This is a genomic window from Streptomyces sp. NBC_01092, assembly GCF_045039535.1.
Taxonomy (GTDB): Bacteria; Actinomycetota; Actinomycetes; order Streptomycetales; family Streptomycetaceae; genus Streptomyces.
Map to the genome: position 1 here is coordinate 6657594 of NZ_CP108659.1, position 112426 is coordinate 6770019.

A 112426-nucleotide genomic window follows, 5' to 3' on the forward strand; every position below is an offset into this window, starting at 1 on the left:
TGCTGGCGAGCCGGTCCAGGTCTGAGCCGACTGCCGACAGTAGAACAGTGGTTTGGGGCGGACGCCGGCGGGCGTCCGCCCCTTCCGCCCAGAACGCCTTGAGTTCCCAGCGCGCCGAGAGCGCCTTACGACGGGACGGTCGTACGCCGATGAGCCCCCGTGCCGGGTCAGCCGGCCAGCAGACTCTCGCCTTCGTCGAGAGTCCGGTACAGCTCCTGAACGTGCTGGAGTGGGCGCACGCCCAGACCCTGCACTCCCATGGCGCACCGCCCGGTGGGCTCACCCTCGTGGTCCTGTCCCCGATCGATCCGATGACCCGCGGCCAGCTCCGCCGGATGGCCGAACTGGCCCGCGAGGACGGCCACGAGGTCCGCTGGGAGGAGGCGCGGGGCGGTCCCCTGGCGCCCTTCCAGACCATCGGCGGCCTCTCGGGCCTGCTCCGCCGGGCCGAGCGCGTCGTCCTCGGCGACCCCTTCTCCCGCTACGTACAGCTGCTGCTGACGATCACCAAGGCCCGCGACCTCGTCGTGGTCGACGACGGCACGGCGACCATGGAGTTCGTCGCCCAGCTGGCCCGCGGGGAGCGCCTGGTGCGCTGGCACCGCAAGGGCGGGCGCCCCGGGCCCAGGGACCTGATCTTCGCGCCCGTGTCGTCCTCGGCCCGCCGCCGCCTCACGCCGAGCCAGAACCGCCGGGTGGAGATCTTCTCCTCCATGCCGATGGACGAGACCCTGGCGGACGTGACGGTCACCGCCAACACCTTCGCCTGGACCCGTGACCGCTTCGGGCCGCCCCGTATCACCAAGGGCGCGGACATGGTCGGCACGTCCTTGGTCGAAACGGGCGTCGTCGACGGCGACCGCTACCTCGAAGCCGTCCGCTCCCTGGCCAAGGCGCACGGCGCCACCCGCTACTTCGCCCACCGCCGCGAGAGCGCGAAGAAGCTGCACCGGCTGGCGGTGGAGACGGGCCTGGAGATCGTCCGTCCCGACCTCCCGCTGGAGCTGATCGCCCGGCGCGGGCCCATAGGCCGTACGATCCTCAGCTTCCCGTCCACGGTCGTCCACACCCTGCCGCTGGCCCTGTCCGGCACGGAGGTCCGCGTCGCGGTCTGCGACATCGACCCCGCGTGGCTGACGGAGAACGCCTCGCCGCGGGCGCAGGGCTTCCTGTCGGGTGTCACCGGGACGGCGCGGGACGTGCACCGGCTGTCGGCGGTCAGCGCGGTCTGAGGCCGGTGGGTCAGCGCCCTCCCGCACCGGGCTTCTCGGCGAGGAGGAACGCCCGCGGGCGCTTCTCCTCGCCGCCGGGCTCCCGCACGATCCGGGCGTGGAGCCGCAGCCCCGCGTCACCCAGATGCTCGATGACGGTGTCCGGCGTGCGCCAGTAGTAGTCGAGCGCGATCTCCTGGCCGAAGCGCTCGGACATATGCAGCCGGTCCTCGCTGTCGCCGGACTGGAACGCCAGCAGCACCGGGGCACCGGGCCGCAGGACGCGCTGGAACTCGGCGAACGTCGCGGGCAGGTGGTCGTCCGGGATGTGGATGACCGAGTACAGGGCGAGGATCCCGCCCAGGGTCTCGTCCGGCAGGTCCAGCGCGGTCATCGAGCCCACGTGGAACCGGAGTCCGGGGTGCGCGCGGCGGGCCAGGGCCACCATCCGCGGCGAGAGATCGACTCCGAAGACCGGCGTGCCGAGGGCGTCGAGGTGGGCGGTGACGGAACCGGGGCCGCTGCCCAGGTCCGCGACGGGCGCCGGGGCGTGCTCGCGGGCCAGCTCGGCGAAGGCGGTGACGAGGGAGCGGTCCAGGGGAGCGCTGTCGGCCGACCAGTCGGAGAAGCGGTCCGTGTAGGCGGGGGCGATGGCGTCGTACGAGGCGCGGGTGGCCTCCAGGAAGTCGGCGTACTCGGCGATCGAGGGGTTCTGGGAGTTCTCGGCGGTCACGCGCCGCACCCTAGTGCGGGCGGCGGACGGCCGTCCGGGAGTTCACCGGGGGTGTGCCAGGAGTTCCCGGTTCCTCAGCTCAACCCCCGGCAGCCGGCCAGGGGATGACCGGCACCGATCGTGAACTCCCTGATCCGGCCCAGGCATTGGCTGACGACAAGGGGGATGAGCTCCGAACGGATCCTTTCCACCGGGGTTACCGGTCGACCGACCTGCTGCGGCTGGTCCAGGCCCAGGTCGGGCGGCGGCCGAGATCGAAGACCTGCTCGCGTGCCACTCCGAACGCATCGAGGCGACCCAGCGCGGTCCACGCCCCCGAGGGCCCGCCCCGGCGCGTTCACCGGGCGTGTGCGATCCCGACAGGTGAACACAACCGACGGTTCTGTTCGCGGCGTGGTATCCGTGGAGTGTGGAGGGTCGACATCGTCACTCTCCGTCGATTCCATGATCGACTCGACGGAAAGACGGGCGAGTTTACCCACCCAAACCGATACCTATGCGTCGGGCGGCCAGATTTTCTTCCCCAAACGGGTTGAACTTTTGTTGATCGAGGGTCAGTTGGCCACCTCGGCGTCCTACCCTTCAGAGGGTGAACCAACTGATGTCCCCAGAGTCCGAGGCCGATCAACCAGGGGCAGCGTTCCTCCCCGGCGCCCTGCCGGAGGCGCTCCGTGCCGAACTCGTGGAGTTCCGGCGCGACTTGCACATGCACCCCGAGCTCGGAAACCAGGAGTTCCGCACCACCGCCGCGATCAAGGCCCGGCTGGAAAAGGCCGGCCTGGGGCCCCGCGTGCTCGCCATCGGAACCGGGCTCATCTGCGACATCGGTGAGTGGGACGAGGGGCGCCCCATGCTCGCCCTGCGTGCCGACATCGACGCCCTGCCCATCCCGGACACGAAGAGTGACTGCCCGTATCGCTCGACGGTGCCCGACCGGGCGCATGCGTGCGGGCACGACGTGCACACGACCGTGGTGCTGGGCGCCGGGCTGGTGCTCGCCGAGCTGCTCAAGCGCGGGGAGCTGCCCCGGCCCGTCCGGCTGATCTTCCAGCCCGCCGAGGAGGTGCTCCCCGGCGGAGCCGCCGACGTCGTCGAGTGCGGGGTCCTCGACGGGGTGGGCCGGATGCTCGCCGTGCACTGCGACCCCAAGGTGGACGCCGGGAAGATCGGCCTGCGCCAAGGCGCGATCACCTCGGCCTGCGACCGGCTCGAAATCGCCCTCGACGGGCCCGGCGGGCACACCGCCCGCCCCCATCTGACGACCGACCTCGTCACCGCCGCCGCCCGGGTCGTCACCGACGTGCCCGCGCTGGTCGCCCGGCGCACCGACGCCCGCAGCGGCCTCGCGGTGACCTGGGGGCGGATCGACTCCGGCCACGCGCCCAACGTCATCCCGCAGCACGCCGAGCTCTCCGGGACCGTGCGCTGCCTGGACCTCGACACCTGGCGGCAGGCGCCGGACCTCGTCGTCGCCGCGATCGACGAGGTCGCCAACCTCCATCGCGCCAAGTCGGAGATCAACTACATCCGCGGTGTCCCGCCCGTGGTCAACGACCCCGCCGCGACCGAGCTGCTGCACGAGGCCATGACGGCCCGCCGGGGCGCCGACTCGGTCGAGAGCACCGAGCAGAGCCTGGGCGGCGAGGACTTCTCCTGGTACCTGGAGCACGTGCCCGGCGCCATGGCCCGGCTGGGTGTGCGCATGCCGGGGGACCGGGTCGGTCGTGATCTGCACCAGGGTGACTTCGACGTGGACGAGTCGGCCATCACGGCCGGGGTGGAGCTCTTCACGGCGGCGGCACTCCTCGACGCCGCGGGTTAGGCGGGGCCCCCGTCGCCGTTCGGGGCGCGGTCGCCGTTCGGGCCGCCGACGCCGTTCGGGGCGCGGTCGCCCGGCGGGCTCCTCGCGGCCGGTCGCGCCCGTGTGGCCCAGCCGTATCCCGATCGGCCCATTGCCGCCGGCGTTCCGGTTGCGGTCGGCACACGGCGGGGGGAGTCTGGCCCCATGGCGGGCGGTCCTGTGTGCCATCAGGGTGGAGGCACCTGTGGTGCTGGCGCCCTGTGCGTGCCTTTCGATCCGATGGTTCACAAGGCCGTAACCGGCCATCGGCACGAATGGATAACGGCAAGGCGAAACCCCGTTCCCAGGAGTGTCTACGCGCGTTACTGTGCGCCGAACTCAGCACCCACTGCGGGTCTTGGAGAATGGGGACTACACGATGCGTCGGACATCCAAACTGACCCGTGTCGCGGTGGGGGTCGCGTCGATCGCGCTCGCCGCCACGGCGTGCGGTGGTACCAGCAGCGACGGCGGCAGCGACAGCGACGGCAGCGGCGACACCAAGGGTCTCGCCATCGCGTACGACATCGGCGGCAAGGGCGACCAGTCCTTCAACGACGCCGCGTACGCGGGCCTGCAGAAGGCCCAGAAGGAGTTCGGTTACAAGACCGCCGACATCGAGCCCACCGAGGGCGAGACGGACGCCGACAAGGAACAGCGTCTGGCCTCCCTCGCCAAGCAGGGCTACAACCCGGTGATCGGCGTCGGCTTCGCCTACGGTCCCGCGATGGAGGCCACGGCCAAGAAGTACCCGGACACGACCTTCGGCATCGTCGACTCGGTCGTCGAGGGTGAGAACGTCGCCTCCCTCGTCTTCGCCGAGGAGCAGGCCTCGTACCTGGCCGGCGTCGCCGCGGCCAAGGCCACCAAGACCAACACGGTCGGCTTCGTCGGTGGTGTGGACGTTCCGCTGATCCACAAGTTCGAGGCCGGCTACAAGCAGGGCGTCCAGGACACCAACCCCAAGGTGAAGGTCCTGTCGCAGTACCTGACGCAGACCGCCGAGGAGGGTGGCTTCTCCAGCCCGGACAAGGGCAAGGCCGCCGCCGAGGGCCAGATCGAGAAGGGCTCCGACGTCGAGTACGCGGCCGCCGGTCTGTCCGGCCAGGGCGTCATCGAGGCCGCCGCGAAGGCCAAGGTCTGGGCGATCGGCGTCGACTCCGACCAGTACGAGCAGGCGGCTCTCGCCAACTACAAGAACTACATCCTGACCTCCGCCCTCAAGGACGTCGGCGGCTCGGTCTACGCGCTCGCCAAGTCCGTCGAGGACGGCAAGCCGCTGACCGGCACCCAGACCTTCGACCTGAAGGTCAACGGCGTCGGCCTGGCCGAGTCCAACCCGCAGTTCGCGAAGATCGCCGGTCTCTCGGACGCCGTGGCGAAGGCCAAGGCAGGCATCATCGACGGCTCCATCAAGGTCAAGACCGAGTAGCAGCAGTCGTACGCAGGACGAGCGGGCGGGCATCCGAGGGTGCCCGCCCGCTTCGTGTTTCCGTGAGTTGGGCACGGCCGCATAACAAGGTGGACAGAAGGGGTTTTCAGGCTGGTCTACGCGCGTTAATCTGCGGCGAAAGCCAGCGCCGTTGCTGTGAAGCTGTCCCGAGCTCTACCGTCCGGCGCTGTTACGACAGGAGTCTCAACACATGCGCCGGATTTCCCGGATCACGGTCGCAGGCGCAGCGACCGCCTCTCTGGCCCTCGCGCTCTCCGCCTGTGGCGGCACCTCGACCTCGGCCTCCTCGGAGTCGAAGGGCGGCAACAAGGGCCTCGCCATCGCGTACGACGTCGGCGGCAAGGGCGACCAGTCCTTCAATGACGCGGCCTACGCGGGCCTGGAGCAGGCGAAGAAGGAGTTCGGGTACGACACGGCCGATGTCGAGCCCACCGAAGGCGAGACGGACGCCGACAAGGAGCAGCGACTGGCGTCGCTGGCCAAGCAGGGCTACAACCCGGTCATCGGTGTCGGCTATGCGTACGCCGCCGCCGTGAAGGGCGCCGCGGAGAAGTTCCCGGACACCACCTTCGGCATCGTGGACGACTCCACGGTCGAGTCGAAGAACGTGGCCGACCTGGTCTTCTCCGAGGAGCAGGCCTCGTACCTCGCCGGTGTCGCCGCGGCCAAGAGCACCAAGACGAACACGGTCGGCTTCGTGGGCGGTGTGGACATCCCGCTGATCCACAAGTTCCAGGCCGGCTTCGAGCAGGGCGTCAAGGACACCAACCCGCAGGCCAAGGTCCTCACCCAGTACCTCACGCAGACCGCGGAGGAGGGTGGCTTCTCCAGCCCGGACAAGGGCAAGACGGCCGCCGAGGGCCAGATCGAGAAGAAGGCCGACGTCGTCTACGCCGCCGCCGGTCTGTCCGGCCAGGGCGTCATCGAGGCCGCCGCCGCCAACAAGGTGTGGGCGATCGGTGTCGACTCCGACCAGTACAACCAGGAAGCCCTCGCCAAGTACAAGGACTACATCCTGACCTCGGCGATGAAGGACGTCGCGAAGGCGGTCCACAGCCTCGCGAAGTCGGTCAAGGACGGTAAGCCCGGGACCGGTATCGTTCGTGGCGATCTGAAGACCGGCGAGGTGAGCCTGTCGAACTCCAACCCGAAGTTCGCGGACAATGCCGAGCTCCAGGAAGCCATCAAGACGGCCAAGGAGAAGATCGTCAGCGGCGAGATCAAGGTCGCGACCAGCTGACGAAGCAAGACCCTGAGCAGCGGTAACCAAGGGGTTACGTCCGCTCAACGGGGTACGGGGAGACTTCTCCCCGTACCCCGTTGTCGAGGTGCGTCGGCCCCTTATCAGGCCATAGGGGCGCTACGCGCGTAGACGACCCCCGTCCCCAGGAGAGTGCGCCATCAACGCGTCCAGCAGCCCTCCGGCCGACGCGGCGGTCAACGGTCAGGTGACCGCCGTCGAGCTCGCCGGGATCACCAAGCGATTCCCGGGCGTCGTGGCCAACCACGACATCCACCTCACCGTCCGCAAGGGCACTGTCCACGCCCTCGTCGGCGAGAACGGCGCCGGCAAGTCGACGCTGATGAAGATCCTCTACGGCATGCAGAAGCCGGACGAGGGCACCATCGCGATCGACGGCCGGCAGGTGACCTTCTCGTCGCCGGCCGACGCCATCGTCCGCGGCATCGGCATGGTCCACCAGCACTTCATGCTCGCGGACAACCTCACCGTCCTCGAGAACGTGGTCCTGGGCAGCGAGAAGCTCTACGGCATCGGCGCCAAGGCCCGCCGCAAGATCAAGGAGATCTCCGAGCGCTACGGCCTCGGCGTCGAGCCCGACCGCCTGGTCGAGGAGCTCGGTGTCGCCGCCCGCCAGCGCGTGGAGATCCTCAAGGTCCTCTACCGCGGCGCCACCACGCTGATCCTCGACGAGCCGACGGCCGTCCTGGTGCCGCAGGAGGTCGACGCGCTCTTCGACAACCTGCGCGAGCTGAAGGCCGAGGGCCTGTCGGTCATCTTCATCTCCCACAAGCTGGGCGAGGTGCTCTCCGTCGCCGACGAGATCACCGTGATCCGCCGCGGTACGACGGTGGGCACGGCCGTCCCCGCCGAGACGACTTCGAAGCAGCTCGCCGAGATGATGGTCGGCAGCGAGCTGCCCACGCCCGAGACCGCCGAGTCCACGGTCACCGACCGCCCGGTCATCACCGTCGACAAGCTGCGCCTGGAGGCGGCCGGCGGCAAGGCCCTGCTGGACGACATCACCTTCACCATCCACGCGGGCGAGGTCCTGGGCCTCGCCGGCGTCGAGGGCAACGGCCAGACGGAGCTGGTCGACGCGCTCATCGGCCTCAAGGGCGCCGACTCCGGCACGATCACCCTCATCGAGGAGGAGATCACCGGCTGGTCCACCCGCAAGCGCCGCGAGCAGGGCTTCGGCTACATCCCCGAGGACCGCCACCGGCACGGCCTGCTCCTGGAGGCCCCCCTCTGGGAGAACCGCATCCTCGGCCACGTCACCGAGAAGCCCCTCGCCAAGGGCGTCTGGCTGGACCCGAAGGCGGCCCAGGCGGACACCCGGCGGATCGTGACGGAGTACGACGTCCGCACCCCCGGCATCGACGTCACCGCCGCCTCCCTGTCCGGCGGCAACCAGCAGAAGCTGATCGTCGGCCGCGAGATGAGCCACAAGCCGCGCTTCCTGATCGCCGCGCACCCCACCCGTGGTGTGGACGTCGGCGCGCAGGCCGCGATCTGGGACCACATCCGCGAGGCCCGCCGCGAGGGCCTGGCCGTGCTGCTGATCTCCGCCGACCTGGACGAGCTGATCGGCCTGTCCGACACCCTCCGCGTGATCTACAACGGCAAGCTGGTCGCGGACGCCGACCCGGCCACCATCACGCCGGAGCAACTGGGCTCGGCGATGACGGGTGCCGCCACCGGGCACCTCGAGCACGACGACACGACCCCCGAGACTCCCGACCTGAGCAAGTCTCCCGAGTCCGGCGAAGACGAGGCCCGCTGATGAAGAAGTTCGACAAGGAGCGCGTGCTCCTCGCGGTGGCCGGACCGGTCATCGCGCTCGCCGTGGCCTTCGTGCTCAGCGCGATCGTCCTGCTCGCCTCGGGCAAGAGCCCGGTCGAGCCGTACGCCCTGATGTTCGAGCAGCTCGGCTTCTCGGACATCCAGGTCCTGATCATCAACCAGGCCTCGCTGTACTACATCGCGGCCCTGGCGGTGGCCATCGGCTTCCGGATGAACCTGTTCAACATCGGTGTCGACGGCCAGTACCAGCTCGGCGCCATGATGGCCGCGATCGTCGGCGCCCACGCGAACCTGCCGGCCGCCCTCCAGGTCCCGCTGCTGCTCCTCACCGCGGTCTGCACCGGCGCCTTCTGGGCCGGCATCGCCGGTGTCCTCAAGGTCACCCGCGGCGTCAGCGAGGTCGTCGCGACGATCATGCTCAACGCGATCGCCACCTCGGTCATCGGCTACCTGTGGCTGCCCAGCGTCTTCGGCGTCAAGGTCGGCAACAACAACACCACCGGCGAGATGCACGAGTCCGGCTGGATCCCCGGCATCAGCATGGGCGACGCCGGCGAGATCTACGGCCTGATCTTCCTCGCCGTCGTGCTCGGCATCGCCTACTGGGTCACCCTCAACCGCACCCGCTTCGGCTTCGACCTGCGCGCCTCCGGCGCCTCGGAGACGGCCGCCGCGGCCAGCGGTGTCGACCCCAAGCGCATGGTGCTCAGCGCCATGCTGCTCTCCGGCGGCATCGCGGGCCTGGCCGGTCTGCCGATCCTGCTCGGCGACACTCACACGTACAGCCTGAACTTCCCCACCGGCATCGGCTTCCTCGGCATCGGCATCGCCCTGCTCGGCCGCAACAGCCCCGTCGGCATCGCGTTCGCCGCCCTGCTGTGGGCCTGGCTCGACAAGGCCTCGCCCGAGCTGGACTTCCACGGCTACGACAAGGAGATCGCGGTCATCATGCAGGGCCTGATCGTCCTCTCGGTCGTCGTCTCCTACGAGGCCGTCCGTGAGTGGGGCCTGCGCCGTCAGCAGCGCCGGGTCGGCGCCGAACTGGCTGCCGGTCACGTCCTCGGCGCCAACAACACGAAGGAGGTGGCTGGCCGATGACCACCCCGCAGACTTCAGCGGTCGACGTCAACCAGCCCACGCTGCAGCCCGCGGCGCCGACCGGCCGCCGCCTGTCGTGGCCCGTCCTGCTGCTTGTCATCGCCGGAGCCCTGGCGCTGACCTCGATCGTGCGCATCATCACCGGCGCCGACGGCATCACCAACGTCAGCCAGATGTCCACCGCGCTCCAGCTCGCCGTGCCGATCGGCCTCGCCGGCCTCGGCGGTCTGTGGGCCGAGCGGGCGGGCGTCGTCAACATCGGCCTCGAGGGCATGATGATCCTCGGCACCTGGTTCGGTGCCTGGGCCGGCTTCCAGTGGGGCCCGTGGACCGGTGTCGTCGTCGGCATCCTCGGCGGCTGCATCGGCGGCATCCTGCACGCCATCGCGACCGTCACCTTCCGCGTCAACCACATCGTCTCCGGTGTGGCGATCAACATCCTCGCCCTCGGCATCACCCGCTACCTCGCGCCCCTCGCCTTCGTGGGCCACGCGGGCGGCTCCGCCAAGCAGTCCCCGGCGATCGACTCGCTCGGCAACTTCACGATTCCGGGCCTGTCCGACGGGCTGCGGGACCTGAACGACCAGGGCTGGTTCTTCATCTCCGACATCGCCGGTCTGCTCGGCGGTCTGGTCACCAACGTCTCCTGGCTGACCCTGATCGCCGTGGCGCTGATCCCCGGCACCTGGTGGATCCTGTGGCGCACCGCCTTCGGTCTGCGGCTGCGCTCCTGCGGTGAGAACCCGGTCGCGGCCGAGTCCCTCGGTGTGAACGTCTACAAGTACAAGTACATCGCCGTGATCATCTCCGGCGGCCTGGCCGGTCTCGGTGGCGCCTTCCTGTCCATCGTGGCCAACCCCTTCTACCTGGAGGGCCAGGTCAGCGGCCGTGGCTACATCGGTCTCGCCGCGATGATCTTCGGCAACTGGATGCCGGGCGGCCTCGCCCTGGGCGCCGGCCTGTTCGGCTACACCGACAGCCTCAACCTGCGCGGCGGCTCCACCAACGTCCACGCCCTGCTGCTGCTCGGCGCGCTCCTGCTGATCATCGGCGCGATCTGGCTGGTGGTCCGCAAGAAGTACGCCCCGTCGATGATCACCGCGGTGATCGGCGCCCTGGTGTACACCTGGTACGCCACCACCAACGAGGTGCCCAACCAGGTCGTCTCCGCCACGCCGTACGTCGTCACGCTCGTCGTGCTCACGCTGTCCGCGCAACGCCTGCGGATGCCGAAGGCGGACGGCCTGCCGTACCGGAAGGGCGAAGGCAAGTGACCCCGGCCGCCACGCACGACGTCGACTGGGACAAGCTGCGCGCCGCGGCGCTGGACGCCATGTCCCGGGCCTACGCCCCGTACTCCGGCTTCCCGGTCGGGGTCGCGGCCCTGGTCGACGACGGCCGCACGATCACCGGGTGCAACGTCGAGAACGCCTCGTACGGCCTTGCCCTCTGTGCCGAGTGCGGGCTGGTCTCGGAGCTGCACAACACCGGGGGCGGCCGGCTGACGCACTTCACGTGCGTGGACGGCCAGGGCGATGTGCTGGTCCCGTGCGGCCGCTGTCGCCAGCTGCTCTTCGAGTTCGGCGGCCCGGAGCTCCTGCTGGAGACCCCGGCGGGCATCCTGCCGCTGTCGGAGATGCTGCCCCAGGCCTTCGGGCCGGGACACCTGCGCAAGTAACTCCCGTACGGCCCCTCCGAGTCGCTCATGCGACCGGCTCGGAGGGGCCGTACGGCTTCTGGAACCCTCGGAAGGAAGCAAAGCCATGGCCATGGACGCCATCTCCGTCATCCGCACCAAGCGGGACCGCGGTGAGCTCAGCGACGAGCAGATCGACTGGGTCATCGACGCGTACACCCGCGGGGAGGTCGCCGACTACCAGATGGCCGCCCTCAACATGGCGATCCTCCTCAACGGCATGAACCGCCGTGAGATCGCCCGCTGGACGGCCGCGATGATCGCCTCCGGCGAGCGCATGGACTTCTCGTCCCTGTCCCGCCCGACGGCCGACAAGCACTCCACGGGCGGCGTCGGCGACAAGATCACCCTCCCGCTCGCGCCCCTGGTCGCGGCGTGCGGTGCCGCCGTGCCCCAGCTCTCGGGCCGGGGCCTCGGCCACACCGGCGGCACCCTGGACAAGCTGGAGTCGATCCCGGGCTGGCGGGCCCTGCTCTCCAACGAGCAGATGCTGAACGTCCTGGACACCACCGGCGCGGTGATCTGCGCGGCGGGCGACGGCCTGGCCCCCGCGGACAAGAAGCTGTACGCGCTCCGGGACGTCACCGGCACGGTCGAGGCGATCCCGCTGATCGCTTCCTCGATCATGTCGAAGAAGATCGCGGAGGGCACGGGTTCGCTGGTCCTGGACGTCAAGGTCGGCACGGGCGCCTTCATGAAGACGATCGAGGACGCCCGTGAGCTGGCGTCCACGATGGTCGGCCTCGGCACCGACCACGGAGTGAAGACGGTCGCGCTCCTCACGGACATGTCCACCCCGCTCGGCCTCACGGCGGGCAACGCGCTGGAGGTCCGCGAGTCGGTGGAGGTCCTGGCAGGCGGCGGCCCCGCGGACGTCGTGGAGCTCACCATCGCTCTCGCCCGCGAAATGCTGGACGCCGCCGGGGTGAAGGACACCGACCCCGCGAAGGCCCTGGCCGACGGCTCGGCGATGGACGTCTGGCGGCGCATGATCGCGGCCCAGGGCGGCGACCCGGACGCGGAACTGCCGGTGGCGCGCGAGCAGCACGTCATCAAGGCCCCCTCCTCCGGCATCCTGACCCGCCTCGACGCCTACGACATCGGTGTCGCCGCCTGGCGCCTGGGCGCCGGACGCGCACGCAAGGAGGACCCGGTGCAGGCGGGCGCGGGCGTCGAGATGCACGCCAAGCCGGGCGACACGGTCACCGAGGGCCAGCCCCTGCTGACCCTGCACACCGATACCCCGGAGCGCTTCGAGTACGCGCTCCAGTCGGTGGAGGGCTCCTACGACATCGCAGCGGCGGGGACGGACTTCACGGCGTCGCCGGTGGTGCTGGAGCGCATCGCCTGACCAGGGGTTTCCTCATTCGGGTGAACGGGATCGGTGGACCTTCACCGGTCCCGTTCGGCATGCTGGGATCGGTGACGCACCGATAGGAGACCGCCATGAGCGCACTCACCGTGAGCCAGGACCCCGACCAGAGCTGGGACGACCTCGTCCGGTTCTGGGAGGAGATGGAATGGCCCGAGGGCAGCAAGGTGGAGATCATTGAGGGGATCATCACCGTGTCACCCGCTCCCGCATCCCGCCACAACGTGATCGCGGCCCGCATTCAGCGTCGCCTCTACTCCGCGATCCCCGAGGATTGGGAGATCTTCCAGACACTGGCGATCGCCGTGCCGTCACGTCTGGGCATGCTCATCCCTGACCTGCTCGTGGCGCCCGTGCAGGAATGCGCGGAGGCGGAATCCCACATCCCGGCAGCCCTGGCCGAACTCGTCGTCGAGGTGACCTCCAAGTCCAACGCCCAGCACGACCGCGTCAGCAAGCCCGCGGCCTACGCTACCGCTGGGATCCCGCTCTACTTGCTGATCGACCGCTGGGCCCCCGGCGGCCCCACCGCCACGCTCTTCGGAGAGCCGAAAGGCGATGTGTACCGGGTGTTGAGCGCCGTGAAGTTCGGTGACCCCATCAAGCTGCCGGAGCCGTTCGACGTCACGATCGACACCGATGAGTTCCCGGTCGACTGACCGTCAGCCCAGCAAGGCAGCAACGACCACCAACACCGGCACCGATATCACCGTCGACAGCAGGATCGAGTCCCGGGCCAGTCGTTCGGCCACGCGGTAGCTCGACGCATACGTGAACAGGTTCTGCGCGGCAGGCAGTGCCGAGGTCACCACCACGTCCAGCAGCGGAGCGCCCCGCAACCCGAACACCCCCGCCGCCAGTGCCCAGGCCGCCGCCGGCTGGCCGACGGACTTCAGGGCGACCGAGAGGAACACCGGGTGACGGTCCGGGCCGCGGCCCGGCATCGTGCTGCCGCACAGGGAGATGCCGAACGCCAGCAGGACCGCCGGGACCGACATGCCGCCGATCAGGGTCAGGGGGTCCAGGACGGGGGCCGGGATGCGGAGCCCCGTCGCCGACACCGCCACGCCCGCCAGTGAGCCGACCGCGATCGGATTGCGCAGCGGCGTCAGCAGACGGCGCCACAGGGGGCCCTTCTCGCCCTTGCCCGACAGGTCGAGGATCGTCAGGGCGATCGGGGTGACCCCGACCAGCTGGAACAGCAGCACCGGCGCCACGAGGGACGCGTCGCCCAGGACGTACACCGCGATCGGGATGCCGAGGTTGCCGGAGTTGACGTAGCTGGAGCACAGCGCGCCGATCGTCGTACGGCCCACGCCCCAGTGCCGTACGACACCCACCGCGACGAAGACACCGGCCGCCGCTGCCGTGCTCAGTGCCGTGACCAGAAGGCGGCTGGAGAAGATCACCGAGAGGTCGGTCTGGGCGAGGGTGGTGAACAGCAGGGCCGGGGACGCCACGTGGAAGGCCAGCTTGGTGAGGACCTCGCGGCCCTGGTCGCCGAGGTAGCCGCGGCGGCCGATCGCATAGCCCACGGCGATGACGACCGCGATCACCGCGAATCCCGTCAACACCCCCTGCACGGAACCCCCTTGGCGGGGTGCAGGCCGCAGGGTATTCGGGGGTGAGACGATACGTGGGGCATACAGCAAACCCTCCTGGGAAGGAGGGGACCAGGTCAATGTGATCTCGGTCGGCGGACACCCCCCGGGGGCTCCGGCCGCGATGAGTTATCCGCCCCCGCCCGGTCTACCGATCGTGGACGCCATGACACCCGCTGTACTCGTGCTGGCCGGCCCCGTCACCCGAGACGAGGTGGCGGGGCTGTGCGACGACGTACGGGCCCGGCTGGAGACCGGTGGGGCGAGAGTCGTGGTGTGCGATGTGGGTGGGCTGGGACCGCCCGGGCTCGGTGTCGTGGATCTGCTGGCGCGGCTCCAGCTCGCCGCGCGGCGGGCCGGGGGCCGGATCAGGCTGCGTGACCCCGATCCCGCGCTACACGCCCTCCTCGACCTGGTCGGCCTGCGCTTCGAGGTGGAGCGGGAGTCCGAACAGCGGGAACCAGCGCTTGGTGTCGAGGAAGAAGTGGAACCCGGTGAGCCGGCCGTCTGAGATCTCCAGGACCTGCACCGCCCACGGTGTGTAGCCGCCCGCCTCGGGGTCCGGCTTGTACTGGGCGAAGCCAGGCAGACCGTTCACCTGGACCGGCACCAGCCGTGAGCCCTCGCAGGCCGAGCCCAGCGTCGTCATGAAGCCGGTGATGTCGTCGTGGCCCGTCAGCCACAGGTCGAACGGCGGCATCGTCATGATGGCGTCCTCGTGCAGCAGCGCCGTCAGTGCCGTCATGTCATAGCCCTCGAAGGCCGCGACATACCGGTCCAGGAGCTTTTGCTGCTCCTCGTCCAGCTGGTCCGAGACGGTGGCCGTGGCGCCCGGCTGCTGCTGCTCGGCGAGGGTGGCGCGGGCCCGCTGGAGGGCGCTGTTGACCGATGCGACCGTCGTGTCGAGCAGCTCCGCGACCTCGCTCGCCCGCCAGGCCAGCACCTCGCGCAGGATCAGCACCGCGCGCTGCTTGGGCGGCAGCTGCTGGAGGGCGGCCATGAAGGCGAGCCGCACCGACTCCTTGGCGACCGCCGCCTCCGCCGGGTCCTCGGTGCTGGGCAGCACGCGGCTGTCCGGCATCGGCTCCAGCCAGGTGTTGTCCGGACGGGGCGAGAGCGCCGCCTGGGCCAGCGGCGTCGACTCCGTCAGGTCCATCGGGCGGGCCCGCTTGTTGCCGGCCGTCAGCATGTCCAAGCACACGTTCGTCGCGATGCGGTACAGCCACGAGCGGAGACTGGAGCGCCCCTCGAACTTGTCGTAGCTCCGCCAGGCGCGCACCATCGTGTCCTGCACCGCGTCCTCGGCCTCGAAGGACGAGCCGAGCATGCGGTAGCAGTACCCGGTCAGTTCGACGCGGTGTTTCTCCAGCCTGACATCGAGGTCCGTTGTCTTTGTCGCCGTGCCGTCGCTCATCGTCCACCCACCCCTGTGGCCGTGCTGTGTCGCGCCTCTGCGCCCAGTACTTGGAAGCTACCGCAGCCCACTGACAACGGCCCCTGGAGCGGACGAACACCCAGGTGAGAGGCGTACAAAAGCCGATCCCCCCGACCGGCCGACCCCGGTCGGGGGGAAAGGGGACGTGCGACTCAGGCCGTCGCGAGCCGCTGCTGGGCCCTAGGGCCGGCCGGCCCTTGCCGCACGTGTTCCGAGGACGGTGATCGTCACCACGCCGAGCACCGCAAGCAGGCCGACCCCGACCGTGCCGGCCCAGCCGCCCGCGTGGAAGGCGATCGCGCCGACCGTGCTGCCCGCGCTGGAGCCCACGTAGTACGCGGACTGGTAGAGCGCGGCGGCCTGGGCGCGGCCCCGGGTGGCCGTCTTGCTGACCGCCGAGGACGCCACCGCGTGGCCCGCGAAGAAGCCGCCGGTGATCAGGACCAGGCCGAGGAGGACCATCGGGAGCGAGCCCGCCAGGGACAGCAGCAGGCCCGCCGCCGTGGTCGCGCCCGCCGCGTAGAGGGCGCCCCGGCGACCCAGTCGGCCCACCAGCCGGCCTGCCGTCGACGCCGACACGGTGCCGACCAGATACACCAGGAAGATCGAGCCGACGATGCCCTGGGGCAGCGAGAACGGCGCCTCGGTCAGGCGGTAGCCGATCACCGTATACACGCCGCCGAACACCGTCATGAACAGCGCGCCGATCGCGTACAGGCGGCACAGCAGCGGGTTCGCCAGGTGCTCGCGCACCGTGCGGGCCAGGACGCGCGGGCGCAGCGAGCCCGGCTTGAAGTGGCGTGGCGCGGGCAGCAGCAGCCGGAAGGCCACCGCGCAGGCCACCGCGATCACGCCGATCACACCGACCGCGACCCGCCAGCCCCACTCCTGCGCGACCCAGCCGGTGATCACCCGGCCGCTCATCCCGCCGACGCTGTTGCCCGCGACGAACAGCCCGATCGCCGTGATCAGCGCCTTCGGCCGGACCTCCTCGGCCAGATACGCCGTCGCCGACGCCGGCAGCCCGGCCAGCGCGGCGCCCTGGAGCGCCCGGAGCACGACCAGGGAGGTCAGGTTCGGCGCGAAGGGGACCAGCAGCCCGAGGGTCACCGCGACCGCCAGCGACGCCGTCATGACCGTACGGCGTCCGAACCGCTCCGACAGCGCGCTCATCGGCAGCACGAACAGCGCCAGACCGCCGGTCGCCGCCGCCACCGTCCAGCTCGCCTCGCTCGCCGCCACCCCGAACTCACCCGAAATCAGCGGCAGCAGCGCCTGCGTGGAGTACAGGAGCGCGAAGGTCGCGACACCGGCGAGGAAGAGGGCGAAGCTCATCCGGCGGTAGCCGGGGCCGCCCGGGGCCATTCGGGAGTCGACGACGGGGACTGCGGGTGTGGCGCCCACGGTGATGGACGCCTCGGTACTGGCGGGAGACATGCTTCGAAGCTACGTACGGCCCCGCTCATCCGTCCAATGCATGGAATCGCCATAATCGTTCCCATGGAGCATCAGCAGAGGTCACGGGCCCGTCTGTCACCATCCAGTGACACAGAAGACATGGTGATGTTGCTGGCGCCCCGCCTCGCGTACTTCGCCGGCGTCGCCCGCACCGAGCACGTCACCCGCGCCGCGCAGGAGATGCAGGTCCCGCAGTCCACGCTCTCGCGCGCCATGGTCCGCCTCGAACAGGACCTGGGCGTCGACCTGTTCGCCCGCCGTGGCCGTACGGTCTCCCTGACCCCGGCCGGCCGCACCTTCCTCGCCTCCGTCGAACGCGCCCTCGCCGAGATCGGGCGGGCCGCCGAAGAGGTCCGTGCCGACGCCGACCCGGCCACCGGCAAGGTCGCCTTCGGCTTCCTGCACACCATGGGCGCGGAGACGGTGCCCGGCCTGATCCACGCCTTCCGCGCCGACCACCCCCGGATCCGCTTCAGCCTCGTCCAGAACTACGGCGAGGCGATGATCGAGCGGCTGCGGTCCGGCGAGCTCGACCTGTGCCTGACGTCCCCGGTGCCGGACGCCCCGGACCTGGTGGCCCGCCGACTGGACGAGCAGAAGCTCCGCCTGGTCGTGCCCGCCGATCACCGCCTGGCCTCGCGCAAGCGCGTCCGTCTCGTGGAGGCCGCCGACGAGACGTTCGTGACGCTGGAACCCGGCTACGGCATGCGCAGGATCACCGACGACCTGTGCCAGGAGGCGGGCTTCAAGCCGCGCATCGCCTTCGAGGGGGAGGAGGCGGAGACCCTGAGGGGCCTGGTGGCGGCGGGCTTGGGGGTCGCGCTCCTTCCCCCGCCGGCCGTACCCCGCCCTGGAGTGGTGGAACTGACGGTCACGGCCCCGAGGGCGGCACGGGAGATCGGCGTGGCCTGGCTGGCGGACAGGCCGGACACGCCGCCGGTGGCCGCCTTCAAGAAGTTCCTGCTTTCAAGAAGGGGAAGCCTCTTGCCCTAGGGGCGCGGGGCCGCATCGATATCCGGCTCCGCCGCGTGGGCGCGACCAGCCACCGACAACCCGCACCCGCCGACGGACAACAGCCTGCAACGGCGCTACCGCCGCAACGACCGACCGAACCCCGCAGCCAACGGCATCCGCAACCCCAGTGGAGGCGGAGCCGCGAACGCGTCGGCGAGCGGCCGCGAGAACGCCCTGCCGAACAGCACCCCCATGACGAAGTCCTCGGCCAGCGCGAGGACTTCGGCTCGGTGCTGATGCAACGCGTGCCGGTCGGAGTGCACTTCGAACCGGCACACGTCCCGGTTCGCCTTCTTCGCCCGCTCCGCCAGCCGGAACGACAGCTCGGGGTCGGTCCGCTCGTCGTTCGTGCCGTGCACGACCAGCACGCGCCGGCCCGCGAGCTGCTTCACCGGTTCGGGTGCGGCCGCCATGTCGTCCTCCGGCAGCCAAGGCGCGATCGCCAGCACGGAGTTGACGGCGTCGTGGCCGCCGGCGCGCAGGGCCGCCCGGCCGCCCATGTCCATCCCGACGAGGCACACGGGGACGTCCCCATAGCGCCGTACGGTCTCGTCGGCAGCCCACAGCGCGTCGCTCGCGAGGTCCGCGGCGTTGCCGTTCCAGCCGCGGAAGCGGTAGCGGACGACGTGCGTGGCCAGGCCGTCCTCGCGTCCCGCCCGCGTCAGACGGCGGCCCAGTGTCCGCACGGGGGAGGTCGCCAACAACGTCGCCGGCTTGCGATGTGAGACCTCGTCACCTCCGGGAAGCAGGAGAACCACTCCGCTCACCGCCGTCGGCTCCGGCCCGATCGCCCTGCCCAGCCGGACCCTGCGCACCGGCGTCGCTTGGTGTGCCATGACAGAACAGTGTCAGAAGCATCGGTGTACGCCACCCGTCCTCGGGGTCACCGTTACGTATCGACGGATTCGTACAACCAGGAAAATGGGGTGTTCAGCGGGTGATCTACGCGCGTAGGCGTTATGGTGCGGAAATGACGAGCGAGACTGCCCAGAAGGCGAACACCCCGAGCTCGGACCAGATCCGCCGGGCGCCGAAGGTTCTGCTGCACGATCACCTCGACGGCGGGCTGCGCCCCGGCACGATCGTCGAGCTGGCCCACGAGACGGGCTACTCCCAGCTCCCCGAGACCGACCCCGGCAAACTCGGCGTCTGGTTCCGGGACGCCGCCGACTCCGGATCCCTGGAGCGGTATCTGGAGACCTTCTCCCACACCGTCGGCGTGATGCAGACCCGCGACGCCCTGGTCCGGGTCGCGCGCGAGTGTGCCGAGGACCTCGCCGAGGACGGCGTCGTCTACGCCGAGGTGCGTTACGCGCCCGAACAGCACCTCGAAGGCGGGCTCAGCCTCGAAGAGGTCGTCGAGGCCGTGAACGAGGGCTTTCGCGAGGGCGAGCAGATCGCGCGGCAGAACGGCCACCGCATCCGCGTGGGCGCCCTCCTCACCGCCATGCGGCACGCCGCCCGCTCGCTGGAGATCGCCGAACTCGCCAACCGCTACCGCGATCTGGGCGTCGTCGGCTTCGACATCGCGGGCGCCGAGGCCGGGCATCCGCCCACCCGGCACCTCGACGCCTTCGAGTACCTCAAGCGCGAGAACAACCACTTCACCATCCACGCCGGCGAGGCCTTCGGGCTGCCGTCCATCTGGCAGGCCCTGCAGTGGTGCGGCGCCGACCGGCTGGGGCACGGGGTGCGCATCATCGACGACATCCAGGTGCAGGCCGACGGGTCCGTGAAGCTGGGGCGGCTCGCCTCGTACGTACGGGACAAGCGCATCCCGTTGGAGCTGTGCCCCAGCTCCAACCTCCAGACGGGCGCCGCCGATTCGTATGCCGCCCATCCCATCGGGCTGCTGCGCCGGCTGCACTTCCGGGCGACCGTGAACACCGACAACCGGCTGATGTCACATACGAGTATGAGCCGGGAGTTCGAGCATCTTGTCGACGCTTTCGGATACACGCTCGATGACATGCAGTGGTTCTCCGTCAATGCGATGAAATCATCGTTCATTCCTTTCGATGAACGGCTCGCGATGATCAATGACGTCATCAAGCCTGGATATGCCGAACTGAAGTCCGAATGGCTGTTCCGGCAGACCGCCTCTACCAGCGACTCTGCGCAAGTACAGGGCTGACCTGGGATCCTGTGGTCACACGGAATGCGGGCGGCATTCACAATCCGTCCGCATTTCGATGTTTGCGGCCGGGTGCGGGGCGTGTTTACGGTCGAGGGCCGCTTACATCCCCGTAACCAATTTTCGAGGACGCATTTCATGAAGCAGTCTGCTGCCAAGACCCTCGGTGTCGCCGCTCTCGGTGCCGCCTTCGCCGCCGCGGGCGCCGGTGCCGCGAACGCCGCGCCGGTCACCCCGGACGCCGGCTCGGCGCTCGACACCGTCACCCGGACGCTCCCCGCCGAGAACCTCTCGCAGGCGGCGCCCACTGCCGGTGCGGGGCTGGCGCAGGGGGGTGCGGGGCTGGCTCAGGGGCAGGAGGCGGTCGGCGCCGGACTGTCCGCCGCGCAGCCGGCCGCCGAGCAGGCGCTGGCCGGTGGGCCGACCGGCGTGGTCGCCGGGCTGCTCGGCGGGCTGCCGCTGCAGGGGGCGCCGACCGAGGGGCTGCCGGTGGGGCTGCCCACCACGGCCCTTCCGACCCAGGGGCTGCCGGTGAACGGGCTTCCGCTCGGCTGAGTCGCCTCGTCCTGAACGCGCCGCTGGGGCGTACCCCTTGTATACGGGGTGCGCCCCAGCGGCGTTTGTCTGTGCGGTGGTTACCAGGCCGTGCTGGTCTTGGTCGCCTTGCCCTCCGAGGGGAGCAGGAGCCACAGGGCTATGTAGAGCAGGAACTGCGGGCCCGGGAGCAGGCAGGAGAGCAGGAAGATCACGCGCATCGTCGTCGCGGAGGTGCCGAAGCGTCGCGCCAGCGCGGCGCACACTCCGCCGATCATGCGGCCGTTGGTGGGTCGGGCGAGCGCGGTCATGGTGCGGCTCCTTCGTGAGCGTCGGTCGAAGGCCTGCCTTTGTGGGGCCTTTCGAGTGGGTGCCTCATCTGACATCCACGCTACGAAGACGAACCGGGCAAAGCGTCACTCTAGGGAGCTATCCCGACCCTGGGAATCGTCGGGGTACGACCCTGAGTGGGCTCATCCTGGGGTGTGGTGGCTCGGTGGGCGCGCTGGGACCTGCGGCGGAGGTGGATGCGGGCCGCCGGGACGATCGCCGCGTGGGCGAGTGCCACGCCGAGGGTGTTCAGCAGCAGTGAGTCGACGTCCACGACCTGGCCGGGGACGCCGGTCTGCAGCAGCTCTATGCCCAGGGAGATCAGGGCGCCGGCGGCGACCGTGCGGACCAGGGAGCCGAGGGGGGAGGCGGTGAGGCTGCCGTGTGCCGTCGGGATCAGTACGCCGAGGGGGGCGAGGAGGGCGAGGCCCTCCGCGATGCGGCGGGCGGCCTCCTGCCAGCCGAGGGCGAGGTCTGCTCTGATGCCGGCGAAGGGGTGCAGGTTGGGCGGTGTCACCCAGGGGACGTCCACTGGCCGCAGCGTGAGCCAGGCGACGAATGCGAGGTGGGCGACCAGGAGGATGCCTCCCGTCGCGCGGATGCGGATCGCGGCGGTGCCGCCGATGGGGCCTTGACGCTGCACGCCCCCGTAGACGCGCCCCCCGGCGGGATCGGTTCCGGGGGGCGGGGGAACCGTGTGAGGTGTCTGCCACACGGGTGCCGTTGGGTGGGGGTGCGCGTTGATGCCCGCGGCGCCTGTGCCGGTTCGGTGGGGGTGCGCGCAGCGCCAACGGTTGTGTGGTGGGTCGGGGCCGTGCCGGGGGGTGTTCGTCCTCGGCCGGGCGGTTGCTGTGCCTCAGAGAGGTGCTGTCTTTTTGACGCCCGCCGCTGCGGGCGGACCCCCCCGGCACGTCCCCTTGCCGCCGTTCGCGGCTGCCGCGCCGTGGGGGTGCGGCGTCTTCAGTCGTCCGTTACCTCGGTCGACGGGGGCTCGTTGCTGCCCGGTCTGGTGCGGACCTCGTCCGTGCACTCGTAGCGGCTCGGGGGCTCGGCGGATGGGCCGCCCAGGATGACCGAGCCGTCGCCCTCGGCTGCCGAGGAGTCCGAGAACGTGCAGACGATCTGGGCCAGGGCGTAGGACGTGAGGTCGTTGGGGGGTGTGCTCAGGCGCAGGGTTTCGTCGGGGTCGACGGGGCGTGGGCCGGTGACCCCCATGGCGCCTCGGACGTCCGTGGTGTAGCCGGCCTCCTTCTCGGTGGGCGACGGCGTCGCCTCCAGCTCGTCCAGCAGGCCCTGGGCCACCAGGACGCGGCGTGCGGAGTCCGCCGTGCCGTCCGGTACGCGTACCGTCCGGTCCACGGCGACCAGTTGTGAGCCGCACAGCAGGAACACCTGGACCGGGAGGCCCCGCTCGGCCTGTGTCGAGACGTTCGGTTCGGAGAGTGAGCAGCGCACCCGGGAGGGGGCGGGGCCGAAGTCGGTCGGTACCTCCGTGGAGCGTATGCCGCAGCCGGTGAGGAGAGCGGCGGACAGAGCGGAGCAGATGAGGAGGCGGCGCTTGTTCATCATGCGTCCCCCTCCTTCGTGTCCTTGCCCTCGGTTTCGTCGCCGTCCGGGTCGGGGGTCGGATCCGACGTGTCCCGGGGCAGGCGGAAGGTGAAGATCGCGCCGCCCTCGGGGGAGTTGGCGGCGGTGATCTCGCCGCCGTGGATGTGGGCGTTCTCCAGGGCGATGGACAGGCCCAGGCCGCTGCCCTCGGAGCGGGGGCGGGAGGCGCTGGCCTTGTAGAAGCGGTCGAAGACGTGGGGGAGGACGTCCTCGGGGATGCCCGGGCCGTGGTCCCTTACGTCGATCACGAGTGAGTCGTCCTCTTCGCGGACCGTCACGCGCACCGGTGAGCCGCCGTGCTTGAGGGCGTTGCCGATGAGGTTGGCCAGGATGACGTCCAGGCGGCGGGGGTCGAGGCGGACCATCATGCCGCGCTCGGCGTCCAGGTCGACCGCGTCCAGCCAGGCTCGGGCGTCGATGCAGGCCGTGATCTGGTCGGCGATGTCGACGTGGTCGAGGACCAGGCGGGCCGTGCCCGCGTCGAAGCGGGTGACCTCCATGAGGTTCTCGACGAGGTCGTTGAGGCGGCGCGTCTCGCTGACGACCAGGCGGACGGCGGGCTCGATCATGGGGTCCATCGAGCCGGACTCCGCCTCCAGCTCTTCTTCGAGTACTTCTGTCACGGCCGTGATCGCCGTGAGCGGTGTGCGCAGTTCGTGGGACATGTCGGCCACGAAGCGGCGGGACGCCTCGTCCCGTGCGGCCATGTCGTCCACCCGCTTCTCCAGCGCCGCGGCGGCGTTGTTGAACGTCCGGGACAGATCGGCCAGTTCGTCCGTGCCGGAGACCCGCAGGCGGGTGTCCAGCTTGCCCTCGCCGAGGCGGCGGGCGGCGACGCCGAGGCGCTGCACGGGCTTCAGTACGGTCGTGGCGGCGGCCTGCGCGAGCAGCGCGGAGCCGATCAGGGCGAGGCCCGTGGCGATGCCGAGCGACCAGGCGAGGGAGTTGAGGTCCTTGGCCTCCTGCTCCAGGGACTTCATCATGTAGCCGGTCGGGCCGCCGCCGTTGACCTTGGTGCCGGCTATCAGATACGGGGTGTCGTCCTCCACGATGCGCTGCCAGTACAGGTGGTACTCGGCCTTGTTGGTGGAGTTGACCTGCTGCTTCTCGTTCACCGCGGTGCGCAGGGACTTGGGCACGTCCGCGAGCGTGAAGCCGTCCAGGCCGCCGGAGCTGCCGTAGGCCGGACTGCCCTCCGCGTCCTGGGCGACCAGCAGGACGGAGAAGCGCTGGCTGCTGTTGGCCATCTGGCCCGCGGTGTGCTGGAGTTCGTCCTGCGTCGGCGCCTCGGGCAGCAGGCCCGCGCGATTCTGCATCTCCTGCTCGAAGTCACGCAGCACCGCGTCCTGCGTCCGGGTCAGGACCGCCTCGCGGTTGAGCCAGTAGGCGATGCCGGAGGCCGATACCGCGGCCGTGAGCGCCACGAGGCCGAAGACGACCACCAGGCGCAGGCGCAGGCTGGTGAAACGCAGCCTCGACCACACTCCCTTGCGAGCCGCGGCCCAGCCGCGGAGACCCCCTTGCGCGTCTGTCACTGAGGCGCGTCCAGGCGGTAGCCGACACCACGGACGGTACGGATGAGCGTGGGGGACGACGGGACGTCCTCGACCTTGGCGCGCAGGCGCTGGACGCAGGCGTCCACGAGCCGGGAGTCGCCCAGGTAGTCGTGCTCCCAGACCAGGCGCAGGAGCTGCTGGCGGGACAGGGCCTGGCCCGGCCGGCGGCTCAGTTCCAGCAACAGGCGCAGCTCGGTCGGGGTGAGCTGGAGGTCCTCGCCGTTCTTCGTCACGGTCATCGCGGCGCGGTCGATGACGAGGCTGCCGTAGACCGCCGCGTCGTTGGACTCCCGCTCCCCACGCCGCAGCACGGCCCGGATGCGGGCGTCGAGGACCCGCCCCTGCACGGGTTTGACGATGTAGTCGTCCGCGCCGGACTCCAGTCCGACCACGATGTCGATGTCGTCGTTGCGCGCGGTCAGCAGGATGATCGGCAGCTGGTCGGTGCGCCGGATACGACGGCACACCTCGAAGCCATCGATGCCGGGCAGCATCACGTCCAGCACGATCAGGTCCGGCCGCTGTTCACGCAGCAGTTTCAGACCGTCCTCGCCGGTGGCAGCGGTGGCCACACGGTGTCCCTGGCGGGTCAGTGAGAGCTCCAGGGCCGTACGGATGGCGTCGTCGTCCTCGATCAGCAACAGGGAAGGCACGGGGGTCATTCTGGCCCATGTGGGGGTGGTGTTTCGACACCTGTACGAGCAGTAGGGATACGTGCGCGTAGCGCTGTTGGCTGTGCTCGCGCTGTGCCGGTCCTGGCACCGGCCCCTGTGACAGGTCTGTGACAGTCGGCGGACACGGCCATGAAGGTGCCCGGGCAAGCTTCTCGGCGTAGGCAAGACAGCAGGACGCAACACAGCAAGCCGTACCAAGCAGAACACCGGAAGTCCACGACGGGGGGCGCGAGATGAATACGCTGCACGGCACCAGCACCAGCGCAGTGATCACGCGTCTGCACGACGTGAACGGGGGCCGGGGTTCCGAGAAGTCCGGTGCCGTGAGCGGGCGGGGGTGCGCTCGCGGCGCCGGGCGTCAGCACACCGCGTACATGACGGTGGTTGATGGTTTCACGGGGGAAACGCACGGGGGTGCCGCGTACAGGGAGGACTCGGGGGAGCAGCGCCGCTCGCTGTCGGAGGCGGAGTTCACCGCCTACGTCCAGGAGCGCCGCGCCTCCCTGTACGCAACCGCCTACCACCTGACCGGGGACCGCTTCGAGGCCGAGGACCTGCTGCAGAGCGCACTGTTCTCGACCTACCGGGCCTGGGACCGGATCAGTGACAAGGCCGCCGTCGGGGGCTACCTGCGCCGGACGATGACCAACCTGCACATCAGCGCGTGGCGCCGCCGCAAGCTGAACGAGTACCCGACCGAGGAGCTGCCGGAGACGCCGGGCGACACGGACGCGATGCGCGGCACGGAGCTGCGCGCGGTCCTGTGGCAGGCGCTGGCCCGGCTGCCCGAACTCCAGCGGACGATGCTGGTCCTTCGTTACTACGAGGGCCGCACCGACCCGGAGATCGCGGAGATCCTCGACATCAGTGTCGGCACGGTGAAGTCCAGCATCTGGCGGTCGCTCCGCCGGCTGCGCGAGGACGAGGTCCTCAGCTTCGGCCGTGACGAGGAGGACGCCTTCGGGGAGCTTGTCGCCTGAAGGTTCGGGGGGGACCGCGGGGGAGCGGTAACAAGTGGGGGACCCACCGGGGGTCGGGGGGCCAACGGGGGACCTGACGGGGGAAACACCGAGGGGGGAAGTACGGGGGAACGGGGGGTGCTCCGCCACGGGGGACGTGGGCGGAGCACAACGAGAGCGGGGCTGGAGGGCCGGGGGGTCCGTCCAGTCCCGCTTCTTCGTGTGTGCGGTCAGTGGACCTTCATCAGGGTCGCCTCGGCGGGTGTGTCGCCCACTGCGATGGCGACGGCCGGGTCCATCCCCTCGACCGCGTACGCGGTGATCCTGCCCTCGGGGACGGCACCTTCCGGGTCGCCGGGGGTGTCGTCGCACTCCGGGACCGTGGCGGTGCCCAGCTTCTTTCCGACGGTGAAGTCGGTGTTCGCGACGCCCAGATAGGAGCGCTCGGCGTACGTCACCACATAGGCGCAGGAGGCCTGCGCCGCACCGTCCGGCTCCGTGACGCCCTGCTGTGCGCAGCCGACGGCCGCGAGGAGGAGCAGGGCGGCCGGGAGCAGACGTCGGCCGGTCTGCAGGGCACTGGTCATCGGCTTCCTTCCCACGAGGCCACGGGACCGTTTCTCACGGTCCTACGACGCCGTGGGCGCCGACTTCGTTCAGCTCGCCGGAGTGGCCGCCGGGCAGCGGCCCGCCGCGGCCGCGGTCAGGCGGCCCAGGGCCTCGTCGCGGTCGCAGGCGTGGGCGCCCAGGGACGTCTGGTGGGCGATGATCGAGCGCTCCAGGCGCATCAGGCGCCAGCCGCGGCGCAGGAGGAAGGGCACCGACTTGCGGCCCTCCTTCAGGTCGCGGACGAAGCGGCGGCGGAAGGTCTTCACCGGGCCCCGGCTCAGGCACAGCGCGTCCGCCAGTACGCCGAGTTCACGGCAGCGGGTCACGATCTCCGCCGCGAAGATGCCCTCCGCGATGAAGAGCGGCGTGCGCCCGATCTCGACCGTCTCCACACCGGTGCGGGCGCTGAGGGAGATGTCGTAGAGCGGCACGTCCGTGCGGCCCGTGCGGCACAGCTCGGCGATCGCCGCGACGGCCGTGTCCGCGTCCCACGACTCGGGGTGGTCCCAGTCGATGTCGCAGCTCCCGGGGACCTGGGGCAGGGTCGGGTCGTCACCCTCTTTGTAGAAGTCGTCGAGCCGCAGTACCGGAAGACCGGAGCGGGCGGCGAGAAGGGACTTGCCGGAGCCGGAGGGGCCGCAGAGCAGCACGACTCGCTTCGATATGGGCGAAGGGGAACTCACGGGACACCAGTGTGAGGCATCGCCAGGGCGGGATACGACCCGGCGTACCGCGTTTGCAGTGCGCGTCACACCTCGACTACATCTCGCGTTCACCTCGGTACCCTGAGTTCCCGCGCGACGGCAGAGAGCCGCGCTCCCCCTGGACGGAGGGGGAACGCGGCTCTCCGGTTCGAGGGGCCGCCGTCAGTACGACGAGCCCGACGCGCCCAGCGAACCCGTCGGGTGCCAGACCGTCTTGGTCTCCAGGAACGCCGTCATGCGGTCGATGCCGGGCGTGGCCGACCAGTCGTCCACAGGCTGTGGACGCAGGACGCGCTTGAGGTTGTCCGCCGCGGCGATCTCCAGCTCCTTCGCCAGTACGTCGTCGGCGCCGGCCAGGTCGATCGCGTTGACGTCCTGGTGCGCGGCCAGCGGCGTCGCGATCTCCGCCGTACGGCCGGACAGGACGTTGACCACACCGCCGGGAAGGTCGGACGTGGCCAAAACCTCGCCTAGGGAGAGAGCCGGGAGCGGGGCCTTCTCCGACGCCACCACGATCGCCGTGTTGCCCGTCGCGATCACCGGGGCGACGACCGAGACCAGGCCCAGGAAGGAGGACTCCTGGGGGGCCACGATCGTGACCACGCCCGTCGGCTCCGGCGAGGAGAGGTTGAAGAACGGGCCCGCGACCGGGTTGCCGCCGCCCACGACCTGGGCGATCTTGTCCGTCCAGCCCGCGTACCAGACCCAGCGGTCGATCGCCGCGTCCACCTGTGCCGCCGCCTTCGACTTCGACAGGCCCTCGGCGTCGGCGACTTCGCGGACGTACTGCTCGCGCCGGCCCTCCAGCATCTCGGCGATGCGGTAGAGGATCTGACCGCGGTTGTACGCCGTCGCGCCGGACCAGCCGCCGAACGCCTTGCGGGCGGCGACCACGGCGTCACGGGCGTCCTTGCGGGACGACAGCGGGACGTTCGCCAGCCAGTTGCCCTTGGAGTCGCTCACCTCGTACACCCGGCCGCTCTCGGAACGCGGGAACTTCCCGCCGACGTACAGCTTGTAGGTCTTGAAGACGGAGAGTCGGGTCACATCAGACATCGAGGTACGCCTCCAGGCCGTGACGGCCGCCCTCGCGGCCGAAGCCCGACTCCTTGTAGCCGCCGAACGGCGACGTCGGGTCGAACTTGTTGAACGTGTTGGACCAGACGACACCGGCCCGGAGCTTGTTCGCCACGGCGAGGATCCGCGAGCCCTTCTCGGTCCAGATGCCCGCCGACAGGCCGTACGGCGTGTTGTTGGCCTTGGCGACGGCCTCGTCCGGCGTGCGGAACGTCAGGACCGACAGCACTGGGCCGAAGATCTCGTCGCGGGCGATGCGGTGCGCCTGGGTGACGTTCGTGAAGAGCGTCGGGGCGAACCAGTAGCCGCTCTCCGGGATGTCACAGGCCGGCGACCAGCGCTCGGCGCCCTCCGCCTCGCCCGCCTCGACGAGCGAGGTGATCCGGGACAGCTGCTCCTCGGAGTTGATCGCGCCGATGTCGGTGTTCTTGTCCAGCGGGTCGCCGAGGCGGAGCGTGGAGAGGCGGCGCTTGAGGGAATCCAGCAGCTCCTCCTCGATCGACTCCTGCACCAGCAGACGGCTGCCCGCGCAGCAGACCTGGCCCTGGTTGAAGAAGATCCCGTTGACGATCCCCTCCACCGCCTGGTCGATCGGGGCGTCGTCGAAGACGATGTTGGCGCCCTTGCCGCCGAGCTCCAGGGTGACCTTCTTGCGGCTGCCGGCGACGGTCCGGGCGATCGCCTTGCCGACGGCCGTGGAGCCGGTGAAGGCGACCTTGTTCACGTCCGGGTGCGCGACGAGCGCGGCGCCCGCGTCGCCGTATCCGGGAAGGATGTTGACGACGCCCTTGGGCAGGCCCGCCTGACGGCAGATGTCCGCGAAGAAGAGCGCGGAGAGGGGGGTCGTCTCGGCGGGCTTGAGCACCACCGTGTTGCCGGTGGCGAGCGCGGGGGCGATCTTCCACGCCAGCATCAGCAGCGGGAAGTTCCACGGGATGACCTGGCCGGCCACGCCCAGCGGCTGCGGGTTCGCGCCGAAGCCCGCGTGGCCGAGCTTGTCGGCCCAGCCCGCGTAGTAGAAGAAGTGCGCGGCGACCAGGGGGAGGTCCGCGTCGCGGGTCTCCTTGATCGGCTTGCCGTTGTCCAGGGTTTCCAGGACGGCGAGCTCACGGGCCCGCTCCTGGACGATCCGGGCGATGCGGAAGAGGTACTTCGCGCGCTCGGAGCCGGGCAGCGCCGACCACTTCTCGAAGGCCTTGCGGGCGGCCTTCACGGCACGGTCCACGTCCGCCTCGCCGGCCTGGGCGATCTCGGAGAGGACCTCCTCCGAGGACGGCGAGACGGTCTTGAAGACCTTGCCGTCGGCCGCCTCCACGAACTCGCCGTCGATGAACAGGCCGTACGAGGGCGCGATGTCGACGATCGCGCGGGACTCGGGAGCCGGTGCGTATTCGAATACCGATGCCATGGTGATCAGTCCACCGTCACGTAGTCGGGGCCGGAGTAGCGGCCGGTGGCCAGCTTCTGCCGCTGCATCAGCAGATCGTTCAGCAGCGAGGAGGCGCCGAAGCGGAACCAGTGGTTGTCCAGCCAGTCCTCGCCCGCGGTCTCGTTGACCAGGACGAGGAACTTGATGGCGTCCTTGGTCGTCCGGATCCCGCCGGCCGGCTTCACGCCCACCTGGATGCCGGTCTGGGCACGGAAGTCGCGCACCGCTTCCAGCATAAGCAGGGTGTTCGCGGGGGTGGCGTTGACGGCGACCTTGCCGGTGGACGTCTTGATGAAGTCCGCTCCACCGATCATGCCGAGCCAGCTCGCCCGCCGGATGTTGTCGTACGTCGACAGCTCGCCGGTCTCGAAGATGACCTTGAGGCGGGCCGCCCCGCAGGCCTCCTTCACGGCGACGATCTCGTCGTACACCTTCAGATACTTCCCGGCGAGGAACGCGCCACGGTCGATGACCATGTCGATCTCGTCGGCACCGGCGGCGACGGCGTCCCGCACGTCCGCCAGCTTCACGCCGAGGGCGGCTCGACCAGCAGGGAAGGCGGTGGCGACGGAGGCGACCTTCACGCTGGACCCGGCGACGGCCTCCTTGGCGGTGGCCACCATGTCCGGGTAGACACAGACGGCCGCCGTCGGCGGGGCCGTACGGTCGGTGGGGTCGGGGCGGACCGCCTTGGCGCCGAGCGCCCGGACCTTGCCCGGGGTGTCCGCGCCTTCCAGCGTCGTCAGATCGACCATCGAGATGGCGAGGTCGATGGCGTACGCCTTGGCGGTCGTCTTGATCGAACGGGTACCGAGGGACGCGGCCCGCCCCTCCAGGCCGACCGCGTCGACACCCGGCAGCCCGTGGAGGAAACGGCGCAGCGTGCTGTCGGACGCCGTGACGTCCGTGAGTGCGTGAGCTGCGGCAGATGCATTGGTGGGCATGGTCACCAGACGAGCATATCTACGCGCGTAGCGGCTGTACACCCCGAGGACCCGTTTCCATAGCGGACGGCTCGATGAGACGCCGCCGGCTCGCACCCCCTCAGGGGCGCGGGGCTGAATCGATATGCGGCTCCGCCGCGTGGGCGCGCCCAGCCCCCCACGACCCGCACCCGCGCACAAGGCACAGCCCCACGGCGAATGGGCCCCCGCCCAAGCGCCGCAGGCATACGGCAGAATCGGCCACATGACGACCCCCGAGCACCCGACCCCCACCCCGGACCCCGCGTCGAAGGACCGGGTCTACCGCTCACCCATGGGCATGGTCGGCGGAGTCCTCCTGCTCGGCATCGTGCTCTGGCTCGGCATCGACGCCCTGGTGCGCGGCGAGGGACGCACACAGTGGCTGGCCCTCGCGGCGCTCATCCTCCTCGTGCCGCTCGTGGCGGCGTTCACCCTGCGCCCCGCCGTCCAGGCCAACGAGGAACGGCTGCGCATCCGCAACCCGCTCCGCGTGATCGTGCTGCCCTGGGGCCAGATCGCCGGACTGCGCTCCGGCTACTCGAACGAGGCCGTCGCGAAGTCAGGCACCAAGTACCAGCTCTGGGCGGTCCCGGTCTCGCTGCGGGCCCGCAAGAAGGCGGCGCGGCGCACCGCCCGGGCGGCCTCGGAGCGCAGCTCCGCCTCGCGGGGCGACCGGAGCGGTCGCATGGGTGGCGGAGCGGCGTTCGGCGGGCTCGGGTTCGGCGCGCCCCGGGGGGACGTCGACGCCGACGGGCCGATGCGGGCCGAGACCGACAAGGTCATGGACGACCTGCGGGAACTGCTGGAACAGCGGGAAGAGTCGCCGTCCGCGCAGGGCGAGGTGACCGTGCGCTGGGCCTACGAGGTGGCGGGGCCGGTCGTCGCGGGCGCTGTGCTGCTGCTGATTCTGCTGGCGGTGGCCTGAGTTCTGCCGGTGGTGGCGTGAGGGGCGCGAGGCGCCCTGCACAGCTTCCTGGGGCATGATCGGCCACCACCTCGGCCACGACGACCGTCCCCCATTTCCGGATACGGAGCCGAGGACCGCAACCACCCGCGTGGTCCGAGTGTCTGTGGAGCGATGACTACGAACACCGTGCGGCCTGTGCCGCTGCCCGAGTCCGCCCTGCCCGACGGCTGTCTGCCCTGGGACGCCGAACAGGCCCGGCGCTGGATTGCCGCCCTTCCGCCGCGCTGGGTGCCGGTGCGGGCGGGGACGCCCGCCGTGGCGGCCCTCGTACTCGCGGCCGGGGTGCTCGTGAGCGGGCTGGCTCTGTTCGCCGGGCTGCGGGGGTGGGTGGCCGCCTGTCTCGCCCTTCAGATCCTGTGGGTGGCGGTGCGGCCCGAGGCCGTACGGCTGTCGGCGCCGGTCCTGCTCGGGGTCGTCCTGCTCGGCTGGGCCGGCCCGTCGTGGGCGTGGGGCGCGGCCCTCGCGGTCGCCCTCGCCGTGGTGTGGGTGGCCGCCATGGTGCGGCTCGTCGCGCGGGGGCGGCAGCGGGCGGTGGCCGGAGCTGCCGCCGGGGGTGTGACCGGGGCCCTGCCGGACGGCGGTGTGCCGATTCGGCGCGGGACGTTCCTCGCCTGGGCCGGGCTCGTCCCGCTGGTGGCCGGTGCCGTACCGGTCGTCACCGCCGAGGGCTGGAGCCCCGCCGATGACCGGGGGTTCGCCCCGGCCCTCGGCTGGTACGTGGCCGGGCTCGGCGTCACCCTGCTGCTGTCCGCGGCACTCGGGCGCCGGCGTGCCACCTCCCTGCGGCGGGGGCCCGTGCCCGTGCTGCGGGTGCTGGTGCGGGAGAACGCCGACCTGGACACCGAGGTGTACGCCGCCGACGACCTGGAGGCGGTGCGGCCCCTGTTCGTCGTCGCCACGTCGGAGATCGACGACGAGGACGGCGACGGTGAGGACGGCGACGGCGAAGGCGGGGATGACGACGAGGGGGACGACGCCGAGATTCAGGAGATCCTCGACCGGCTCGATGCCGGTGAACCCGGTCCCGTACGCGAAGCCGTCCTCTACGGTCTCCCCTGCGACGGCGCCGAGATCCTGCTGGTCAGCGCCCCCGCGGAGGCTGAGGACGACGCGCCGGTCGAGCCGGTCGTCGAGCGGTCCACCGGGCCCGTGCGGCCGCTCTCCGAGGGGGTCGTACGGCGTCGGCTCGCGGGGGAGAAGCGTGCGGTGGCGGACGAGGAGCGGCGGCGGGCGGCCGTCGAGGATCTCGCCGGGCGGCTGCGCGGGCAGGAGGCCGTGGAGGTGCGGCGGTGGCGGGCAGGGTGGCCCGACTGGCTGTCCGTGGCGCTGGGTGCCGTCTGGGTGTGGGTCCTCTTCGCGGACGAGAGCGGGCTGTGGCGGTACCTCCTCGGCGGGGCGCTGGGGATCGGCGTGGCCCTGCTGGTGCCGCGCCAGCTCGCGTGGCGGGTCACCGCCGACCGGGCGGGGCTGTGGTTCAACGGGCTGCGCGGGCCGCGCCAGATGGCCTGGGACGACCTGCGGATCGTTCGGAGCAAGGGGCACGAGCTGAAGATCGACAGCCGCCGGAGTGCCTTCGGGGAGTGGTCGGTGGACACGCTCCGGTGGCGGTGGCTGGAGCGCAAGGCGGGCCTCGTCCACCCCTACGACCGACTGGCCCGCGAGATCACCGCCATGTGGCGGGACCCCGCGCTGCGGCCGACCGGCCTGACCGACGAGCGGCGCCGCGGACGCCCGCTGTGGCCGCTCGCGGTGCTCACGGCTCTGGGGTGGGCCGCGCTGTTGCTCTGGGCCTGACCGCTGTGCGCAGCGGTGCCCGCAAGGGACCCAAGTAGCGGGGTTCCGCCCCTGTTTGGCAACGTTGTCCACTCCGTGCAGTGAGCGCTTTCTCGGGAGCTGTCCTAGGGGTTGCCTAGGGGCTACTTCGACATGAAGCGTGTGACAGGCAGGTATTTTGTCGGGTCTTTGCCACGCCCGCGTCATTAGATTGCTGCTGCCGCCCCCTAGCGCCTTACCTGCACGTTTATTCGTCCGTGGGGTGGCGGGGGTGGGGACATGGAGCAGTCCGGCGAGGCGGGAAGATCCGCAGTCGCGGTCGTGGGCATGAGATGCCAGATCGACATCAACGGCGAGGGGGGATTCGGCTGGCGGCTCGTGGCGTCCAATGGGCGCTCCGTCGCCGTGTCGCTGACCTCGCACGACACGCACAACAGGTGCCGTGAGGCGTTCTTACGGCTGTGTCGTCGCCATGACGACATGGCCGGCGGCGTGCAGCACAGCATCGAGGGCGGCGGCTGGGTGTGGGCGGTGTGGGACACCTCGGGTGCCCATCTGGCCGGATCGGCTCGTACGTACGAGCGGCATGCGACATGCCGGTCCTCCTACGAGCGCTTCTGTGCCATGCTGCCCGAACTGGCCTATGTGGGGCCGGAGTTGTGGGGCGAGACCTGAGTCGTCGGCAGTAAACGGAAGTTGCCCCAGGGAACCTCTCGTTCACGCCTCGTGATGGGCATGTCAACCGATGCCCCGGAGTGTCGGGAACGTGCCTTCGTTCAGAAGATGCCAGACAGCCACAGCCGGTCACCGCCACAGCCGCCGGGGTCGTCGACAGCGACGTGCCCCGGCGGCTGTATGCGGATCCGGGGCTGCCCGACCGCGTCTTCCGCGCGGTGCTGCGCCGGTCCAGCCCAACCCGCCGCGCGAACTGCGCGCCGGCTGGATCGCACCGGCCGAGGAGGCGCTGGGCATCGACAACAGCGCCTGGCTGGCCGTCTTCCTGTGGACGCAGGGCCTGCCGCCGGCCGCCCTGCTCACCGTGGTCGGGTACCGAGTCTGGGGCCGCTGGCAGACGTGGATCTGCGCGGGCCCCCTCCTCGCCGCGCTCGGCCTGGCCGACGCGCAGGCCATCACCGCGCTGCTGCCGAACCTGCTCTGAACCCCGGGACGACCACAGGGAGTTGACCTCAAGGCCATGTCCAGCCCCGAACTCACCGACACACTGCCCCAGCCCCGGACCGCCACCGGGAAGATCACCGGCCGCGCCCCCGGCCAGGGCGGCCCCGCCACCCTTCGCGCCGACGCGGTCTCCGCCTGGTTCGGCGACCACAAGGTCCTCGACCGGGTCTCGCTCACCATGCCCGCCCGCCAGGTCACCGCGCTCATCGGCCCGTCCGGCTGCGGCAAGTCGACCTTCCTGCGCATCCTCAACCGGATGCACGAGCTGATCGCCTCGGCCTCCCTCGGCGGACGCGTCCTCCTCGACGAGGAGGACATCTACGACCGAGGCCGCCGCATCACCCACGCCCGCCGCCAGATCGGCATGGTCTTCCAGAAGCCCAACCCGTTCCCGGCCATGTCGATCTACGACAACGTCCTCGCCGGTCTGCGCCTCAACGCCATCAAGGCCACCCGCGACGGCAAGGACGACCTGGTCGAGGAGTGCCTGACCAAGGCGGGCCTGTGGAAGGAGGTCAAGGACCGCCTCCGCCAGCCCGGCGGCGCACTCTCCGGCGGCCAGCAGCAACGCCTGTGCATCGCCCGGTCGTTGGCGGTACGACCCCGGGTGCTCCTGATGGACGAGCCGTGCTCGGCACTCGACCCGACCTCCACCCGGCGCATCGAGGAGACGATCGCCGAGCTGAAGACCGAGGTCACCATCGTGATCGTCACCCACAACATGCAGCAGGCGGCCCGCGTCTCCGACACCTGCGCCTTCTTCCTCGCCTCGCACGGAACCCCGGGCGTCATCGTCGAGCACGGCGACACCGACGCGATGTTCAACTCCCCGCAGGACGAGCGCACTTCGGACTATGTGAACGGCCGGTTCGGATGACCGGGGGAGGTCCGGCCCCACGGGTCGCCCTCGCCGTCGTACCGCTCGCACTGGCCCTGCTCACGGGATGCGGCGCCGCCGGGGCGGGCGGGCCGACGGCAGCGACCGGCGCACCCTCCACGGCGGCCACGGCATCCACACCGACCACCCCGCCCCCACCTACGCCCACCCAGCCGACCTCGTCCACCGCGCCACCCCGCGCATCCGTCCCGGCCCCACCGACATCGCGGCCCGGCACCCCGGTCCACCCGTCGCCCCGGCCCTCCGGCGACCGCGTGCGCGGACCCGACCTCTCCCGCCGCCCGGCACCCTCCGCCGACGGCGGCCGCACGGGCACCGCCCCCGTGCCCACCTCCCGCACCCCGAAGGCGGCGCCGCGGAGCAGCCAGCGCCCCACGCGCCCCACGATCCGCATCGGCACCTGGTCCGCCCCCATCGTGCGGGGCGGGCAGGACGAGGTCGACGCCTGCCGGGACGCCGTGCAGTGGGCCGGGCCCGAGATCGGCACCGAGAACGGCTACGAGATGCGCACCACCGTGATCGTCGGCCACGACATCTGCGGGTTCGACCGCTTCGCCACCCTGCCCGTCGGCACCACCGTCACGATCAGCGGCCCGCGCGGGACCTGGCGGTACGAGGTGTACGCCCACTACGTCACGCCGGGCCGGGGCGCCCCGGCCGCCGGGCTCTACTGGGGCGACGTCACCCTTCAGTCGTGCGTGGGACCGGCACACGGGTTCAGCTACCTCACGCGGATCTGACCCCCGTGCCCGGGCCGCAGGCGGCATCCCGCTTCGGTGTGAAGGGCGCGGGACACCTGGAGCAGCCGGGGAGCATGCGGCACCCCAACTCCCCATGAACCGGCCTGTCGCCCGAAAGGGTGCCTCCGGATGGGGGCACCCTTTCGGGAACGATCAGGCGGTGGTCGTACGGCTCAGATGCCCGCCGCCGTCGACAGGTCCTGCTTGATCGCCGCCAGCAGGTCGGCCGCCTTGGCGCGGGCGGCCGGGAGGTCGGCGTGCGTCCCCACCGGGACGACGACCTCCAGGTAGCACTTCAGCTTGGGCTCCGTGCCGCTGGGACGGACGATGACGCGGGCGCCTTCGAGGGTGTAGCGCAGACCGTCGGTGGGCGGGAGCGTATCCGTGCCCCGGGTGAGGTCCTCGGCACGGGTGATGGCCAGCCCGGCGAGCTCGGTCGGCGGCTGCTCGCGCAGCTGCCGCATGGCGTCGGCGATGACCGACAGGTCCTGGACGCGCACCGAGAGCTGGTCGGTGGCGTGCAGGCCGTGCTCCACGGCGAGGTCGTCGAGGAGGTCGAGAAGCGTGCGGCCCTCGGCCTTGAGCACGGACGCGAGCTCGGTGATCAGCAGGGCGGCCGTGATGCCGTCCTTGTCGCGCACACCCTCGGGGTCGACGCAGTAGCCGAGGGCCTCCTCGTAGCCGTAGCGCAGGCCGTCGACCCGGGCGATCCACTTGAAGCCGGTGAGGGTCTCCTCGTACGGCAGCCCCGCCTTCTCGGCGATCCGGCCGAGGAGGGAGGAGGACACGATCGACTCGGCGAAGGTGCCCTGCGCTCCGCGGCCGACGAGGTGGGCGGCGAGCAAGGAGCCGACCTCGTCGCCGCGCAGCATCCGCCAGTCCGCGCCGTCCGGGACGGCCACGGCGCAGCGGTCGGCGTCGGGGTCGTTGGCGATGATCAGGTCGGGGCTCGTCTCCCGGGCCTTGGCGAAGGCCAGGTCCATCGCGCCGGGCTCCTCCGGGTTGGGGAAGGCGACGGTGGGGAAGTCCGGGTCGGGTTCCGCCTGCTCGGCGACGAGCGCGGGGGTGGGGAAACCGGCGCGCTCGAAGGCGGCGAGGAGGACGTCCTTGCCGACGCCGTGCATCGCCGTGTAGACGGTGCGGGCCGTGCGGGGGGAGTCGGCCGCGAGGACCGCGTCCGTGCGGGCGAGGTAGGCGTCGAGGACGCTGTCGTCGAGGGTCTCCCAGCCGGACTCCGGGCGGGGGACGTCGTGCAGCGACCGTACGGCGTCGATCTCGGCGGCGATGTCCGCGTCGGCGGGCGGGACGATCTGGGAGCCGTCGCCGAGGTAGACCTTGTAGCCGTTGTCGCGGGGCGGGTTGTGGCTGGCGGTCACCTCCACGCCGGCTGCCGCGCCGAGATGCCTTATCGCGTACGCGAGTACCGGGGTGGGCAGCGGGCGGGGGAGTACCGCCGCGCGCAGGCCGGCGCCGGTCATGACGGCGGCCGTGTCGCGGGCGAAGTCCTCCGACTTGTGGCGGGCGTCGTAGCCGATGACGACGAGGCCGTCGGTGTGGCCCTGCTTCTTCAGGTACGCGGCGAGTCCGGCGGCGGCGCGGATGACGACCGTGCGGTTCATGCGCATGGGGCCGGCGCCGAGTTCGCCGCGCAGGCCTGCGGTGCCGAACTGGAGGGTGCCGCTGAAGCGGGCGGCGAGTTCTTCGACGTCGCCGGTGTCGATGAGCTTGGCGAGCTCGTCGCGGGTCTCCGGGTCCGGGTCCTCGGCGAGCCATGCCCGGGACCGGGCGAGGAGGTCGTCATGCACGTCGGGTCAGCCTCTCGTTCGTGTCGTTGGGTTCCGCCCCCGCCGCCCCTACCCGTCCCATCCTTCTGGGGCTCCGCCCCAGACCCCGCTCCTCAAACGCCGGAGAGGCTGATTTCAGCCCGTCTGGGGGTCCCCCCTGCTCGAAGAGCTTGGGGGAGTTTGAGGACGAGGCCCCTTCAGGGCCGAAAGCGGGGGTCCGGGGGCGGCAGCCCCCGGGGACGGGACGGGTAGGGGCGGCGGGGGCGAGAAACGCCCTACAGCCGCCCCAGCACCCGCGCCAGCAGCGCGCCCATCTGCGTAGCGGAGTCACGCCCGGCCTGCAGAACCTCTTCGTGGTTGAGCGGCTCACCGGTCATCCCGGCGGCGAGGTTCGTCACGAGGGAGATACCCAGCACCTCGGCCCCGGCCTCACGCGCGGCGATGGCCTCCAGAACCGTCGACATACCCACCAGGTCCGCCCCGATCACCCGCGCCATACGGATCTCGGCCGGCGTCTCGTAGTGCGGGCCGGGGAACTGGGCGTACACCCCCTCCTCCAGCGTGGAGTCGATCTCCTTGCACAGCGCACGCAGCCGCGGCGAGTACAGATCGGTGAGGTCGACGAAGTTCGCGCCGATGATCGGAGACGTCGCCGTGAGGTTGATGTGGTCGCTGATCAGCACCGGCTGACCGGGACGCATGCCCTCGCGCAGCCCGCCGCAGCCGTTGGTGAGGACCACCGTCTTGCAGCCGGCCGCCACCGCGGTGCGCACGCCGTGGGCCACCGCCGCCACGCCACGGCCCTCGTAGTAGTGGGTGCGGCCGAGGAAGACCAGGGCGCGCTTGTTGCCGATCCGGTAGGAGCGGACCTTGCCGCCGTGCCCTTCCACCGCCGGCGGGGGGAACCCGGGCAGCTCGGTGACCTGGAACTCGGCCTCGGGTGCGCCGAGGGCGTCCACGGCCGGAGCCCAGCCGGAGCCCATCACGAGGGCGACGTCGTGGGTCTCGGCGCCGGTGAGTTCGCGCAGGCGCGAGGCGGCGGCGTCGGCGGCGGCGTGCGGGTCGCCCTGGATGTCGTCCGGAAGAAGAGATGCGTTCACGCGACTGAGGGTAGCCGGTTTGGGCCTACGCGCGTAGATGACAGAGCTCACGGGATGGCGATCGTTGTCTTGTCGTTTCCAACGAAACCGTGTGACGGGTGTGACAGGAGGGGCGTATGCCTCAGCAGGGGCGTTTGCGCAGCTCCATCACATAGTCGTGCGGTGCCCCCGCCGACTCCGCCGCGTCCGCGACCTCGCCCAGGTACCGCGCCGACGGCAGCCCGCCCTCGTACGCGTTCAGCACATACACCCACGCCGGCTCCTCGCCCTCCAGCGTGTGCACCCGCACCCGCAGCCGGCGGTATATGCCGAGACCGACGCCCTCCCAGCGGTCCAGGGAGTCCTCGTCCATGGGAGCGATGTCGTACAACGCGACGAAGACCTGCTCGCCCGGCTCCTCGACGAGCGTCGCCAGCGCGCCGTCCCAGCCGAGCTGCTCGCCCCCGAACGTCAGTCGCCATCCGTTCAGCCAGCCGGTGGCGCGCAGCGGCGAGTGCGGGGCGCGGCGGGTCATCAGCCGCGCGTCGAGATTGCCGGCGTACGCGGCGTAGAGCGACATGGGGAGAGGGTACGGCAGGAGAATCGTGTGCCCCTCCCGTAACGGTGGTGTCTCGGGCGGGGCCCCAGGCGGTACCACGGTGAGGCGTGCGGGACAATGGGCTACGTGACTCGGATCGTGATCATCGGTGGCGGACCCGGCGGATATGAAGCGGCGCTGGTCGCCGCTCAACTCGGCGCGGAGGTGACCGTCGTCGACTGCGACGGTCTGGGCGGGGCGTCGGTGCTCACCGACTGCGTGCCGTCGAAGACCCTGATCGCCACGGCCGAGGTGATGACCACCTTCGACTCCTCCTACGAGGAGCTGGGGATCATCGTCGCCGACGACACCCCGCACATCGACACGCCCGCCCGGGTGGTGGGCGTCGATCTGGGCAAGGTCAACCGCCGTGTGAAGCGGCTCGCGCTCGCGCAGTCCCACGACATCACCGCCTCCGTCACGCGGGCCGGCGCCCGGGTCATGCGCGGCCGTGGCCGGCTGGAAGGCATGCAGGGCCTCGACGGCTCGCGCAAGGTCGTCGTCCGCGCCGCCGACGGCACCGAGGAGACCCTCACCGCGGACGCCGTCCTGATCGCCACCGGCGGTCACCCGCGCGAGCTGCCCGACGCCCAGCCCGACGGCGAGCGCATCCTCAACTGGACCCAGGTCTACGACCTCACCGAGCTCCCCGAGGAGCTCATCGTGGTCGGATCCGGTGTCACCGGTGCCGAGTTCGCCGGCGCCTACCAGGCGCTCGGGTCCCGGGTCACCCTCGTGTCGTCCCGCGACCGCGTGCTGCCGGGTGAGGACCCGGACGCCGCCGCCGTACTGGAGGACGTCTTCCGGCGCCGCGGCATGAACGTCATGGCGCGCTCGCGTGCCGCCGCCGCCAAGCGCGTCGGGGACCGGGTCGAGGTCACCCTCGCCGACGGGCGTGTCATCAGCGGCAGCCACTGCCTGATGGCCGTCGGCGCCATCCCCAACTCCGAGGGCATGGGCCTGGAGGAGGCCGGCGTCAAACTGCGCGAGTCCGGGCACATCTGGACCGACAAGGTCTCCCGGACCACGGCCCCCGGTGTGTACGCCGCCGGTGACGTGACCGGCGTGTTCGCCCTCGCCTCGGTCGCGGCGATGCAGGGACGGATCGCCATGTACCACTTCCTCGGCGACGCGGTGGCCCCGCTGAATCTGAAGACGGTCTCGTCCAACGTCTTCACCGACCCCGAGATCGCCACCGTCGGCTACACCCAGGCGGACGTCGACGGCGGCAAGATCGACGCCCGGGTCGTCAAGCTCCCCCTCCTGCGCAACCCGCGCGCGAAGATGCAGGGCATCCGGGACGGCTTCGTCAAGATCTTCTGCCGTCCGGGTACGGGCATCGTGGTCGGCGGTGTGGTCGTCTCCCCGCGCGCCTCGGAACTGATCCACCCGATCTCGATCGCGGTCGACAACAATCTGACGGTCGAACAGATCGCGAACGCCTTCACCGTGTACCCGTCCCTTTCGGGCTCGATCGCCGAGGTGGCACGGCAGCTCCACACCCGGAAGTCCGGCGGCGAACTCTGACGGCCGGAACCGACTCCTTGCTGGTCACAGGGAGTTGTCGAGCATGCGTACGGCATAGGCGTCAGGACTAGGCTCTATACCACTCCTTGCCCTTGCGTGCGAACAACTTCTGTTATTCGGCGCAAACTGCTGAAACCAGACGGTCGTTGGGGTTACTGTCAGTTTCGTGTTCGCTGCAGAACGTCGCCAATTGATCCTCGAAATGGTGCGAGCGAACGGGGCCGTGTCGCTCCGTGAGCTCGCCCGCGTCGTCCAGACCTCAGAAGTGACCGTACGGCGGGACGTGCGCGCACTGGAGGCAGAAGGACTCCTCGACCGCCGGCACGGCGGTGCGGTATTGCCGGGCGGGTTCACGCGGGAGTCCGGCTTTCCGCAGAAGTCACATCTCGCGACCGCCGAGAAGACGGCCATCGCCGACCTCGCCGCGAATTTCGTGGAAGAGGGCGAGGCGATCGTCGTCGGGGCGGGGACCACCACGCAGGAGCTGGCCCGCCGGCTCGCCCGGGTGCCCGGACTGACCGTCGTGACCAACTCCCTTCTTGTGGCGCAGGCGTTGGCCCACGCCAACCGGGTCGAGGTCGTGATGACCGGCGGGACGCTCCGCGGGTCGAACTACGCGCTGGTGGGCAGCGGTGCCGAGCAGTCCCTCCAGGGGCTGCGGGTGTCGCGGGCCTTCCTCTCCGGCAGTGGTCTGACCGCCGAGCGCGGGCTGTCCACGTCCAACATGCTCTCGGCCTCCGTCGACCGGGCGCTCGTCCAGGCGGCCGCGGAGGTCGTCGTCCTCGCCGACCACACCAAGCTCGGCACGGACACGATGTTCCAGACGGTGCCCACGGATGTCATCACCCGCCTGGTCACCGACGAGCCGCCGGCCCATGACGACCGTGCGCACACCGAGCTGCAGGCTCTTGCCGACCAGGGGGTGCAGATCGCCGTGGCCGGGGCGAGTGGGGCGTCGGGGGGTGACGAGGTCCCGGCGCGGCGGCGCGCTCTGCCGGGACCGCGGCGGGGTCAGGTGCCGGCCGCCGGCGCGGGCCTGAGGTCCGCCGCGGTGCTGGGTGAGCAGGGGGCCGAGCGGGAGCGGGCTCGCGTCGCGGATATGCGGCGGCGGTAGGGCCGCCTGTTCGCCGTAGGGCCTCGTGTCGACGCGCGGGTGCGGCTGCGTTGTGGCTGGTCGCGCAGTTCCCCGCGCCCCTAGGTGGGCTTCAGTCCTCGCAGGGTCAGGTGCAGCAATCTGTCCGCCAGCTCTGGGTCTGCGGGTGTCTCCTCCGCCGCGAGGGCGATCGCGTGGGTGAGTTGGAGCAGGTCACCGATCGCCACGTCCGGGCGGACGCTCCCTGCCTCCTGGGCCCGTGACAGCAGCGCGCCGCCCGCTTGTCTGATGGGGCCGCTGCACCGGGCCAGGTCCGAGGTGCCGTCGTAGGAGACGGACATCAGGGAGCGGGCCAGGCCGCGGTACTCACCCGCGTGCGTGACCATCTCGCGCAGCCATGTCACCAGTGCCGCGCACGGCTCCGGCGAGCGCAGGAGTTCCCGGGAGCGGGCCAGCAGGTCGCCGACCGCCTCCTCGAAGACCGCACTCAACAGGGCGTCGCGGTTGGGGAAGTGGCGGTACAGGGTGCCGATGCCGACGCCCGCCCGGCGGGCCACGTCCTCCAGGGACGCGTCCGTGCCGTGCTCTGCGAAGGCGGAGCGGGCCTCGGCGAGCAGACGCTCGTGATTGCGGCGGGCGTCGGCGCGCATGGCACGTGGCGGTGCCGCCGTGCCGGCGCTCTCGGTGGCCTCGCTGGAAGTCGTGCCCGCCATTGCTCTCACCTGCCTCTCGCCCGCCTCCAGAATGCCACCGAGCATAGAACGAGGCGCCCGGTGGACTGTCTGATCCAGTCCACCGGGCGCCTCGGCTGCCTTGTGCGTCAGTCCTTGATTTCGCAGATGGCGGCGCCGGAGGTGAGGGAGGCGCCGACTTCGGCGGACAGGCCCTTGATGGTGCCGGACTTGTGGGCGTTCAGGGGCTGTTCCATCTTCATCGCTTCGAGGACGACGACGAGGTCGCCTTCCTTGACTTCCTGGCCTTCCTCGACGGCGACCTTGACGATGGTGCCCTGCATCGGGGAAGCGAGGGTGTCGCCGGAGGCGACGGGCCCGGACTTCTTCGCCGCACGCCGCTTGGGCTTGGCGCCGGCGGCCAGGCCGGTACGGGCCAGGGTCATACCGAGGGAGGCCGGCAGGGAGACCTCCAGGCGCTTGCCGCCGACCTCGACGACGACCGTCTCACGGCCCGCCGCCTCCTCCGCCTCGGCGTCGGTGTCGGCCGGGGCCGTGAAGGCCTTGATCTCGTTGACGAACTCGGTCTCGATCCACCGGGTATGGACCGTGAACGCCTCGGCGGACCCGGTCAGCTCGGGGGCGAACGCCGCATCGACGACGACCGCGCGGTGGAAGGGGATGGCGGTGGCCATGCCCTCAACCTGGAACTCCTCCAGCGCGCGGGCGGCCCGCTGCAGGGCCTGCTCACGGGTGGCGCCGGTCACGATCAGCTTGGCCAGCAGCGAGTCCCACGCCGGACCGATCACCGACCCGGACTCGACACCGGCGTCCAGACGGACACCCGGGCCGGAGGGCGCGGTGAAGGTGGTGACGGTGCCGGGGGCGGGCAGGAAGTTACGGCCCGGGTCCTCACCGTTGATACGGAACTCGAAGGAGTGCCCGCGCAGCGGCGGGTCGTCGTAGCCGAGTGCCTCGCCGTCGGCGATCCGGAACATCTCACGGACCAGGTCGATCCCGGCGACCTCCTCGGTGACCGGGTGCTCCACCTGCAGACGGGTGTTGACCTCCAGGAAGGAGATCGTGCCGTCCGCGCCGACCAGGAACTCCACCGTGCCGGCACCGACGTAGCCGGCCTCCTTCAGGATCGCCTTCGACGACGAGTACAGCTCCGCGACCTGCGCCTTCGACAGGAACGGCGCGGGGGCCTCCTCGACCAGCTTCTGGTGCCGGCGCTGCAGCGAACAGTCACGCGTGGAGACCACGACGACGTTGCCGTGGGAGTCGGCCAGGCACTGGGTCTCCACGTGCCGGGGCTTGTCGAGGTAACGCTCGACGAAGCACTCCCCCCGGCCGAACGCGGCGACCGCCTCACGCACCGCCGACTCATACAGCTCCGGAACCTCTTCCAGGGTCCGGGCCACCTTCAGACCACGGCCACCGCCACCGAACGCGGCCTTGATCGCGATCGGCAGACCATGCTCCTCGGCAAACGCCACCACCTCATCCGCCCCGGACACCGGGTCGGGCGTACCGGCGACCAACGGGGCACCGGCGCGCTGGGCGATGTGCCGGGCAGCGACCTTGTCCCCCAGATCACGGATCGCCTGCGGCGGCGGACCGATCCAGACCAGACCCGCATCCAGGACCGCCTGCGCGAAGTCGGCGTTCTCCGACAGGAACCCGTAACCCGGGTGGATCGCGTCCGCGCCGGACTCACGCGCCGCCTTCAGCACCTTGTCCATGTCCAAGTAGCTGGTCGCCGGGGTGTCACCGCCCAGGGCGAACGCCTCATCCGCGGCGCGGACATGCAGAGCGTCGCGGTCCGGGTCCGCGTAGACGGCCACGCTCGCGATCCCCGCGTCCCGACAGGCCCGGGCCACGCGGACAGCGATTTCGCCACGGTTGGCGATGAGCACCTTGCGCACGATTGAGGCTCCCTCCTTGAAACAAGCCGAGTTTAGGGACTGCCGACACGACACTTCGACCCGTCCCCAGTGGTGAGCTTGCCCACACGGAGCGTGATTCCAGGCTCGCCCGACCTGCGAAATCCCTTGTCGCGCCACGGTACGCAGGTCTCTCCCGGAAAACCCTAGCTCCCCTCTGTGGTCAAGGTCTCTGTCATCACGTGCTGCGGGCCACTCGGTTTCTTTGTGGAATCCCTACGAATGGCCCAATGCATCTTTGCCATCTCCCAAACCCTTGTCCCGGGGTTTACCCGTTAGTAGCGTTCGCGATGTCTCGAACGTACTTGGGGTAACCATCGTCGTGCCCGGATTCGACGGGTGCGGCGCTCGAAGAGCTCGGAAGTGGGTGGGGGCCGGTGGTACGCAGGCCGGTGGCGTGGGTGGTGGCGGTCGTGCTCTTCGTGGAGGCGCTCGGCATCGCCGGGTTGAACTGGTTCCTCGGCGTCGTCGTCGACCGGCAGGACATGTCCCTGGCCGGTCTGGATCCTGACGTGATGTCGGTGTCCTCGAAGGTCGGCGGCCTTGTCTTCGGCGCCTACTTCGCGTTGTGCGGGCTGGTCGCCCTGCTCGTGGCCCTGCGCGACCGCGCCCCGGCCGGCCTCGGGCGCATCCTGCTGATCAGCGCGGCCGTGGTGCACGGGCTGCTGGGCGCGTTCACCTGGGGGCTGGTGGGCTGGACAGCGTTCGTGTTCATGATCGCCGTGCTCGGCCTGATCGTGCTGGTGCTGATGAGCTACGACGGCCAGGCCGCGCCGGACCGGCCCGCCGACGCCGCGCCCGACGGAGGCAAGGGCGGCGACGGCTCCCCCGTCGGCGGTTCCCCGACCGGCGGCTCGCCGGTCACCCCTCCGCCGGCGCCCACAACTCCGTGATGCCGATGCCCAGTTGGCCCAGCAGCCGTCGCACCAGCGGCAGGCTGATGCCGATGACATTGCCGTGGTCGCCGTCGATGCCGTCGATGAACGGGGCCGAGCGGCCGTCCAGGGTGAACGCCCCGGCGACGTAGAGGGGTTCGCCGGAGGCGACGTACGCGGCGATCTCCTCGTCGGTCGGATCGCCGAAGCGGACGACCGTGGAGGCGGTGGCGGAGGTGTAGCGGCCGCTGACGGTGTCGTAGACGCAGTGGCCGGTCTGGAGCGTGCCGGCCCGCCCGCGCATCGACTTCCAGCGGGCCGTGGCCTCCTCGGCGTCGGCCGGCTTGCCCAGGGCCTGGCCGTCCAGGTCGAGGACCGAGTCGCAGCCGATCACGATGGCGCCCTTGACGTCGGGCCGCGCCGCCACGACGGAGGCCTTTGCCTCCGCGAGGGCGAGCGCCAGCTCGGCGGGGGTGGGCGCGCTGACGGCGTCCTCGTCGACGCCGCTCACGATGACCTCGGGGGTCAGTCCGGCCTGGCGGAGCAGATTGAGGCGGGCGGCGGACTGCGAGGCGAGGACGAGTCGGCGGCGCGGCTGATCAGTCATGCGGTCAGCGTATCGACGTACCCGGCCGGTCTCATCTCAGCCCGAGCACGATCATCGTCAGCACCATGGCCAGCGCCATGAGAACACCCAGCCGCCGCAACATCTCCTGCATGTCCCGCAGTTCCTTGGGCGGCTCGTTCTCGGGGTCGGACCACAGCATGCCTTCCATCGTCGGTCGGGGGTCCGGGGCGGCGCCTGAGTACGCATACTCAACTTCTCTCCAAACGGTGCTACGGTTTCATTAGCTAAAGGGACTCTGGTTCCGTTTGGATTGTTCTCTTGGGAGGATGCGTCATGTTCACCGCTTCCTGGACCGCGTCACCACAGCGCCCCAGTGAGGGCTTCACACCCAACTGGTCCCGTGAGGGCTTCTGGCGCCAGTCGCTTCGGCAGGTCGTCCGGCTGTCGGCGGGCGGCGGCCGGGTGCGGGTGCGGCTCTCCAACGCCTACGGGGCCTCGCCGGTCCGTGTCGCGGGCGCGAGTGTGGGGCGTACGGACGAAGGGGCGGCCGTGGCGCCCGGGTCGCTGACGCGGCTCACCTTCGGGGGCGCCGGGCAGGTCGGGATACCCGCGCGCGGGCAGGTCGTCAGCGATGACGTCCCGTTCGCCGTCGCCGCCGGGGAGTCCGTGACCGTCACGCTGTACTTCGACGCCGCCACCGGGCCCGCGACCTTCCACGCCCAGGCCTTCACGACCGGCTACCGGGGCGAGGGCGACCTGACGGCGGACTCCGGCGGCGCGGGCTTCGACGCCACGAGCGAGTCCTGGTACTTCCTGTCGGCGGTGGAGACCGACGCCGGCCGCGCGGACGCCGTCGCGCTCTTCGGCGACTCGATCACGGACGGCTTCGGCTCGACGCCGGGCGCGAACCGACGGTGGTCGGACGCGCTCGCCGAGCGCACGGGACGGCCCGCCCTCAACGCGGGCATCGGCGGGAACCTGCTGCTCAACGATTCCGCCTGGTACGGCGACAAGGCCGTCCACCGCCTGCGCCGGGACGTCCTCGACCATCCCGGCGTGGACACGCTCGTCGTCCTGCTCGGCCTCAACGACATCGGCTTCAGCGAGACGGACGAGCAGCCGACGTACAAACCGGCGCCGGTGGTGGAGGCGGAGGAACTGATCGCCGGACACCGGGAGTTGATACGGCAGGGCCGGGCGGCGGGGCTACGGGTGATCGGCGCCACCTTGCTGCCGTTCGGGGGCTCGGACCACTGGGGTGAGCACGGGGCCAAGGTGAGCCACGAGCTGAACGAATGGATCCGGTGCTCGGGGGAGTACGACGCGGTGGTGGACCTGAACCGGGCACTGGCCGACCCGGCGGATCCGGACCGGCTGCGGCCGTCGTACGACTTCGGCGATCACCTGCACCCGAACGACGCGGGGTACGAGGTGATGGCCGAAGCCGTCTCGGCGATCCTCTGATTAACCGGGCCAGTAGGTACGGGCCCAGGTCGTCGCGCCCGGCTGCGGCAGCCGCCTCGACGCGATGCGGGCCGGGTCCGCCCAGGAGTCACGGGGGGTGGGGGCGCCGGGCGGGATGGATGCCTCCGCCGCGGCGCGGGCGCGGACCACCGCCAGTGCGGCGGCCAGCTCCTCCGGTGTCGGGTTGCCCCGTAGGACCTTGATGTTCATGGTGGCTCCCAGCAGGCCTAGAGGGGGATGTTGCCGTGCTTCTTCGGAGGCAGGGATTCCCGCTTGGTGCGCAGCTGACGCAGACCGCGCACGACATGGCGGCGGGTCTCGGACGGCATGATCACCGCGTCGACGTAGCCGCGCTCGGCCGCGACATAGGGGTTGAGGAGGGCGTCCTCGTACTCCTGGATCAGCCGGGCGCGCACCGCCTCCAGGTCCTCGCCGCCGGCCTCCGCCTCGGCGATGGTGCGCCGGTGCAGGATGTTGACCGCGCCCTGGGCGCCCATGACGGCGATCTGGGCGGTCGGCCAGGCGAGGTTGAGGTCGGCGCCGAGGTGCTTGGAGCCCATGACGTCGTAGGCACCGCCGAAGGCCTTGCGCGTGATGACGGTGATGAGCGGGACCGTCGCCTCGGCGTAGGCGTAGATCAGCTTGGCGCCTCGGCGGATGATGCCGGTGTGCTCCTGGTCGACGCCCGGCAGGAAGCCGGGGACGTCGACGAAGGTGAGGACCGGGACGTTGAAGGCGTCGCAGGTACGCACGAAGCGCGCCGCCTTCTCCGAGGCGTCGATGTCCAGGCACCCGGCGAACTGCATCGGCTGGTTGGCGACGATGCCGACCGGGCGGCCCTCGACGCGGCCGTAGCCGGTGATGATGTTCGGCGCGAACAGCGGCTGCGTCTCGAAGAACTCGGCGTCGTCCAGGACGTGTTCGATCACCGCGTGCATGTCGTACGGCTGGTTCGCGCTGTCCGGCACGATCGTGTCCAGCTCGCGGTCCTCGTCGGTGAGGGAGAGGTCCGCCTCCTCCGGGAACGCCGGGGGCTCGCTGAGGTTGTTGGACGGCAGGTACGACAGCAGCTGCTTGACGTACTCGATGGCGTCCTTCTCGTCTCCGGCCATGTGATGTGCCACACCGGAGGTCGAGTTGTGGGTGCGGGCGCCGCCCAGCTCCTCGAAGCCGACGTCCTCGCCGGTGACCGTCTTGATGACGTCCGGGCCGGTGATGAACATGTGCGAGGTCTGGTCGACCATGACCGTGAAGTCGGTGATGGCCGGGGAGTAGACCGCGCCGCCCGCGCACGGGCCGACGACCAGCGAGATCTGCGGGATGACACCGGACGCGTGCGTGTTGCGGCGGAAGATCTCGCCGTACGCGCCGAGCGAGGCCACACCCTCCTGGATGCGGGCGCCGCCGGAGTCGTTGATGCCGATGACCGGGCAGCCGGTCTTCAGCGCGAAGTCCATGACCTTGACGATCTTCTGGCCGTAGACCTCGCCGAGGGCTCCGCCGAAGACCGTGAAGTCCTGGGAGAAGACGGCGACGGGCCGACCGTCGACGGTGCCGTAGCCGGTCACCACTCCATCTCCGTACGGGCGGTTCTTGTCGAGGCCGAAGTTCGTCGACCGGTGCCGGGCGAACTCGTCCAACTCGACGAACGAACCCTCGTCCATGAGCAGCTCGATGCGCTCACGGGCCGTCAACTTGCCCTTGGCGTGCTGTTTTTCGACGGCACGTGCGGAGCCGGCGTGCGTCGCTTCGTCGATACGACGCTGGAGATCCGCGAGCTTGCCCGCAGTGGTGTGAATGTCGATCGCTTCCGGCTCGGACATCGGGATCGCGGCTCCCTGCCTGCTCAAAAGGGGGGACGGTTACTCATCCGTAGAGTAGTGGCGGGCCTGGGAAACAGCAGTGCGGCGTTTCCCACACCTAGGGTGGCTTGCATGACGCCGCGAGATGCATCAGACGACAGCCGCTGGTCCGACCTGGACCGCCCGCCGCTCAACGGCGCCGCGCTGCGGCGCGGGCTCGTGCGGGAGGGCGGCCTGTGGCGCCGGGTGGAGGTGGTGCAGCGCACCGGCTCCACCAACACCGACCTGGTGGACCTGGCGACCGCGGGCAAGGCCGAGGAGGGCACGGTCCTGGTCGCCGAGGAGCAGACGGCCGGGCGGGGACGCCTGGACCGCGACTGGACGGCACCGCCCCGCTCCGGACTGTTCTTCTCCGTGCTGCTGAACCCGGCCGAGGTGCCGGTGGCCCGATGGGGCTGGCTGCCCCTGCTCACCGGGGTCGCCGTGGCGACGGGGCTGTCGCGGGCGGCGGGCGTCGACATGGCACTCAAGTGGCCGAACGACGTGCTGGTGACCGTCGGCGACGAGGAACGCAAGACCGGCGGCATCCTCGCCGAGCGGGCCGGGGAGGCCGGTGTCGTCATCGGCGTCGGCATCAACGTCACCCTGCGTGCCGACGAGTTGCCGGTGCCCCAGGCGGCCTCGCTGGCGCTGGCCGGGGCGGTGAGCACGGACCGGGACCCGCTGCTGCGGGGGGTGCTGCGGTCCCTGGAGGAGTGGTACGGGCGGTGGCGGGCCGCGGTGGGGGATCCGCTGGTCAGCGGGTTGCAGGAGACGTATGTGGCGGGGTGCGCGACGCTGGGGAAGGTGGTGCGGGCCGAGCTGCCGGGCGACCGGTCGATCACCGGGGAGGCGGTCGCCCTCGACGGCGACGGACGGCTCGTGCTGGCGACGGAGGAAGGCGTGCAGGAGCCGGTGGGGGCCGGGGACATCGTGCACCTGCGACCGGCGTGACCGAGCCGGCCCGGCCCGCCCCGTGACCGGGGACGAGGCCCGTCCCCACCTCGGACACCTCACCAGCGGAAGTACGGCACGGTCGGCTTTCTCTTACGGAGTGAGCTGGCGCACACCTGCCGTAAAGTGAAGGCCGGTCGATGACCGACCGCGGCAGATCGGAAGGGCAGCAGGCGTGACCGTCGACGACACGGGCTCCGGCACGGGCGCGGACGGCCGGGTGGACCCCCCTGCCGCCGAGTCCGGCGAGGATCCGCTCGCCCTGCGTCTGGAACAGCTCATCCTCGGCGCGGAGCGGCGCTACACCCCGTTTCAGGCGGCCCGTAGCGCCGGGGTCTCCATGGAGCTCGCGTCCCGCTTCTGGCGGGCCATGGGCTTCGCCGACATCGGGCAGGCCAAGGCGCTGACCGAGGCCGACGTACTGGCGCTCAGGCGCCTCGCCGGTCTCGTCGAGGCGGGACTGCTCAGTGAGGCCATGGCGGTGCAGGTGGCGCGGTCCACCGGCCAGACCACGGCCCGGCTGGCCGAGTGGCAGATCGACTCGTTCCTGGAGGGCCTGACCGAGCCCCCGGAACCCGGCATGACGCGCACCGAGGTGACGTACCCGATCATCGAGCTGCTCCTGCCCGAGCTGGAGGAGTTCCTCGTCTACGTCTGGCGCCGCCAGCTCGCCGCCTCGGCCGGCCGGGTCATCCAGGCCGCCGACGACGAGGAGATGGTCGACCGGCGCCTCGCCGTGGGCTTCGCCGACCTGGTCGGGTTCACGCGGCTGACCCGGCGGATGGAGGAGGAGGAGCTCGGCGAACTCGTCGAGGCCTTCGAGACCACGGCGGCCGACCTGGTGGCCGCGCGCGGCGGACGGCTCATCAAGACGCTCGGCGACGAGGTGCTGTACGCGGCCGACGACGCCGGGGTCGCCGCAGAGATCGCCCTGCGCCTCATCGAGACGATGGCGGGCGACGAGACGATGCCCGAGCTGCGCGTCGGCATCGCCTTCGGCACGGTGACCACTCGTATGGGCGATGTGTTCGGTACGACCGTGAACCTCGCCTCCCGGTTGACGTCGATAGCCCCGCGCGACGCCGTCCTCGTCGACAGCGCGCTCGCCGAGGAGCTCATCCGAACGGGAGAGGCGCCGGCGTCCGAGGCGGAGGCGGCAGAGGCCGCGGCCGCCGCGGAGAAGGAGGGCGAGGAGCCGCCGGTGTACCGGTTCGCGCTCCAGCCGATGTGGCAGCGCCCGGTGCGAGGGCTCGGCGTGGTCGAGCCTTGGCTGTTGACGCGGAGGGCTGCCGCCGGGGGCGAGTGAGCGCCGCGGGGCAGTCGGGTGTCAGTTGTCGTTGGCCAGAGGGTCCACGCAGAGGCCGATGATCGGGACGCACACGTCCCCGTCGGGGTCGTCCGGCTGTGAGGCCGGGGGGCTCGTTGCGGGCGGGCTCGGTGTCGCAGTCCGCGGAGGGGGCGGCTGGGGTGCGTGGCCGGTCGGTGCGGTGGGGTCGGGTACGGGCGTGAGCGCCGAGGCGTCGGGCGTCGTACGGCCCTGATTGTCGGGCGGCGGCGTGGCCGAGGTGTTCGTGGTCGGTACGACGATCGTGCCCGTCGTCGGTGTCGCTCCCAGGCCGCCCATCGCGGACGTGGCCGACGGGCTCGGCTTCGGGGCGGGAGTGGGGAGAGCCGCGACGGCGTTGGTCGCGCTGTCCGTGTCCGTGCCGGGGGCCGGGGCGGGGTCGGCATCCGGTGTGCCGAGGCCGGTGACATGGGCGTCGGGTGTCAGGCGTACGAGGCTCAGGGCGCCGGCGGCCAGGGCGAGGCCGCCGGCCGCGAGGAGGGCCTTGCGGGGGCGGGGGCGGCGATGGCGGCCGCGAGCGCCGAAGAGGCGGCCGGCCGTCTCGGTTTCCGCCGGCGCCCGGCTCGCTTCCGAACTCCCCGCCGCCTCTCTCGCCTGCGGCTCTTGTGCCGTCCCACCCATCACGACCCCTCCCAACGCGCTCGCGCCCCCATTGCGCTGTGGCTCGCGCACGTTATGCGCTGTCGTTGGCGGTAGGGCGGGACTTGGGCGGGATGTCACTCGAACGGGGTGTCGGGACTCGACTCGGGAACCGCCCGTGGTGGGCCTTTCCCCGGCGGGGTCCGGCTGCGATGATCGGGGCGAGTGTTGTTAACCCGCGTTAACCGGAGGGCGTCATGACTGAGGAGCGGTACGGGGAGTACGTGCTGGTGCGGCGACACGGCGACGGGGTCGGGCATGTCGCGGAGCTCGTCCTGGACCGGCCCAAGGCCATGAACGCCGTCTCGACGGAGATGGCCCGCTCGATCGCGGGGGCGTGCGCCGCGCTGGGCGCGGACCGTGACGTACGGGTGGTCGTGCTGACCTCGACGCATGAGCGGGCGTTCTGCGTCGGGGCCGACCTGAAGGAGCGCAACTCCTTCAGTGACGCGGATCTGGTGCGCCAGCGGCCGGTGGCGCGGGGGGCCTACACGGGGGTGCTGGAGCTGCCGGTGCCGACCGTCGCGGCCGTGCACGGCTTTGCGCTGGGGGGTGGCTTCGAGCTGGCGTTGTCGTGCGACGTGATCGTGGCCGACGGTACGGCCGTGGTGGGGCTGCCGGAGGTGTCCGTCGGGGTGATCCCGGGCGGCGGCGGGACGCAGCTGCTGCCCCGGCGGGTGGGCGCGGCCCGGGCGGCGGAGCTGATCTTCACGGCACGGCGGGTCGAGGTCGCCGAGGCGCGGGAGCTGGGGCTGGTGGACGTGCTCGTGGAGGACGGGCGCGACCGGGAGGAGGCCCTGGCCCTGGGTGCCCGGATGGCGGCGAACTCGCCGGTCGGGCTGCGCGCCGCCAAGCGGGCCCTGCGTCTGGGGCACGGGCTGGATCTACGGGCCGGTCTGGAGGTCGAGGACGCGGCGTGGCGTGCGGTGGCGTTCTCGGGGGACCGGGCGGAGGGGGTGGCGGCCTTCAACGAGAAGCGGAGGGCGCAGTGGCCGGGGGAGTGAGGGGGCTGGGCTGAATCCCTTGTGACCTCCCCGTTCGCCACGCCAACGTCCCAAATCTGGGCAAAACTCCCTAGCCTGGAGTGATGGGTGAGGACAGACGGCTCGCGGCCGTGGTGGCGTTGGCGCAGGGGATGGCAGCGGCGCACACCCCGCGTGAGTCCTGGCGGGCGGCGGCGCTCGGGGCGTGTCGGGCGTTGGTCGGGAGCTTTGCCGCGCTGTCGGTGTGGGAGCGGGAGCTCGGGCGGCTGCGGGTGCTGGTGAACGTGGGGGACCGTGCCCGGGGCGAGGAGGAGTTCCCGGGCGACGAGACCTATCCCGTGCACCAGTTCCCGGAGATCACCGAGTTCCTGCACGAGCGGTGGGTCGCCGGCGGTGAGCCCAACGCCTGGGTCGAGACGGCCGAGGGGCCCGCCGCCGGGCATCCCGAGTACATCCATCAGCGGGTCGCCGCGCTACGGCGCCGGGGACGGGGGTGCTGTGTCGTCGCGCCGATCGTGCTGAACGGGCGGGCCTGGGGGGAGCTGTACGTCGCCCGGTCCGCCGGGGCGCCGGTCTTCGACCGTGGGGACGCCGACTTCGCGACCGTTCTCGCCTCTGTCGTGGCCGCCGGGCTGGCGCAGAGCGAGCGGCTGGAGGAGGCCCGGCGGCTGGCGTTCACCGACGCGCTGACCGGGCTCGCGAATCGGCGGGCCGTCGATGTGCGGCTGGAGGAGGCGATCGAGCGGCATCGCGGTCAGGGTGTCGTCGTCAGTCTCGTGGTGGCCGACCTCAACGGGCTCAAGCGCGTCAACGACACCTGTGGGCATGCCGTGGGGGACCGGTTGCTGGAGCGGTTCGGGTCGGTGTTGTCGCTGTGCGGCGCGATGTTGCCGGGGGCTCTGGCCGCTCGGCTCGGCGGGGACGAGTTCTGTCTGCTGGTGGTCGGGTCGCCTGCCGACGACGTGGTGAAGGCGGCGGATGAACTGTGCCGTCGTGCGGGGGAGTTGGAGCTGGGGGAGGGCGTGGCGTGCGGGGTCGCGTCGACGGAGGATCCCATCGGGCCGGTGCGTTCCGCTCGGCGGTTGTTCCGGCTGGCTGATGCGGCGCAGTACCAGGCCAAGGCGGTCCGGGCGGAACGGGCCGTGGTGGCGGGGCGGGAGGGGCCGGACGATCCGGTGGTGCGGCTCGCTGACGCGGAGCCGTCGGGGGAGGGGGCTGTGGAGCGGCGTCGGTTCCGGGGACGGCTGCCTTGACGGTGCGCGCACGCGCCCCCGCGTTGTAAGGGGTGTACCGCTCATCCACTAGTGACATCTTCGTCTTCAGTGCGTACGCTCCTGAATATGGATATGCACACTGTGGTGGTGGGGAAGTCCGGGGTCACCGCGTCCGACGTTCTTGCCGTGGCGCGGGGCGGGGCGCGCGTCGAGTTGTCGGGCGAGGCCGTCGCGGCTCTCGCGGCGGCCCGCGGGATCGTGGACGCGCTGGCGGCCAAGCCCGACCCGGTCTACGGCGTCTCCACCGGCTTCGGTGCCCTGGCGACCCGGCACATCAGCCAGGAGCTGCGGGCCCAGCTGCAGCGCAACATCGTCCGTTCGCACGCCGCCGGCATGGGGCCGCGTGTGGAGCGCGAGGTCGTACGGGGCCTGATGTTCCTGCGGCTCAAGACCGTCTGCTCGGGGCACACGGGTGTGCGTCCCGAGGTCGCGCAGACCATGGCCGATGTCCTCAACGCCGGTATCACGCCCGTCGTTCACGAGTACGGGTCCCTCGGGTGCTCCGGTGACCTCGCTCCTCTGTCGCACTGCGCGCTGACGCTGATGGGGGAAGGCGACGCCGAGGGCCCGGACGGCGTCGTGCGGCCCGCCGGTGAGCTGCTCGCCGCGCACGGCATCGCGCCGGTCGAGCTGCGCGAGAAGGAGGGCCTCGCCCTCCTCAACGGCACCGACGGCATGCTCGGCATGCTCGTCATGGCCCTCGCCGATCTGGACACGCTCTACAAGTCCGCCGACGTCACCGCCGCACTGAGCCTCGAAGCGCTGCTCGGGACCGACAAGGTCCTGGCGCCCGAGCTGCACGCCATCCGGCCGCACCCGGGTCAGGGCGCCTCCGCCGCCAACATGCTGGCCGTGCTGCAGGGTTCGGCGCTGACCGGGCATCACCAGGACGACGCGCCCCGCGTGCAGGACGCGTACTCGGTGCGCTGTGCGCCGCAGGTCGCCGGCGCCGGCCGCGACACCATGGCGCACGCGCGGCTCGTCGCCGAGCGGGAGCTCGCCTCGGCCGTGGACAATCCCGTCGTGCTGCCTGACGGGCGCGTCGAGTCCAACGGCAACTTCCACGGGGCACCCGTCGCCTACGTCCTCGACTTCCTCGCCATCGCCGTCGCCGATCTCGCGTCCATCGCCGAGCGCCGTACCGACCGGCTGCTCGACAAGAACCGCAGCCACGGGCTGCCGCCCTTCCTCGCCGACGACCCGGGTGTCGACTCGGGGCTGATGATCGCCCAGTACACCCAGGCCGCCCTGGTCAGCGAGCTGAAGCGGCTGGCCGTGCCCGCCTCCGCGGACTCGATCCCGTCGTCCGCCATGCAGGAGGACCACGTCTCCATGGGCTGGTCCGCGGCCCGCAAGCTGCGCACGGCCGTGGACAACCTCACGCGCGTCCTCGCGATCGAGCTCTACGCCGCCACCCGCGCCATAGAGCTGAGGGAAGGGCTCGCCCCGGCTCCGGCCTCACAGGCGGTCATCGACGCCGTACGGGCCGCCGGTGTGCAGGGTGCGGGACCGGACCGGTTCCTGGCGCCCGACCTCGCCGCGGCCGACGCGTTCGTGCGGGCCGGGGAGCTGGTCACGGCGGCCGAGAAGGTCACCGGCCCGCTGCAGTGACATGGAAGGGGGCCCTGTCGTGTCCGTTCGAGCACCGAGGACGGACAACGGCAGGGCCCCTGCGCGTTACTTCAGCTTCGTCGCCTGCGCGTCGATGATCGTGGCCGGGACGTCGTACGCCTTGTCCGTCATCATCAGACCGAGGTTCATCGTGTAGTACGTGGCGATGGTGCTGCCGTGGCGGACGACCTCGAAGTGCGTGGTGCCGACGTCGCCGTCCTCCAGGTCGCTCTTCATGACGAACGCGATCGACTCGTCACCGGCCCCGGACGCCTTCTCCTCGGTGACCGAGGTGGTCTTCTGCTCCTCGCCCTGCATGACCGCGGGGAAGCCCTTGGAGCAGTTCTTCACCGCGTCCGACACGGACTTGAAGGTGTCCTCGGCGCCGGAACCGTCGTACGAGGACAGTCCCACGACGGTCATGTCGAGGCTCATCGCGTTCGTGAGCGAGTCCTCGATCTCGTCCGCGCTCAAGTCGTCGAGCGACTTGGAGGGCTTGTCGGTGGGCTTCTTCCTGTCCTGCGTGGCGATGACGGCGGTGTCCGAGACGGCCGCCTCGCCGGGCGGCAGACCGCCCATGGTGTAGGCGAGCGGCCGGCACTGCTCGTCGCTGCTCTTGATCTCGTCCTTGGACGGCAGCCGCTTGCCGGTCGCGTCCACCTTGTAACCCTCGACATCGCCCTGGGCGATGATCGCCTTCTTCAACTCCGCGGCGCTGAGCGCCTTCGCGTCCGAACTGCCGGACTCCCCACCGCAAGCCGTGGCAAGGGCGAGCGTCAGCGCACTCACGACAACCGTGGCGGCTGCACGCACGCCCGATGATCTCTTCATGGGCGGACTATGAAGCCCAGGTCAAAGGGTCGTCAAACGAATTTAAAAGCCCAGGCGTTCGCGGCGGACCGAGTAGGCGATGAAGCCCGCGCCGAGGGTGAGGAACAGCGTCCCGCCGACGACGTACGGCGTGGTGTCGAAGCTTCCGGTGTCGGCGAGCCGGGTGTCCTGCGCGGTGGTGCCGTCCGCGGTGCTGTCGGCCGCGCCCTCGGAGGTGGCCCGCGCCTGCTGGGTGACCTGGGTCGTGGGGGTGGCCGAGGGCTCAGTTCTCGCCGGGTCGCCGCCCGTTGCGTTCGCGGAGGGCACGAACCACAGGGCGCCCAGCAGGGCCCCCGCGGCGGTGGCGGTCAGCAGCGATCGGCGTGCGGTGGACGACGATCGGTGAGCGGCGGACACGGAATATCGATCCCCTTGTGGCGCTGGCGAATTGGCCGTGTGGGGCGATGTTAGTGAAAATCGCGGGTCACGGGAAAGTCACGGGAGGAATGCGCCGTACGCTCCGGGCATGAGTACACCAGAAACATCACGTTTTGTACGGCTTCGCGTGGAACTCGTTCTCGAAGTGGACGACGCGGACGCCGTCACCAAGGCCGCTCTGCGGCGCATCTCCGACGACGCGACGGTGCCGGTCGACGAGCGGGCCCACGCCGAGAGCGCTGTGACGGAAGACACTGCGGAGGCCCTCGCGTATCTGGTTGATCCGTTCGACCTGGTCAGCGAGGTACCGGGGGTCGAGCTCGCCCAGGCCTCCTGGTCGAGCGAGCGTATCGAGTACGACCCGGATTCGCCGGACTGGGACCTCGACGAGGATGATGGCGAGGAGGACTTCGACGGCGAGGGGGCCGCGAGGGTCGGCTGAGGCTTCTTGGGGAATTCGTGACCCCGGGCGGCAACCGCCGCCCGGGGTTTCGTCGTCTCATGCTGCGCACTGACCGACATCCGCACCACGCGCCCCGGCGGAAGTGGCGTGCCCCACACATTCAAGGGATGTGGAACGGGACGAACCGGTCGTAGCGTTGAAGATTCTTACGGGGACTCTCGGGGTTTTGGGGATTCGGGAAAGATGGAGAAGCGTGTGATGACGAACAGTAGGCGGCGCAAGGGCCTGACGGTCGCGTCCGCACTGCTCGGCGGTGTCCTGGTGCTCTCGGCCTGCTCCGGCGGCGGCGACGCCTCCGCGAGCGACGGCGACACCTCGCAGGCCAAGGTCGACGAGGCGGCCGCGAAGAAGACCTCCGAGGCCCAGATCAAGATCACGCCAGAGGACGGCACCGACAACGCCTCCATCAACAGCTCCGCCGTCACCGTGAGCAAGGGCTCGCTCACCGAGGTGAAGATGACGACCGCCGAGGGCGCCGCGGTCGAGGGCGCGATATCCGCCGACAAGGCGAGCTGGAAGCCCAACGCCCAGCTGGAGCGCTCGACCACCTACAAGGTCGCGGTGACCGCGAAGGACGCCAAGGGCCTGGAGGCCCACGAGAACGCCTCCTTCACCACGGTCTCCCCGGACAACAGCTTCCTCGGCTACTTCACGCCGGAGGACGGCTCCACCGTCGGTGTCGGCATGCCGGTGTCGATCAACTTCGACAAGTCGATCACCAACAAGGCGGCCGTCCAGAAGGGCGTCACCGTCTCCACCACCAGCGGCCAGGAAGTCGTCTGCCACTGGTTCAACGACACCCGCATGGACTGCCGGCCCGACGAGTACTGGAAGGGTGGCTCGACCGTCACCCTGAAGATGGCCCTGGACGGCGTCGAGGGCGCCGACGGTGTCTACGGCGTCCAGGAGAAGACGGTCACCTTCAAGATCGGCCGCAACCAGGTCAGTTACGTCGACGCGAAGACCAAGCAGATGAAGGTCACGCAGGACGGCAAGACGATCAAGACCATCCCGATCTCGGCCGGTTCGCCGGAGAACAAGACCTACCAGGGCATCATGGTGATGTCCGAGAAGTTCAAGGAGACGCGCATGAACGGCGCGACCGTGGGCTTCACGGACGACGACGGCAAGGGCGAGTACGACATCAAGGACGTGCCGCACGCCATCCGCCTCAGCAGCTCCGGCACCTTCATCCACGGCAACTACTGGGGTGCCAAGTCCATCTTCGGCAGCGTGAACACCAGCCACGGCTGCGTGGGCCTGTCGGACACGAAGGGCGCCAACGACAAGGGCGTTGCGGGCTACTGGTTCTACAACAACTCCATCGTCGGTGACGTCGTGGTCGTCCAGAACACCGGCGACAAGACGATCGCGCCGGACAACGGCCTCAACGGCTGGAACATGGACTGGGCGCAGTGGAAGGCCGGTTCGGCCGTCTGACAGCTGCCTCACAACCAACCGATGCCGCCCTCAGGGGCGGCATCGGCGTTTCCGGGGGCGGTCCCAGGCTTCTCATCCTCCTCTTATTCCGGCCTTATCCCTTCATCACGCGTTGTCCCTAGCTTGCGGCCCATGTTCTTCACCTACCTGAGGCGCGAGCTGCGCCGCCGCAGAAAGGCGGCCCTCGTCGTCGCCTCCGGACTCGCGCTGGGTATCGCGCTGGTCATCGTCGTCACCTCCGTGTCCTCCGGCATGAGCAAGGCCCAGGACAAGGTCCTGCAGTCCCTGTACGGCCTGGGCACGGACATGACCGTCACCAAGGCCGCCGAGCCCGCGGCGAGCACTTCCGAGCGCCCGCGCTTCCAGTTCGACGCGCAGGAGGACGGCTCCGACGAGGAGCAGTCCACCGACCGCGTCATGGTCCAGGGCTTCCAGACCCTGTCGGCCTCGACCGTGACCAAGGTCGGCTCGCAGAGCGGCGTGTCCGACGTCGTCGGCGGGCTGAGCCTTCAGGTCGTCAAGGTCAGCGGGCAGTTCACGCGGGGCCAGTTCCAGCAGGACCAGAGCAGCGGCGGGGGGCAGGGCGGCGGGCCCGGGCAGGGCGGGGGCAGCAGCCAGCCGCAGGGCGAAGTGCGCGGCGGTGGCGCCGATTTCGACGTCAACAACTACTCCGTCTACGGCGCCGATGTCACCAAGCCGGCGCTCGGACCGCTGACCTCGTCGAAGATCACCAGCGGTCGTACGTTCAAGTCGACGGAGACCGACGCCAAGGTCGTCGTCGCCGACACCTCGTACGCCAAGGAGAAGAAGCTCAAGGTCGGCTCGACCGTCACCGTCAAGGGCACCAAGTTCAAGGTGATCGGCATCGCCACGCCGGACAGCGGGGACGCGGCCGCCAACCTCTACATCCCGCTGAAGCAGGCGCAGACGCTCGCCGACGCGAAGGACAAGGTCACCACGATCTACGTCAAGGCGGCGGACTCCCAGCGGATCGACTCCGTCAAGTCGGCCATCCAGAAGAACATTTCCGGTACGACGGTGACGACCTCCGCGGATCTCGCGGACACGGTGTCCGGCTCCCTGTCGACGGCGTCCTCCCTCGCGACGAGTGTCGGCAAGTGGCTCTCGATCGCGGTGCTCGTGGCCGCGTTCCTGGTCGCCGGCCTGCTCACCTCCTCTGCCGTCTCGCGCCGGGTGCGGGAGTTCGGCACGCTGAAGGCGCTGGGGTGGAAGTCGGGGCGGGTGACCGGTCAGGTGGTCGGTGAGGCGGTCGTGAACGGGCTGCTGGGCGGGGCGCTGGGTATCGCGCTGGGCCTGGCGGGCGCGTACGTCGTGACGGCGATCAGCCCGACGCTTCAGGCCCAGCTGGGCGGCGGCACCGGGGGCGGTGGCGGTATGGGCGGCGGCCCGGGTGGCGGTGGCCCCGGCCGGCAGACCGCGAGCACGACGCTCGACGTCGCCCTGACGGCACCGGTGAGCCTTACGACGGTCGCGCTGGCGGTCGGCCTGGCGGTGACGGGCGGGCTGATCGCAGGCGCGTTCGGCGGCTGGCGCGCGTCGAGGCTCCGCCCGGCGGACGCACTGCGCCGCGTCGAGTAGGTGACGTCGGCGGGGGCTGGGCGGGGGCAGGCCGCGCAACCCGGCGCCAACGGGGCGCCGCCCTCTTTGGGACGGGCGCCGCCCCGGGCGGCACGCGTGCCCGCGGCTTGAGCGAGCCTGCACGCCCGCGACTTGGCGGACCGGTGCTGCAACGCCCTCAGGGGCGCAGGGAACTGGGCGCCCGGTCCCACGCACCCGCAGCCAAAGACGCTGCCCGCGGCTTGGCAGACCGGGACTGCAACCCCCTCAGGGGCGCGGGGAACTGCGCGACCAGCCCCCGCTCACCCGCAGTCGACACACGATTCGCACCACCCCCGAACCTCTCCCAGGAGCCACCCACCATGTACGACCTCAGAAACGTCACCAAGCTCTACACCCGGGGCAAGGACACCGTGCACGCCCTTGAGGGCGTCGATCTCACCATCGCCGACGGGGACCGGCTCGTCATCCAGGGCCCCACCGGCGGTGGCAAGTCCACCCTCCTCCAGATGCTGGGCGGTCTGGACCGTCCGACCTCCGGTGAAGTCGTCCTCGACGGGACCGACTTGGCCAAGCTCTCCGAGACCCGGCTGACAAGGGTCCGCAGCGAGAACATCGGCTTCGTCTTCCAGTCCTTCAACCTCATCCCGACCCTCACCGCGCAGGAGAACGTCGAGACCGCCCTCGTCCCCCTCGGCATCAAGGCGAAGGACCGCCGCGAGCGGGCCGCCGAGGCGCTGACGTCCGTCGGCCTTGGCGAACGGCTCGGACACCTCCCGTCCGAGATGTCCGGCGGCCAGCAGCAGCGCGTCGCCATCGCCCGCGCACTCGTCAAGGAACCGAAGGTGCTGCTCGCCGACGAACCCACCGGAAACCTCGACGAGTCGATGCGCGACGAGATCATGGACGTACTCGAACGCATGTGGAAGGAACTGGGACTGACCTTCATCATGGTCACCCACGACTCGGCGATCGCGAAGAAGGCCCCGCGGCTGGCCACCATTCGCAAGGGCCGCATCAGTGTCAAGGAGAACGCGGGGGCGTAACCCGGCGACTGCGTAACGGAGTTCGCGCCGTCGCGTAACAGTCGACCGGCGTCCTTCTTACCTTCTTCTCATCTCTTGAGGTGTCTGATCGCCCCTCGGCATACTCCGTATTCCGGGGGGCGGCGCGCATGTGGAGGAGACCTCCCCCGGCCGGGCGAACGGGGAAATTCGCCCGGACCTTCTGCAAGGGGGAAACTTGCGCAGCAAATTCAATAGAGCATGCGCGGCCACTGTCGCCACGGCGGCCGCCGTAGCCCTCGCCGCGGGCATGACCAGCCCGGCGTCGGCCGAACCGGAGCAGCGCCCGTCCGGCGCCGCGCCCTCGCTCACGTCCCCCCACCGCATCACCCTGATCACGGGTGACCGGGTGTCCGTCGACTCCAAGGGCCGCGTGGTCGGCCTGGAGCGGGCGAAGGGGCGCGAGCACATACCCGTACAGATACGCCAGGCCTACGGGCACACCCTCGTGATCCCGGCCGACGCCGCCCGCCTGCTCGCCACCGGCAAGCTCGACCAGCGGCTGTTCGACATCACCGAGCTGGGCAAGTCCGCGACCCGCACCTCCCAGGCCAAGGGCCTGAAGGTCATCGTCGGCTACCAGGGCGCCGCGGCCGGCGCCAAGGCCGACGTCCGTGACGCGGGCAAGCTGCGTCGCACCCTGAAGTCCCTGAACGCGGACGCGGTACAGACCCCGCACCAGGACGCCCCCGAGCTGTGGGCCGCGCTCACCAACGGCGACAGGGCGGCCTCCGGCATCGCGCACATCTGGCTGGACGGCGTCCGCAAGGCCAGCCTCGACAAGTCCGTGCCGCAGATCGGCGCCCCCAAGGCATGGGAGGCCGGCTACGACGGCAAGGGCGTCAAGATCGCCGTCCTGGACACCGGCGTCGACGCGACCCACCCGGACCTCAAGGACCAGGTGATCGCGGCCAAGAACTTCACGCCGGCCGCCACAGCCGAGGACAAGGTCGGCCACGGTACGCACGTCGCGTCCATCGCGGCCGGCACCGGCGCTGCATCTCCCGCAGGGTCCCGCGGCAAGTACAAGGGTGTCGCGCCCGGCGCCGACATCCTCAGCGGCAAGGTCCTCGACGACACCGGCTCCGGCGACGACTCCGGCATCATCGCCGGCATGGAGTGGGCCGCCGAGCAGGGCGCCCAGGTCGTCAACCTCAGCCTCGGCGGCATGGACACGCCGGAGATCGACCCGATGGAGGCGATGGTCAACAAGCTGTCCGCCGACAAGGGCATCCTCTTCGCCATCGCGGCCGGCAACTCCGGCCCGGAGACGGTCGGTTCGCCCGGCAGCGCCGAGGCCGCGCTGACCGTCGGCGCCGTCGACGACAAGGACGCGCTCGCGCCCTGGTCCAGCACCGGCCCGCGGGTCGGCGACGGCGCGATCAAGCCGGACGTGACCGCGCCGGGCGTGGCCATCACGGCCGCGTCCGCCAAGGGCAGCCTCATCGAGCAGGAGGTCGGCGAGAATCCGCCGGGCTATCTGACCATCGAGGGCACGTCCATGGCGACCCCGCATGTCGCGGGCGCCGCGGCGATCCTGAAGCAGCAGCACCCGGACTGGACGTACGCCGAGCTGAAGGGCGCGCTGACCGGTTCCGCCAAGGGCGGCAAGTACACGCCGTTCCAGCAGGGTTCGGGCCGTATCCAGGTCGACAAGGCCATCAAGCAGTCCGTGATCGCCGACCCGGTGTCGGTGAGCTTCGGCACGCAGGCGTGGCCCCACACCGACGACAAGCCCGTCACCAAGCAGCTGACGTACCGCAACCTCGGTACGAAGGACGTCACGCTCCAGCTCTCCTCGACGGCCACCAACCCCGGGGGCCAGGCGGCTCCGGCCGGCTTCTTCAAGCTCGCCGCGACGAAGGTGACGGTCCCGGCGGGCGGCAAGGCCTCCGTCGGCTTCACCGTCGACACCAAGCTGGGCGGCACGGTCGACGGCGCGTACTCCGCGTACGTCACGGCCACCGGCGACGGCCAGAGCGTCCGCACGGGCGCCGCGGTGCAGCGTGAGGTCGAGTCGTACGACGTCACCGTCAAGCACATCGGCAGGGACGGCAAGCCGGCCCCCGAGTACAACACCGCCCTGCTCGGCTTCTCGGGCCTGGCGGCGAACCGGGGCTACCAGGTTCCGCTCGCCGAGACCGGCGTCACCAAGATGCGGCTGCCCAAGGGCTCGTACCTGCTGGACGCCTGGATCGCCAAGGACTGGGTGAACCTTGAGGGCGGCCTCGACTGGCTGGTCCAGCCGAAGCTGAACGTCACCAAGAACACCTCCGTGACGATCGACGCCCGCACGACGAAGTCGGCCGACATCACCGTGCCGGACGCGCAGGCCAAGCAGGTCCTCGCCAGCAGCAACTACTTCTACGACCCGGCGGGCATCGGCATCGGCGTCGGCCTCGACTCCTACGCCAACCTGCGCATGGCGCACCTCGGCCCGGAGGCCCCGACCGGTCTGACCCAGACCTGGAACGGCCAGTGGACCAAGGGCGCCGGCGCCGAGTACGACGTCGCCACCACCGCCAAGGTCAAGAAGATCCAGGGCGACAAGGTCCGCCACTTCAAGGCGGGCGAGCTCGCCAAGGTGACGAACCGCCTCGGTGCCTCGGCGTCCAACAAGACCGGCGCCCTGCTCCCGCTGGGCCTCTTCCCCGACGACGTCGTGTTCGGCACGGCGATCGAGCAGAAGCTGCCGGGTACGCGGACGATGTACCTGTCGACGTCGGAGAAGATCCAGTGGACGTTCGACTTCGAGCAGCGCGCCGGCCAGGACGCCGACGGCTTCCCGATCGTCGACGGGTACTACACGCTGGGCGATCCGCAGACCTTCAAGGCGGGCCAGAGCTACTCGAAGACCTTCAACACCGCGGTCTTCGGCCCGCACATCAACAAGGACTTCGGGCTGTTCCGTGAGGGCAACGACATCTACGGCTTCCTGCCGCTGTTCGCCGACGGCAGCAAGCACGCGGGCTCGTCCGCCTTCAGCGCGGTGAGCACGAGCCTGTACCGCAATGGCACCAAGCTCGCCACCAACGACGACCCGCTGTTCGGCGAGCAGATGTTCCGGGTCCCGGCCGCGGACGCGGAGTACAAGCTGACGACCTCGGTCAAGCGCAGCGTCAAGGTCGCCGCCGCCTCCACGCGGATCGACGCGAGCTGGACCTTCCGCTCCAAGAAGTCCGCCGCCGAGCGCGTCACACTCCCGGCCTCCACCGTCCGCTTCAACGCGAGCACCGGCCTGGACAGCCGGGTCGAGGCCGACAAGAAGGTGACGTTCCCGGTCAGCGTCGTCGGCGCGGCCGCCGGCGCCAACCTCAAGTCGCTGCACGTGTACGTGTCGTACGACTACGGCCAGACCTGGAAGAAGCTCGAGGTCAAGGACGGAAAGATCACCGTGAAGAACCCGGCGAAGGGGAAGGGCATCTCCTTCCACGCCAAGGTCGCCGACAAGAAGGGCAACAAGGCGACGATCTCGATCTACAACGCGTACTACGGCAAGTAGGCGCCGAGCGAAGGCCCTGGGCGTCAGCCCGTCGTCCAGGGCCGGAGCTTCTCCGGGTTCCGCACCGCCCACACCTGCCTGACTCGGTCGCGGGAGCCTCGGACGCGTGAATACGGCGGCGGGCCGACGAGGCCAGCTGGCGGCAGGCCGCCGGCGTACGGCCGACGATCTGCTCCGGAATCCACTCGCCCACGTAGCTCTCGCGCCGCACCCGCACCGAGCCGAGCAGGTCGAGGCAGAGGGGACAAAGTGGCCCTGGAACTCGACATCGCGATGATCCGGCGAGCCTGAGTCGGCGGAGGACGAGCGTCCGCTCGAATTTCGTGTTTCGGTGAGGCCATGACGGCTCACACGGTCGAATACATCAGATACCGCATCCCCGAGCAGAAGTCGGCGGAGTTCCTGGCCGCCTACACCCGCGCCGCGGCCCAGCTGGCCGCCTCGCCCCATTGCGTCGACTACGAACTCGCCCGCTGCGAGGAGGACTTCGAGCACTTCATCCTGCGCATCACCTGGACGTCGACGGACGATCACATCGAGGGATTCCGCAAGTCGGAGCTGTTCCCCGACTTCCTCGCCGAGATCCGCCCGTACATCACGCACATAGAGGAGATGCGCCACTACAAGCCGACGACGGTCCGCGGCGCCGGCGCCTCCGTGCCCACGCTGTACGCCTGGGCGGGCGGGGCGGAGGCGTTCGCCCGGCTGACGTCGGCCTTCTACGACAAGGTGCTCAAGGACGACCTGTTGTCCCCGCTGTTCGCGGGCCTGGACCCGCACCACGCGGAACACGTGGCGCTCTGGCTCGGCGAGGTCTTCGGCGGCCCGCCCGCCTACTCCGAGACCCAGGGCGGCCACGGCCACATGGTCGCCAAGCACATGGGCCGCGGGATCACCGAGCCCCAGCGCCGCCGCTGGGTCAACCTGATCCAGGACGCGGCGGACGAGGCGGGCCTGCCGACGGACGCCGAGTTCCGCTCGGCGTTCCTGGCGTACGTGGAGTGGGGGACCCGGCTGGCGGTCTACTTCTCGGGCCCGGACGCGGCACCGCCCGCGGAGCAGCCGGTGCCGCGGTGGAACTGGGGGGCGGCGCCGCCGTATCAGGGGTGACGCTCGGCGCGAGGCATGACCTCGTGAGAAGCGGTACGGAGTGAGCGCTCACTCCGGCAGGTCCTCCCGCCCCAGTCGCTCCGCCAGGAACTCCTCCCACGTCCGCTTCCCGACCTCCGCCCCCTCCAGCGTCAGGTTCGCCCCCGCCCGGTACGCCCGACCCGCCTTGCCGGGGATGCGGACCGGCAGGGACGGGCGGGTGCGCCTGCCGCTGAGGTGGAGGTAGGGGCGGGCCAGGGACGGGAGGTCGTAGAGCCTCGGGCCCGTCATGTCGGGGACCGGGCCGGACGGGGTGCCGAGCGTCAACTCGGCCAGGCGGGCGGCCACTTCGCCGGAGTCGACCGGCTGGAGGCGGAGGCCGCCGGGGGAGGGGAGGACCGGCAGCCGCGTCATCTGCCGCACCATCTTCAGTGTCAGGTCGTGGAACTGGGCCGCCCGCAGGGTCGTGAAGGGGATCCCGGAGTCGGCCACCGTCCGCTCCGCCGCCAGCTTCATCCGCAGCCAGGCCAGCGGGACCCGGTCCGCGCCGACGACGGAGATGTACACGAGGTGGCCGACGCCGGCGCGGGCCGCCGCGCGCACCAGGTTGCGGGTCGCCACCTCGTCGCCCTTCGGGCCGCCCGCCAGATGCAGGATCGTCGCGGCGCCCGCCACCGCCGCCTCGACGCCCTCGTCCTTCATCAGGTCGCCGGTGACGTACTCGACGCCGGGCTCGGGTGCGCGCTCCCGGCGGCTGAGGACGCGCACCTCGTGGCCCGCCGCCCGCAGCAGCGGGACCACATGGCCGCCGAGAGTGCCCGTACCGCCTGTGACCAGGATCGTTGATGTCATGACCGCTCCGCTTCCCTCGCGTTGTGGTGTGCCTGCGCCGGTATGACGCCGGGCGGAGCGGTGATGTGACAGGCGGGCGGCGGTGGTCGGTCAGCCGCCGCTGCCGTACGGCCTCGTCAGGATCTCCAGGTTGTGGCCGTTCGGGTCGTCGAAGTAGGTGCCTCGGCCGCCGTCGTTGCGGTTGATCTCGCCGGGGCGGCGGTGGTACGGGTCGGCCCAGTACGTCAGGCCGGCCTCCCGAATCCGGCCGAAGATGCTGTCGAAGTCGTCCTCCGACACCAGGAACGCGTAGTGCTGCGGCGTGATCGCGCCGGGTGAGTCGAGGTAGTGCAGGGTCACACCGTTGGGGATCTCGACCGGGATGAAGGGGCCGTACTGCGGGCTCACCTCCAGGCCCAGGATGTCGGCCAGGAACCGGGCCGACTCCTTCTTGTCGCGCGCGGCGACGATGGTGTGGTTGAGCTGGACGGTCATCGGGGCTGCCTCCTCGTGTGCACGGTTCGGACGGGCTCCATTGCCTTCACGCTAGGCAGGGCCGCCGTGCGGCACATCGGTCGCAGGGAGGGTGCGGGCCTACTCCTTGGGTCCTGCGACCCCGGGGTCCCGAGTTCCGTACGTGATTCAACCGGTTAAGGTAAGCCTTGCCTTATTAACTACTTGATCGTTGAATCGATCGCGGGAGTCGTCGTGCGCGCAGTCTCAGTGAGGGCCGTCCTGGCCACGGTCGTCGTCGCAGGGGTGCTCGCCGGCTGCTCGTCCTCGGGCGACAGCGGTGACGGCGCCAAGAAGCAGGAAGGCTCGCGCAACCAGGTCATCGGATCCGCCGACGGCGACGGGCCCTCCGCCGCGCCCAGCGCGCTCGCCGCCGGCATGGGCGCCGACACCGACGAGGACGGCGCATTCCCGCGCACGGTCAAGCACTTCCAGGGCAGTACGACCGTCAAGGCCGAGCCGCGCAAGGTCGCCGTCCTCAGCACCGGGCAGCTCGACGACCTGCTCTCCCTCGGCATCGTGCCCACGGCCACCAGCCGCGCCGACAACGCCGGCCTCGTCCCCGGCTACCTCGCCGACGCCTTCCCCAAGGACAAGGCACGGCTCGCCGCGATGACCGACGTGGGCACCCGGCAGGCGCCCAACCTCGAAACGCTGGCCACCGCCAAGCCCGACCTGATCCTCGCCAACGACTCCCTCGGCGACCTCTACCCCAAGCTGTCGAAGATCGCGCCCACCGTGATCACCGCCGGCAACGGCATCAACTGGAAGCGCGACCTGCTGCTCGTCGGCGAAGCCGTCGGCAAGGGGCAGGCGGCGCAGGACCTGCTGGACGGCATCACCGCCGACGCCGGGGCGTTGGGCAAGGCGATCGAGGGGGATCCGGCCGTCTCCATGGTGCGGTTCACGCCTGACCGGACCCGGATGTTCGGGGTCTCGTCGTTCACCGGGTCCATCGCCGTGGACATGGGGCTGCAGCGGCCCGAGTCGCAGCGGTTCAACGCCATTTCCGAGGACATCGGCCCGGAGAGCGTCGACACCGCCGACGGCGACTGGATCTTCTACTCCGTGCAGGGCGACGCGGCCGAGACGGACGCCGCGAGCATCGTCGCGGGGCCGCTGTGGAAGTCGATGAAGGCTGTCGAGGCCGGGCACGCGGTGAAGGTGGACGACGACCCGTGGTACCTCAACGCCGGTCCCACCGCCGCGCGTCTGGTCGTACGGCAGCTCGCCGGGCAGCTCGGCCAGTGAGGATCGTGTGAGGCTCGTGAGCCGCAGGCTCGTCTGGCCCGCGGCCGTCCTGACGGCGGCGGTCGTGGCTCTGCTCAGCCTTGCCGTCGGCACCCGTTCCGTACCGCCGTCCGTCGTGCTCGACGCCCTGCTGCACGGCGGGAGTTCGGCGGACGCCCTCGTCGTACGGTCGCTGCGGCTGCCGCGCACGGAGGTCGGACTGACGGCCGGTGCCGCGCTGGGAGTCGCGGGCGCCGCGCTCCAGGCGGTCACCCGCAACCCGCTCGCCGACCCGGGGATCCTCGGGCTCAGCCAGGGGGCCGCGGCCGGCGTCGTCCTCGCCATCGCCCTCGGCCTTGCGAACGGCTTCGGCGGCTACGTCTGGTACGCCTTCGCCGGAGCCGTCGTCGCCGCGTGCCTGGTGTACGGCATCGCCGGGCGGGGGCGGGGCGGGGCGTCGCCGGTGAAGCTGGCGCTGGCGGGGACCGCGCTGTCGGCCATGACGGCGGGCGCCACCACCGTCGTCCTGACCTCCAGCTCCGCCACGCTCGACCAGTTCCGGTTCTGGCAGGTGGGGGCGCTCAGCGGGCGGGACGCGGGGACGGTCGTACGGATGCTGCCGTTCCTGCTGGGCGGCGCGGCGCTGGTGCTGGCCTGTGCGCGCGGACTGGACGCCCTGGCGCTCGGGGACGAGACGGCTCGGGCGCTGGGGCATCGGGTGGCTCTGGTGCGGGGCGCCGCGGCGCTGGGGGCGACGCTGCTCACGGCCGCGGCGGTGGCCGCGGCCGGCCCGATCGCCTTCGTGGGGCTGGCGGTGCCGCATCTCGCGCGGCGGCTGGTGCGAGGCGGGTACGGGGCGGTGCTGCCCTTGTCGGCGCTGCTCGGGGCGGCGCTGCTGCTGGGCGCCGATGTGGCCGGACGGGTCGTACGGGCCCCGGCCGAGGTGCCGGCGGGGGTGATGACGGCGCTGGTGGGGGTGCTGGTGCTGGTGGTGCTGGTGCGCAGGAGAGGGGCGCTGTCGTGAAGCGCGGCCATGCCATGAACGGCGGCCTTCCGGCTCCCGTCCTCGATGAGCCGTCCCGGCGCCCGGTCGCTCTCCCCGCCGGTCTGACCCTCCTGCGTCCCCATCCCCGTATCTCCCTTCTCCTCCACCGCCGCTGCGCCGCCGTGGCCGTCGTCCTCCTCGGACTGCTCGTCGGCGTCATGCTCGTCTCCGCCTGCGTCGGTCAGACCTACGTCCCGCCCGGCGAGGTCTGGCGCGCCCTGCGGACCGGGGCCGGCCCGCACGACCTCGTCGTCAACGAGCTGCGCGTCCCCCGCATCGCCGTCGGCGCCCTCGTGGGCGCCGCGCTCGGGACGGCCGGGGCGCTCGTGCAGACCGTCACCCGCAATCCGCTGGCCAGCCCGGATGTCATCGGCGTCGGGCACGGCGCCGCCGCCGCGACCGTGCTGGCGCTCGCGACCGGTGCCGTGAGCTCGCCGAGCGCCATGCCCGTCGTGTCCGTACTCGGCGGACTCGCCGCCGCGGCCCTCGTCTACGCGCTGGCCTGGCGGCGCGGGATGCAGCCGAGCCGTTTCGTGCTGACCGGCGTCGGCATCGGGGTCGCGCTGTCTGCCGTCGTCCAGCTGTATCTCACGGACAGCGAGCTGGAGGCCGCCGAGCAGGTCAAACTGTGGCTGACCGGGAGTCTGAACGGGCGGGGCTGGGCGCAGGCCGGACCTCTGGCCGTCGTGCTGGCGGCCTCCCTGCCGGGCCTGGTGTGGGCGAGCCGGGCGCTGCGGCCGCTCGGGCTCGACCCGGAGACGGCGGCCGGGCTGGGAGTACGGGTCGACCGGACGCGCCTCGGTCTCACCGTCCTCGGCGTCGTCCTCGCCGCCACGGCGACCGGCGCGGCGGGACCGATCGGGTTCGTGGCGCTGACCGCCCCGCAACTCGCCCGCCGGCTGACGCGCACGCCCCAACTGCCGCTGTTCAATGCGGCGTTGACCGGTGCGGTCGTCCTGGTCTCCGCCGATCTCGTGGCCCGCACTCTGCTGCCCCCGCTGGAGATCCCGGTCGGCGCGCTCACCGCGCTGGTCGGCGGGCCGTATCTGCTGTGGCTGCTGGGGCGCCGCACGGGGACGCGCTGAGGGCCCCGGAGCAGTGCGGCTCCGGGGCCCTCGGACTGGGGCGGCGGCTTCGCGACCTGGGTCAGATGGTCGCGGTGTCGATCACGAACCGGTACCGCACATCGCTGCCGAGCACCCGCTCGTACGCGTCGTTGATCCCGTCGGCGTCGATCAGCTCGATCTCGGCGCCGATGCCGTGCTCCGCGCAGAAGTCCAGCATCTCCTGGGTCTCCCGGATGCCGCCGATACCGGAGCCGGCGAGGGTCTTGCGACCGGCGATCACGGAGAAGAGGTTGAGGGAGACGGGCTCCTCGGGGGCGCCGACGTTCACGAAGGCGCCGTCCGTCTTGAGCAGGGACAGGAACTGGTCCAGGTTCAGCGGCGCCGAGACCGTGGACAGGATCAGGTCGAAGCTGCCGTACAGGTCCTTGAAGGTCTGCGGGTCGCTGGTCGCGTAGTAGTGGTCGGCGCCCAGCTTCAGACCGTCGTCCTTCTTGCGCAGGGACTGCGACAGCACCGTCACCTCGGCGCCGAGCGCGTGCGCGAGCTTCACGCCCATGTGGCCGAGGCCACCCATGCCGAGGATCGCGACCTTCTTGCCGGGGCCGGCGTTCCAGTGGCGGAGCGGGGAGTACGTGGTGATGCCGGCGCACAGCAGCGGCGCGGCGACGTCCAGGGACAGGCCGTCGGGGATGCGCAGGACGAAGCTCTCGTCGACGACGATCTTCTCCGAGTAGCCGCCGTAGGTCGGCTCGCCGTTCTTGTCGACGGCGTTGTACGTGCCGGTCTGGCCCTTGAGGCAGTACTGCTCAAGACCGGCCTTGCAGTTCTCGCACTCACGGCAGGAGTCGACCATGCAGCCGACGCCCACGCGGTCGCCGACCTGGTACTTCGTCACGCCGGAGCCGACCTCGGAGACGATGCCCGCGATCTCGTGGCCGGGGACCATCGGGAAGATCGCCTCGCCCCAGCCCTCACGGGCCTGGTGGATGTCGGAGTGGCAGATACCGGCGAACTTGATGTCGATCAGGACGTCGAACTCGCCGACCTCACGGCGCTCGATCGTGGTGCGCTCCAGCGGAGCTTTGGCGGCGGGTGCTGCGTATGCGGCAACGGTGGTCATGCCGGGGTTCTCCTAGCGGGGGTTTCGCGCCCGGCTGCCTTCTGGTTCTGCTCTACGTCCGGGCACGTTTCTCAGCCTGCCGAAGGGATCGCAGGCCACCCAGACCTCAGTCGTACGTACGTTCGCTGGTCCTACTACTGACGGGGACAGGCTCGTGTGCGTACGACGGGGAATACTTGAGGCATGGATGAATGGCCCGGAGCCATGACAGGACCCTCCGCGGACACCGCCGCCGACCCCGGGGCCGGCCTGGACCGGCGTGCCGAGCTCAGCGAGTTTCTGCGCACCCGGCGGGCCCGGCTGAAGCCGGAGGACGTCGGACTGCCCGACTTCGGGCGGCACCGCAGGGTGCCGGGGCTGCGCCGGGAGGAGCTGGCGCAGCTGGCCGGGGTGTCCGTGGCGTACTACACGCGCCTGGAGCAGGGCAACGGACGCAATGTCTCGGCGGAGGTCCTCGACGCCATCGCGCGGGCGCTGCGCCTCAGCGACGCCGAGCAGGCGCACCTCAGCCACCTGGCGAAGCCGAAGCGGCACAAGAAGAAGCCGGCGACCCGCACCCAACAGGTGCGGCCGGTGCTGCGGCAGCTGCTCGACTCGATCGACGGCGTCCCGGCGTACATCTCCGGCCGACGCTCCGACATCCTCGCCTGGAACCGGATGGCGGCGGCCGTCTTCGGCGACTGGTCGGAGCTGCCGGCGCCGGAGCGGAACTGGGCGCGGCTGGTGTTCCTGCGGCCGGAGTACCGCGAGCTGTTCGTGGAGTGGGACCAGAAGGCGTCCGACATGGTCGCCTTCCTGCGCATGGACGCCGGCTGCCATGCGGACGACCCGCGCCTGTCCTCCCTCGTCGGTGAACTCTCCGTCAAGAGCGAGGAGTTCCGGCGGCTGTGGGCCAACCATGACGTCAAGGAGAAGAGCTACGGCGTCAAGCGCCTTCGGCATCCGCTGGTGGGCGAGCTGACCCTGAACTTCGAGTCCTTCCGCCTGACCGACGGCACGGAACAGACCCTGATCACGTACCACCCGGAACCGGGGTCACCGTCGGCGGAGGCACTGCGGCTGCTGGCGAGCTGGGGGGCGGACGCGACGAAGGCGGGGTCGGGCACGCCGGCCTGACCGCCGTACGGGGCGTGGGTCCGCCTGCGCAGGGCGGTGTCAGCGGGCCGGTGTCAGAGGGCCGGTGTCAGCGGGCGCGGCTCTCGACCGCCGTGGCGATCTCCTCCAGGTCCTTCGCGATGGCCTTGGACACGGCCCGGTTGCCGATGCTGCCGAGCAGCTTCGCGAGCACCCCCGCGACGGCGCCGGAGGTCACGCCGGTGAACGTCATCCGGACCGTCGATTCCGACGGGCCGTCCGCCCGCACCAGCCACTCCGAGATGTAGTGGGTGCCGTGCGATCTGGCCTCCACCACATAGCGCTCGGGCGGCTCGCAGAGCGTCACCCACATCTCCTCGGTGGCCTCCTTGCCGAACATCCGCCGTGTCTCCCGCCACCGCGTGCCCACACCGAAGGCCCCGTCCGTGAGGACTTCGACGCCGGTGACACCACTGAGCACGTGCACCATGCCCCTCAGATCGGTCAGGGACTCCCACACCGTCCCCTGACCCGCCGCTATACGCCGCTCCACGGCGACGGTCGTCCTGGCCATGTCCCCATGAAACCAGCCGCCACCGACAACCGCCCCCCCGGCCGAGCGCCACCGCCCGCCGACTCCCGAAGAAGAAAATCCGGCGGCGATGTCGAGAACCCGCGTCCGGCTCCGTCCCAGAGGTGAACGCGACCACAATGGGTCGCACCAGCACCGAGGAGAAGAACGATGGCCAAGTACCTGCTGCTCAAGCACTACCGAGGCGCTCCGGCTGCGGTCAACGACGTGCCCATGGACCGGTGGACGCCGGAGGAGATCTCGGCGCACGTGCAGTACATGAACGACTTCGCGGCCCGGCTGGAGAAGACCGGCGAGTTCGTCGACGGCCAGGCGCTCGCCCCCGAGGGGTCGTGGGTCAGGTACGACGGCGAGGGGCGTCCGCCGGTCACGGACGGCCCGTTCGCCGAGACCAAGGACCTCATCGCCGGCTGGATGGTCATCGACGTCGACAGCCACGAGCGCGCCGTCGAGCTGGCCGGGGAACTGTCGGCCGCCCCCGGTGCCGGCGGCAAGCCGATCCACGAGTGGCTGGAGGTGCGCCCGTTCCTGGGCTCGGCGCCCACCGTCACGGAATGCCTCATGCATGGATGAGGCACTGCTGAGAAGCCTCACGCCGAGCGTGCTCGGCATCCTCGTCCGCCGCGGAGCAGATTTCGCGGCGGCCGAGGACGCCGTACAGGACGCACTCGTCGAGGCGGTCCGCGTCTGGCCCGTCGACCGGCCGCGGGATGCGAAGGGCTGGCTTGTCACCGCGGCCTGGCGCAAGTTCCTCGACGCGACCCGGGCGGACACCGCACGCCGCCGGCGTGAGGACCGCGTGGACGAGGAACCGCCGCCGGGCCCCGCGTCCTCGGCGGACGACACGCTCCAGCTCTACTTCCTGTGCGCCCACCCGTCGCTGTCCGCGTCGTCCGCGGTCGCGCTCACCCTGCGCGCCGTCGGCGGGCTCACCACCCGCCAGATCGCCGCGGCCTACCTGGTGCCCGAGGCGACCATGGCGCAGCGCATCAGCCGCGCCAAGCGCACCGTCTCCGGCGTCCGCCTCGACCAGCCCGGCGACGTCGCCACCGTGCTGCGCGTCCTCTACCTGGTCTTCAACGAGGGCTATTCCGGCGACGTCGACCTCGCCGCCGAGGCGATCCGGCTCACCCGGCAACTCGCCGCCGCGATCGACCACCCCGAGGTGGCGGGGCTGCTCGCCCTCATGCTGCTCCACCATGCCCGCCGTGCCTCCAGGACCGCGCCCGACGGCAGCCTCGTCCCGCTCGCCGATCAGGACCGCGGCCGATGGGACCGTGAGCTGATCGCCGAGGGCGTCGTGATCCTCCAATCCGCCCTCGCCCGCGACCGGTTGGGCGCGTTCCAGGCCCAGGCCGCCATCGCGGCGCTCCACGCCGACGCGCCCGCCGCCGAGGAGACGGACTGGGTACAGATCGTCGAGTGGTACGACGAGCTCCTGCGCCTGACCGACAGCCCGGTCGTCCGGCTCAACCGCGCGGTCGCCGTGGGCGAGGCTGACGGACCGCGCGCCGGCCTGGCGGCACTTGCGGCACTGGACGACTCCCTGCCCCGCCACACCGCGGTGGCGGCCTACCTCCACGAGCGCGACGGCGACCTGACGAGGGCGGCCCGGCTGTACACCGAGGCCGCCCACCAGGCCCCCAACCTCGCCGAACGCGACTACCTGACCCGCCAGGCGGCCCGGCTCAACACGCGCCGGGACGGCTGACCGGTCGGCTGACCGGACCTCCGTTCTCCTCGGTCAGCCGAGGGCGGGGTAGTCGGTGTAGCCGCGGTGGTCGCCGCCGAAGGAGGTGGCGCGGTCAGGGGTGTTGAAGGGGCCGCCGGCGGCCAGGCGGGCGGGCAGGTCGGGGTTGGCGAGGAAGAGTCCGCCGTAGGCGATCAGGTCGGCGGTGCCGTCCTCGATCAGGGCGAGCGCGTCGGGCCCGGTCGGCTCCGCACCGGAGAACGGGTTGAGGATGAAGGTGCCCGGCCATGCCTTGCGCAGCCGCACCACCAGGTCGCGCACCTCGGGCGCCTCCATCTGGTGCAGATAGGCCAGACCGAGCGGGGCGAGGGCGTCGACGAGGGCGGAGTAGGTGGCCTCCCGGTCGGGCCGGTCGCTCTCGTCGATGTCGTTGTAGGGGTTGCCGGGCGAGATACGGAAGCCGACCTTGTCCGGACCGACGGCCTCGGCCACGGCCTGCGCGGTCTCGACGGCGAAGCGGATACGCCGCTCGGGGGTGCCGCCCCAGGCGTCGGCGCGCTGGTTGGAGTTCGGTGCGAGGAACTGGTGGATCAGATAGCCGTTGGCGCCGTGCAGCTCCACGCCATCGAAGCCCGCCGCGACGGCGTTGCGTGCCGCGTCCGCGAACTCGGCGATGGTCCGCGCGATTTCGGCCTCGGTCAGCTCGGCCGGGGTGATGAAGTCCTGCGGCCCTTCATGCGTGTAGACCTGCCCCTCGGCCCGCACCGCCGAGGGGCCGACGGGTGTGAGCCCGGTCAGGCTCGGGTGACCGACCCGTCCGGTGTGCATGATCTGCAGGAAGATCGCGCCGCCCTCGGCGTGCACCGCGTCGGTGACCTTGCGCCAGGCGGCGACCTGCTCCGCGGTGTGGATGCCGGGGGTGTCGGGGTAGCCCTGGCCGACCGTCGACGGCTGGGTTCCCTCGGTGACGATCAGGCCGCCACTGGCGCGCTGTGCGTAGTACGTCGCCATCAGATCCGTCGCGCTCTGCCCGGGGCCGTAGGCACGGCTGCGGGTCATGGGCGCCATGACGATGCGATGGGACAGGCGGGTGCCGCCGAGGTCGTAGGGAGCGAAGGCTGCGGTCATGGTCAGGTTCCTGTTCGTATGCGAGGGGCGCGGGCGCCGGTTGTCGTCACCCGGCACTATTACTTGCTCGAACAGGTAAATTCGGCGAGCCATTCCCGGCTCAATGTGATACGCATCACGATGCTGAGGTGTAGTTGCTGCTCAGTGCCTACCGGTGTGGCAGCGGGCGCGGCACTAGAATGTTCCTGTTCGAGCAAGCGCCACCCTCGTGAGGAACGTGAACGACGTGACGAAGGACCCGGGCGCCGCACCGCCGGCCGACTCCGCCGCGGAGGTGGCCCGTGCTCCGATGCCGCCCTCCGTCCGGGCGGGGGTCATGACCCACGCGATCTTCCGTGTGGCCCGCCTGCACCGGATGCTCGCCGGGCAGCTGCTGCGCCGCGTGGGGCTGCACCCCGGGCAGGAGCTCGTCATGATGCAGCTGTGGGACCTCGGCCCGCAGCGCCAGACCGACCTCGTGCGGCTGCTCGGATCGGACGCGGCCACCATGACCCGTACGGTCAAGCGGCTGGAGAACGCGGGCTTCGTGCGCCGACGGCCCAGCGAGACCGACAAGCGCGCCACCATCATCGAACCCACCACCGCCAGCCTCGCGCTGCGCAAGGAGGTCGAACAGGTGTGGGCGGAGCTGGAGGACAGCGTCGCCGCAGGCCTGGGGGCGGATGAACAGGACGCGATGATCAGCGTCCTGGACCGCATCGAGGACAGGCTCACTCAGGCGGTCGAGCGTCACGCCCCGCTGTCGTAGGCGCCGGCATCACCAGAGGTCGGGAACTCTCCGCAGGCGCCGCGTAGTTGACGAAGCCTGAAGCCAGGGGGGCAGGTCGCTGACCTGGTCCCTTCGAACGGACCGGCGCGGCCGGCCGGCACGAGCTGTGCCGGCCGGCCGCGCCATCGCTTCGCCTCAGGAAGCGTTACGGCTGTCCGCCTCGGCCTGGGCCATGGCTTCGGCCTCGCTCTCGGCCAGCGCGAGCGTGACACCGAACGCCTCGGTGATGTGCCCCGCCGCCGACATGACACGTGCCGTCCCCACCACGGGCGCGATGGCGACGAGAAGGTCCTGCAACTGCTCGACCGTGAAATCCGCCTTGATCGCGGGGCTCATGTGAGCCAGGTAGGAGATCGCCGGTGCGTCCATGGCCACGAGTGCGGCGAGGCGGGTGAGGATGAGCGTTCGGTCGTCCATGTGGCAACGCTCGAGGGAGTCGATCGTCATCGCGGCGATCGTGTCGAGTACGGGAGTCTCAGATGCAGTAGCCATGGTGGGGCCGCCTCCTGGTGCCGTAGGTTGAACCGCCATCCCCCAGCCCGGATCCCCGCCCTGCCCGGCGGTTGCCCTTCAAGCGTAGGCACCGTCACCCGCTGGCGCGCGTCGAGACGGGTGGGCCGACGCCCTATGCCTGCTTCCCGGACGCTGCCTTCGACTGCGGCTGGGTCGTCGGGATCCGGTGGGTGAAGAACAGCGCGAGGAGAGCGGTGAGCGAAAGGACGGCCAGTGCGGCGCGCAGGCCGTCGAGTCTGGCTTCGGCATTCGCGTCGAGCGTGGCCTGAGTCAGTTCCGTACTGACGCCGGCCTCTTCGAGCGCGGTCCGCAGCTGGGCATCCGACAGGAACGGCGCACCGCTTTGGAGTTCGACGGTCGCCCGGTCCTTGACGTCGGCCGGCACCGCCGGATTCTGCTCGACCTGGGTCAGGAACGAGGTCGTGAGGGCGGCGATCATCATCGAACCGGCGAGTGCGGTCCCGATGGAGGCGCCGAGATTGGTGACGGCGTTCTGGACGCCGCCGACCTCCGCGCTCTGCCGCTCCGGTACCGCGGACACGGTGACCGACCCGAGCTGGGACGCCAGCGCCCCCATGCCGAGCCCGATCAACGCGAGCGGGATCGTGACGATTTCCGCACCCGCGTCCACGTCGAGCGCGGCCATCAGCGCGACCGCGCCCGCGAGCAACGCGAGAACCCCGAGCCGGACCACGCGTCGCGGTGAGACGTCGGGGAGGAATCGGGGGATCAGTACCGCGGCCGCCAACAGCGTGACCGAGAGCGGCAGGATGCGGGCCCCCGTTTTGAGCGCGGACAGGCCCAGGGCCACCGACAGATAGAGCGGTACGACGAAGAACACGCCCATCTGCACGAGGTACTGGAAGAAGAACATCGTCAGTCCGCCGGTGAGCTGCTTGTTCTCCAGCATGGCCGGGTCGATGAGCGGCGTCCTGTGCCGCTGGACAAGTCGTCTCTCCCAGTGCAGGAAGAGCCAGACCAGCAGCAGCCCGGCCAGCATCAGCCAGACGACCAGGGAGACCCCGAGCCACGAAGGCGCGTCGGGCTTCGGCCGGAACCAACCCCACTCGTCCGAGCGGAGCACGCCGTAGACGAAGATCCCGAGCCCGAGTGCGGACAGCAGGGAGCCGACGAGATCGATGCGTGCACGGTCGGCGCTCACCACGTCGGCGATGCGGCGGGCGAGCGCCAGGATGCCGAGCACCACCAGGACCTCACCGGCGAAGACCCACCGCCACGAGAAGTACGTCGTCGCCACACCGCCGATGAGCGGCCCCAGCGCGATCGCCACAGCGCCGGCCGCCGCTACGAGTCCGTAGGCCGCGGGACGTCGTTCGGTGGCGAAGTTGCCGGCCACGAGCGCCACGATCGCGGGGAGGATGAGTGCCGCCCCGACCCCTTCGAGGAACGACCAGCCGAACAGCAGCACGGGCAGGCTGGGCGCGAGCGCCGTGGTGAGGGAGCCGCAGCCGTAGATGCAGCAACCGATCATGAACGCCCGTCTGCGGCCGATGAGTGCCCCCACCTTGCCGCCGGGGATCATGCACATCGCCATCACCAGGGTGTATGCCGTGATGGCCCCTTGGATCCCCGCGACCGTGGTGTCCACGTCGTCGGCCACGGTCGCGATGGAGACGTTCATGACGGAGCTGTCGAGCGCCATCAGGAACTGGCCGGCCGCGAGCGTCAACAGGACGAGTCGCGCCGTTGTCGAACTCGGCGCAGTGTCTGCCCTGGAACCGGCCATGCGCGAATCGTCCCAGCCTTCCGAAGGGCGGATCCGCGACCCGCCCTGAAGGTCAGCCGGTTGGCGGGGGCGAGGGCGGTGGTGGGGGCAGGGGCGGGGGCGGTGGGGTGTCTGGTGACGTCATCCGTGACCGAGTGGCCGAGTGACACCCTGGCGCGACCGGATGATGCACGCCTCCTTCGCTAGCCCCAAAAATCGAACACATGCTTGAATTAGGTCATGCGACCGTTCCCCGACGACCTCGCCCAGGCACAGCAGGAGTGGAGTGCCGCCTACCGACAGCTCGCCGAGCGGCCCGGCCGTACCGAGCTGCGCCGGCGTCTGTACCGGCTGTCGGCTCGGCTGTTCTTCCATCCCTACTGGCAGCAACGGCGCCCAAGCCCCGCGGCCTGGCAGGAGCTGCGTGACCTGGGGCGGCCCGACAGGGACACCAGCGAGCGGCTCCATCAATGACGCGCCGACATGAGGGCCCGCATGTCCCGGATGATCCCGACGCGGACCTGTCCGGATCCGGACAGGTCCGCGTGATCGTGCATCCGCCGATGCCGAAGGGCGGTCGGCGCGTACGCGCCGACGGCGTGATCCTCGGCCTGGCCCACAACACGGCCGACGTCGCGGAGTTCCTCCGCCGAGCCGGGCTGGAGATCGACCCGGCGGAGGTGGCGGGGGCGCCGTGGATCGACTGGCGCGGAGGGGACCCCGAGTGCTGGGGCCCGGAGGCGGGCGGCTGACGTCCGTACGCCCGCCACGGCCGCACAAGCGTGTGGCGCCACCCTCCCGTGGAACGGGACGGGCAGCGCCACAGCGAACCGGAACTGAAAACCTATCCGGGGAAGGGCTTGCTCGCGTTCTCGTCACCCTTGACGCACTGGTCGAGCCTCTTCTGGAGGGCGGCCGCGTCGTTGAGCGCCTTCCTGGCCGCCGCGGTCTCCCCGAGCTGCTTCAGCTGCGCCGCCTTGCGCTTGAGGTTGGCGATCTGCTGGCCCATCTGGTTCGGGTTGCAGGTGACGGCAGCCTTGGCGGAGAACGCGCCCTGGCCGGCCGAAGTGGCGGCGTGAGCGGGTACCGACGCGATGAAGAGGCCGCCGACGATGGCCGCGGAGACGGCCAGAGCGGAAATACGCTTGGTCATGAGTTGTTCCCCCATTTTTGGGCTTGCATTGGTCGAAGTGGATCTTACAAACCCCTGTGAACCCGCCAGTAACCGCCCCAGCCACTCCCCACCCGGACCCGGGACATGCCCCCGTGTCGCGATGAGTTCCGCGGCGTCCGACGGTCGTACTGTCGAACCCCTCACCGAGGAGGACTGCGGATGCGCAGCGTGACCTATTCAATGAACGTCTCGCTCGACGGCTACATCGTCGGGCCGGACGGCAGCTTCGACTGGTCGGCTCCCGACGAGGACGTCTTTCGCTTCTGGATCGACGCGATCCGTGAACTCGGCGTCTACCTCATGGGACGACGGCTCTACGAGACGATGCTGTACTGGGAGACCGCCGCCCAGGATCCGTCGCTCGACGACTCACAGCTCAAGTGGATCGCGCTCTGGAACCCGCTCCCGAAGGTCGTGTTCTCCACCTCGCTGTCGGCGGTGGAGGGCAATGCCCGCCTGGCCTCCGGCGGCCTGGTGGAGGAGATCGAGCGGTTGCGGGCAGAGCCCGGGGAAGGCGACATCGCGATCGGCGGCGCGACGCTCGCCGCCCAGGCGTCGGCGGCGGGTCTGATCGACGAGTACCGGGCCATCGTCTACCCGGTGCTGGTCGGCGGCGGCATTCCGTTCTTTCCCCGGCACGAGCGCCGGGTGGATCTCGAACTCGTCGAGACCCGCACCTTCAACTCAAAATTCGTCTACCTCCGCCACCGCGTGGTGCGCTAGCGCCGTCACATCCGGTCGGACGGGCTCGGAATCGCCTGGACCCCTCGCGCGTTGAGGAGGGTGGACATGGGATGCCGGCGGTGTGCGAGCAGAGCAGCCCGAGTGACCGAGCTGACAGATATGGGAGGAGACCGCAATGGCTGCGCAGACGCAGAGGGCCGTGCTGGCGGGCGGATGTTTCTGGGGGATGGAGGAGCTGATCCGCCGACTTCCGGGCGTGACGGGCACCCGCGTGGGATACACCGGGGGTGACGTGCCGAACGCGACGTACCGTAACCACGGCACGCACGCGGAGGCCATTGAGATCCTCTTCGACCCCGAGAAGACCGACTTCCGCGCGCTCCTGGAGTTCTTCTTCCAGATCCACGACCCGAGCACGAAGAACCGCCAGGGCAACGACATAGGCCTCAGCTACCGCTCGGCGATCTACTACGTGGACGACGAGCAGAAGCGGATCGCCGAGGACACGATCGCGGATGTGGACGCCTCTGGCCTGTGGCCGGGCCAGGTCGTCACCGAGGTGGAGCCGGTGGGCCCCTTCTGGGAGGCGGAGGCCGAGCACCAGGACTACCTGCAGCGTTACCCGAACGGCTACACCTGCCACTTCCCCCGCCCGGGATGGCGGCTGCCCGCCCGCGCCGAGGGCTGACGGCGAGGCGGCCCGGCGGACGGTGGAGTCCGACTGTTACAGGCTCCGCCGTCCGCGGCACGCCAGGAGGATCCGTCCCTCACCGTGCGTCGCGTAGCTGAAGCAGGTACGCCGCGGTCACCGCAACAGCACGGTCCCCGTCGCGCGACAGCTCCACCAGGGCACATGAAGCCGTGCTCCCGGGGATGTCCGCCAGCGCCTGGGTCAGCCGTACGCGTGCAGGCCCTTCAGTGGTGTCGTGGGCGAGGCGGTCGACGAGCCCGGTGGCGATCCGATCCACCGTCGCGGTGTCGCTCGCCAACATGCTCAGTGCGTCTGCCGCATCGGTGTCGTTCCTTCCCGCCACGATCATGCCGATGAGCACCGGGATCGCATCGGCCACTCCACGCGTCCCGAGCGCCAGAGCCGCATGGCCGCGGACCACGACATCGGGGCTCGCGAGGGCATCCCGCAGCCGGGCGTCGGCCTCATCGCCGGGCATCTCCGCGAGGGACTGAACGGCACGTTCCCGCACCGCGGCCACCGGTGAGCCGAGGCCCTCGGCCAGCAGCGCCGTGCCGCCGTCGCCCGATCGCGCCAGCGCCCATCGAAGGGCTCCGGCGACGTTCGGCTCCGACTCCCGCAGTACCGCCTCGACCAGGGCTTCCACCGGCACCGGAATGTCGCCGGCCGAGGAGAGGGCTGCGCGCTGGCGTGCGGCTGCGCTCTTCGACCCCAGTGCCTGGAGGAAGGCGACGACCTGGAGGACGTCCTCCCAGTCGGCGGGTTCCGCGGCATCGATCCGGCGGAGCCGCGTGAGCAGTTCGGTCTCGGCCGCGATGCGTTCATGTGTCTGACGGATGAGGTCGTCGACGAGCGCCGAGGGCGTGAAGCGGGGATCGTCGAGCGCGCGTCCGATCTCACGCAGCGACAGCCCCAGTGACCTCAGGCTCTCGATGTGGAAGATCCGCCGGATGTCGTCGCCGGAGTACTCCCGATAGCCGGAGCCCGTACGACCCGAGGGTCGCAACAGGCCAAGCGACTCGTAATGCCTGAGCATGCGGGCACTGACCCCGGACCGTCGCGCCACCTCACCGATCAACACTTCCTATCGTCCCTCCTGGCCGGACCCACCGAGAGCCACCACGCGCTTCGCCTCCTCGATCGCGAACTCGAATCCGGCATCCGGATCGCGCAGCAGCCGTTCCGTGGCGAGCGCGTGCGTGCGCACACGCCGGTCAGTGGCCGCCGCCGCAGCAGCAGCACGCAGAGCAGGCACGACGACCTCCCCCAGCGCGACCAGCGCCCGGCTGAGGCTCAGCTGCGTCTCCCGCTCACCACGCCCGAGCTGCGTCGCCAGCACCGCGGCCAACCCGGCCCCCTCACCCTCCGGCACAAGCACGACAGCGGCCCGCCAGGCGCTGCGCGCCACCTCGTCGTCGGCGTCGGACAGGAGCGCCCGCGTGATCGCCGGCCACGCCTGCCGGTCCCCGATCTTGGACAGCGTATGCAGCGCCTGGCTGCGCGCCTGCGCCCGCTCCGAGCGGACTTCGCGGAGCAGCTCGGGGAGCGTCAGGGACGTCGGGTGGCGGGTGAGCGCCCAGGTCAGCATGTCGCGGACGAAGAACTCCGGCTCGATCGCGCATCGCTCGACGAGCTTGTCGACGAAGCGGGGATCCGGCGCGGTGCCGACCGCCAGAGCCGCCCGCAGCCGCACGGACGAACGGTCGTCCTCCAGTGCCTGGAGCGCTCGTATCGCATCCGTGTCCCGTCCCGCCATGGTCATCGAGACCACCTCCTCGGCAACAGTGAAGGCCTTGCCACCGTGTCAAGGTCAAAGCCGCACGGACGACTTCGCCCCCCGATTGCCGTTTCAAAGGCCGGCGGGGTTTCGAGGCAGCCAGTCACGGTGGCTGTCACGCAGTTGGTTCCGGTCTTCGGGGCTCGTCGCGATGACGTCTGCGCCGCCGTCGTAGGGGTGGTGGATGCGGCTGAGTCCGCTGTCGGTGATGATCACTCCGCTGAGTACGTCATCCGCGACCTCGCGGAGGATGCCGTCGACCATGCCCGGTCGCCAGAGTCGGCGGTCGGCGTGGAGGTGCGTGTAGGTGTGAAATGCGGGGTCCGGGTCGTCCTCGTACGCCAACGTCGTCCACCGGATGCCCTCGGGGTGTACCTCATGCCGTCGCGGCGGGCGCTCTGGTCCGTCCGGTTCCCAGGACCAGGCCATGGTCATGACGTAGACATCGGTGCCTTCGAAGAGTTCGTCCAGGACCGTGTTGTACCGGTGGAGGACGATGGCGTACTCGTCCTCGCTCTCCGGATAGCGTTTCGAGTCCGGCAGGCTGTGGAAGCGCACCCAACGGTCGCTGTAGGCAGTGCGCAGTTCATGGGCGATCGGAGGCCCTCCGGGAACTGGCGCTGCCACAGTGCGGACAGACGGTCTCTGTCCAGGTCGCTGCTCATCCTTCAGCCGACGCCACACCGATGGGGCAGGACCCGCCCGTCCCTACGAGCATGTGCTGCCAGGTGACCCATGGGTCGGAGTCGGCTGCCGGGTGGAGCGGCCCGTCATCCGCGTAGGTGGGCAAGAAGCTCGTCTCCAAGGGGGTAGGGGCGTTCCTGGGGCAGCAGTCGGGCGGCGGAGTCCAGGTCCCTACCGCTGACGAGGGCGTGGATCTCGTGGGCGAGTGGGGTCACGTCGCGGATGGTGACTGTCCACTCGTCGGCGAAGCGGCGTGTGGCCTCGGCGGAGAGGCCGAGTTGCAGGGACCGGTACGGCATGGGTTGCAGGTGCAGGTCCCGCTCCGGGTCCCACTGCACGCGGGTGGGCGCGCGTTTCAGCTGCCGCTGCCAGGCGGCGCGGTCGGGGTGTACCCCGCGGACGTAGCTCGAGAGGCAGGCGTGGCGCAGCGCCCACTCGAAGCCATCTCGGGTGATCTCGACAGCGAGAACGGTCTCCTGCCCTTCCTTGGCGCCCCAGCCGCAGCGGTACATCATCCACAGGAACGACGGTTTGATCCACGTCATCCTGTCCCGCTTCCACGCGGCCGGGAAACGGCCGTCCCGGGCGGCGGGCAGGCCGATTTCCGGGCGGTATGCCTGGTAGACGGTGATCGTGGACTCCGAGTGGACCGCACGGATCCCGCGTTGCGGTTCTTCCATGGCGTACAGCGTGGAGTCGGCCGGTTCAGGCAGCCACTGATTTTCGACTCTCGTTCGCCGCGACGCAGAGGGTCGGCGGCGGCACCGTGCGGATTGCAGGTGCCGCAACTCTTCAGTACTACCGCCTACTTGTCCGCGGCCCGTGGCCCCTGGCGCCGGAGCGGTACCCGTCGGGCAGGACGCCCCCCAGTTCGTCCCGAACGGGGTACTTAGCTTGACCCCCGTGCCGCCAGCCCGCAGCACCCGCCCGGGTTCTTGGTGTCCGAAAGGTACTGCTGGTGCCAGGAGTCGGGGACCACGTTCCCGGCAGGGCGGTGCCCTCGGCCAGGGACCGGCTCTGGTTTCAAAGGCGGCTGAACTTTTCGATGTCCTCGGAGAAGTCCTTGACGGCCTGTGCGGTGAGCGTCGGCCGGACGTCGGCGATGGCGGTCAGGTAGTCCTCGGTGGTGGCGGGTCGGCCCCTTCGGTGGGTGACCTCGCGCTCGAATGCTGCCTGCGCACCCTTCCGTGCCGCGAACTCGATGTCGGCCGGGGTGAACAACTCGCTGGCGTTGACCAGTTGGGCGAAGTCCACTGAGTCGGCGGAGGCTCTGACATAGCGTGCCCAGATCGCCGCGCGGGCGGTCGGGTCCGGTGGGCCGATGGGAATGACGTAGTCGAACCGGCCAGGTCGAAGGAAGGCCGGGTCGAGCGAGCGCACGGAGTTGGTGGCACAGGCCAGCAGCCGCGCGTCGTGCTCGCGGAAGACAGGGATCAGTTTGAGCAACTCGTTGGTCACCCCGTGCCCCGGATCGACCGCCTTCCCGGACCGCACGCCGGCGATCTCCTCGACCTCATCGATGAAGAGCAGCACCGAGTCCAGTTCCGCCAGGTCCGCGAAGGCTGCCCGTAGCGCCGCGGCCAGCCCCTCGCTCGTGTCGGCAGCGAGCCGTGACGGGAAGAGCTCGACGAACGGCCAGCCGAGCCGAGAGGCCACCGCTTTGGCGAAGCTGGTCTTCCCGGTGCCGGGAGGGCCGAACAGGATGACGGCCTTGGGAGGGACGACACCGTAACGGTCGGCCAGCGCAGGCTCCGTCAGCGGGAGCACGACACGGCGTTCGACGACCTGTTTCTCCCGCTCCATGCCGGCCATGGCGTCCCACAGCCCTTCGGGCAGCATGCGTCCGCCCAGTGACGCGAGGACGTCGGCGTTGGCGGCCCCTGGCGGTTCGAGCTTTTCGTAGTAGGTCAGGCCGTCGCGGGACCGGTAGCCGGAGTTCTCCAGAGCCTTCGTACCGGCGGCGCCGGCGGGCAGCAGTGCGCTGATGTGGCGCACGCCCAGTGCCCGCAGGCGCCGTTCGAGCTCGGCGAGGAGAGCGCTGCCGATCCCGCGCTCGCGCCAGCGGGAGGCGAGTGCCACCAGGAGGATCCACCCCCGCTTGCCGGACGACTGCGCTACGGCCATGCCCACCAGTTCGTCGCCGACCACCGCGACCACCGCCGTCTGACCGGCCTTGGCCGCGGCCATCACCTCGGAGACAGGAAACACCCGGTCCTCGTCGGCCCGGCGGCTCTGGTCCCAGATCTGGATGGCCTGGTCAAGATCGTCATCGTGATAGTCGCGCAGATGCCATGGGGGCATCGTCACCACCTCACCTGCCCCGAGGGACTCCCATTGTCCCCTGTGGGAGCGCTGGGCGACGAGCGGAACAGGCCCCTCGCACCGGCCACGACCAGGACCAGGAGCACGATCACGACTACGACCATCCGAGACGGGTTGATCGCCACCACATGGCCCCGGTCTGCGGGGAGGAGCCTGCTTGTGCGCGTGTCGGGCCGCACTTCGAGGATCTGTCTCGCTCCCTCGAAGCCGAGCGTGCCCGGGCCAGGAGCGATCTGCGCACGCATCAGTCGTGACTCGGCAAATATTGGGATTTTGGCTGCTCTGTGGGCCGCCCATGCCTCCGGTGCTGGGCCGGCCTGAAGCGGGTTGTTTCGGCCCAGTCAGCTGGCTTTGTACACGCTGAAGATGTGCAACGCCGCTTCGATCTGTGCTCTCGTGCGGTCATCGGGTTCCCCGGTGAGCTGGACGAAGACGACTGATGATCCAGGGTCGGCCGCGACTAGAAGCGTCAGCGGTACTCGCCCCGACAGCGGGTAGTCGTACCAGCCGCCAGGCCTCTCCACGTCTGTCGCCGGGAGAGCGTTCTCGACTGCCTGCCAGTCCGAGTCGTCGAAGCCGTAGCCCGAGAACTCCGCGACCGATTCGCAGAACGGCCGCAGATTTTCCTCCCAGATCCAGTCCCCGCCGAGGCGCGAGCGCTCATCCATCGGCATTGGCCACGCCGATCGGGCAGGACACCCCGGTCCCACCCAGCCCGCAGTAGCCCGCCGGGTTCTTGTCGAGGTACTGCTGGTGGTACCCCTCCGCCGCATAGAACGTCCGGCCCTCCGCCGGGAGGATCTCCGTCGTGATCGTGCCGTGGCCCGAGCCCGTCAGGACCTTCTGGTAGGCCTCGCGGGAGGACTTGGCGGTTCTGGCCTGGTCGGGGGTGTGGGTGTGGATCGCCGAGCGGTACTGGGTGCCTACGTCGTTGCCCTGGCGGAAGCCCTGCGTGGGGTCGTGCGACTCCCAGAAGGTCTTCAGGAGGCGGTCGTAGGAGACGACGCTCGGGTCGAAGACCACGCGGACGACCTCCGTGTGGCCGGTGAGGCCCGAGCAGACCTCCTCGTAGGTGGGGTTCTCGGTGTAGCCGCCCTGGTAGCCGACCAAGGTCGTCCACACGCCCGCCGGAAGCTGCCAGAACTTGCGCTCGGCGCCCCAGAAGCAGCCCAGGGCGAAGTCCGCGATCTCCAGGCCCTCGGGGTAGGGGCCGAGCAGCGGGTTGCCGAGGACCGTGTGGCGGTCGGGGACCGCGAAGGCCGGTTCCGAACGACCCTGCAGCGCCTGCTCGGGGGTGGGCAGAACGGGCGTACGGCCGAAGAGCATGACGCTTCCTTCCTTGTGCCTCGCGGGGCTTGTGCCTCGCGGGTCTCACGGGCCGGGGCGACGGCTCCGGTGCGTCGGCAGGGGTGCCTCCCCCGCCTGCAACGTACGGCCGGGGCCGGGGATTCCGCCCCGTGCCCACGGGACCCGTACGTCTGCTCAGTGCGGCAGCGTCGCCGGGCTTCCGCCGTTCGCTTCGTAGCCCGCCACCGCCAGGGCGCGGTAGACCGCGAACTCCGCCGCGGGGTCGGCGGACAGCGTCCACGGGAGGGCGCCGACATGGCCGTCGACGTGTATCAGCTGGTCCATGGCCTCCGCCCAGCGCTCGCCGCGGACCAGGAAGAAGACCAGCAGGTGGCGTACGTGCGCCAGCATCGGGTCGTCGGGGCGGGCCGCGTGCACCGCGAACAGCGCGCCGTGGATCGCCTTCGTCACGACCTCGCTCTGGTAGAAGCCGCTGACCAGGTTCACCTCGGGCAGGTGCTCGAAGACCGCGAACAGCGGCATCGCGGCCAGCAGGGACCCCTGGGGCGCGCGGGCCGCCGCCGCTTCCGCGAACTCGTTGGCCAGCTGGCGCGAGCCGTGCCACTTCTCGCACCAATAGTGCAGGGCCGCCAGGTGGGCGCCCATGTGGGCCGGGGCGCGGTCCAGGATCTTCAGCCAGACCTGCTCGAACTCCGGCCGGGGGTAGGCGAGTCCGCGCGCGACCGACAGCTCGATGATGTACGGGATCGGGTCACCGGGAGCCAGCAGGGCCGCCTCGCCGCAGGCCGACCTCGCCTCCTCCATGATGATCCGGAACTCGTCCGTGCCTGGCGTCGCCGTGCGCCACGCCTGCTGCACCAGGAACTCCGCGTGCACGGCCGCTCCGCCCGCGTCCTTGGGCTGCTCGCTCCGCCACACGCGCAGCCACTGCCCGCCCGGCGACTCGCTGACGCCGCCCGGACGCTGTTGCAACTCCAGCGCGGCGGCGCCAGCGAAGGCCTGCACGCGCTGCCAGCGGCGCTCGCCCTCCGCCTCGGTGCCGGCCAGGAGCTGCGAGGCCGCCCGGTAGTCCTGGGTGCGCTGCACCAGGTCCAGGACGTCCAGCAGGTCCTTGTCGGGGCCGGGCATGCGGATGTCCAGCTCCTCCTGCAGTGCGAAGCCGTAGTTCGCCGGGTCCGCGGCGTCCGGGTGACCCGGCGGGACCTGCTCGATCATGCCTCGCCTGCGCCGCATGAGCGGCACCAGCACGAAGCCGATCATGAGTAGCGCGACCAGGACCCAGAGAATCTCCATGCCTCCAGCGTTCCAGACGCCGCCGACAAATGGCCAACGAGGTCGGGAGCCTGTGGAAAGGGGGCTGTGGAGAAAGGGTTCTGTGGCGGTGGCGGTGGCGGTGGCGGTGGCGGCGGTGCGTGTAGCGCCTCACGGTTGTCTTGTGGGTGGGCCGCCGCGGCCCCTTCCCGCCGTACGCGACTACCGGCCCGTACAGGTACGCAATCCAGCCCCGTCGCTCCGGTATCCGTCGTGAAATGCCGCCGTCCGGCATCCGGACCGTTCGCGCACTACGCTCGGTGCTCATGAGCGACAGGCACATCAGTCAGCATTTCGAGACCCTCGCGATCCACGCCGGCAACACCGCCGATCCCCTCACCGGCGCGGTCGTCCCGCCGATCTACCAGGTCTCGACCTACAAGCAGGACGGCGTCGGCGGCCTGCGTGGGGGCTACGAGTACAGCCGTAGCGCCAATCCGACCAGGACTGCCCTGGAGGAGAACCTCGCCGCCCTGGAGGGCGGCCGTCGAGGGCTTGCGTTCGCGTCCGGACTGGCGGCCGAGGACTGCCTGTTGCGTACGCTGCTCAGCCCGGGCGACCACGTGGTCATCCCCAATGACGCGTACGGCGGCACGTTCCGGCTGTTCGCGAAGGTCGTCGCCCGGTGGGGGGTGGAGTGGTCGGTCGCCGACACCAGTGACCCGGCCTCCGTACGGGCCGCCATCACCCCGAAGACCAAGGTCGTCTGGGTGGAGACCCCCTCCAACCCGCTGCTCGGCATCACCGACATCGCCGTCGTCGCGCAGATCGCCCGGGACGCGGGCGCGAAGCTTGTCGTCGACAACACCTTCGCCACGCCGTATCTCCAGCAGCCGCTGTCCCTCGGCGCGGATGTGGTGGTGCACTCCCTGACCAAGTACATGGGCGGGCACTCGGATGTCGTCGGCGGTGCGCTGATCGCCAGTGACCCGGATCTGGGCGACGAACTGGCCTTCCACCAGAACGCCATGGGCGCCGTCGCCGGGCCCTTCGACTCCTGGCTGGTGCTGCGCGGCACCAAGACGCTGTCGGTGCGTATGGACCGGCACAGCGAGAACGCCGCGAAGATCGCCGACATGCTGACCCGGCACGCGCGCGTGACGCGCGTCCTGTACCCGGGTCTGCCCGAGCACCCCGGTCACGAGGTCGCCGCCAAGCAGATGAAGACGTTCGGCGGCATGGTCTCCTTCCAGGTCACGGGTGGGGAGGAGGCCGCCGTCGAGGTCTGCAACCGCGCCAAGGTGTTCACGCTCGGCGAGTCCCTGGGCGGCGTCGAGTCCCTCATCGAGCACCCGGGACGCATGACCCACGCCTCGGTGACCGGCTCGGCCCTGGAGGTGCCCGCCGACCTCGTCCGCCTCTCCGTGGGCATCGAGAACGTCGATGACCTTCTGGAGGACCTTCAGCAGGCGCTCGGCTAGGGCCGGGGCACAGCGAAAGGTTTCACCAGCCCGTCAGGGGTGGAGTCGTCACCGACGGCGGCTCCACCCACGGGCGGGCCACCAGCGCCCACACCACGAACGCCACCGTCGCCGCGAACAGCAGCAGGTACGTCAGCCGTACGACGACCCTCCGGCGGCGCAGCAGGCGGCCACCTCGACGTACGACCTCCGTGTACAGCTCCTGCGGCACGGGCGGCGGCGTGCTCTCCATGATCCGTCGGGCGGCCGCTTCCCGCTGGGTACGGTTCACGGCGACACCACCTTCGCGCCCAGCACGCTCGGCGCCGGACCCCGCGGCGGATGCAGCAGTGTGGCCGTCGCCCGGTCGCAGATCGCGTGCACGCGTTCCCTGGGCAGACCCAGCAGAGCCGCCACCTGTTCCTCGGCGACGCCCTCGTACAGCCGCAGGACCAGGATCAGGCGTTCCTGCGGGGAGAGCCTCGCCAGCGGGCCGTCTGCGTGCGGGCGGGACCGGCCGAGGGCGCCCAGGCCGCCGTACTGGTGCCAGGCGGCTCGTGAGAAGCGGGTGGCCAGGTACTGGCGGGCCCGGTCGTAGGGGTCCTCACCGCGCAGTCGGTCCCAGCACGCGTACGTGTGCGCGAGGGACAGCGTCAGCAGGCGCCGCGCGCGCGGGTTGTCGTCCCTCGGCTCCGCGGTGAGCAGCGTGGCGGCATGCAGCAGCCGCCCGGCCGCGCCCGCGACGAACGCCTCGAACTCCCGGTCCCGGCGGGCGTCCTGGACCGCCTTGCGTCGTCCCACCGCCCCTCCCGCCTGACGCGTCCTGAGGAACCCGTCCCCGCTGCGTACGTGACATTCTGGCCGCGAACGAGGAGGACCCGGTTTCATATGAGGCCAGCGACGGCTCAGGGTCAAGAGCCGGGAGCGGATCACGCGCGCCCACGCGCGTGCCCGTCGCGCAATGCGTGCGGGCGGTAACCCTTCAGGACGATCAGGTTGCCCAGGACCATCAGGTCGCCCAGGACGATCAGGTCGCCGCGTTCGGCTCCGCGCCCGAGATCCCCTGGGCCGCCATCCGGGTGGACAGCGCGGTGTTGAAGCGGGTGAGCAGCGCACAGAACGACTCGCGCTCCTCGGGCGCCCAGTCCTGCGTCAGCTCGGCCATCAACTGTCGCCGGGACGAGCGCACTTCCTCCAGTCGCGACTGCCCGCGCGGGGACAGCTGGAGCACCACCGCGCGCCCGTCCTCCGGGTGCGAGGTCCGCTTGACGAGCCCCGTGTCGACGAGCGGCGCCACCTGCCGGGTGACCGTCGACGAGTCGATCCCCATGCTCGCGGCGAGCGCCTTGACCCCCATGGGGCCTTCCTTGTCGAGGCGGTTGAGCAGCAGGTATGCGGCGCGGTCCATGGAGTTGCGCACCTGCCCGACCCCACCGAGCCGGGTCTGTTCGGCACGGCGGGCGAACACCGCCACCTCGTGCTGCAGCGTGTCGAGGAGACCGCTGTCAACGACGGTCGTCATGTCCATCGACATTTCAGGTGTTGTGGGCATGGCCGGGGGCTCACTTCATGAAGGGGGTGCTGGGTTGGGGGACAGGGTACGCGGCCCGGACCCGGGGTGTACCGGGGCTGAGGAAACCCATCTCGGTGCTTGGTCACACCCGGGCCTTGCGCCTGTGAACTGCGAGACTTGTGTCATGAGCTACCGCACGGCTGACTCCTTGCCTCCCGTCACGCTCGACGACGTACGCGGCGCGCAGAAGATGCTGACGGGCGTGGCGCGGGTGACGGCGATGGAGGGCAGCAGGCACCTGTCCCAGTTGGTGGGTGCGCCGGTGCATCTGAAGTGCGAGAACCTTCAGCGGACCGGATCGTTCAAGCTGCGCGGTGCTTATGTCCGGATCGCCGGGCTGCTGCCGGAGGAGCGCGCGGCGGGGGTCGTGGCGGCGAGCGCCGGCAATCACGCGCAGGGCGTCGCGCTGGCGTCGTCGCTGCTCGGCGTGCGCTCGACGGTGTTCATGCCGAAGGGCGCCCCGCTGCCGAAGATCAGCGCCACGCAGGACTACGGCGCCGAGGTGCGCCTGCACGGGCAGGTCGTCGACGAGACGCTGGCGGCGGCGCAGGAGTACGCGGCCGAGACGGGCGCGGTGTTCATCCACCCCTTCGACCACCCGGACGTCATCGCAGGTCAGGGCACGGTCGGCCTGGAGATTCTGGAACAGTGCCTGGAGGTGCGCACGATCGTCGTCGGCATCGGCGGGGGAGGGCTCGCGGCGGGCATCGCGATGGCGGTGAAGTCGCTGCGGCCCGACGTGCGCATCGTGGGGGTGCAGGCGGCGGGCGCGGCGGCGTACCCGCCCTCGCTGGCGGCAGGGCGGCCGGTGGCGGTGGAGAACCCGGTGACGATGGCCGACGGCATCAGGGTCGGCCGGCCCGGTGACGTGCCGTTCCGGATCATCGGCGATCTGGTGGACGAGGTCCGCACGGTCACCGAGGACGCGCTGGCCACCGCCCTGCTGCTGTGCCTGGAGCGGGCCAAACTGGTCGTCGAACCGGCCGGGGCGAGTCCGGTCGCGGCGCTGCTGAGTGACCCGGGCGCTTTCGAGGGCCCGGTCGTCGCGGTGCTCTCCGGCGGCAATGTCGACCCGGTGCTGCTCCAGCGCGTCCTGCGGCACGGCATGGCCGCGCAGGGCCGCTACCTGGCCGTACGTCTGCGGCTGACGGACCGGCCGGGCGCGCTCGCCACACTTCTGGGGGTGTTGTCAGTGGTGGACGCTAACGTCCTCGATGTGAGCCACGTACGGACCGACCCACGGCTCGGGCTCACGGAGGCGGAGGTCGAGCTGCACCTGGAGACGAAGGGCCCCGTGCACTGCGTCGAGGTCGGCCAGGCCCTGCGCGACGCGGGCTACACCGTCATCGACTGAGGCGGCGCGGCGGGCGAAAGTCCAGGTCGGAGGCTCTTTGTCACTCATTCGGGTAAGTCCATTGAGAGACGCGATACATCGCGTTATGGTGTGTCTCGTAATTCCACCACTGCGATGAGCGAAAAGTGCCAACCTAGGCCTTCCGGGGCTTCTTCCCCATGCTTCCCCATGCTTTCCCCATGACGTGGAGACTCATATGCCAGGCGCCATCTATGCCGAAGGCCTGGTGAAGACCTTCGGTGACGTAAGGGCTCTGGACGGTGTCGACCTCGATGTCCCCGAGGGCACCGTCCTGGGTCTGCTCGGGCCGAATGGCGCGGGCAAGACGACGGCCGTCCGCTGTCTGACGACCCTGCTGCAGCCGGACAGCGGCTCGGCGATGGTCGCCGGTGTCGACGTCCTCAAGCATCCCGACGCCGTCCGCCGCTCCATCGGCCTGTCCGGCCAGTTCGCCGCCGTCGACGAGTACCTCACCGGCCGCGAGAACCTCCAGATGGTCGGCCAGCTCTACCAGATGAAGGCCAAGGCGGCGAAGGCCCGCGCGGTCGAGCTGCTGGAGCAGTTCGATCTCGCCGACGCCGCGGACCGGCCCGCGAAGACCTACTCCGGAGGCATGCGCCGCCGCCTCGACCTCGCGGCAGCCCTGGTGGTCTCACCGCCCGTGATGTTCATGGACGAGCCGACCACCGGCCTCGACCCGCGCAACCGCCAGCTGCTGTGGGAAGTCATCAAACAACTGGTCTCGGGCGGTACGACACTGCTGCTGACCACCCAGTACCTCGAAGAGGCCGACCACCTGGCACACGAGATCGCCGTCGTCGACCACGGCCATGTCATCGCCACCGGCACCTCCGACCAGCTCAAGGCCCGCACCGGCGGCGAGCGCGTCGAGGTCGTGGTGCACGAGCGCGACGATATACAGGCGGCTTCGCAGGTGCTGAGCGGCTTCGGCAAGGGCGACACCTCGGTCGAGGACCACATGCGCAAGCTCACCGTGCCCGTGACCGGCGGCGCCAAGCTCCTCGCCGAGGTCATCCGTGAGCTCGACACCCGTGGCATCGAGATCGACGACATCGGGCTGCGCCGCCCCACCCTCGACGACGTGTTCCTGTCCCTGACGGGCCATGTGGCAGAGACCAAGACCGAGGAGAACGACACAAAGGAGGCCGCGAAGTGAGCGCCATCAACGATTCCGCGGTCATCGCCCGTAGGAACTTGATTCGCATGGGCCGGATTCCCGAGGTGCTCATTTTTGGGCTGATCCAGCCAATTATGTTCGTGGTGCTGTTCACCTACGTGTTCGGTGGCTCAATCCAGGTTGGCTCGTCCACCTCCACCCAGGCTTACCGCGAGTTCCTGATGGCCGGCATCTTCGCCCAAACTGTCACGTTCGCTACGGCGGGTGCGGGTGCGGGCATCGCCGACGACATGCACAAGGGCCTCATCGACCGCTTCCGCTCCCTGCCGATGGCACGTGGTGCGGTGCTGACCGGGCGCACCTTCGCCGACCTGGTGCAGACGGCGCTCACCCTCGTCGTCCTGGCGGTCGTCGCCGTGATCGTCGGCTGGCGCACGCACGAGAACCTCGGCAAGGTACTCGCCGGGTTCGGGCTGCTCCTGCTTCTCGGTTACGCGTTCTCGTGGATCGGCGCACTCATCGGCCTGTCCGTGCGCACTCCTGAAGCGGCGACCTCGGGCGGCCTGATCTGGCTGTTTCCGCTGACGTTCATCTCGAACGCCTTCGTGGACGCGAACCAAATGCCCACCTTCCTGCGGCACATCGCGGAGTGGAACCCGTTCAGCGCCACCGTGCAGGCATGCCGCGAGCTGTTCGGCAACCTTCCCCCGGGCTTCAAGACGCCCGACGCCTGGCCCATGCAACACCCCGTGTGGGCCTCGCTGATCTGGTCGGTCGTGATCATCCTGGCCTTCCGCACACTCGCGGTCCGCAAGTACCGCCGGGCGACGGGCTGACGGCTTCCGGATCCTGCTCGCGAAGGCCCCTCCAACACGGAGGGGCCTTCGGAACAGAACACCCTCGGGTGTTCCGTGGTGAACGACCTGCGTGAACAGCGGTGTTCGAGCGGCCCGGATCAGCAGGGGCCGTCGAGCCTCCACACGGCCCACGAGGCAGGGTCACTGGGGACGGAGCCGGTGGAGTAGTACGTCGCCGTATACCGGCGGCCTTCGAAGGCGGCCGTGTCACCCGGGACGTACGACCGTCCCGCGTCCCAGCCGGGCAGGCCGGCGCAGCCTGGGTCACCCGGTTCGGTGGGCACGTCCCCGCCGCCGCTGCCGACGAACTTCCACGTGATGCCGTTGACCACGCCCGCGTCGAGAGGAGCGAGTTTCTGGAAGGCCGGCTTGCTGAGGTCGAGGTGCTCCGGTGCGCAGCCGGTGCACTTGTCGCGGACCGGCACCGTGATCGTCCGGCCGTTGTAGGAGACCTCGACGAACACGCCCTTGCAGAGGTCGTCGTTGTTGGGTTGGCGGCCGTCCACCATGCGGACGACACGGCGACCAGGTCCTCGTTCGCCGCGTCGATCGGTGTCCCGCACGAGCCGTAACCCACGGCGTCGTACCACGTCATCCTTCCGTCGCGCGGCTGGTCCACGGGGACGGCCGCGGTCGCGGTCCCCGCCCCCCACAACGCCAGAGACACCGTGCCGAGCAGCGTGGCCGCCCAACTGCCCATGTGCGTACGGACGTTCATGAGCTTTCTCCCAGGGCAGGTCAGCAGTAGAGGTTTCCGCCGGTGGACGTGCCGAGGATCTGGGTGAACCACTGGAAGGAGCTCACCCGGCTCTGCACCTGGTCGGGGTGCTTGCCGTCGCACTCGACGGACCCGTTGATGCTGCGGATCGATTCGCCGAAGCCACGGTCGTTGACGATGGCGTCGTGCCCGGTCATGCTGCCCGGGCCGGTCTGGGTGTTCCAGTACCACAGCGCGGTCTTCCAGGCGATGGCCGAGTCGTTCTGGACGAGCCAGGGGTTGTTCAGCAGGTCGATGCCGAGCGCGTCACCGGCCGACTTGTAGTTGAAGTTCCAGCTCACCTGGAGCGGGCCCCTGCCGTAGTACGCGGCCTGGCCGGCCGGGCAGCCGTAGGGGCGGCCCCAGTCGCAGTACGTCGGGTAGTTGGCGGTGTTCTGCTCGACGATGTGCACAAGACCGCCAGTCTCGTGGCTGATGTTGGCGAGGAAGGCCGCCGCCTCGCGGCGCTTGATCTCGTCGCTGCCCGTGTTGGCGAAGCCCGGGTAGGCGCCCAGCGCGTCGATCAGGCCCTGGTAGCTGTAGAAGCCGTTGCGGCTCGGGAACATCTGGTTGAACTGCGCCTCGCTGACCGGGAAGCCGCCGGACGGCGGGTTGCCGCCGTCGCAGTTGTACGGCTCCCAGTACCAGGTGCTGATGATCGGGTCGTAGCCCGGGTTGTCGTGCTCGGCGATGTACAGCAGGCCGTCGGTGTAGCGGACGATGCTGCCCGCGGGGTACCAGGCGCCCGCGGCCCAGGCGGGAGCCGAGGGGCAGTCGCCGCCACCGCCACCGCCGCCGCAGTTGAACGGGTCCCAGTACCAGGTGCTGATCGTCGGGTCGTAGCCCGGGTTGTCGTGCTCGGCGATGTAGAAGCCGCCGTTGAAACGGACGACGGTGCCGGCCGGGTACCAGGCGCCCGCGGCCCAGCCGGGGGCGGTGTCGCAGGCTCCGGCGGCGGCTGCCGGGGAGGCCGGCGCCAGGGTCAGGATGCCGACGAGGGCGAGCAGTGAGGCCAGAAAGGCCGCGATGCGGTGCGTTCTCATCCAGTGACTCCGTAGAAGTGTGAGAAGTGAACGTGGGCGTGGTGCGGCGGTGCGGCAACGCTCTGGATGTCCTGTGCATGACATTCCATGGGAGCGATTCCATTGGAGTAGACCACAAGTAGGGCACGTCGAGAACCCGCCGACCGCGGTCTCGGTCACGGAATGACGAAACCCCCGGCGCCGGGAGGCGCCAGGGGTTTCGTGGAAGAGAGGTGGCCGGGTCAGCCGTTGTAGGGCTCGGCCTTCAGGATCCTCACCGAGGCCGTCTTGCCGTTCGGCAGCTCGTAGTCCGCGTCCTCGCCGACCTTGTGGCCGATCACGCCGGAGCCCAGCGGGGACTGCGGCGAGTACGTCTCGATGTCCGAGCTCGCGTACTCACGCGAGGCGAGCAGGAACGTCGTCGTGTCGTCCTCGTCGCCGTCGAAGGCGATCGTCACGACCATGCCGGGCGCCACCGCACCGTCCGCCGACACCGGAGCCTCGCCGACCTTGGCCTTCTCCAGGAGCTGGGTCAGCTGGCGGATGCGGAGCTCCTGCTTGCCCTGCTCCTCCTTGGCCGCGTGGTACCCGCCGTTCTCGCGCAGGTCGCCCTCCTCGCGTGCGGCCGCGATCTTCACGGTGATCTCGGCGCGCGCGGGACCAGACAGGTACTCCAGCTCGTCCTTGAGCTTGGTGTACGCCTCCTGCGTGAGCCAGGTGACGTCTTCGCTGGTCTGGGTCACAGGTGCTCCTCGTAGGTACTGGGAATACAAAGCATCGCCCTACCCAGAAGGATGTTCCTTCATGGAAGGGCGAAACCACGAGCCTAACAATTCAAAGGCCGAAGGGGGAGGACATAAGCCATCAGAATCGCATCAACGCAGGTCAGCGCTTACGTATTCAGGGAGAACCCGGTCGGTGCCGGTCAAGTGCGGTCGAATCCGGTCGACCGGATCAGCCGGCGTGGCAGCCGAGCAGTTCGGCCGTCGTCCCCTGGGACGTCGTGCGGAGCGTGACGACCTTGTCGATCCGGGTGGCGTCGCCGTCGAAGCGGAAGTCGGCCCGGCCCACCTCGGCGCCGCTCTCCGCCTGGGAGCGCAGGGTGCAGTAGCCGGAGGCGCCGGCGTCCTTACGGACCTCCAGATGCACCTTCACCGCGTCCTTCTGGGCGTCGAACTCGATCACCTCGGCGCTGATCTTGTTCTGGCCGACGTAGTGATAGGCGAAATAGCCGATCAGTCCCAGCAGCAGCGCCCCGAGGACGGCGCCGACGAGCTTGAGCGTGCGGTCGGCGCGTGCGTCCGAGGAGCGGCCGTAGCGGCCCTCGGGGAGCCGCGTGCTCGCCGTGCTCATGATCGTCCTCTCCGCCGGGCGGGACCGATGTCCCGAAAGAGGGGCCTGGGGGCCGTACCGCGGAATTATCCGCCCCTCGATTCGGTCACTATAGAAGCCGCCGATCGCACCGGGGCACACCGGGGCGCCGACTATGAGGATTGAGTCTTGACTGACCAGCTGCGACTGATGGCCGTGCACGCCCACCCCGACGACGAGTCGAGCAAGGGCGCGGCCACCATGGCGAAGTACGTGTCCGAGGGGGTGGACGTGCTGGTCGTGACCTGCACGGGCGGGGAGCGCGGCTCCATCCTCAATCCGAAGCTCCAGCACGACAAGTACATCGAGGAGCACATCCACGAGGTACGCAAGAAAGAGATGGACGAGGCCCGCGAGATCCTCGGGGTGAAGCAGGAGTGGCTCGGCTTCGTCGACTCCGGCCTGCCCGAGGGCGACCCGCTGCCGCCGCTGCCGGAGGGCTGTTTCGCCCTGGAGGACGTCGACAAGGCGGCCGGTGAGCTGGTGAAGCAGATCCGTCGCTTCCGTCCCCAGGTGATCACCACCTACGACGAGAACGGCGGCTACCCGCACCCCGACCACATCATGACCCACAAGATCTCGATGGTGGCCTTCGAGGGCGCGGCGGACGCCGAGAAGTTCCCGGAGGCGGAGTTCGGCCCGGCGTACCAGCCGCAGAAGCTCTACTACAACCAGGGCTTCAACCGCCCCCGCACCGAGGCGCTGCACCACGCGATGCTGGACCGCGGCCTGGAGTCGCCGTACGGGGACTGGCTCAAGCGCTGGGACGAGTTCGAGCGCGTCGCGCGCACGATCACCACGCATGTTCCGTGCGCCGACTTCTATGAGATCCGCGACAAGGCCCTGATCGCCCACGCCACGCAGATCGACCCCGACGGGGGCTGGTTCCGCGTCCCGATGGAGCTCCAGAAGGAAGTCTGGCCGACCGAGGAGTACGAGCTCGCGAAGTCCCTCGTCGATACCTCCCTCCCCGAGGACGACCTCTTTGCGGGCATCCGCGACAATGCCTGACATGAGCGCAAGCGCAAGCCTGGCAATGACACAGCTCGCCACCCTCGCCAAGGAGGTGGACGAGGACAAGGTCACCCCCGGCGTCCTCGGTTTCATCGTCTTCGCGGTGATGGCACTGGCGGTCTGGGGCCTGATGAAGTCCATGAACCGCCACATGAACAGGGTCGAGTTCATGGAGGCCCCGGATCCGAAGGCAGACTCCGGGGACACCGCCGAAGCGACCGGCGCGGCGAAGCCGCAGCAGGGCTGAGGGCGAAGGTCCCCGGGGGCCCGGCATACGTCAGTGCCGGGCGGCCGCCGCCACCCCCATGACCTCGCGCGCGTGGCGGTTCGGCACCATGCCGAGCCGCCAGGCCTGCCATCCCGCCTCCAGGTTCACGCCGCGTTCGAGCAGGAGCTGGTACGCCTCGACGTAGTCGTCCAGCTTCGCGTCCCGCAGCGGATGGCCGGTGCGGGACAGCTGGGCCAGCTCCTCCTGCGCCACCGCCGTGCCGACGTCCACACCGCCGGGGGCCGCGTACGGCAGCAGGGTGCAGCGCAGGAAGCGGGCCCAGTCCTCGCCGCGCCGGTCGCCGTAGGACGCGAACAGCCCCACCGCGTCGTCGCACAGCGCCAGCGCCTGCTGGGTGCGGGTGTTCCCGGCGTCCACCACCGCCAGCTCCAGGCAGGTCCACGCCTCGCCGTGCGCGACGCCGATGCGCTGGAAGTCGGCCCGGCCGTCCACCAACAGCTGCCGGGCGAAACCGCTGTTGCGCAGGGAACCCGTCTGCGCCGCCCGCTGGTCGCGCGTCACCCGCGCCGAGTGGTGCCGGGCGCACGCGAGCCCGTACACGTCACGCATCCGCGAGAACATCGTCCGCGACCGCTCCAGCTCCCGTACCGCGAGGTCCAGGTTGCCCGTCTCCTCCAGGGCCTGGCCCAGGTAGTACAGGGACCACGCCTCGCCGCGCGCGTCCTCGTTGTCGCGGTGCCGGGAGGCCGCCTGGCGCAGTCCGTCCACCGCCGGGGACGGGTCACCGGCGACCAGCCGGGCCCGGGACAGCTGGGTCAGGGCCCAGGCCTCGCCGCGGGCGTCGCGCGTACGGCCGTACAGATCCAGGGCCGCCCGCAGGTCCTCCTCCGCCCGCGGTACGTCGCCCATCCGCAGGCCCAGCTGGCCCAGCTGGAAGTGGGCCCACGCCTCGCCGTGGAGTGACTCGCCGGCCCGGTGCAGGGACAGGGACTCGGTCAGCAGGTCCAGGGACTCGGCGATCCGGCCCCGGTCGCGTTCCACCGCGGCCAGCGCGTGCATCGTCCAGGCGCGGTCCGTCGCCAGCTCGGGCGCCGACTGGAGGTCGAGGGCCTCGCGGAGCTTCGTCGCCGCCTCGGTGAGGTTGCCCTGGTGGTGCAGGGTGATGCCGAGGGAACACAGGGCACGGGCCGCGCCCGCGTCGTGCTGGGCCTCCATGTAGAGCTCGACCACCGAGGTCAGGGTCGCGCGGGCCTTGTCCAGTTCGCCGAGCTGGCGGGCCGCGATGCCGGTCCGCCACTGCACCGAGCGGACCAGCAGGCCCTTGTCCACGGCCTGCGCGAGCTCGCTGATCTCGCCGAGGCGGTAGAGGTCGCCGCGCAGCAGGCAGTAGTCGCACAGGGCGCCCAGCAGGTTCAGTACGGCCGCCTGGTTGGCGTCCTCCGTGTGCCGGAGCGCCGCCGTGATGAAGCTCGACTCGTCGTCCAGCCAGCGCAGCGCGTCGTCCAGCGAGGTGAAGCCGTGCGGGCTGAAGCGGTCCGAGCGGGTCGACATGTTGCCGTCGACCAGCCGCAGCACCGAATCGGCGAGATCGGCGTAGTTCACGATCAGCCGCTCCTGCGCCGCCGTGCGCTCCGCCGGCTCCTCCTCGTCGAGGAGGCGGGCCTGGGCGAAGGCACGGACCAGGTCGTGCAGGCGGTAGCGGTTGCCGCGGACGTGGTCGATCAGGCCCGACTGGGCGAGCGCCACCAGATGACGGGTCGCCTCCGCCTCGTCCGTGGCCAGCAGCGACGCCGCCGCTGCCGCACCCAGCGACGCCCGGCCCGCGAGCGCCAGCCTGCGCAGCAGACTCCTCGCGATGTCCGACTGGTCGGTGTAGCGCAGCCACAGCACCCGCTCGATCGGTTCCACCGGGCCGTACGCGCCCAGATCCGTCGCCAGCGTGCGCGGGGAGCGCGGGCCCAGCGACGAGCCCGCGATGCGCAGCGCCAGCGGCAGGCCGCCGCACAACTGCCCGATCAGGTCGGCGGATTCGGCGTCGTAGGGGCCCGAGGAATCCTGCGCCGCTGCGGTCAGCAGCTCCTCCGCGCCCGCCGCGTCCAGCGCCTCCACCGGAAGCTGGTGCACCCAGGCGGCGAGATCCGCGGGCAGGTCGAGGGGCTCACGGGAGGTGACCAGGACCAGGCTGTCGGAGCGTTCGGGGACGAGGGTGCGGACCTGCGCCGCGTCCGAGGCGTCGTCCAGTACGACGGTGACCGGGAGGCCGGTGAGGTGCTGGTGGTAGAGCTCGCTGAGCCGCTTGACCTGCTGGTCCGCCGATGAACGCTCCCGGAACAGGAGTTGCTCGCGCGGGGCGCCCAAACGGTTCAGCAGATGCAGCAGCGCGTCTCTCGTCGACAGCGGCGGCTCCTCCGCGGTGTCGCCGCGCAGGTCCACCACGCACGCGCCGCGGAACTGGTCCTTCAGCTCGTGGGCCGCGCGGATCGCCAGTGCCGTACGGCCGCTGCCGGGCGGGCCGTGCAGGACGACGACCGTCGGCTTGGTCTCCGTACTCGCGCGTGCCGCCTGCACCCACTGCCCGATGCGGGCCATCTCCGGCCGGCGACCCGCGAACGGGCCCATCGGCTCGGGGAGTTGGGCGAACGACTGCTCCAGCACATTGCGGCCCCGCGCGGCGGCGCTCTTGTCGGTGCCCCTGAGCCGCGGCCCCGTCTTCTTCGGGCCGGTGGACGCGCTCAGCACCCGCTGCTGGTCGAGGAAGGGGCGGATGCCGCGTACCTCCAGCGCCGTCAGCCACTGCAGGCGCAGCTGCTGCGGGCCGCCGGGCTGGCCGACGGCGCCCGCGCGGTGGTGCGCGGCGGGCAGATGCGTGCCGGCCACCTTCACGACGGTCGCCGCGGCGCCCACGACACCGACGGTGACACCCGCGCCGACGGCCGTCACCGTGCTCGTGCCGAGCGCCAGGTCGGACACCGCGGCCGCGAGCGCGGCGACGCCGGCCACCATCAGCGGCGTGGCACCGCCCTCGCGTGCGAAGCGCTGCCCGAACGTGAGCCGGCCGGCCTCCGCCTCGTCCAGCGCCCGGGTGTACGCCTCGTACTCCTCGGCCGCCGCCTGCGCCATGGCGTCCAGCTCGCCGCGCGCCCGCGACAGCAGCACCTGCCCCTCGGTACGGCCGCCCGAGCGCCGCACCTCCTCCTCCACGGCCCGGGCCAACAGCCGCTCGGCATCGGTCCGATGGCTGTCCCGCATGTGACGTCCCCCTCCGGCGGCAATGGCGTTCTTGGTCAAGTGTGCTGCGGACCGCGCATCGGGGCGAGGGGGCGAACGGGCTTCGATCACCTTGCGGGCACGGTGAATTGCCGCAAAGGGGGCGGTGGCTGGGGTGATCGCGGGCGCGAAAGGCCGAGTTCGTCGGCCGACGTCGCGGTGGACGCGGCCAACCGCCGCTCGTTCAACGACCTGAACGGGAATGCGGTAGCCCGCCCGGGGGGAGGGGGGCTACCGCACGATGCCGGCTCCGGGACGGGCCGCGGGAGCGGCCGCCGCAGGTCGTCCGGGGAACGGCCGTCGGCTCAGCCGGTTTTGACGGGGGTCAGGGCGAACCCGTCGTTGGGCTTGCCCGCGAGGAGGTCGGCCAGCCCGCCGCTGAGCGCGTACGTCGTCCCGCCCGGTCCCGCGGTCACGTCGCTGGTGATGGGATCGTTGACCGTGTCGGTGACCTTCACCGTGGCTTCCTTCCAGCCGTTGCGGGGCTCCACCCGCTGGATCTGGGCGGGCTTGCCGGACAGCAGACCGCTGCTGACCACCGCGATCGAGCCGTCCTTCAGGAGCCGCATGCCGGCCGCGGGGGACGCCAGCGGCGCGGAGAGCTTCACCTGCTGCGCCTTTTCGGGATGCCGGACGGGCACGCGTACCAGGGAGCCGTCGGCCATGGCGATGATCAGCTGGTTTCCCTCCACCCAATCCACCGCTGTCATCCCCACGTCGTTCAGGAAGTTGGGGATGTCCAGCGTGCCCTGGAGCAGGTCGCTGCGCAGGAAGACCGAGGCGCGGCCCTTGCGGTCGATGCGGAACACCGTCGGGGTCAGCTCGTCGACGGCGTAGGCGGTGCCGTCGGGCGCCACCGTCACGTCGGAGATCAGGTGCTGCTTGCCGTCGAGGGCGACTGCGGTCAGGTCGACGCACCAGTCCTGCTTCCCGCTGTCCAGGTCGTAGCTGCCCACCCCGGCGATGCGGAAGGGGGCGTTCTTGCGGGAACGGTCGGCAAGGCCGTAGTCCACATTGCTGACCAGGATGCGGTCACGCTTGGTGTCGGCGACGACGGCCTGCGCCGACACCAGTTCCGGGTCGTCGATGTGGGTGCGCACCTTTCCGTCCGGGCCGAAGGCGTAGACCTTGCCGTGCTTCAGTGAGCCGGCGAAGAACGTCTTCGACCCCGCGGCGAAGTCCAGCGAGTGCGGGAACGCATTGGCGCCGTCGGCCTTGATGACACTGGGCGTCTTCTGGCTGGGCGTCTTCTGCTTGCTCTGCTCGATCCGGGGCCGCTCGGAGCCGGATCCGGAGCCGGTGCTGGTAGAGGAACCGCTCATGGCAAACGCCGTCCCGGTGGCCGCGACAGCGACAACTGCCGCGCCCGCGATGGCGATCTTCAGCTTCGTCTTCTTCATTTTCATTGTCCTTGTTCCTTGGAAGGGTTGGGGCCGGCGTGTACCGCGGTCATCGGTGGCTGGAAAGGGGCGTGACGAGGCCCCCGGGGAACCCCCTGCCGGCCTCGGGCCGGGGGGTGCCGGGTGATGTTCAGGCGTGACGCTCTGAGGGGACTGTGGTGATGCGACGGCCGGACGGCCGGATCAGGGGTGCACGGGAGGAACGAAGCGGGCGGTTGCCGACATGCCTGTCGCGGGCTGAAGGGTCTGGTTGAGCAACTGCAGCGCCGCCTGGGAGGCGGAGCCGGGCGCCGCCGTCGTCACCACCACCCGGATCCCCTGCCCCTGGGGCACCGGGAGTGAGTGCTGCAGCACGTCCAGCTCCCCGACCATCGGATGGCGCATCCGGTACTCGGTCATGCCCCAGGCGCGCACCCGGTGCTCGGCCCACAGCGTGGCGAACTGCGGGCTGCGCATGGTCAACTCGCCGATGAGGGAGGCCAGATGCGGCTCGTGCGGATATTCGCCGACCGCCTGCCGCAGCTTGCCCACCACGTCCCGAGCCTTCCTGGGCCAGTCCACGTACAGGTCCCGCGTGTGGGCGTCCAGGAAGATCAGCCGGGCGGTGTTGGGCCGCGTGGCCGCTTGATCCGGGCTGTCCGGGGCCAAGTGCCCGGCGAACAGGGCATGTCCGGCGCGGTTCCACATCAGGACGTCCGAGCGCCGGCCGACGACGACCACGGGTGAGTCCCCGAAGGCATCCACCAGTTGGCGTATCGCCGCGGTGACACGCTCGGCAGGGAGCCGGCGGCGGCTCTGCCGGGGATCTCCGGACAAGGTGTGCAGGTGGCGCCGCTCCTCGTCATCCAGCCGTAGAGCCGTGGCCAGCGCGTCGAGGACCTGCGGAGAGGCGTTGAGCGACAGACCCTGTTCCAGCCGGGTGTAGTACGCCACGCTGACACCGGCCAGCTGGGCCAGTTCCTCACGCCGCAGCCCCGGCACCCGCCGCCGATCGCCGTAGTCCGGCAACCCCACGTCCGCCGGCTTCAACTGTGCCCGACGCCCGGACAGAAAATCGCCGAGGAGGGACTTGCCGTGCGCTGTCTCGTCCATGTGACCGAGTATGGCCAGGCTCCCCGCGTCCAGCCTGCCCCTGAGACTGGCAGGCACGAATGCCCCTGGGACCGGCAGGCGCGAAGTCGCGTGCGCACGTGGCGCCTGCGGCTTCACGCCAATCGCCGCGGCGCGTGTCGGCAGGTGCGCCCGAGACCCTCCGGGAGCCCTGACTCCCGACCTGATGTGCTGGGCCGGGCGGTCCTCAGCGTGCGACGATGTTGGTATGAATCGCCTGGCCGCCTCCCAGTCGCCGTACCTGCTGCAGCATGCCGACAACCCCGTCGACTGGTGGCCGTGGGCGGCCGAGGCCTTCGAGGAGGCCCGTAAGAGCGGCAGACCGGTCCTGCTCAGCGTCGGATACAGCAGCTGTCACTGGTGCCACGTCATGGCCCACGAGTCCTTCGAGGACCAGGAGACCGCCGACTACCTCAACACCCACTTCGTCAGCATCAAGGTCGACCGCGAGGAACGCCCCGACGTGGACGCCGTCTACATGGAGGCCGTCCAGGCGGCCACCGGCCAGGGCGGCTGGCCCATGACGGTGTTCCTCACCCCGGACGCCGAGCCCTTCTACTTCGGCACCTACTTCCCGCCCACCCCCCGCTCCGGCATGCCGTCCTTCCGGCAGGTGCTGGAGGGCGTGCGCAGCGCCTGGGTCGACCGGCGGGACGAGGTCGCCGAGGTGGCCGGGAAGATCGTCCGGGATCTCGCCGGGCGGGAGATCTCCTACGGCGGACCCGAGGCCCCCGGCGAGCAGGAGCTGGCGCAGGCGCTGCTCGGGCTCACCCGGGAGTACGACCCGCAGCGCGGCGGGTTCGGGGGCGCGCCCAAGTTCCCGCCGTCCATGGTGATGGAGTTCCTGCTGCGGTACCACGCGCGGACCGGCGCCGAGGGCGCGCTGCAGATGGCGCAGGACACCTGTGAGCGGATGGCGCGCGGCGGGATCTACGACCAGCTCGGCGGCGGGTTCGCGCGCTACTCCGTCGACCGGGACTGGGTCGTGCCGCACTTCGAGAAGATGCTGTACGACAACGCCCTGCTGTGCCGCGTCTACGCCCACCTCTGGCGCGCCACGGGCTCCGAGCTCGCCCGCCGCGTCGCGCTGGAGACCGCCGACTTCATGGTGCGTGAACTGCGCACCAACGAGGGCGGGTTCGCCTCCGCGCTCGACGCCGACAGCGATGACGGAACCGGCAAGCACGTCGAGGGCGCGTACTACGTCTGGACGCCGGAGCAACTGCGCGAGGTCCTGGGAGCCGACGACGCCGAACTCGCCGCCCGGCACTTCGGCGTGACGGAGGAGGGCACGTTCGAGCAGGGCGCCTCCGTCCTGCAACTCCCGCAGCAGGACGAGCTGTTCGACGCCGAGAAGATCGCGTCCGTACGGCAGCGGCTGCTGGACAAGCGCGGTGAGCGCCCCGCCCCCGGCCGGGACGACAAGATCGTCGCCGCCTGGAACGGCCTCGCGATCGCGGCCCTCGCCGAGACCGGCGCCTACTTCGACCGCCCCGACCTCGTGGACGCGGCCCTCGGCGCCGCCGACCTCCTCGTCCGGCTGCACCTCGACGACCACGCCCGCATCGCCCGCACCAGCAAGGACGGCCGGGTCGGCGCGCACACCGGCGTGCTGGAGGACTACGCCGACGTCGCCGAGGGCTTCCTCGCGCTCGCGTCCGTCACCGGCGAGGGCGTCTGGCTGGACTTCGCCGGGTTCCTGCTCGACCACGTGCTCGCCCGCTTCGTCGACGAGGAGTCCGGTGCCCTCTACGACACGGCTGCCGACGCCGAGCAGTTGATCCGCCGTCCCCAGGACCCGACCGACAACGCCGCCCCCTCCGGCTGGACCGCGGCGGCCGGCGCCTTGCTGAGCTATGCCGCGCAGACCGGTGCCGAGCCGCATCGCACCGCCGCCGAAAAGGCGTTGGGCGTCGTGAAGGCCCTCGGTCCGCGTGTGCCCCGCTTCATCGGCTGGGGGCTCGCGGTCGCCGAGGCCAATCTCGACGGGCCGCGGGAGGTCGCGGTCGTGGGGCCGACGATGGACGACCCCGCCACAAAGGCCCTGCACCACACGGCGCTTCTCGGCACCGCGCCGGGCGCGGTCGTGGCCGCGGGCACTCCGGAGAGTGGCGAATTCCCGCTCCTCGTTGACCGCCCCCTGCAGCAGGGCCAACCCGCCGCCTACGTCTGTCGTAACTTCACCTGCGACGCTCCGACCACCGATCCGGAACGGCTGCGGACCGCTCTGAGCAGGTAAAACGGAGGCCGGCGGCGGGGTGGTTACGCAGCCGGTGTTCGAATTGCTCACTCTCGGGGCCCGTTGTGATGAAACGCGCTCTTCATCGAATCGGCCTGCGGACTTCACAGATCCCCCTTAATGTCTACACAGTTCCGCGACAGATGTGACTCGCTGTCGCGGCAGGGGGCATTGGGGATCTGGGGGGATCTGTTGCTGACGTCTGTCTTCATAGCTGTCGTCTCGCTGGCCTTGTTCTGGATGGCCGCTTTCACCCTGTGGTGGCAGATGCACGCGTGGCGTACGCCCGAGGTGCTGGCCTCCACCCGGTTCAGCAGACCGGACGGTGACGAGCATGTGTCGTTCTCGCTGCTGCTTCCGGCCCGGCACGAACAAGCCGTGCTGGACCACACCATCCAGCGGCTGCTGGAGTCCACACACACCGACTTCGAGATCATCGTCATCGTCGGGCACGACGACCCGGAGACCACGGCGGTGGCCGAGAAGGCCGCGGCGCGTGATCCGCGCGTCCGTGTCGTCGTCGACACCCACGAGAAGAAGAACAAGCCGAAGGCCATGAACACGGCGCTGCCGCACTGCCGCGGCGACGTCGTCGGGGTCTTCGACGCCGAGGACCAGGTCCATCCGGAGCTCCTCGCCCACGTCGACCACGCGTTCCGGACGACGAAAGCGGACGTGGTCCAGGGCGGCGTCCAGCTCATCAACTTCCACTCCAGCTGGTACAGCCTGCGCAACTGCCTGGAGTACTTCTTCTGGTTCCGCTCCCGGCTGCACCTGCACGCGCAGAAGGGGTTCATCCCGCTCGGCGGCAACACCGTCTTCGTACGCACCGACGTGCTGCGGGAAGCCGACGGCTGGGACCCCAACTGCCTCGCCGAGGACTGCGACTTGGGCGTGCGGCTGTCCAGCGTCGGCAAGAAGGTCGTCGTCGCCTACGACTCCGACATGGTGACCAAGGAGGAGACGCCGGGCAGCCTGATGTCGCTGCTGAAGCAGCGCACCCGCTGGAACCAGGGCTTCCTCCAGGTCTACCGGAAGAAGGACTGGAAGCAACTGCCCACCTTCGGGCAGCGGTTGCTCGCCCGGTACACCCTCATGACGCCGTTCATGCAGGCCTTCACCGGGCTCATCATCCCGCTCAACATCGCGATCGCGGTCTTCCTCGACGTGTCCGTGACCGTCGCCTTCATCACCTTCCTGCCGGCCGTCACCGCGCTCGTCACCTTCGTCTTCGAGATCGTCGGACTGCACGACTTCGGCAAGCAGTACGGGCTGCGCGTCCGCTTCGTCCACTACCTGAAGCTCGTCGTGGGCGGCCCCTTCTACCAGGTCCTCCTCGCCGGGGCCGCCGTGCGCGCCGTATGGCGTGAGCAGCGCGGCCGGAACGACTGGGAGTTGACCACGCACGTCGGCGCGCATCTCCCCGACGTCACCGATGCCGAAGTGACCCGCGACCTCCGAGAGGACGTCCCTGCGTGACCTCCACCCTTCCCGCGGTGACCACTCCGAAGGTCCCCGCGCAGCGGCAGCCTGCCCCTGTTGAGCGTTCGACGGGTCGAACGACCCCGCCGCTCCGCCTCCGCTCCTCCCGGCCCGAACTGATCCTGTGCGGTGTACTCCTCGTCGCGATCCTGGTCGTGCAGGGCTGGAACATCGCCGACTACCCGACCCTCAGCGACGACGAGGGCACCTACCTCGCCCAGGCCTGGGCCGTCCAGGAGGGCCGGGGCCTCGCCCACTACACGTACTGGTACGACCACCCGCCGCTCGGCTGGATCCAGCTCGCCCTGCTGACCTGGATACCGGCCGCGCTCAGCCCCGAGTCGATGACCGTCGGCTCCATGCGCGCCGCGATGCTGGTCGTCAGCGCCGCCAGCGCGGTCCTCGTCTATGTGATCGGGCGGCGGCTGTCACTGCCGCGCTGGGCGGCCGGGCTCGGCATGGTCCTGTTCGGGCTCTCGCCCCTGTCGGTCGTGCTCCAGCGGGAGATCTTCCTCGACAACCTCGCGGTGATGTGGACGCTGCTCGCGTTCGCCCTCGCCGCCTCCCCGAGCCGTCACCTCTGGCACCACTTCGGCGCCGGCATCGCGGCGGCCACGGCCGTGCTGACCAAGGAGACGATGCTCTTCGTCCTCCCCGCGGTCCTGATCACCATGTGGCGGCACAGCCACCGCGACACCCGCAAGTTCGCCCTGACCGGCGCCGTCACCGCCTGCGTCCTGATCGGCCTTTCCTACCCCCTGTTCGCCCTGCTGAAGGGCGAGCTGATGCCGGGCAGCGGGCACGTCTCGCTGTGGGACGGCATCAAGTACCAGATGACCAGACCCGGTTCGGGCTTCATCCTCGACCAGGGCTCCGGCTCCTGGGGCGTGCTCCAGTCGTGGCTCTACTACGACCGTGTCCTCATCGTCGGCGGCCTCGCGGGCGGTCTGCTGCTCCTGGTCACCTGGCGCTGGTCGGTCACCGCCCGCGCGCTGGCCGGACCGTCGTTCGCGGTGGTGATCCTCGCCCTGGTGGCCATGCGCCCGGGCGGCTATCTGCCCGCGATGTACGTCATCCAGGCGCTGCCGTTCCTCGCCCTGGTCCTCGCCGGAGGCACGGCTTCCGTCGCCCACGCCGTACTGCGGCGATGGCACTCCGAGGCCGAGCACCGGTACCTGACCGGCGGGCGGTACGCCCTCGCGGCCGTGCTCGCGATCGCCGCCGGCGCCTATGTCGTACCGCGCTGGTACGACGGCGACCGCACCGCCGTCACCGCCGACGCCAACGCGCCCTACCAGGCGGCCTCGAAGTGGCTGTCCACCGAGGTGGCGGACCCGGAGGACACCCGCGTCCTCGTCGACGACGCGCTGTGGCTGGACCTGGTGCACGCCGGGTACAAGCCGGGGCTCGGCGTCATCTGGTTCTACAAGGCCGACCTCGACCCGGCCGTGACGAAGACGATGCCGCGCGGCTGGAAGGACCTCGACTACGTGGTCGCCTCGCCGACGGTGCGGCGGGACGCGGTCGATCTGCCGGGCGTCAAGGCGGCCATCGAGCACTCGAAGCCGGTCGCCGTCTTCGGCAGCGGCGAGGACCGCATCGAGATCCGCCAGATCCAGACAGCCTCCGGAGGCGTTCGATGACTCACGAGTACACCGCCCCCGAGGAGCTCGGCGATCCGGCGGTGCAGGCCGCCGAGGTGGCCGAGCCGGGCGCCGTCACCATCGTCGTGCCGACTTTCAACGAGTCGGCGAACGTACGGCAGTTGCTGCACCAGATCACCGAGTCGGTGCCGTCCCGGCTGCCCTGCGAGGTCGTCTTCGTGGACGACTCCACCGACGACACCCCGCAGGTCATCAGGGAGGCGGCCCAGGACTGCCCGTTCCCGGTCACCGTCATCCACCGGGACGAACCCGTCGGCGGGCTCGGCGGCGCGGTCGTCGAGGGCATGAAGGCGGCCGGCTCGGACTGGATCGTCGTCATGGACGGCGACTGCCAGCATCCGCCGTCCCTGGTACCGGAGTTGGTGGCGACCGGCGAGCGCGCGAACGCCGGACTCGTCGTCGCCTCCCGGTACATCAAGGGCGGCAGCCGGGCCGGGCTCGCGGGCAGCTACCGGGTGGCCGTGTCGCGGGCGGCGACCTGGCTGACCAAGTCCCTCTTCCCGCGCCGGCTGCACGGCATCAGCGACCCGATGAGCGGCTTCTTCGCGATCCGGCGCAGCGACATCACCGC

The 112426-nt window shown here is 70.5% G+C and carries 111 protein-coding genes (2 of these 111 only partly in view); 58 read left to right on the top strand and 53 right to left on the bottom strand.

Features of this window, described 5'->3' with window-relative positions; all coding sequences use genetic code 11:
• Together OG254_RS30415 and OG254_RS30420 are read left to right on the top strand one after the other, a co-directional pair.
• Nucleotides 1–25, top strand: partial view of an N-acetylneuraminate synthase family protein gene (locus OG254_RS30415; RefSeq protein ID WP_351197674.1) — the 3' end only. It extends 914 nt beyond the left edge of the window; the window shows 25 of its 939 coding nt (coding positions 915–939); its start codon lies beyond the left edge, outside the window; it ends in the stop codon at nucleotides 23–25.
• A gap of 124 nt (nucleotides 26–149) precedes the next feature.
• Nucleotides 150–1232 carry a hypothetical protein gene (locus tag OG254_RS30420; RefSeq protein WP_405587890.1) on the top strand — a complete coding sequence of 361 codons (1083 nt, stop codon included), beginning with the start codon at nucleotides 150–152 and terminating at the stop codon, nucleotides 1230–1232.
• 10 nt (nucleotides 1233–1242) lie between these two features.
• On the opposite strand, the gene OG254_RS30425 is transcribed toward OG254_RS30420, so the two are convergent.
• Nucleotides 1243–1944, bottom strand: a complete 702-nt coding sequence (locus tag OG254_RS30425) for a class I SAM-dependent DNA methyltransferase (protein WP_405587893.1) — start codon at nucleotides 1942–1944, stop codon at nucleotides 1243–1245.
• A 601-nt stretch (nucleotides 1945–2545) separates the two neighbouring features.
• Here OG254_RS30425 and OG254_RS30430 point away from each other — a divergent pair.
• The 9 genes from OG254_RS30430 to OG254_RS30470 all read left to right on the top strand — a co-directional run bounded on the left by OG254_RS30430 (nucleotide 2546) and on the right by OG254_RS30470 (nucleotide 13108).
• Entirely contained in the window at nucleotides 2546–3766 is a 1221-nt protein-coding gene (locus OG254_RS30430; RefSeq protein WP_405587896.1) for a M20 family metallopeptidase, read from the top strand.
• A gap of 397 nt (nucleotides 3767–4163) precedes the next feature.
• On the top strand, nucleotides 4164–5216 hold the full coding sequence (locus OG254_RS30435; RefSeq protein WP_405587899.1) for a BMP family protein: 1053 nt from the start codon (nucleotides 4164–4166) through the stop codon (nucleotides 5214–5216).
• A 211-nt stretch (nucleotides 5217–5427) separates the two neighbouring features.
• A complete protein-coding gene (locus OG254_RS30440) occupies nucleotides 5428–6477 on the top strand; it encodes a BMP family protein (RefSeq protein ID WP_147993314.1) in 1050 nt (349 codons plus the stop codon).
• A 208-nt stretch (nucleotides 6478–6685) separates the two neighbouring features.
• The gene (locus OG254_RS30445; protein ID WP_405587902.1) at nucleotides 6686–8263 is read left to right on the top strand and encodes an ABC transporter ATP-binding protein; all 1578 of its coding nucleotides are present in this window, start codon (nucleotides 6686–6688) and stop codon (nucleotides 8261–8263) included.
• Entirely contained in the window at nucleotides 8263–9381 is a 1119-nt protein-coding gene (locus OG254_RS30450; RefSeq protein WP_405587905.1) for an ABC transporter permease, read from the top strand. Before OG254_RS30445 ends, OG254_RS30450 begins: the two co-directional genes overlap by 1 nt.
• Nucleotides 9378–10655 carry an ABC transporter permease gene (locus OG254_RS30455; protein WP_405587908.1) on the top strand — a complete coding sequence of 426 codons (1278 nt, stop codon included), beginning with the start codon at nucleotides 9378–9380 and terminating at the stop codon, nucleotides 10653–10655. Before OG254_RS30450 ends, OG254_RS30455 begins: the two co-directional genes overlap by 4 nt.
• Complete coding sequence (locus OG254_RS30460) at nucleotides 10652–11059, top strand: cytidine deaminase (protein ID WP_351197657.1); 408 nt, start codon at nucleotides 10652–10654, stop codon at nucleotides 11057–11059. The genes OG254_RS30455 and OG254_RS30460 overlap by 4 nt, the downstream gene beginning before the upstream one ends.
• A gap of 91 nt (nucleotides 11060–11150) precedes the next feature.
• Nucleotides 11151–12428: a thymidine phosphorylase gene (locus tag OG254_RS30465; protein WP_405595270.1), complete on the top strand. Its 1278-nt coding sequence runs from the start codon at nucleotides 11151–11153 to the stop codon at nucleotides 12426–12428.
• Nucleotides 12429–12523: 95 nt separating this feature from the next.
• A complete protein-coding gene (locus tag OG254_RS30470; RefSeq protein ID WP_405587911.1) occupies nucleotides 12524–13108 on the top strand; it encodes a Uma2 family endonuclease in 585 nt (194 codons plus the stop codon).
• A 3-nt stretch (nucleotides 13109–13111) separates the two neighbouring features.
• Here OG254_RS30470 and OG254_RS30475 read toward each other — a convergent pair whose 3' ends face one another.
• The gene (locus OG254_RS30475; RefSeq protein WP_405587914.1) at nucleotides 13112–14032 is read right to left on the bottom strand and encodes an AEC family transporter; all 921 of its coding nucleotides are present in this window, start codon (nucleotides 14030–14032) and stop codon (nucleotides 13112–13114) included.
• A 142-nt stretch (nucleotides 14033–14174) separates the two neighbouring features.
• On the opposite strand from OG254_RS30475, the gene OG254_RS30480 reads away from it, so the two are divergent.
• Complete coding sequence (locus OG254_RS30480; protein ID WP_405587916.1) at nucleotides 14175–14561, top strand: STAS domain-containing protein; 387 nt, start codon at nucleotides 14175–14177, stop codon at nucleotides 14559–14561.
• Here the strand turns inward: OG254_RS30480 and OG254_RS30485 are convergent.
• Nucleotides 14445–15464 (bottom strand): sigma-70 family RNA polymerase sigma factor, encoded by a 1020-nt coding sequence (locus tag OG254_RS30485; protein WP_405587919.1) that lies wholly within the window; start codon nucleotides 15462–15464, stop codon nucleotides 14445–14447. The genes OG254_RS30480 and OG254_RS30485 overlap by 117 nt on opposite strands.
• A gap of 201 nt (nucleotides 15465–15665) precedes the next feature.
• Nucleotides 15666–16922, bottom strand: coding sequence for an MFS transporter (locus OG254_RS30490; protein WP_405587922.1), 1257 nt, complete (start codon nucleotides 16920–16922; stop codon nucleotides 15666–15668).
• Nucleotides 16923–16985: 63 nt separating this feature from the next.
• On the opposite strand from OG254_RS30490, the gene OG254_RS30495 reads away from it, so the two are divergent.
• Nucleotides 16986–17936 carry a LysR family transcriptional regulator gene (locus tag OG254_RS30495; protein ID WP_405587925.1) on the top strand — a complete coding sequence of 317 codons (951 nt, stop codon included), beginning with the start codon at nucleotides 16986–16988 and terminating at the stop codon, nucleotides 17934–17936.
• A 95-nt stretch (nucleotides 17937–18031) separates the two neighbouring features.
• Here the strand turns inward: OG254_RS30495 and OG254_RS30500 are convergent, their stop codons facing one another.
• On the bottom strand, nucleotides 18032–18793 hold the full coding sequence (locus OG254_RS30500; RefSeq protein ID WP_405587928.1) for an alpha/beta hydrolase: 762 nt from the start codon (nucleotides 18791–18793) through the stop codon (nucleotides 18032–18034).
• 134 nt (nucleotides 18794–18927) lie between these two features.
• On the opposite strand from OG254_RS30500, the gene OG254_RS30505 reads away from it, so the two are divergent.
• Entirely contained in the window at nucleotides 18928–20091 is a 1164-nt protein-coding gene (locus tag OG254_RS30505; protein ID WP_405587930.1) for an adenosine deaminase, read from the top strand.
• Between the two features lie 138 nt (nucleotides 20092–20229).
• Complete coding sequence (locus OG254_RS30510) at nucleotides 20230–20646, top strand: ATP-binding protein (RefSeq protein ID WP_405587932.1); 417 nt, start codon at nucleotides 20230–20232, stop codon at nucleotides 20644–20646.
• Nucleotides 20647–20726: 80 nt separating this feature from the next.
• Here the strand turns inward: OG254_RS30510 and OG254_RS30515 are convergent, their stop codons facing one another.
• The 5 genes from OG254_RS30515 to afsQ1 form a co-directional block, all read right to left on the bottom strand.
• Nucleotides 20727–20936, bottom strand: a complete 210-nt coding sequence (locus OG254_RS30515) for a PspC domain-containing protein (RefSeq protein ID WP_351197637.1) — start codon at nucleotides 20934–20936, stop codon at nucleotides 20727–20729.
• A gap of 110 nt (nucleotides 20937–21046) precedes the next feature.
• Nucleotides 21047–21598, bottom strand: a complete 552-nt coding sequence (locus OG254_RS30520; protein WP_405587935.1) for a VanZ family protein — start codon at nucleotides 21596–21598, stop codon at nucleotides 21047–21049.
• A 317-nt stretch (nucleotides 21599–21915) separates the two neighbouring features.
• Nucleotides 21916–22524 (bottom strand): hypothetical protein, encoded by a 609-nt coding sequence (locus tag OG254_RS30525; protein WP_405587938.1) that lies wholly within the window; start codon nucleotides 22522–22524, stop codon nucleotides 21916–21918.
• The gene (locus OG254_RS30530) at nucleotides 22521–24098 is read right to left on the bottom strand and encodes an ATP-binding protein (protein WP_405587941.1); all 1578 of its coding nucleotides are present in this window, start codon (nucleotides 24096–24098) and stop codon (nucleotides 22521–22523) included. Before OG254_RS30530 ends, OG254_RS30525 begins: the two co-directional genes overlap by 4 nt.
• Entirely contained in the window at nucleotides 24095–24772 is a 678-nt protein-coding gene (afsQ1, locus tag OG254_RS30535) for a two-component system response regulator AfsQ1 (RefSeq protein ID WP_147993330.1), read from the bottom strand. Before afsQ1 ends, OG254_RS30530 begins: the two co-directional genes overlap by 4 nt.
• A 254-nt stretch (nucleotides 24773–25026) precedes the next feature.
• Between afsQ1 and OG254_RS30540 the strand changes: the two genes are divergently transcribed.
• On the top strand, nucleotides 25027–25773 hold the full coding sequence (locus OG254_RS30540; protein ID WP_351197631.1) for a SigE family RNA polymerase sigma factor: 747 nt from the start codon (nucleotides 25027–25029) through the stop codon (nucleotides 25771–25773).
• 209 nt (nucleotides 25774–25982) lie between these two features.
• Here the strand turns inward: OG254_RS30540 and OG254_RS30545 are convergent, their stop codons facing one another.
• The 5 genes from OG254_RS30545 to deoC all read right to left on the bottom strand — a co-directional run bounded on the left by OG254_RS30545 (nucleotide 25983) and on the right by deoC (nucleotide 30521).
• Nucleotides 25983–26339, bottom strand: coding sequence for a DUF6281 family protein (locus OG254_RS30545; protein WP_405587945.1), 357 nt, complete (start codon nucleotides 26337–26339; stop codon nucleotides 25983–25985).
• Nucleotides 26340–26408: 69 nt separating this feature from the next.
• Nucleotides 26409–27044 (bottom strand): uridine kinase, encoded by a 636-nt coding sequence (locus OG254_RS30550; RefSeq protein WP_405587948.1) that lies wholly within the window; start codon nucleotides 27042–27044, stop codon nucleotides 26409–26411.
• A gap of 183 nt (nucleotides 27045–27227) precedes the next feature.
• The gene (locus OG254_RS30555) at nucleotides 27228–28121 is read right to left on the bottom strand and encodes an aldehyde dehydrogenase family protein (RefSeq protein WP_405587951.1); all 894 of its coding nucleotides are present in this window, start codon (nucleotides 28119–28121) and stop codon (nucleotides 27228–27230) included.
• Nucleotides 28114–29550: an aldehyde dehydrogenase family protein gene (locus tag OG254_RS30560; protein ID WP_405587954.1), complete on the bottom strand. Its 1437-nt coding sequence runs from the start codon at nucleotides 29548–29550 to the stop codon at nucleotides 28114–28116. The genes OG254_RS30555 and OG254_RS30560 overlap by 8 nt, the downstream gene beginning before the upstream one ends.
• Nucleotides 29551–29555: 5 nt before the next feature.
• Complete coding sequence (gene deoC / locus OG254_RS30565; RefSeq protein ID WP_351201618.1) at nucleotides 29556–30521, bottom strand: deoxyribose-phosphate aldolase; 966 nt, start codon at nucleotides 30519–30521, stop codon at nucleotides 29556–29558.
• Between the two features lie 238 nt (nucleotides 30522–30759).
• On the opposite strand from deoC, the gene OG254_RS30570 reads away from it, so the two are divergent.
• The 6 genes from OG254_RS30570 (at nucleotide 30760) to OG254_RS30595 (ending at nucleotide 36093) form a co-directional block, all read left to right on the top strand.
• Nucleotides 30760–31461: a PH domain-containing protein gene (locus OG254_RS30570; protein WP_405587958.1), complete on the top strand. Its 702-nt coding sequence runs from the start codon at nucleotides 30760–30762 to the stop codon at nucleotides 31459–31461.
• 153 nt (nucleotides 31462–31614) lie between these two features.
• Entirely contained in the window at nucleotides 31615–33297 is a 1683-nt protein-coding gene (locus OG254_RS30575) for a hypothetical protein (protein ID WP_405587961.1), read from the top strand.
• Between the two features lie 258 nt (nucleotides 33298–33555).
• A complete protein-coding gene (locus tag OG254_RS30580; RefSeq protein ID WP_405587964.1) occupies nucleotides 33556–33951 on the top strand; it encodes a hypothetical protein in 396 nt (131 codons plus the stop codon).
• A 91-nt stretch (nucleotides 33952–34042) separates the two neighbouring features.
• Nucleotides 34043–34435, top strand: coding sequence for a hypothetical protein (locus OG254_RS30585; RefSeq protein WP_405587967.1), 393 nt, complete (start codon nucleotides 34043–34045; stop codon nucleotides 34433–34435).
• 36 nt (nucleotides 34436–34471) lie between these two features.
• Nucleotides 34472–35332, top strand: a complete 861-nt coding sequence (pstB, locus tag OG254_RS30590; protein ID WP_405587970.1) for a phosphate ABC transporter ATP-binding protein PstB — start codon at nucleotides 34472–34474, stop codon at nucleotides 35330–35332.
• Entirely contained in the window at nucleotides 35329–36093 is a 765-nt protein-coding gene (locus OG254_RS30595) for a hypothetical protein (protein ID WP_405587972.1), read from the top strand. Before pstB ends, OG254_RS30595 begins: the two co-directional genes overlap by 4 nt.
• A gap of 173 nt (nucleotides 36094–36266) precedes the next feature.
• On the opposite strand, the gene OG254_RS30600 is transcribed toward OG254_RS30595, so the two are convergent.
• From OG254_RS30600 to OG254_RS30610, 3 genes are all read right to left on the bottom strand, one after another.
• Entirely contained in the window at nucleotides 36267–37898 is a 1632-nt protein-coding gene (locus OG254_RS30600; protein WP_405587975.1) for a phospho-sugar mutase, read from the bottom strand.
• A 254-nt stretch (nucleotides 37899–38152) separates the two neighbouring features.
• Nucleotides 38153–38977, bottom strand: a complete 825-nt coding sequence (locus OG254_RS30605; protein WP_405587978.1) for a purine-nucleoside phosphorylase — start codon at nucleotides 38975–38977, stop codon at nucleotides 38153–38155.
• A gap of 121 nt (nucleotides 38978–39098) precedes the next feature.
• Entirely contained in the window at nucleotides 39099–39536 is a 438-nt protein-coding gene (locus tag OG254_RS30610; protein ID WP_147993339.1) for a gamma-glutamylcyclotransferase, read from the bottom strand.
• A gap of 96 nt (nucleotides 39537–39632) precedes the next feature.
• Here OG254_RS30610 and OG254_RS30615 point away from each other — a divergent pair, with 96 nt between their 5' ends.
• On the top strand, nucleotides 39633–41081 hold the full coding sequence (locus OG254_RS30615; protein WP_405587981.1) for an NAD(P)H-quinone dehydrogenase: 1449 nt from the start codon (nucleotides 39633–39635) through the stop codon (nucleotides 41079–41081).
• Between the two features lie 166 nt (nucleotides 41082–41247).
• A complete protein-coding gene (locus OG254_RS30620; RefSeq protein ID WP_405587983.1) occupies nucleotides 41248–42195 on the top strand; it encodes a DeoR/GlpR family DNA-binding transcription regulator in 948 nt (315 codons plus the stop codon).
• Between the two features lie 80 nt (nucleotides 42196–42275).
• Here the strand turns inward: OG254_RS30620 and OG254_RS30625 are convergent, their stop codons facing one another.
• Both OG254_RS30625 and OG254_RS30630 read right to left on the bottom strand, forming a co-directional pair.
• Nucleotides 42276–42887, bottom strand: coding sequence for a TetR/AcrR family transcriptional regulator (locus OG254_RS30625; RefSeq protein WP_405587985.1), 612 nt, complete (start codon nucleotides 42885–42887; stop codon nucleotides 42276–42278).
• Nucleotides 42888–42994: 107 nt separating this feature from the next.
• Nucleotides 42995–44773 (bottom strand): acetyl/propionyl/methylcrotonyl-CoA carboxylase subunit alpha, encoded by a 1779-nt coding sequence (locus tag OG254_RS30630; RefSeq protein ID WP_405587988.1) that lies wholly within the window; start codon nucleotides 44771–44773, stop codon nucleotides 42995–42997.
• A 395-nt stretch (nucleotides 44774–45168) separates the two neighbouring features.
• Here OG254_RS30630 and OG254_RS30635 point away from each other — a divergent pair, with 395 nt between their 5' ends.
• Nucleotides 45169–45684, top strand: a complete 516-nt coding sequence (locus tag OG254_RS30635; protein WP_405587990.1) for a hypothetical protein — start codon at nucleotides 45169–45171, stop codon at nucleotides 45682–45684.
• On the opposite strand, the gene OG254_RS30640 is transcribed toward OG254_RS30635, so the two are convergent.
• Both OG254_RS30640 and mmpB read right to left on the bottom strand, forming a co-directional pair.
• Nucleotides 45653–46273 carry a Maf family protein gene (locus tag OG254_RS30640; protein ID WP_405587993.1) on the bottom strand — a complete coding sequence of 207 codons (621 nt, stop codon included), beginning with the start codon at nucleotides 46271–46273 and terminating at the stop codon, nucleotides 45653–45655. The two genes, OG254_RS30635 and OG254_RS30640, sit on opposite strands and share 32 nt — an antisense overlap.
• A gap of 31 nt (nucleotides 46274–46304) precedes the next feature.
• A complete protein-coding gene (gene mmpB, locus OG254_RS30645; RefSeq protein WP_093747104.1) occupies nucleotides 46305–46433 on the bottom strand; it encodes a morphogenic membrane protein MmpB in 129 nt (42 codons plus the stop codon).
• Between the two features lie 134 nt (nucleotides 46434–46567).
• Here mmpB and OG254_RS30650 point away from each other — a divergent pair, with 134 nt between their 5' ends.
• Nucleotides 46568–47698: an SGNH/GDSL hydrolase family protein gene (locus OG254_RS30650; protein WP_405587997.1), complete on the top strand. Its 1131-nt coding sequence runs from the start codon at nucleotides 46568–46570 to the stop codon at nucleotides 47696–47698.
• Here OG254_RS30650 and OG254_RS30655 read toward each other — a convergent pair whose 3' ends face one another.
• A complete protein-coding gene (locus tag OG254_RS30655) occupies nucleotides 47699–47908 on the bottom strand; it encodes an acyl-CoA carboxylase epsilon subunit (RefSeq protein WP_405587999.1) in 210 nt (69 codons plus the stop codon). It abuts the gene before it with no gap.
• 17 nt (nucleotides 47909–47925) lie between these two features.
• Entirely contained in the window at nucleotides 47926–49521 is a 1596-nt protein-coding gene (locus OG254_RS30660) for an acyl-CoA carboxylase subunit beta (RefSeq protein ID WP_405588002.1), read from the bottom strand.
• Nucleotides 49522–49632: 111 nt separating this feature from the next.
• Here OG254_RS30660 and OG254_RS30665 point away from each other — a divergent pair, with 111 nt between their 5' ends.
• The gene (locus OG254_RS30665) at nucleotides 49633–50493 is read left to right on the top strand and encodes a biotin--[acetyl-CoA-carboxylase] ligase (RefSeq protein WP_351188836.1); all 861 of its coding nucleotides are present in this window, start codon (nucleotides 49633–49635) and stop codon (nucleotides 50491–50493) included.
• 175 nt (nucleotides 50494–50668) lie between these two features.
• The gene (locus OG254_RS30670; protein WP_405588005.1) at nucleotides 50669–51799 is read left to right on the top strand and encodes an adenylate/guanylate cyclase domain-containing protein; all 1131 of its coding nucleotides are present in this window, start codon (nucleotides 50669–50671) and stop codon (nucleotides 51797–51799) included.
• A 21-nt stretch (nucleotides 51800–51820) separates the two neighbouring features.
• On the opposite strand, the gene OG254_RS30675 is transcribed toward OG254_RS30670, so the two are convergent.
• Nucleotides 51821–52459, bottom strand: a complete 639-nt coding sequence (locus OG254_RS30675; protein WP_405588007.1) for a hypothetical protein — start codon at nucleotides 52457–52459, stop codon at nucleotides 51821–51823.
• Between the two features lie 215 nt (nucleotides 52460–52674).
• Between OG254_RS30675 and OG254_RS30680 the strand changes: the two genes are divergently transcribed.
• The 3 genes from OG254_RS30680 (at nucleotide 52675) to hutH (ending at nucleotide 56345) form a co-directional block, all read left to right on the top strand.
• Nucleotides 52675–53481: an enoyl-CoA hydratase/isomerase family protein gene (locus OG254_RS30680; RefSeq protein ID WP_405588010.1), complete on the top strand. Its 807-nt coding sequence runs from the start codon at nucleotides 52675–52677 to the stop codon at nucleotides 53479–53481.
• A gap of 83 nt (nucleotides 53482–53564) precedes the next feature.
• The gene (locus OG254_RS30685; RefSeq protein WP_405588013.1) at nucleotides 53565–54713 is read left to right on the top strand and encodes a diguanylate cyclase domain-containing protein; all 1149 of its coding nucleotides are present in this window, start codon (nucleotides 53565–53567) and stop codon (nucleotides 54711–54713) included.
• Nucleotides 54714–54806: 93 nt separating this feature from the next.
• A complete protein-coding gene (gene hutH, locus OG254_RS30690; protein WP_405595273.1) occupies nucleotides 54807–56345 on the top strand; it encodes a histidine ammonia-lyase in 1539 nt (512 codons plus the stop codon).
• 66 nt (nucleotides 56346–56411) lie between these two features.
• Here hutH and OG254_RS30695 read toward each other — a convergent pair whose 3' ends face one another.
• A complete protein-coding gene (locus OG254_RS30695; RefSeq protein ID WP_405588016.1) occupies nucleotides 56412–57176 on the bottom strand; it encodes a hypothetical protein in 765 nt (254 codons plus the stop codon).
• A 42-nt stretch (nucleotides 57177–57218) separates the two neighbouring features.
• Entirely contained in the window at nucleotides 57219–57572 is a 354-nt protein-coding gene (locus tag OG254_RS30700) for a hypothetical protein (protein ID WP_405588018.1), read from the bottom strand.
• A gap of 109 nt (nucleotides 57573–57681) precedes the next feature.
• On the opposite strand from OG254_RS30700, the gene OG254_RS30705 reads away from it, so the two are divergent.
• The 6 genes from OG254_RS30705 to OG254_RS30730 all read left to right on the top strand — a co-directional run bounded on the left by OG254_RS30705 (nucleotide 57682) and on the right by OG254_RS30730 (nucleotide 66750).
• Nucleotides 57682–58035, top strand: a complete 354-nt coding sequence (locus OG254_RS30705; RefSeq protein WP_405588020.1) for a hypothetical protein — start codon at nucleotides 57682–57684, stop codon at nucleotides 58033–58035.
• Between the two features lie 219 nt (nucleotides 58036–58254).
• Nucleotides 58255–59496, top strand: a complete 1242-nt coding sequence (locus OG254_RS30710; protein ID WP_405588023.1) for an Ig-like domain-containing protein — start codon at nucleotides 58255–58257, stop codon at nucleotides 59494–59496.
• Between the two features lie 132 nt (nucleotides 59497–59628).
• On the top strand, nucleotides 59629–61095 hold the full coding sequence (locus OG254_RS30715) for an ABC transporter permease (protein WP_405588026.1): 1467 nt from the start codon (nucleotides 59629–59631) through the stop codon (nucleotides 61093–61095).
• 341 nt (nucleotides 61096–61436) lie between these two features.
• Nucleotides 61437–62120, top strand: coding sequence for an ABC transporter ATP-binding protein (locus OG254_RS30720; protein WP_405588029.1), 684 nt, complete (start codon nucleotides 61437–61439; stop codon nucleotides 62118–62120).
• Between the two features lie 268 nt (nucleotides 62121–62388).
• On the top strand, nucleotides 62389–65640 hold the full coding sequence (locus OG254_RS30725) for a S8 family peptidase (protein ID WP_405595275.1): 3252 nt from the start codon (nucleotides 62389–62391) through the stop codon (nucleotides 65638–65640).
• Nucleotides 65641–65979: 339 nt separating this feature from the next.
• Nucleotides 65980–66750: an antibiotic biosynthesis monooxygenase gene (locus tag OG254_RS30730; protein WP_351188864.1), complete on the top strand. Its 771-nt coding sequence runs from the start codon at nucleotides 65980–65982 to the stop codon at nucleotides 66748–66750.
• Nucleotides 66751–66798: 48 nt separating this feature from the next.
• Here the strand turns inward: OG254_RS30730 and OG254_RS30735 are convergent, their stop codons facing one another.
• Both OG254_RS30735 and OG254_RS30740 read right to left on the bottom strand, forming a co-directional pair.
• A complete protein-coding gene (locus OG254_RS30735; RefSeq protein ID WP_405588033.1) occupies nucleotides 66799–67581 on the bottom strand; it encodes an SDR family oxidoreductase in 783 nt (260 codons plus the stop codon).
• Nucleotides 67582–67671: 90 nt separating this feature from the next.
• Nucleotides 67672–68055, bottom strand: coding sequence for a VOC family protein (locus tag OG254_RS30740; RefSeq protein WP_405588036.1), 384 nt, complete (start codon nucleotides 68053–68055; stop codon nucleotides 67672–67674).
• A gap of 213 nt (nucleotides 68056–68268) precedes the next feature.
• On the opposite strand from OG254_RS30740, the gene OG254_RS30745 reads away from it, so the two are divergent.
• From OG254_RS30745 to OG254_RS30755, 3 genes are read left to right on the top strand one after another with little or no spacing between them, the layout of a single operon-like run.
• On the top strand, nucleotides 68269–69324 hold the full coding sequence (locus OG254_RS30745; protein WP_405588039.1) for an ABC transporter substrate-binding protein: 1056 nt from the start codon (nucleotides 68269–68271) through the stop codon (nucleotides 69322–69324).
• A 16-nt stretch (nucleotides 69325–69340) separates the two neighbouring features.
• Nucleotides 69341–70327 carry a FecCD family ABC transporter permease gene (locus OG254_RS30750; protein WP_405588042.1) on the top strand — a complete coding sequence of 329 codons (987 nt, stop codon included), beginning with the start codon at nucleotides 69341–69343 and terminating at the stop codon, nucleotides 70325–70327.
• Complete coding sequence (locus tag OG254_RS30755) at nucleotides 70324–71433, top strand: FecCD family ABC transporter permease (protein ID WP_405588045.1); 1110 nt, start codon at nucleotides 70324–70326, stop codon at nucleotides 71431–71433. The genes OG254_RS30750 and OG254_RS30755 overlap by 4 nt, the downstream gene beginning before the upstream one ends.
• A gap of 61 nt (nucleotides 71434–71494) precedes the next feature.
• On the opposite strand, the gene OG254_RS30760 is transcribed toward OG254_RS30755, so the two are convergent.
• Complete coding sequence (locus OG254_RS30760) at nucleotides 71495–72535, bottom strand: NAD(P)-dependent alcohol dehydrogenase (protein WP_405588048.1); 1041 nt, start codon at nucleotides 72533–72535, stop codon at nucleotides 71495–71497.
• Between the two features lie 183 nt (nucleotides 72536–72718).
• Between OG254_RS30760 and OG254_RS30765 the strand changes: the two genes are divergently transcribed.
• On the top strand, nucleotides 72719–73651 hold the full coding sequence (locus OG254_RS30765) for a helix-turn-helix domain-containing protein (RefSeq protein WP_405588051.1): 933 nt from the start codon (nucleotides 72719–72721) through the stop codon (nucleotides 73649–73651).
• A gap of 67 nt (nucleotides 73652–73718) precedes the next feature.
• Here the strand turns inward: OG254_RS30765 and OG254_RS30770 are convergent, their stop codons facing one another.
• Entirely contained in the window at nucleotides 73719–74183 is a 465-nt protein-coding gene (locus OG254_RS30770) for an SRPBCC family protein (RefSeq protein WP_405588054.1), read from the bottom strand.
• A gap of 168 nt (nucleotides 74184–74351) precedes the next feature.
• Between OG254_RS30770 and OG254_RS30775 the strand changes: the two genes are divergently transcribed.
• Nucleotides 74352–74774: a YciI family protein gene (locus OG254_RS30775; RefSeq protein WP_147993370.1), complete on the top strand. Its 423-nt coding sequence runs from the start codon at nucleotides 74352–74354 to the stop codon at nucleotides 74772–74774.
• Nucleotides 74767–75912, top strand: coding sequence for an RNA polymerase sigma factor (locus tag OG254_RS30780; RefSeq protein WP_405588056.1), 1146 nt, complete (start codon nucleotides 74767–74769; stop codon nucleotides 75910–75912). The genes OG254_RS30775 and OG254_RS30780 overlap by 8 nt, the downstream gene beginning before the upstream one ends.
• A gap of 33 nt (nucleotides 75913–75945) precedes the next feature.
• Here the strand turns inward: OG254_RS30780 and OG254_RS30785 are convergent, their stop codons facing one another.
• Nucleotides 75946–77019: an alkene reductase gene (locus tag OG254_RS30785; protein WP_405588059.1), complete on the bottom strand. Its 1074-nt coding sequence runs from the start codon at nucleotides 77017–77019 to the stop codon at nucleotides 75946–75948.
• A gap of 289 nt (nucleotides 77020–77308) precedes the next feature.
• On the opposite strand from OG254_RS30785, the gene OG254_RS30790 reads away from it, so the two are divergent.
• On the top strand, nucleotides 77309–77767 hold the full coding sequence (locus tag OG254_RS30790; protein ID WP_405595277.1) for a MarR family winged helix-turn-helix transcriptional regulator: 459 nt from the start codon (nucleotides 77309–77311) through the stop codon (nucleotides 77765–77767).
• 156 nt (nucleotides 77768–77923) lie between these two features.
• Here the strand turns inward: OG254_RS30790 and OG254_RS30795 are convergent, their stop codons facing one another.
• Together OG254_RS30795 and OG254_RS30800 are read right to left on the bottom strand one after the other, a co-directional pair.
• The gene (locus tag OG254_RS30795) at nucleotides 77924–78280 is read right to left on the bottom strand and encodes a carboxymuconolactone decarboxylase (RefSeq protein WP_405588062.1); all 357 of its coding nucleotides are present in this window, start codon (nucleotides 78278–78280) and stop codon (nucleotides 77924–77926) included.
• 133 nt (nucleotides 78281–78413) lie between these two features.
• Complete coding sequence (locus tag OG254_RS30800) at nucleotides 78414–80048, bottom strand: MFS transporter (RefSeq protein WP_405588064.1); 1635 nt, start codon at nucleotides 80046–80048, stop codon at nucleotides 78414–78416.
• A gap of 219 nt (nucleotides 80049–80267) precedes the next feature.
• Here OG254_RS30800 and OG254_RS30805 point away from each other — a divergent pair, with 219 nt between their 5' ends.
• Entirely contained in the window at nucleotides 80268–80501 is a 234-nt protein-coding gene (locus tag OG254_RS30805) for a hypothetical protein (RefSeq protein WP_351188895.1), read from the top strand.
• An 89-nt stretch (nucleotides 80502–80590) separates the two neighbouring features.
• On the top strand, nucleotides 80591–80779 hold the full coding sequence (locus OG254_RS30810; RefSeq protein WP_405595279.1) for a hypothetical protein: 189 nt from the start codon (nucleotides 80591–80593) through the stop codon (nucleotides 80777–80779).
• A gap of 92 nt (nucleotides 80780–80871) precedes the next feature.
• Here OG254_RS30810 and OG254_RS30815 read toward each other — a convergent pair whose 3' ends face one another.
• Nucleotides 80872–81180, bottom strand: a complete 309-nt coding sequence (locus OG254_RS30815) for a hypothetical protein (protein WP_405588067.1) — start codon at nucleotides 81178–81180, stop codon at nucleotides 80872–80874.
• Between the two features lie 180 nt (nucleotides 81181–81360).
• Between OG254_RS30815 and OG254_RS30820 the strand changes: the two genes are divergently transcribed.
• Complete coding sequence (locus OG254_RS30820) at nucleotides 81361–81924, top strand: dihydrofolate reductase family protein (RefSeq protein ID WP_405588070.1); 564 nt, start codon at nucleotides 81361–81363, stop codon at nucleotides 81922–81924.
• A 136-nt stretch (nucleotides 81925–82060) separates the two neighbouring features.
• Nucleotides 82061–82573, top strand: coding sequence for a peptide-methionine (S)-S-oxide reductase MsrA (msrA, locus tag OG254_RS30825; RefSeq protein WP_405588073.1), 513 nt, complete (start codon nucleotides 82061–82063; stop codon nucleotides 82571–82573).
• Nucleotides 82574–82652: 79 nt separating this feature from the next.
• On the opposite strand, the gene OG254_RS30830 is transcribed toward msrA (OG254_RS30825), so the two are convergent.
• The 8 genes from OG254_RS30830 to OG254_RS30865 all read right to left on the bottom strand — a co-directional run bounded on the left by OG254_RS30830 (nucleotide 82653) and on the right by OG254_RS30865 (nucleotide 89960).
• Entirely contained in the window at nucleotides 82653–83657 is a 1005-nt protein-coding gene (locus OG254_RS30830; protein ID WP_405588076.1) for a MerR family transcriptional regulator, read from the bottom strand.
• 3 nt (nucleotides 83658–83660) lie between these two features.
• Entirely contained in the window at nucleotides 83661–84338 is a 678-nt protein-coding gene (locus OG254_RS30835) for a HEAT repeat domain-containing protein (RefSeq protein WP_405588079.1), read from the bottom strand.
• A gap of 87 nt (nucleotides 84339–84425) precedes the next feature.
• Nucleotides 84426–84911 (bottom strand): hypothetical protein, encoded by a 486-nt coding sequence (locus tag OG254_RS30840; RefSeq protein WP_405588082.1) that lies wholly within the window; start codon nucleotides 84909–84911, stop codon nucleotides 84426–84428.
• A gap of 212 nt (nucleotides 84912–85123) precedes the next feature.
• The gene (locus OG254_RS30845) at nucleotides 85124–85717 is read right to left on the bottom strand and encodes a DUF4291 domain-containing protein (protein ID WP_405588085.1); all 594 of its coding nucleotides are present in this window, start codon (nucleotides 85715–85717) and stop codon (nucleotides 85124–85126) included.
• 343 nt (nucleotides 85718–86060) lie between these two features.
• The gene (locus tag OG254_RS30850; protein ID WP_405588088.1) at nucleotides 86061–87347 is read right to left on the bottom strand and encodes an ATP-binding protein; all 1287 of its coding nucleotides are present in this window, start codon (nucleotides 87345–87347) and stop codon (nucleotides 86061–86063) included.
• A gap of 353 nt (nucleotides 87348–87700) precedes the next feature.
• Nucleotides 87701–88027, bottom strand: coding sequence for a hypothetical protein (locus OG254_RS30855; RefSeq protein ID WP_405588091.1), 327 nt, complete (start codon nucleotides 88025–88027; stop codon nucleotides 87701–87703).
• Complete coding sequence (gene msrA / locus OG254_RS30860; protein ID WP_405588094.1) at nucleotides 88020–88685, bottom strand: peptide-methionine (S)-S-oxide reductase MsrA; 666 nt, start codon at nucleotides 88683–88685, stop codon at nucleotides 88020–88022. The genes OG254_RS30855 and msrA (OG254_RS30860) overlap by 8 nt, the downstream gene beginning before the upstream one ends.
• A gap of 156 nt (nucleotides 88686–88841) precedes the next feature.
• Nucleotides 88842–89960 (bottom strand): hypothetical protein, encoded by a 1119-nt coding sequence (locus tag OG254_RS30865; RefSeq protein ID WP_405588096.1) that lies wholly within the window; start codon nucleotides 89958–89960, stop codon nucleotides 88842–88844.
• A gap of 284 nt (nucleotides 89961–90244) precedes the next feature.
• Between OG254_RS30865 and OG254_RS30870 the strand changes: the two genes are divergently transcribed.
• On the top strand, nucleotides 90245–91399 hold the full coding sequence (locus OG254_RS30870) for a cystathionine gamma-synthase (RefSeq protein WP_351188931.1): 1155 nt from the start codon (nucleotides 90245–90247) through the stop codon (nucleotides 91397–91399).
• Between the two features lie 22 nt (nucleotides 91400–91421).
• Here OG254_RS30870 and OG254_RS30875 read toward each other — a convergent pair whose 3' ends face one another.
• The 3 genes from OG254_RS30875 to OG254_RS30885 all read right to left on the bottom strand — a co-directional run bounded on the left by OG254_RS30875 (nucleotide 91422) and on the right by OG254_RS30885 (nucleotide 92912).
• Nucleotides 91422–91670 carry a hypothetical protein gene (locus OG254_RS30875; RefSeq protein ID WP_405588099.1) on the bottom strand — a complete coding sequence of 83 codons (249 nt, stop codon included), beginning with the start codon at nucleotides 91668–91670 and terminating at the stop codon, nucleotides 91422–91424.
• Complete coding sequence (locus OG254_RS30880; RefSeq protein WP_187284275.1) at nucleotides 91667–92179, bottom strand: sigma factor-like helix-turn-helix DNA-binding protein; 513 nt, start codon at nucleotides 92177–92179, stop codon at nucleotides 91667–91669. Before OG254_RS30880 ends, OG254_RS30875 begins: the two co-directional genes overlap by 4 nt.
• Before the next feature lie 226 nt (nucleotides 92180–92405).
• Nucleotides 92406–92912: a MarR family transcriptional regulator gene (locus OG254_RS30885; RefSeq protein ID WP_351188938.1), complete on the bottom strand. Its 507-nt coding sequence runs from the start codon at nucleotides 92910–92912 to the stop codon at nucleotides 92406–92408.
• A 163-nt stretch (nucleotides 92913–93075) separates the two neighbouring features.
• Between OG254_RS30885 and ilvA the strand changes: the two genes are divergently transcribed.
• From ilvA to OG254_RS30900, 3 genes are all read left to right on the top strand, one after another.
• Complete coding sequence (gene ilvA, locus OG254_RS30890; RefSeq protein WP_405588103.1) at nucleotides 93076–94305, top strand: threonine ammonia-lyase; 1230 nt, start codon at nucleotides 93076–93078, stop codon at nucleotides 94303–94305.
• Nucleotides 94306–94501: 196 nt separating this feature from the next.
• Nucleotides 94502–95482: an ATP-binding cassette domain-containing protein gene (locus OG254_RS30895; RefSeq protein WP_405588105.1), complete on the top strand. Its 981-nt coding sequence runs from the start codon at nucleotides 94502–94504 to the stop codon at nucleotides 95480–95482.
• The gene (locus tag OG254_RS30900) at nucleotides 95479–96279 is read left to right on the top strand and encodes an ABC transporter permease (protein WP_351188947.1); all 801 of its coding nucleotides are present in this window, start codon (nucleotides 95479–95481) and stop codon (nucleotides 96277–96279) included. The genes OG254_RS30895 and OG254_RS30900 overlap by 4 nt, the downstream gene beginning before the upstream one ends.
• A 119-nt stretch (nucleotides 96280–96398) precedes the next feature.
• On the opposite strand, the gene OG254_RS30905 is transcribed toward OG254_RS30900, so the two are convergent.
• The 4 genes from OG254_RS30905 to OG254_RS30920 form a co-directional block, all read right to left on the bottom strand.
• Entirely contained in the window at nucleotides 96399–96809 is a 411-nt protein-coding gene (locus OG254_RS30905) for an RlpA-like double-psi beta-barrel domain-containing protein (RefSeq protein ID WP_405588109.1), read from the bottom strand.
• 229 nt (nucleotides 96810–97038) lie between these two features.
• Nucleotides 97039–98100: a glycoside hydrolase family 19 protein gene (locus OG254_RS30910; protein ID WP_405588112.1), complete on the bottom strand. Its 1062-nt coding sequence runs from the start codon at nucleotides 98098–98100 to the stop codon at nucleotides 97039–97041.
• Between the two features lie 221 nt (nucleotides 98101–98321).
• Complete coding sequence (gene greA / locus OG254_RS30915) at nucleotides 98322–98822, bottom strand: transcription elongation factor GreA (RefSeq protein WP_405588115.1); 501 nt, start codon at nucleotides 98820–98822, stop codon at nucleotides 98322–98324.
• Nucleotides 98823–99033: 211 nt separating this feature from the next.
• Nucleotides 99034–99432: a DUF4307 domain-containing protein gene (locus tag OG254_RS30920; protein WP_405588118.1), complete on the bottom strand. Its 399-nt coding sequence runs from the start codon at nucleotides 99430–99432 to the stop codon at nucleotides 99034–99036.
• Between the two features lie 168 nt (nucleotides 99433–99600).
• Between OG254_RS30920 and mca the strand changes: the two genes are divergently transcribed.
• A complete protein-coding gene (gene mca / locus OG254_RS30925; RefSeq protein ID WP_405595281.1) occupies nucleotides 99601–100461 on the top strand; it encodes a mycothiol conjugate amidase Mca in 861 nt (286 codons plus the stop codon).
• Nucleotides 100454–100711, top strand: coding sequence for a hypothetical protein (locus OG254_RS30930; protein WP_405588121.1), 258 nt, complete (start codon nucleotides 100454–100456; stop codon nucleotides 100709–100711). The genes mca and OG254_RS30930 overlap by 8 nt, the downstream gene beginning before the upstream one ends.
• A 30-nt stretch (nucleotides 100712–100741) precedes the next feature.
• On the opposite strand, the gene OG254_RS30935 is transcribed toward OG254_RS30930, so the two are convergent.
• From OG254_RS30935 to OG254_RS30945, 3 genes are all read right to left on the bottom strand, one after another.
• Entirely contained in the window at nucleotides 100742–103942 is a 3201-nt protein-coding gene (locus tag OG254_RS30935; RefSeq protein ID WP_405588123.1) for a tetratricopeptide repeat protein, read from the bottom strand.
• A 323-nt stretch (nucleotides 103943–104265) separates the two neighbouring features.
• Nucleotides 104266–105360, bottom strand: a complete 1095-nt coding sequence (locus OG254_RS30940) for a hypothetical protein (protein WP_405588125.1) — start codon at nucleotides 105358–105360, stop codon at nucleotides 104266–104268.
• A 183-nt stretch (nucleotides 105361–105543) separates the two neighbouring features.
• Entirely contained in the window at nucleotides 105544–106452 is a 909-nt protein-coding gene (locus OG254_RS30945; protein ID WP_405588128.1) for a helix-turn-helix transcriptional regulator, read from the bottom strand.
• A 226-nt stretch (nucleotides 106453–106678) separates the two neighbouring features.
• On the opposite strand from OG254_RS30945, the gene OG254_RS30950 reads away from it, so the two are divergent.
• The 4 genes from OG254_RS30950 to OG254_RS30965 form a co-directional block, all read left to right on the top strand.
• Nucleotides 106679–108709: a thioredoxin domain-containing protein gene (locus OG254_RS30950; RefSeq protein WP_405588131.1), complete on the top strand. Its 2031-nt coding sequence runs from the start codon at nucleotides 106679–106681 to the stop codon at nucleotides 108707–108709.
• Between the two features lie 192 nt (nucleotides 108710–108901).
• Entirely contained in the window at nucleotides 108902–110188 is a 1287-nt protein-coding gene (locus tag OG254_RS30955) for a glycosyltransferase (protein WP_405588133.1), read from the top strand.
• A complete protein-coding gene (locus OG254_RS30960; protein WP_405588136.1) occupies nucleotides 110185–111834 on the top strand; it encodes an ArnT family glycosyltransferase in 1650 nt (549 codons plus the stop codon). Before OG254_RS30955 ends, OG254_RS30960 begins: the two co-directional genes overlap by 4 nt.
• A protein-coding gene (locus OG254_RS30965; protein ID WP_405588139.1) for a glycosyltransferase crosses the window boundary here: on the top strand, nucleotides 111831–112426 show its 5' portion. The gene runs 586 nt beyond the window's last position; 596 of the gene's 1182 nt are visible here — the first part of the coding sequence; the start codon lies at nucleotides 111831–111833; the stop codon falls past the right edge of the window. The genes OG254_RS30960 and OG254_RS30965 overlap by 4 nt, the downstream gene beginning before the upstream one ends.

Coding starts and splice junctions, on each gene's coding strand:
- OG254_RS30420 (WP_405587890.1), top strand. CDS start 150: ATGAGCCCCCGTGCCGGGTCAGCCGGCCAGCAGACTCTCGCCTTCGTC.
- OG254_RS30430 (WP_405587896.1), top strand. CDS start 2,546: ATGTCCCCAGAGTCCGAGGCCGATCAACCAGGGGCAGCGTTCCTCCCC.
- OG254_RS30435 (WP_405587899.1), top strand. CDS start 4,164: ATGCGTCGGACATCCAAACTGACCCGTGTCGCGGTGGGGGTCGCGTCG.
- OG254_RS30440 (WP_147993314.1), top strand. CDS start 5,428: ATGCGCCGGATTTCCCGGATCACGGTCGCAGGCGCAGCGACCGCCTCT.
- OG254_RS30450 (WP_405587905.1), top strand. CDS start 8,263: ATGAAGAAGTTCGACAAGGAGCGCGTGCTCCTCGCGGTGGCCGGACCG.
- OG254_RS30455 (WP_405587908.1), top strand. CDS start 9,378: ATGACCACCCCGCAGACTTCAGCGGTCGACGTCAACCAGCCCACGCTG.
- OG254_RS30465 (WP_405595270.1), top strand. CDS start 11,151: ATGGACGCCATCTCCGTCATCCGCACCAAGCGGGACCGCGGTGAGCTC.
- OG254_RS30470 (WP_405587911.1), top strand. CDS start 12,524: ATGAGCGCACTCACCGTGAGCCAGGACCCCGACCAGAGCTGGGACGAC.
- OG254_RS30480 (WP_405587916.1), top strand. CDS start 14,175: ATGAGTTATCCGCCCCCGCCCGGTCTACCGATCGTGGACGCCATGACA.
- OG254_RS30485 (WP_405587919.1), bottom strand. CDS start 15,464: ATGAGCGACGGCACGGCGACAAAGACAACGGACCTCGATGTCAGGCTG.
- OG254_RS30490 (WP_405587922.1), bottom strand. CDS start 16,922: ATGTCTCCCGCCAGTACCGAGGCGTCCATCACCGTGGGCGCCACACCC.
- OG254_RS30495 (WP_405587925.1), top strand. CDS start 16,986: ATGGAGCATCAGCAGAGGTCACGGGCCCGTCTGTCACCATCCAGTGAC.
- OG254_RS30500 (WP_405587928.1), bottom strand. CDS start 18,793: ATGGCACACCAAGCGACGCCGGTGCGCAGGGTCCGGCTGGGCAGGGCG.
- OG254_RS30505 (WP_405587930.1), top strand. CDS start 18,928: ATGACGAGCGAGACTGCCCAGAAGGCGAACACCCCGAGCTCGGACCAG.
- OG254_RS30510 (WP_405587932.1), top strand. CDS start 20,230: ATGAAGCAGTCTGCTGCCAAGACCCTCGGTGTCGCCGCTCTCGGTGCC.
- OG254_RS30515 (WP_351197637.1), bottom strand. CDS start 20,936: ATGACCGCGCTCGCCCGACCCACCAACGGCCGCATGATCGGCGGAGTG.
- OG254_RS30525 (WP_405587938.1), bottom strand. CDS start 22,524: ATGATGAACAAGCGCCGCCTCCTCATCTGCTCCGCTCTGTCCGCCGCT.
- OG254_RS30540 (WP_351197631.1), top strand. CDS start 25,027: ATGAATACGCTGCACGGCACCAGCACCAGCGCAGTGATCACGCGTCTG.
- OG254_RS30545 (WP_405587945.1), bottom strand. CDS start 26,339: ATGACCAGTGCCCTGCAGACCGGCCGACGTCTGCTCCCGGCCGCCCTG.
- OG254_RS30555 (WP_405587951.1), bottom strand. CDS start 28,121: ATGTCTGATGTGACCCGACTCTCCGTCTTCAAGACCTACAAGCTGTAC.
- OG254_RS30560 (WP_405587954.1), bottom strand. CDS start 29,550: ATGGCATCGGTATTCGAATACGCACCGGCTCCCGAGTCCCGCGCGATC.
- OG254_RS30570 (WP_405587958.1), top strand. CDS start 30,760: ATGACGACCCCCGAGCACCCGACCCCCACCCCGGACCCCGCGTCGAAG.
- OG254_RS30575 (WP_405587961.1), top strand. CDS start 31,615: ATGACTACGAACACCGTGCGGCCTGTGCCGCTGCCCGAGTCCGCCCTG.
- OG254_RS30580 (WP_405587964.1), top strand. CDS start 33,556: ATGGAGCAGTCCGGCGAGGCGGGAAGATCCGCAGTCGCGGTCGTGGGC.
- pstB (WP_405587970.1), top strand. CDS start 34,472: ATGTCCAGCCCCGAACTCACCGACACACTGCCCCAGCCCCGGACCGCC.
- OG254_RS30595 (WP_405587972.1), top strand. CDS start 35,329: ATGACCGGGGGAGGTCCGGCCCCACGGGTCGCCCTCGCCGTCGTACCG.
- OG254_RS30610 (WP_147993339.1), bottom strand. CDS start 39,536: ATGTCGCTCTACGCCGCGTACGCCGGCAATCTCGACGCGCGGCTGATG.
- OG254_RS30615 (WP_405587981.1), top strand. CDS start 39,633: ATGGGCTACGTGACTCGGATCGTGATCATCGGTGGCGGACCCGGCGGA.
- OG254_RS30625 (WP_405587985.1), bottom strand. CDS start 42,887: ATGGCGGGCACGACTTCCAGCGAGGCCACCGAGAGCGCCGGCACGGCG.
- OG254_RS30640 (WP_405587993.1), bottom strand. CDS start 46,273: ATGACTGATCAGCCGCGCCGCCGACTCGTCCTCGCCTCGCAGTCCGCC.
- mmpB (WP_093747104.1), bottom strand. CDS start 46,433: ATGCTGTGGTCCGACCCCGAGAACGAGCCGCCCAAGGAACTGCGGGAC.
- OG254_RS30650 (WP_405587997.1), top strand. CDS start 46,568: ATGTTCACCGCTTCCTGGACCGCGTCACCACAGCGCCCCAGTGAGGGC.
- OG254_RS30655 (WP_405587999.1), bottom strand. CDS start 47,908: ATGAACATCAAGGTCCTACGGGGCAACCCGACACCGGAGGAGCTGGCC.
- OG254_RS30660 (WP_405588002.1), bottom strand. CDS start 49,521: ATGTCCGAGCCGGAAGCGATCGACATTCACACCACTGCGGGCAAGCTC.
- OG254_RS30665 (WP_351188836.1), top strand. CDS start 49,633: ATGACGCCGCGAGATGCATCAGACGACAGCCGCTGGTCCGACCTGGAC.
- OG254_RS30675 (WP_405588007.1), bottom strand. CDS start 52,459: ATGGGTGGGACGGCACAAGAGCCGCAGGCGAGAGAGGCGGCGGGGAGT.
- OG254_RS30680 (WP_405588010.1), top strand. CDS start 52,675: ATGACTGAGGAGCGGTACGGGGAGTACGTGCTGGTGCGGCGACACGGC.
- OG254_RS30685 (WP_405588013.1), top strand. CDS start 53,565: ATGGGTGAGGACAGACGGCTCGCGGCCGTGGTGGCGTTGGCGCAGGGG.
- hutH (WP_405595273.1), top strand. CDS start 54,807: ATGCACACTGTGGTGGTGGGGAAGTCCGGGGTCACCGCGTCCGACGTT.
- OG254_RS30695 (WP_405588016.1), bottom strand. CDS start 57,176: ATGAAGAGATCATCGGGCGTGCGTGCAGCCGCCACGGTTGTCGTGAGT.
- OG254_RS30705 (WP_405588020.1), top strand. CDS start 57,682: ATGAGTACACCAGAAACATCACGTTTTGTACGGCTTCGCGTGGAACTC.
- OG254_RS30710 (WP_405588023.1), top strand. CDS start 58,255: ATGACGAACAGTAGGCGGCGCAAGGGCCTGACGGTCGCGTCCGCACTG.
- OG254_RS30715 (WP_405588026.1), top strand. CDS start 59,629: ATGTTCTTCACCTACCTGAGGCGCGAGCTGCGCCGCCGCAGAAAGGCG.
- OG254_RS30720 (WP_405588029.1), top strand. CDS start 61,437: ATGTACGACCTCAGAAACGTCACCAAGCTCTACACCCGGGGCAAGGAC.
- OG254_RS30725 (WP_405595275.1), top strand. CDS start 62,389: ATGACCAGCCCGGCGTCGGCCGAACCGGAGCAGCGCCCGTCCGGCGCC.
- OG254_RS30730 (WP_351188864.1), top strand. CDS start 65,980: ATGACGGCTCACACGGTCGAATACATCAGATACCGCATCCCCGAGCAG.
- OG254_RS30735 (WP_405588033.1), bottom strand. CDS start 67,581: ATGACATCAACGATCCTGGTCACAGGCGGTACGGGCACTCTCGGCGGC.
- OG254_RS30740 (WP_405588036.1), bottom strand. CDS start 68,055: ATGACCGTCCAGCTCAACCACACCATCGTCGCCGCGCGCGACAAGAAG.
- OG254_RS30760 (WP_405588048.1), bottom strand. CDS start 72,535: ATGACCACCGTTGCCGCATACGCAGCACCCGCCGCCAAAGCTCCGCTG.
- OG254_RS30765 (WP_405588051.1), top strand. CDS start 72,719: ATGGATGAATGGCCCGGAGCCATGACAGGACCCTCCGCGGACACCGCC.
- OG254_RS30770 (WP_405588054.1), bottom strand. CDS start 74,183: ATGGCCAGGACGACCGTCGCCGTGGAGCGGCGTATAGCGGCGGGTCAG.
- OG254_RS30775 (WP_147993370.1), top strand. CDS start 74,352: ATGGCCAAGTACCTGCTGCTCAAGCACTACCGAGGCGCTCCGGCTGCG.
- OG254_RS30780 (WP_405588056.1), top strand. CDS start 74,767: ATGGATGAGGCACTGCTGAGAAGCCTCACGCCGAGCGTGCTCGGCATC.
- OG254_RS30785 (WP_405588059.1), bottom strand. CDS start 77,019: ATGACCGCAGCCTTCGCTCCCTACGACCTCGGCGGCACCCGCCTGTCC.
- OG254_RS30790 (WP_405595277.1), top strand. CDS start 77,309: ATGCCGCCCTCCGTCCGGGCGGGGGTCATGACCCACGCGATCTTCCGT.
- OG254_RS30795 (WP_405588062.1), bottom strand. CDS start 78,280: ATGGCTACTGCATCTGAGACTCCCGTACTCGACACGATCGCCGCGATG.
- OG254_RS30800 (WP_405588064.1), bottom strand. CDS start 80,048: ATGGCCGGTTCCAGGGCAGACACTGCGCCGAGTTCGACAACGGCGCGA.
- OG254_RS30805 (WP_351188895.1), top strand. CDS start 80,268: ATGCGACCGTTCCCCGACGACCTCGCCCAGGCACAGCAGGAGTGGAGT.
- OG254_RS30810 (WP_405595279.1), top strand. CDS start 80,591: ATGCCGAAGGGCGGTCGGCGCGTACGCGCCGACGGCGTGATCCTCGGC.
- OG254_RS30815 (WP_405588067.1), bottom strand. CDS start 81,180: ATGACCAAGCGTATTTCCGCTCTGGCCGTCTCCGCGGCCATCGTCGGC.
- OG254_RS30820 (WP_405588070.1), top strand. CDS start 81,361: ATGCGCAGCGTGACCTATTCAATGAACGTCTCGCTCGACGGCTACATC.
- msrA (WP_405588073.1), top strand. CDS start 82,061: ATGGCTGCGCAGACGCAGAGGGCCGTGCTGGCGGGCGGATGTTTCTGG.
- OG254_RS30835 (WP_405588079.1), bottom strand. CDS start 84,338: ATGACCATGGCGGGACGGGACACGGATGCGATACGAGCGCTCCAGGCA.
- OG254_RS30845 (WP_405588085.1), bottom strand. CDS start 85,717: ATGGAAGAACCGCAACGCGGGATCCGTGCGGTCCACTCGGAGTCCACG.
- OG254_RS30855 (WP_405588091.1), bottom strand. CDS start 88,027: ATGGATGAGCGCTCGCGCCTCGGCGGGGACTGGATCTGGGAGGAAAAT.
- msrA (WP_405588094.1), bottom strand. CDS start 88,685: ATGCTCTTCGGCCGTACGCCCGTTCTGCCCACCCCCGAGCAGGCGCTG.
- OG254_RS30865 (WP_405588096.1), bottom strand. CDS start 89,960: ATGGAGATTCTCTGGGTCCTGGTCGCGCTACTCATGATCGGCTTCGTG.
- OG254_RS30870 (WP_351188931.1), top strand. CDS start 90,245: ATGAGCGACAGGCACATCAGTCAGCATTTCGAGACCCTCGCGATCCAC.
- OG254_RS30885 (WP_351188938.1), bottom strand. CDS start 92,912: ATGTCGATGGACATGACGACCGTCGTTGACAGCGGTCTCCTCGACACG.
- ilvA (WP_405588103.1), top strand. CDS start 93,076: ATGAGCTACCGCACGGCTGACTCCTTGCCTCCCGTCACGCTCGACGAC.
- OG254_RS30895 (WP_405588105.1), top strand. CDS start 94,502: ATGCCAGGCGCCATCTATGCCGAAGGCCTGGTGAAGACCTTCGGTGAC.
- OG254_RS30905 (WP_405588109.1), bottom strand. CDS start 96,809: ATGGTGGACGGCCGCCAACCCAACAACGACGACCTCTGCAAGGGCGTG.
- OG254_RS30910 (WP_405588112.1), bottom strand. CDS start 98,100: ATGAGAACGCACCGCATCGCGGCCTTTCTGGCCTCACTGCTCGCCCTC.
- OG254_RS30920 (WP_405588118.1), bottom strand. CDS start 99,432: ATGAGCACGGCGAGCACGCGGCTCCCCGAGGGCCGCTACGGCCGCTCC.
- mca (WP_405595281.1), top strand. CDS start 99,601: ATGGCCGTGCACGCCCACCCCGACGACGAGTCGAGCAAGGGCGCGGCC.
- OG254_RS30930 (WP_405588121.1), top strand. CDS start 100,454: ATGCCTGACATGAGCGCAAGCGCAAGCCTGGCAATGACACAGCTCGCC.
- OG254_RS30935 (WP_405588123.1), bottom strand. CDS start 103,942: ATGCGGGACAGCCATCGGACCGATGCCGAGCGGCTGTTGGCCCGGGCC.
- OG254_RS30940 (WP_405588125.1), bottom strand. CDS start 105,360: ATGAAGAAGACGAAGCTGAAGATCGCCATCGCGGGCGCGGCAGTTGTC.
- OG254_RS30945 (WP_405588128.1), bottom strand. CDS start 106,452: ATGGACGAGACAGCGCACGGCAAGTCCCTCCTCGGCGATTTTCTGTCC.
- OG254_RS30950 (WP_405588131.1), top strand. CDS start 106,679: ATGAATCGCCTGGCCGCCTCCCAGTCGCCGTACCTGCTGCAGCATGCC.